The sequence below is a fragment of the Halobacillus sp. BAB-2008 genome (assembly GCF_000328325.1).
GTDB lineage: Bacteria > Bacillota > Bacilli > Bacillales > Halobacillaceae > Halobacillus.
Genome location: NZ_ANPF01000021.1, coordinates 1 through 114,269, shown reverse-complemented (window position 1 = coordinate 114,269; position 114,269 = coordinate 1). Strand labels below are relative to the sequence as shown.

116 protein-coding genes, 9 tRNA genes, 2 pseudogenes and 1 riboswitch are annotated in these 114,269 nt (G+C 46.6%); of the genes and pseudogenes, 39 read left to right on the top strand and 88 right to left on the bottom strand.

The genetic code is table 11. The features are described 5' to 3' along the window. On the bottom strand, positions 1-1,068 hold a 1,068-nt coding region (locus D479_RS06055), incomplete at its 3' end, for a transglycosylase domain-containing protein (protein ID WP_008634805.1). 96 nt (positions 1,069-1,164) lie between these two features. Between D479_RS06055 and D479_RS06050 the strand changes: the two genes are divergently transcribed. Further along, entirely contained in the window at positions 1,165-1,671 is a 507-nt protein-coding gene (locus tag D479_RS06050; RefSeq protein ID WP_008634803.1) for an antibiotic biosynthesis monooxygenase, read from the top strand. 79 nt (positions 1,672-1,750) lie between these two features. Here the strand turns inward: D479_RS06050 and D479_RS06045 are convergent, their stop codons facing one another. Beyond that, positions 1,751-2,248, bottom strand: a complete 498-nt coding sequence (locus D479_RS06045) for a thioredoxin family protein (RefSeq protein WP_008634799.1) — start codon at positions 2,246-2,248, stop codon at positions 1,751-1,753. Further along, the gene (locus D479_RS06040; RefSeq protein ID WP_039870922.1) at positions 2,245-2,658 is read right to left on the bottom strand and encodes a disulfide oxidoreductase; all 414 of its coding nucleotides are present in this window, start codon (positions 2,656-2,658) and stop codon (positions 2,245-2,247) included. Before D479_RS06040 ends, D479_RS06045 begins: the two co-directional genes overlap by 4 nt. A gap of 217 nt (positions 2,659-2,875) precedes the next feature. On the opposite strand from D479_RS06040, the gene D479_RS06035 reads away from it, so the two are divergent. After that, entirely contained in the window at positions 2,876-3,313 is a 438-nt protein-coding gene (locus D479_RS06035; protein WP_008634790.1) for a ferritin-like domain-containing protein, read from the top strand. A 123-nt stretch (positions 3,314-3,436) separates the two neighbouring features. Then, positions 3,437-4,615 (top strand): M20 family metallopeptidase, encoded by a 1,179-nt coding sequence (locus D479_RS06030; protein ID WP_008634788.1) that lies wholly within the window; start codon positions 3,437-3,439, stop codon positions 4,613-4,615. Here the strand turns inward: D479_RS06030 and D479_RS06025 are convergent. From D479_RS06025 to D479_RS06015, 3 genes are all read right to left on the bottom strand, one after another. Next, positions 4,612-5,313: an EcsC family protein gene (locus D479_RS06025; protein ID WP_008634779.1), complete on the bottom strand. Its 702-nt coding sequence runs from the start codon at positions 5,311-5,313 to the stop codon at positions 4,612-4,614. The two genes, D479_RS06030 and D479_RS06025, sit on opposite strands and share 4 nt — an antisense overlap. Before the next feature lie 110 nt (positions 5,314-5,423). After that, positions 5,424-6,638 (bottom strand): ABC transporter permease, encoded by a 1,215-nt coding sequence (locus D479_RS06020; protein ID WP_008634777.1) that lies wholly within the window; start codon positions 6,636-6,638, stop codon positions 5,424-5,426. Further along, positions 6,631-7,374: an ABC transporter ATP-binding protein gene (locus tag D479_RS06015; protein WP_008634775.1), complete on the bottom strand. Its 744-nt coding sequence runs from the start codon at positions 7,372-7,374 to the stop codon at positions 6,631-6,633. Before D479_RS06015 ends, D479_RS06020 begins: the two co-directional genes overlap by 8 nt. A 135-nt stretch (positions 7,375-7,509) precedes the next feature. On the opposite strand from D479_RS06015, the gene D479_RS06010 reads away from it, so the two are divergent. The 4 genes from D479_RS06010 to D479_RS05995 all read left to right on the top strand — a co-directional run bounded on the left by D479_RS06010 (position 7,510) and on the right by D479_RS05995 (position 10,243). Beyond that, positions 7,510-7,932 (top strand): HIT family protein, encoded by a 423-nt coding sequence (locus tag D479_RS06010; protein ID WP_008634773.1) that lies wholly within the window; start codon positions 7,510-7,512, stop codon positions 7,930-7,932. 127 nt (positions 7,933-8,059) lie between these two features. Next, the gene (locus tag D479_RS06005; RefSeq protein ID WP_008634771.1) at positions 8,060-8,599 is read left to right on the top strand and encodes a tryptophan transporter; all 540 of its coding nucleotides are present in this window, start codon (positions 8,060-8,062) and stop codon (positions 8,597-8,599) included. A gap of 148 nt (positions 8,600-8,747) precedes the next feature. Further along, the gene (locus D479_RS06000) at positions 8,748-9,155 is read left to right on the top strand and encodes a YtxH domain-containing protein (protein ID WP_008634769.1); all 408 of its coding nucleotides are present in this window, start codon (positions 8,748-8,750) and stop codon (positions 9,153-9,155) included. A 515-nt stretch (positions 9,156-9,670) separates the two neighbouring features. Then, positions 9,671-10,243, top strand: coding sequence for an HTH-type transcriptional regulator Hpr (locus tag D479_RS05995; protein WP_008634767.1), 573 nt, complete (start codon positions 9,671-9,673; stop codon positions 10,241-10,243). Positions 10,244-10,291: 48 nt separating this feature from the next. Here D479_RS05995 and D479_RS05990 read toward each other — a convergent pair whose 3' ends face one another. After that, positions 10,292-10,624: a DUF1878 family protein gene (locus D479_RS05990; RefSeq protein WP_008634765.1), complete on the bottom strand. Its 333-nt coding sequence runs from the start codon at positions 10,622-10,624 to the stop codon at positions 10,292-10,294. A gap of 228 nt (positions 10,625-10,852) precedes the next feature. Between D479_RS05990 and D479_RS05985 the strand changes: the two genes are divergently transcribed. The 3 genes from D479_RS05985 to D479_RS05975 all read left to right on the top strand — a co-directional run bounded on the left by D479_RS05985 (position 10,853) and on the right by D479_RS05975 (position 12,830). Then, positions 10,853-11,404: a metalloprotease family protein gene (locus tag D479_RS05985; protein WP_008634763.1), complete on the top strand. Its 552-nt coding sequence runs from the start codon at positions 10,853-10,855 to the stop codon at positions 11,402-11,404. 119 nt (positions 11,405-11,523) lie between these two features. Beyond that, positions 11,524-11,706: a hypothetical protein gene (locus tag D479_RS05980; RefSeq protein ID WP_008634761.1), complete on the top strand. Its 183-nt coding sequence runs from the start codon at positions 11,524-11,526 to the stop codon at positions 11,704-11,706. Positions 11,707-11,939: 233 nt separating this feature from the next. Then, positions 11,940-12,830: a peptidylprolyl isomerase gene (locus tag D479_RS05975; protein ID WP_008634760.1), complete on the top strand. Its 891-nt coding sequence runs from the start codon at positions 11,940-11,942 to the stop codon at positions 12,828-12,830. Positions 12,831-12,870: 40 nt separating this feature from the next. Here D479_RS05975 and D479_RS05970 read toward each other — a convergent pair whose 3' ends face one another. The 7 genes from D479_RS05970 to D479_RS05945 all read right to left on the bottom strand — a co-directional run bounded on the left by D479_RS05970 (position 12,871) and on the right by D479_RS05945 (position 20,919). Then, positions 12,871-13,062: a sporulation YhaL family protein gene (locus D479_RS05970; RefSeq protein WP_008634758.1), complete on the bottom strand. Its 192-nt coding sequence runs from the start codon at positions 13,060-13,062 to the stop codon at positions 12,871-12,873. A gap of 72 nt (positions 13,063-13,134) precedes the next feature. Then, positions 13,135-14,397 (bottom strand): MFS transporter, encoded by a 1,263-nt coding sequence (locus tag D479_RS05965; RefSeq protein ID WP_008634757.1) that lies wholly within the window; start codon positions 14,395-14,397, stop codon positions 13,135-13,137. A gap of 92 nt (positions 14,398-14,489) precedes the next feature. Then, positions 14,490-17,411, bottom strand: coding sequence for an AAA family ATPase (locus D479_RS05960; RefSeq protein WP_008634756.1), 2,922 nt, complete (start codon positions 17,409-17,411; stop codon positions 14,490-14,492). Next, positions 17,408-18,079 carry a hypothetical protein gene (locus D479_RS19830; RefSeq protein WP_051989378.1) on the bottom strand — a complete coding sequence of 224 codons (672 nt, stop codon included), beginning with the start codon at positions 18,077-18,079 and terminating at the stop codon, positions 17,408-17,410. Before D479_RS19830 ends, D479_RS05960 begins: the two co-directional genes overlap by 4 nt. Before the next feature lie 20 nt (positions 18,080-18,099). Further along, positions 18,100-18,654 carry a DNA repair exonuclease gene (locus D479_RS19825; RefSeq protein WP_193743869.1) on the bottom strand — a complete coding sequence of 185 codons (555 nt, stop codon included), beginning with the start codon at positions 18,652-18,654 and terminating at the stop codon, positions 18,100-18,102. Positions 18,655-18,773: 119 nt separating this feature from the next. Further along, positions 18,774-20,027, bottom strand: coding sequence for an ABC transporter permease (locus D479_RS05950; RefSeq protein ID WP_008634755.1), 1,254 nt, complete (start codon positions 20,025-20,027; stop codon positions 18,774-18,776). After that, complete coding sequence (locus tag D479_RS05945; RefSeq protein ID WP_008634754.1) at positions 20,020-20,919, bottom strand: ABC transporter ATP-binding protein; 900 nt, start codon at positions 20,917-20,919, stop codon at positions 20,020-20,022. The genes D479_RS05950 and D479_RS05945 overlap by 8 nt, the downstream gene beginning before the upstream one ends. Before the next feature lie 160 nt (positions 20,920-21,079). Here D479_RS05945 and D479_RS05940 point away from each other — a divergent pair, with 160 nt between their 5' ends. Next, a complete protein-coding gene (locus tag D479_RS05940; RefSeq protein WP_008634753.1) occupies positions 21,080-21,265 on the top strand; it encodes a YhzD family protein in 186 nt (61 codons plus the stop codon). Between the two features lie 46 nt (positions 21,266-21,311). On the opposite strand, the gene D479_RS05935 is transcribed toward D479_RS05940, so the two are convergent. The 3 genes from D479_RS05935 to D479_RS05925 all read right to left on the bottom strand — a co-directional run bounded on the left by D479_RS05935 (position 21,312) and on the right by D479_RS05925 (position 23,826). After that, positions 21,312-21,995 carry an enoyl-CoA hydratase gene (locus tag D479_RS05935; RefSeq protein ID WP_008634751.1) on the bottom strand — a complete coding sequence of 228 codons (684 nt, stop codon included), beginning with the start codon at positions 21,993-21,995 and terminating at the stop codon, positions 21,312-21,314. Between the two features lie 248 nt (positions 21,996-22,243). Then, positions 22,244-22,603 carry a YlbF family regulator gene (locus D479_RS05930; protein ID WP_008634748.1) on the bottom strand — a complete coding sequence of 120 codons (360 nt, stop codon included), beginning with the start codon at positions 22,601-22,603 and terminating at the stop codon, positions 22,244-22,246. A gap of 86 nt (positions 22,604-22,689) precedes the next feature. Further along, positions 22,690-23,826, bottom strand: coding sequence for a DUF445 family protein (locus tag D479_RS05925; RefSeq protein WP_008634747.1), 1,137 nt, complete (start codon positions 23,824-23,826; stop codon positions 22,690-22,692). 133 nt (positions 23,827-23,959) lie between these two features. Between D479_RS05925 and D479_RS20645 the strand changes: the two genes are divergently transcribed. Continuing rightward, entirely contained in the window at positions 23,960-24,136 is a 177-nt protein-coding gene (locus D479_RS20645; protein WP_008634745.1) for a hypothetical protein, read from the top strand. Positions 24,137-24,206: 70 nt separating this feature from the next. Here the strand turns inward: D479_RS20645 and D479_RS05920 are convergent, their stop codons facing one another. Then, positions 24,207-24,488 carry a metal-sensitive transcriptional regulator gene (locus D479_RS05920; RefSeq protein WP_008634743.1) on the bottom strand — a complete coding sequence of 94 codons (282 nt, stop codon included), beginning with the start codon at positions 24,486-24,488 and terminating at the stop codon, positions 24,207-24,209. 120 nt (positions 24,489-24,608) lie between these two features. Here D479_RS05920 and D479_RS05915 point away from each other — a divergent pair, with 120 nt between their 5' ends. Both D479_RS05915 and ugpC read left to right on the top strand, forming a co-directional pair. Continuing rightward, a complete protein-coding gene (locus D479_RS05915) occupies positions 24,609-25,502 on the top strand; it encodes a helix-turn-helix domain-containing protein (protein WP_008634741.1) in 894 nt (297 codons plus the stop codon). 143 nt (positions 25,503-25,645) lie between these two features. Next, positions 25,646-26,743, top strand: coding sequence for a sn-glycerol-3-phosphate ABC transporter ATP-binding protein UgpC (ugpC, locus tag D479_RS05910; RefSeq protein WP_008634738.1), 1,098 nt, complete (start codon positions 25,646-25,648; stop codon positions 26,741-26,743). Between the two features lie 98 nt (positions 26,744-26,841). On the opposite strand, the gene D479_RS05905 is transcribed toward ugpC, so the two are convergent. From D479_RS05905 to fumC, 3 genes are all read right to left on the bottom strand, one after another. Then, a complete protein-coding gene (locus D479_RS05905) occupies positions 26,842-27,075 on the bottom strand; it encodes a hypothetical protein (protein WP_008634736.1) in 234 nt (77 codons plus the stop codon). Between the two features lie 63 nt (positions 27,076-27,138). Beyond that, positions 27,139-27,342, bottom strand: a complete 204-nt coding sequence (locus D479_RS05900; RefSeq protein ID WP_008634733.1) for an alpha/beta-type small acid-soluble spore protein — start codon at positions 27,340-27,342, stop codon at positions 27,139-27,141. A gap of 131 nt (positions 27,343-27,473) precedes the next feature. Beyond that, positions 27,474-28,865, bottom strand: a complete 1,392-nt coding sequence (gene fumC / locus D479_RS05895; RefSeq protein ID WP_008634731.1) for a class II fumarate hydratase — start codon at positions 28,863-28,865, stop codon at positions 27,474-27,476. Between the two features lie 340 nt (positions 28,866-29,205). On the opposite strand from fumC, the gene D479_RS05890 reads away from it, so the two are divergent. Then, positions 29,206-29,826, top strand: a complete 621-nt coding sequence (locus D479_RS05890; RefSeq protein WP_008634729.1) for an NAD(P)H-binding protein — start codon at positions 29,206-29,208, stop codon at positions 29,824-29,826. 216 nt (positions 29,827-30,042) lie between these two features. On the opposite strand, the gene D479_RS05885 is transcribed toward D479_RS05890, so the two are convergent. From D479_RS05885 to wrbA, 3 genes are all read right to left on the bottom strand, one after another. After that, positions 30,043-30,822 (bottom strand): M15 family metallopeptidase, encoded by a 780-nt coding sequence (locus D479_RS05885; protein ID WP_008634726.1) that lies wholly within the window; start codon positions 30,820-30,822, stop codon positions 30,043-30,045. A gap of 125 nt (positions 30,823-30,947) precedes the next feature. Beyond that, positions 30,948-31,190, bottom strand: coding sequence for an IDEAL domain-containing protein (locus D479_RS05880; protein ID WP_008634724.1), 243 nt, complete (start codon positions 31,188-31,190; stop codon positions 30,948-30,950). A 382-nt stretch (positions 31,191-31,572) separates the two neighbouring features. Next, a complete protein-coding gene (gene wrbA / locus D479_RS05875) occupies positions 31,573-32,178 on the bottom strand; it encodes an NAD(P)H:quinone oxidoreductase (protein WP_008634722.1) in 606 nt (201 codons plus the stop codon). A gap of 309 nt (positions 32,179-32,487) precedes the next feature. Here wrbA and D479_RS05870 point away from each other — a divergent pair, with 309 nt between their 5' ends. Then, positions 32,488-33,366: a cation diffusion facilitator family transporter gene (locus D479_RS05870; RefSeq protein WP_008634720.1), complete on the top strand. Its 879-nt coding sequence runs from the start codon at positions 32,488-32,490 to the stop codon at positions 33,364-33,366. 37 nt (positions 33,367-33,403) lie between these two features. On the opposite strand, the gene D479_RS05865 is transcribed toward D479_RS05870, so the two are convergent. The 4 genes from D479_RS05865 to D479_RS05855 form a co-directional block, all read right to left on the bottom strand. Continuing rightward, entirely contained in the window at positions 33,404-33,937 is a 534-nt protein-coding gene (locus D479_RS05865) for a GNAT family N-acetyltransferase (protein ID WP_008634718.1), read from the bottom strand. A 122-nt stretch (positions 33,938-34,059) separates the two neighbouring features. Further along, the gene (locus tag D479_RS20640; RefSeq protein ID WP_008634716.1) at positions 34,060-34,458 is read right to left on the bottom strand and encodes a hypothetical protein; all 399 of its coding nucleotides are present in this window, start codon (positions 34,456-34,458) and stop codon (positions 34,060-34,062) included. A gap of 61 nt (positions 34,459-34,519) precedes the next feature. Then, positions 34,520-34,813 carry an AzlD domain-containing protein gene (locus D479_RS05860; protein ID WP_008634714.1) on the bottom strand — a complete coding sequence of 98 codons (294 nt, stop codon included), beginning with the start codon at positions 34,811-34,813 and terminating at the stop codon, positions 34,520-34,522. Further along, on the bottom strand, positions 34,810-35,550 hold the full coding sequence (locus D479_RS05855) for an AzlC family ABC transporter permease (protein WP_008634712.1): 741 nt from the start codon (positions 35,548-35,550) through the stop codon (positions 34,810-34,812). Before D479_RS05855 ends, D479_RS05860 begins: the two co-directional genes overlap by 4 nt. Before the next feature lie 400 nt (positions 35,551-35,950). On the opposite strand from D479_RS05855, the gene nhaC reads away from it, so the two are divergent. After that, the gene (gene nhaC / locus D479_RS05850; RefSeq protein ID WP_008634710.1) at positions 35,951-37,351 is read left to right on the top strand and encodes a Na+/H+ antiporter NhaC; all 1,401 of its coding nucleotides are present in this window, start codon (positions 35,951-35,953) and stop codon (positions 37,349-37,351) included. 234 nt (positions 37,352-37,585) lie between these two features. After that, a complete protein-coding gene (locus D479_RS05845; protein ID WP_193743870.1) occupies positions 37,586-38,377 on the top strand; it encodes an MBL fold metallo-hydrolase in 792 nt (263 codons plus the stop codon). Positions 38,378-38,397: 20 nt separating this feature from the next. Here D479_RS05845 and D479_RS05840 read toward each other — a convergent pair whose 3' ends face one another. Then, positions 38,398-39,177 (bottom strand): cobalamin-binding protein, encoded by a 780-nt coding sequence (locus D479_RS05840; protein WP_008634706.1) that lies wholly within the window; start codon positions 39,175-39,177, stop codon positions 38,398-38,400. A 95-nt stretch (positions 39,178-39,272) separates the two neighbouring features. On the opposite strand from D479_RS05840, the gene D479_RS05835 reads away from it, so the two are divergent. The 3 genes from D479_RS05835 to D479_RS05825 all read left to right on the top strand — a co-directional run bounded on the left by D479_RS05835 (position 39,273) and on the right by D479_RS05825 (position 41,365). Further along, positions 39,273-40,100, top strand: coding sequence for an alpha/beta hydrolase (locus tag D479_RS05835; RefSeq protein ID WP_008634704.1), 828 nt, complete (start codon positions 39,273-39,275; stop codon positions 40,098-40,100). Positions 40,101-40,120: 20 nt separating this feature from the next. Continuing rightward, the gene (locus D479_RS05830; protein ID WP_008634703.1) at positions 40,121-40,972 is read left to right on the top strand and encodes a hypothetical protein; all 852 of its coding nucleotides are present in this window, start codon (positions 40,121-40,123) and stop codon (positions 40,970-40,972) included. 195 nt (positions 40,973-41,167) lie between these two features. After that, positions 41,168-41,365 (top strand): cold-shock protein, encoded by a 198-nt coding sequence (locus tag D479_RS05825; protein ID WP_008634702.1) that lies wholly within the window; start codon positions 41,168-41,170, stop codon positions 41,363-41,365. Positions 41,366-41,438: 73 nt separating this feature from the next. Here the strand turns inward: D479_RS05825 and map are convergent, their stop codons facing one another. Beyond that, on the bottom strand, positions 41,439-42,194 hold the full coding sequence (gene map / locus D479_RS05820; protein ID WP_008634701.1) for a type I methionyl aminopeptidase: 756 nt from the start codon (positions 42,192-42,194) through the stop codon (positions 41,439-41,441). 87 nt (positions 42,195-42,281) lie between these two features. Continuing rightward, positions 42,282-42,836 carry a sugar O-acetyltransferase gene (locus D479_RS05815; protein ID WP_008634696.1) on the bottom strand — a complete coding sequence of 185 codons (555 nt, stop codon included), beginning with the start codon at positions 42,834-42,836 and terminating at the stop codon, positions 42,282-42,284. An 89-nt stretch (positions 42,837-42,925) separates the two neighbouring features. Here D479_RS05815 and D479_RS05810 point away from each other — a divergent pair, with 89 nt between their 5' ends. From D479_RS05810 to D479_RS05800, 3 genes are all read left to right on the top strand, one after another. Next, a complete protein-coding gene (locus tag D479_RS05810; protein WP_008634692.1) occupies positions 42,926-43,429 on the top strand; it encodes a GNAT family N-acetyltransferase in 504 nt (167 codons plus the stop codon). Positions 43,430-43,495: 66 nt separating this feature from the next. Further along, positions 43,496-44,218 (top strand): ABC transporter ATP-binding protein, encoded by a 723-nt coding sequence (locus D479_RS05805; protein WP_008634682.1) that lies wholly within the window; start codon positions 43,496-43,498, stop codon positions 44,216-44,218. Continuing rightward, the gene (locus D479_RS05800) at positions 44,211-45,848 is read left to right on the top strand and encodes an ABC transporter permease (protein ID WP_008634681.1); all 1,638 of its coding nucleotides are present in this window, start codon (positions 44,211-44,213) and stop codon (positions 45,846-45,848) included. Before D479_RS05805 ends, D479_RS05800 begins: the two co-directional genes overlap by 8 nt. Positions 45,849-45,901: 53 nt before the next feature. On the opposite strand, the gene D479_RS05795 is transcribed toward D479_RS05800, so the two are convergent. Beyond that, the gene (locus D479_RS05795) at positions 45,902-46,321 is read right to left on the bottom strand and encodes a universal stress protein (protein WP_008634680.1); all 420 of its coding nucleotides are present in this window, start codon (positions 46,319-46,321) and stop codon (positions 45,902-45,904) included. A gap of 241 nt (positions 46,322-46,562) precedes the next feature. Here D479_RS05795 and D479_RS05790 point away from each other — a divergent pair, with 241 nt between their 5' ends. Next, the gene (locus D479_RS05790) at positions 46,563-48,035 is read left to right on the top strand and encodes a SulP family inorganic anion transporter (protein WP_026578318.1); all 1,473 of its coding nucleotides are present in this window, start codon (positions 46,563-46,565) and stop codon (positions 48,033-48,035) included. Between the two features lie 29 nt (positions 48,036-48,064). On the opposite strand, the gene D479_RS05785 is transcribed toward D479_RS05790, so the two are convergent. Both D479_RS05785 and D479_RS05780 read right to left on the bottom strand, forming a co-directional pair. Next, positions 48,065-48,631 carry a GNAT family protein gene (locus D479_RS05785; RefSeq protein ID WP_008634676.1) on the bottom strand — a complete coding sequence of 189 codons (567 nt, stop codon included), beginning with the start codon at positions 48,629-48,631 and terminating at the stop codon, positions 48,065-48,067. 24 nt (positions 48,632-48,655) lie between these two features. Then, positions 48,656-48,952, bottom strand: coding sequence for a hypothetical protein (locus D479_RS05780; RefSeq protein ID WP_008634674.1), 297 nt, complete (start codon positions 48,950-48,952; stop codon positions 48,656-48,658). Positions 48,953-49,081: 129 nt separating this feature from the next. Between D479_RS05780 and D479_RS05775 the strand changes: the two genes are divergently transcribed. The 3 genes from D479_RS05775 to D479_RS05765 all read left to right on the top strand — a co-directional run bounded on the left by D479_RS05775 (position 49,082) and on the right by D479_RS05765 (position 51,680). Beyond that, on the top strand, positions 49,082-49,951 hold the full coding sequence (locus D479_RS05775) for a DMT family transporter (RefSeq protein WP_008634668.1): 870 nt from the start codon (positions 49,082-49,084) through the stop codon (positions 49,949-49,951). Between the two features lie 94 nt (positions 49,952-50,045). After that, positions 50,046-50,585: a dihydrofolate reductase family protein gene (locus tag D479_RS05770; RefSeq protein ID WP_008634666.1), complete on the top strand. Its 540-nt coding sequence runs from the start codon at positions 50,046-50,048 to the stop codon at positions 50,583-50,585. Between the two features lie 117 nt (positions 50,586-50,702). Beyond that, positions 50,703-51,680: a S66 peptidase family protein gene (locus tag D479_RS05765; RefSeq protein ID WP_008634664.1), complete on the top strand. Its 978-nt coding sequence runs from the start codon at positions 50,703-50,705 to the stop codon at positions 51,678-51,680. 37 nt (positions 51,681-51,717) lie between these two features. On the opposite strand, the gene D479_RS05760 is transcribed toward D479_RS05765, so the two are convergent. Beyond that, positions 51,718-52,467 carry a (S)-benzoin forming benzil reductase gene (locus tag D479_RS05760; protein WP_008634662.1) on the bottom strand — a complete coding sequence of 250 codons (750 nt, stop codon included), beginning with the start codon at positions 52,465-52,467 and terminating at the stop codon, positions 51,718-51,720. A gap of 133 nt (positions 52,468-52,600) precedes the next feature. On the opposite strand from D479_RS05760, the gene D479_RS05755 reads away from it, so the two are divergent. Continuing rightward, the gene (locus D479_RS05755; protein ID WP_008634660.1) at positions 52,601-53,236 is read left to right on the top strand and encodes a membrane protein; all 636 of its coding nucleotides are present in this window, start codon (positions 52,601-52,603) and stop codon (positions 53,234-53,236) included. A gap of 25 nt (positions 53,237-53,261) precedes the next feature. Here D479_RS05755 and D479_RS05750 read toward each other — a convergent pair whose 3' ends face one another. The 6 genes from D479_RS05750 to D479_RS05725 form a co-directional block, all read right to left on the bottom strand. Further along, positions 53,262-53,708, bottom strand: coding sequence for a hypothetical protein (locus D479_RS05750; protein WP_235601453.1), 447 nt, complete (start codon positions 53,706-53,708; stop codon positions 53,262-53,264). Between the two features lie 113 nt (positions 53,709-53,821). Next, complete coding sequence (gene dat, locus D479_RS05745; protein ID WP_008634643.1) at positions 53,822-54,712, bottom strand: D-amino-acid transaminase; 891 nt, start codon at positions 54,710-54,712, stop codon at positions 53,822-53,824. Between the two features lie 169 nt (positions 54,713-54,881). After that, positions 54,882-55,418, bottom strand: a complete 537-nt coding sequence (locus D479_RS05740) for a hypothetical protein (protein ID WP_008634641.1) — start codon at positions 55,416-55,418, stop codon at positions 54,882-54,884. Positions 55,419-55,616: 198 nt separating this feature from the next. Next, positions 55,617-57,026 carry a SpoVR family protein gene (locus D479_RS05735; RefSeq protein ID WP_008634638.1) on the bottom strand — a complete coding sequence of 470 codons (1,410 nt, stop codon included), beginning with the start codon at positions 57,024-57,026 and terminating at the stop codon, positions 55,617-55,619. Between the two features lie 224 nt (positions 57,027-57,250). After that, entirely contained in the window at positions 57,251-57,796 is a 546-nt protein-coding gene (locus D479_RS05730; protein WP_008634629.1) for a YhcN/YlaJ family sporulation lipoprotein, read from the bottom strand. A gap of 112 nt (positions 57,797-57,908) precedes the next feature. After that, the gene (locus tag D479_RS05725) at positions 57,909-58,376 is read right to left on the bottom strand and encodes a hypothetical protein (protein WP_008634628.1); all 468 of its coding nucleotides are present in this window, start codon (positions 58,374-58,376) and stop codon (positions 57,909-57,911) included. Between the two features lie 186 nt (positions 58,377-58,562). Between D479_RS05725 and D479_RS05720 the strand changes: the two genes are divergently transcribed. Continuing rightward, a complete protein-coding gene (locus D479_RS05720) occupies positions 58,563-58,796 on the top strand; it encodes a YhdB family protein (RefSeq protein ID WP_008634626.1) in 234 nt (77 codons plus the stop codon). A gap of 41 nt (positions 58,797-58,837) precedes the next feature. On the opposite strand, the gene D479_RS05715 is transcribed toward D479_RS05720, so the two are convergent. Then, on the bottom strand, positions 58,838-60,385 hold the full coding sequence (locus D479_RS05715; protein WP_008634622.1) for a GNAT family N-acetyltransferase: 1,548 nt from the start codon (positions 60,383-60,385) through the stop codon (positions 58,838-58,840). Positions 60,386-60,543: 158 nt separating this feature from the next. Here D479_RS05715 and D479_RS05710 point away from each other — a divergent pair, with 158 nt between their 5' ends. Continuing rightward, positions 60,544-61,146, top strand: a complete 603-nt coding sequence (locus D479_RS05710; protein ID WP_008634620.1) for a TetR/AcrR family transcriptional regulator — start codon at positions 60,544-60,546, stop codon at positions 61,144-61,146. A gap of 75 nt (positions 61,147-61,221) precedes the next feature. Here the strand turns inward: D479_RS05710 and D479_RS05705 are convergent, their stop codons facing one another. The 4 genes from D479_RS05705 to sigI form a co-directional block, all read right to left on the bottom strand. After that, the gene (locus D479_RS05705) at positions 61,222-62,643 is read right to left on the bottom strand and encodes an NAD(P)/FAD-dependent oxidoreductase (protein WP_008634619.1); all 1,422 of its coding nucleotides are present in this window, start codon (positions 62,641-62,643) and stop codon (positions 61,222-61,224) included. Then, positions 62,640-63,035, bottom strand: a complete 396-nt coding sequence (locus tag D479_RS05700; RefSeq protein WP_008634618.1) for a DUF1499 domain-containing protein — start codon at positions 63,033-63,035, stop codon at positions 62,640-62,642. The genes D479_RS05705 and D479_RS05700 overlap by 4 nt, the downstream gene beginning before the upstream one ends. Before the next feature lie 72 nt (positions 63,036-63,107). Then, positions 63,108-64,268: an anti-sigma factor domain-containing protein gene (locus tag D479_RS05695; protein WP_008634617.1), complete on the bottom strand. Its 1,161-nt coding sequence runs from the start codon at positions 64,266-64,268 to the stop codon at positions 63,108-63,110. Further along, the gene (gene sigI / locus D479_RS05690; protein WP_008634616.1) at positions 64,265-65,005 is read right to left on the bottom strand and encodes an RNA polymerase sigma factor SigI; all 741 of its coding nucleotides are present in this window, start codon (positions 65,003-65,005) and stop codon (positions 64,265-64,267) included. Before sigI ends, D479_RS05695 begins: the two co-directional genes overlap by 4 nt. Positions 65,006-65,428: 423 nt before the next feature. On the opposite strand from sigI, the gene D479_RS05685 reads away from it, so the two are divergent. After that, positions 65,429-66,022 (top strand): NAD(P)H-dependent oxidoreductase, encoded by a 594-nt coding sequence (locus tag D479_RS05685; protein WP_008634615.1) that lies wholly within the window; start codon positions 65,429-65,431, stop codon positions 66,020-66,022. A 46-nt stretch (positions 66,023-66,068) separates the two neighbouring features. Here the strand turns inward: D479_RS05685 and D479_RS05680 are convergent, their stop codons facing one another. Both D479_RS05680 and D479_RS05675 read right to left on the bottom strand, forming a co-directional pair. After that, positions 66,069-66,893, bottom strand: coding sequence for a serine protease (locus D479_RS05680; protein ID WP_008634614.1), 825 nt, complete (start codon positions 66,891-66,893; stop codon positions 66,069-66,071). A 157-nt stretch (positions 66,894-67,050) separates the two neighbouring features. After that, positions 67,051-68,067, bottom strand: a complete 1,017-nt coding sequence (locus D479_RS05675; RefSeq protein WP_008634611.1) for a TIGR00341 family protein — start codon at positions 68,065-68,067, stop codon at positions 67,051-67,053. A 138-nt stretch (positions 68,068-68,205) separates the two neighbouring features. On the opposite strand from D479_RS05675, the gene D479_RS05670 reads away from it, so the two are divergent. The 3 genes from D479_RS05670 to D479_RS05660 are packed head-to-tail and all read left to right on the top strand — an operon-like array spanning position 68,206 to position 71,874. Beyond that, a complete protein-coding gene (locus D479_RS05670; protein ID WP_152413327.1) occupies positions 68,206-69,642 on the top strand; it encodes a spore germination protein in 1,437 nt (478 codons plus the stop codon). After that, positions 69,639-70,763 (top strand): GerAB/ArcD/ProY family transporter, encoded by a 1,125-nt coding sequence (locus tag D479_RS05665; protein WP_008634607.1) that lies wholly within the window; start codon positions 69,639-69,641, stop codon positions 70,761-70,763. The genes D479_RS05670 and D479_RS05665 overlap by 4 nt, the downstream gene beginning before the upstream one ends. Then, a complete protein-coding gene (locus tag D479_RS05660) occupies positions 70,741-71,874 on the top strand; it encodes a Ger(x)C family spore germination protein (protein WP_008634604.1) in 1,134 nt (377 codons plus the stop codon). The genes D479_RS05665 and D479_RS05660 overlap by 23 nt, the downstream gene beginning before the upstream one ends. A gap of 41 nt (positions 71,875-71,915) precedes the next feature. Here the strand turns inward: D479_RS05660 and D479_RS05655 are convergent, their stop codons facing one another. From D479_RS05655 to D479_RS05635, 4 genes are all read right to left on the bottom strand, one after another. Beyond that, entirely contained in the window at positions 71,916-72,695 is a 780-nt protein-coding gene (locus D479_RS05655; RefSeq protein ID WP_008634602.1) for an ATP-binding protein, read from the bottom strand. Between the two features lie 144 nt (positions 72,696-72,839). Beyond that, positions 72,840-73,142, bottom strand: a complete 303-nt coding sequence (locus D479_RS19820; protein ID WP_008634600.1) for an STAS domain-containing protein — start codon at positions 73,140-73,142, stop codon at positions 72,840-72,842. Beyond that, on the bottom strand, positions 73,117-74,526 hold the full coding sequence (locus D479_RS19815) for a methyl-accepting chemotaxis protein (RefSeq protein ID WP_008634597.1): 1,410 nt from the start codon (positions 74,524-74,526) through the stop codon (positions 73,117-73,119). Before D479_RS19815 ends, D479_RS19820 begins: the two co-directional genes overlap by 26 nt. 215 nt (positions 74,527-74,741) lie before the next feature. Beyond that, the gene (locus D479_RS05635; protein ID WP_008634595.1) at positions 74,742-75,818 is read right to left on the bottom strand and encodes an undecaprenyldiphospho-muramoylpentapeptide beta-N-acetylglucosaminyltransferase; all 1,077 of its coding nucleotides are present in this window, start codon (positions 75,816-75,818) and stop codon (positions 74,742-74,744) included. Between the two features lie 111 nt (positions 75,819-75,929). On the opposite strand from D479_RS05635, the gene D479_RS05630 reads away from it, so the two are divergent. Further along, on the top strand, positions 75,930-77,291 hold the full coding sequence (locus tag D479_RS05630) for an MATE family efflux transporter (RefSeq protein ID WP_008634593.1): 1,362 nt from the start codon (positions 75,930-75,932) through the stop codon (positions 77,289-77,291). Between the two features lie 52 nt (positions 77,292-77,343). On the opposite strand, the pseudogene D479_RS05625 reads toward D479_RS05630, so the two are convergent. The 17 genes and pseudogenes from D479_RS05625 to D479_RS05545 form a co-directional block, all read right to left on the bottom strand. Beyond that, positions 77,344-78,530 (bottom strand): annotated as a pseudogene (locus D479_RS05625) (nucleoside transporter C-terminal domain-containing protein). A gap of 414 nt (positions 78,531-78,944) precedes the next feature. After that, complete coding sequence (locus D479_RS05620; RefSeq protein WP_008634590.1) at positions 78,945-80,063, bottom strand: Ger(x)C family spore germination protein; 1,119 nt, start codon at positions 80,061-80,063, stop codon at positions 78,945-78,947. Positions 80,064-80,067: 4 nt separating this feature from the next. Then, complete coding sequence (locus tag D479_RS05615) at positions 80,068-81,219, bottom strand: endospore germination permease (protein WP_008634589.1); 1,152 nt, start codon at positions 81,217-81,219, stop codon at positions 80,068-80,070. After that, complete coding sequence (locus tag D479_RS05610) at positions 81,158-82,732, bottom strand: spore germination protein (RefSeq protein WP_008634588.1); 1,575 nt, start codon at positions 82,730-82,732, stop codon at positions 81,158-81,160. Before D479_RS05610 ends, D479_RS05615 begins: the two co-directional genes overlap by 62 nt. A 106-nt stretch (positions 82,733-82,838) precedes the next feature. Then, positions 82,839-84,131: an NCS2 family permease gene (locus D479_RS05605; RefSeq protein WP_008634587.1), complete on the bottom strand. Its 1,293-nt coding sequence runs from the start codon at positions 84,129-84,131 to the stop codon at positions 82,839-82,841. A gap of 139 nt (positions 84,132-84,270) precedes the next feature. Continuing rightward, a complete protein-coding gene (locus tag D479_RS05600; RefSeq protein WP_039870895.1) occupies positions 84,271-85,731 on the bottom strand; it encodes a PH domain-containing protein in 1,461 nt (486 codons plus the stop codon). Then, a complete protein-coding gene (locus D479_RS05595) occupies positions 85,721-86,200 on the bottom strand; it encodes a PH domain-containing protein (RefSeq protein ID WP_008634584.1) in 480 nt (159 codons plus the stop codon). Before D479_RS05595 ends, D479_RS05600 begins: the two co-directional genes overlap by 11 nt. 58 nt (positions 86,201-86,258) lie before the next feature. Beyond that, positions 86,259-87,071, bottom strand: a complete 813-nt coding sequence (gene proC / locus D479_RS05590; RefSeq protein ID WP_008634582.1) for a pyrroline-5-carboxylate reductase — start codon at positions 87,069-87,071, stop codon at positions 86,259-86,261. Positions 87,072-87,351: 280 nt separating this feature from the next. Further along, a complete protein-coding gene (yhbH, locus tag D479_RS05585; protein ID WP_008634580.1) occupies positions 87,352-88,509 on the bottom strand; it encodes a sporulation protein YhbH in 1,158 nt (385 codons plus the stop codon). A gap of 173 nt (positions 88,510-88,682) precedes the next feature. Then, positions 88,683-89,407, bottom strand: a pseudogene (gene yidC, locus D479_RS05580) (membrane protein insertase YidC). Between the two features lie 51 nt (positions 89,408-89,458). After that, entirely contained in the window at positions 89,459-89,746 is a 288-nt protein-coding gene (locus tag D479_RS05575; RefSeq protein WP_008634576.1) for a hypothetical protein, read from the bottom strand. 189 nt (positions 89,747-89,935) lie between these two features. Continuing rightward, a complete protein-coding gene (gene odhB / locus D479_RS05570) occupies positions 89,936-91,222 on the bottom strand; it encodes a 2-oxoglutarate dehydrogenase complex dihydrolipoyllysine-residue succinyltransferase (RefSeq protein WP_008634575.1) in 1,287 nt (428 codons plus the stop codon). Next, positions 91,219-94,083 carry a 2-oxoglutarate dehydrogenase E1 component gene (locus tag D479_RS05565; protein ID WP_008634574.1) on the bottom strand — a complete coding sequence of 955 codons (2,865 nt, stop codon included), beginning with the start codon at positions 94,081-94,083 and terminating at the stop codon, positions 91,219-91,221. The genes odhB and D479_RS05565 overlap by 4 nt, the downstream gene beginning before the upstream one ends. 200 nt (positions 94,084-94,283) lie before the next feature. Further along, the gene (locus D479_RS05560; RefSeq protein WP_008634573.1) at positions 94,284-96,383 is read right to left on the bottom strand and encodes an RNA degradosome polyphosphate kinase; all 2,100 of its coding nucleotides are present in this window, start codon (positions 96,381-96,383) and stop codon (positions 94,284-94,286) included. A 31-nt stretch (positions 96,384-96,414) separates the two neighbouring features. Further along, positions 96,415-97,947, bottom strand: coding sequence for a Ppx/GppA family phosphatase (locus D479_RS05555; protein ID WP_008634572.1), 1,533 nt, complete (start codon positions 97,945-97,947; stop codon positions 96,415-96,417). Positions 97,948-98,032: 85 nt separating this feature from the next. Continuing rightward, on the bottom strand, positions 98,033-99,928 hold the full coding sequence (locus tag D479_RS05550) for a PrkA family serine protein kinase (RefSeq protein ID WP_008634571.1): 1,896 nt from the start codon (positions 99,926-99,928) through the stop codon (positions 98,033-98,035). A gap of 212 nt (positions 99,929-100,140) precedes the next feature. Next, positions 100,141-100,320, bottom strand: a complete 180-nt coding sequence (locus tag D479_RS05545) for a hypothetical protein (RefSeq protein ID WP_026578302.1) — start codon at positions 100,318-100,320, stop codon at positions 100,141-100,143. 194 nt (positions 100,321-100,514) lie between these two features. Between D479_RS05545 and D479_RS05540 the strand changes: the two genes are divergently transcribed. Further along, on the top strand, positions 100,515-101,336 hold the full coding sequence (locus tag D479_RS05540) for a biotin/lipoate A/B protein ligase family protein (protein WP_152413325.1): 822 nt from the start codon (positions 100,515-100,517) through the stop codon (positions 101,334-101,336). Positions 101,337-101,353: 17 nt separating this feature from the next. After that, the gene (lipA, locus tag D479_RS05535; protein WP_008634569.1) at positions 101,354-102,298 is read left to right on the top strand and encodes a lipoyl synthase; all 945 of its coding nucleotides are present in this window, start codon (positions 101,354-101,356) and stop codon (positions 102,296-102,298) included. Between the two features lie 41 nt (positions 102,299-102,339). On the opposite strand, the gene D479_RS05530 is transcribed toward lipA, so the two are convergent. The 10 genes from D479_RS05530 to D479_RS05485 form a co-directional block, all read right to left on the bottom strand. Further along, positions 102,340-102,567: a hypothetical protein gene (locus D479_RS05530; RefSeq protein WP_008634568.1), complete on the bottom strand. Its 228-nt coding sequence runs from the start codon at positions 102,565-102,567 to the stop codon at positions 102,340-102,342. 323 nt (positions 102,568-102,890) lie between these two features. Beyond that, complete coding sequence (gene trmL / locus D479_RS05525) at positions 102,891-103,367, bottom strand: tRNA (uridine(34)/cytosine(34)/5-carboxymethylaminomethyluridine(34)-2'-O)-methyltransferase TrmL (RefSeq protein WP_008634566.1); 477 nt, start codon at positions 103,365-103,367, stop codon at positions 102,891-102,893. A 51-nt stretch (positions 103,368-103,418) separates the two neighbouring features. Continuing rightward, on the bottom strand, positions 103,419-104,282 hold the full coding sequence (locus tag D479_RS05520; protein WP_008634564.1) for an amidase domain-containing protein: 864 nt from the start codon (positions 104,280-104,282) through the stop codon (positions 103,419-103,421). A 74-nt stretch (positions 104,283-104,356) separates the two neighbouring features. Further along, positions 104,357-104,911 (bottom strand): methylated-DNA--[protein]-cysteine S-methyltransferase, encoded by a 555-nt coding sequence (locus tag D479_RS21170; protein WP_008634562.1) that lies wholly within the window; start codon positions 104,909-104,911, stop codon positions 104,357-104,359. A 73-nt stretch (positions 104,912-104,984) separates the two neighbouring features. After that, positions 104,985-106,118: a tRNA epoxyqueuosine(34) reductase QueG gene (gene queG, locus D479_RS05510; RefSeq protein ID WP_008634559.1), complete on the bottom strand. Its 1,134-nt coding sequence runs from the start codon at positions 106,116-106,118 to the stop codon at positions 104,985-104,987. A gap of 16 nt (positions 106,119-106,134) precedes the next feature. Then, positions 106,135-107,844 carry an ABC-ATPase domain-containing protein gene (locus tag D479_RS05505; protein ID WP_026578300.1) on the bottom strand — a complete coding sequence of 570 codons (1,710 nt, stop codon included), beginning with the start codon at positions 107,842-107,844 and terminating at the stop codon, positions 106,135-106,137. A gap of 131 nt (positions 107,845-107,975) precedes the next feature. Then, positions 107,976-108,049: transfer RNA gene (locus D479_RS05500), tRNA-Gly, on the bottom strand. A gap of 185 nt (positions 108,050-108,234) precedes the next feature. Then, positions 108,235-108,687 (bottom strand): hypothetical protein, encoded by a 453-nt coding sequence (locus D479_RS05495; protein WP_008634557.1) that lies wholly within the window; start codon positions 108,685-108,687, stop codon positions 108,235-108,237. A 170-nt stretch (positions 108,688-108,857) separates the two neighbouring features. Beyond that, positions 108,858-109,361, bottom strand: a complete 504-nt coding sequence (locus tag D479_RS05490; RefSeq protein WP_008634555.1) for a hypothetical protein — start codon at positions 109,359-109,361, stop codon at positions 108,858-108,860. Between the two features lie 177 nt (positions 109,362-109,538). Next, a complete protein-coding gene (locus D479_RS05485; protein WP_039870914.1) occupies positions 109,539-110,705 on the bottom strand; it encodes a TraB/GumN family protein in 1,167 nt (388 codons plus the stop codon). Between the two features lie 139 nt (positions 110,706-110,844). Continuing rightward, positions 110,845-110,946, top strand: a riboswitch (purine riboswitch). 94 nt (positions 110,947-111,040) lie between these two features. Between D479_RS05485 and ade the strand changes: the two genes are divergently transcribed. Continuing rightward, complete coding sequence (gene ade / locus D479_RS05480) at positions 111,041-112,786, top strand: adenine deaminase (protein WP_008634551.1); 1,746 nt, start codon at positions 111,041-111,043, stop codon at positions 112,784-112,786. 33 nt (positions 112,787-112,819) lie between these two features. Here ade and D479_RS19810 read toward each other — a convergent pair whose 3' ends face one another. From D479_RS19810 to D479_RS05435, 9 genes are all read right to left on the bottom strand, one after another. Continuing rightward, positions 112,820-113,254 carry a DUF559 domain-containing protein gene (locus D479_RS19810; RefSeq protein ID WP_008634550.1) on the bottom strand — a complete coding sequence of 145 codons (435 nt, stop codon included), beginning with the start codon at positions 113,252-113,254 and terminating at the stop codon, positions 112,820-112,822. Positions 113,255-113,474: 220 nt separating this feature from the next. Continuing rightward, positions 113,475-113,556, bottom strand: a tRNA-Leu gene (locus D479_RS05470). A gap of 8 nt (positions 113,557-113,564) precedes the next feature. Next, positions 113,565-113,638, bottom strand: a tRNA-Cys gene (locus D479_RS05465). A gap of 61 nt (positions 113,639-113,699) precedes the next feature. After that, positions 113,700-113,774 (bottom strand) — tRNA-Gly (locus D479_RS05460). Between the two features lie 8 nt (positions 113,775-113,782). After that, positions 113,783-113,857, bottom strand: a tRNA-Gln gene (locus D479_RS05455). Positions 113,858-113,884: 27 nt separating this feature from the next. Then, a tRNA-His gene (locus D479_RS05450) sits at positions 113,885-113,960 on the bottom strand. 15 nt (positions 113,961-113,975) lie between these two features. After that, positions 113,976-114,046, bottom strand: a tRNA-Trp gene (locus D479_RS05445). A gap of 18 nt (positions 114,047-114,064) precedes the next feature. Beyond that, positions 114,065-114,150, bottom strand: a tRNA-Tyr gene (locus D479_RS05440). Positions 114,151-114,163: 13 nt separating this feature from the next. Beyond that, positions 114,164-114,239: transfer RNA gene (locus tag D479_RS05435), tRNA-Thr, on the bottom strand. Positions 114,240-114,269: the final 30 nt, after the last annotated feature.

Sequence of the window (114,269 nt, the reverse complement as noted above, 5' to 3'; positions counted from 1 at the left end):
TTCAACAGGGTACACGGVAAWGCGTCCTCCGACCACGGCTACCAACGCACCGGTTCGGTGATCCATCAACGTGAAAGCACCTTCGACTTCTCCCGCTGATCCGGGCACGAATTCCCCATTCTTCATTTCCCCTGCTGCGATCTTTTGAATCTCCGGATTCATTTCTACGATGATTCGGTATCCTCCCCTTTTCAGTTCATCACGGGAAATATGGTACCGATCCGCTGCTTCATCGATGACGAGATCCACATAACTGTTCGACCACGTTTCCGGCTCTTCGTCGTCTTTTTCAACAGCAAGTGTCGATCCCTGCATCTGCTTCATCGTAGCAGCGTCAATGGCGCCCACGTCATACATACGGGAAAGTACAACATTTCTTCTTTGTTCCGCTTCTTCCGGATGATCAAAAGGAGAGTACGTGTTTGGTGCTTTCGGAAGTCCAGCGAGCAGGGCTCCTTGAGCCACGGTCAAATTTTCCACGGATGTCTGGAAGTAATGCTGGGAAGCGGCCTCAATTCCATAAGCGCCTTCCCCGAAATAAATTCGGTTCAAATACAGTTCCAATATCTCATCTTTCGTGTAATTCCTTTCCAGGTAGGAAGCCGCCATCATTTCTTTCGTCTTTCTCATCCACGTCTTCTCATTGGAGAGGAACAGGTTCTTCGCCACCTGCTGGGTGATCGTACTCGCTCCTTCCACTTTCTTCATGGCGATAATATCTTTATAGACGGCTCGCATAATGCCTTTAAAGTCTACACCGGAATGGTCCCGGAAGCGGCTGTCCTCCACTGCGATGAAAGCTTCCTGCACGTGCTCCGGAATTTGGGAGATCGGGACGACCTGACGATTCTCCGTATAGATCCGCTCGATGACGTCTCCATCCGGCGTTTCTACCGTCGTCATTTCATTCAATATCAAATCTTCTTCCTCTACAACAAACCGGCCGCCGAAAAGAATCGTCATATAGCCGATGAGTGCAAGCAGGAAGAAGGAACCAAGGACAATGCCCGGCCACTTCAACCGTTTGCTCCACGGCGGCAGTTTTTCTGTTATTTTCTTGAAGTTCAACTATTTGCATCCTTTCCTGCTATTCTCCTTCCTGCTTGCCATGGTGGATCGGCGGTTGGTAAACTGGAACCAACGTGAAGAAAGGAGACATCGGTTATGAAGGTTTCGATGACGCATGGTACATTAAACTATCTATCCAAACTGAAAGAGCAGCATCCACAAGCCCCTCTGTTTTTCATGCAGGACGGAGATAAGACCGTCGCTTATTATGAAGGGGAGGATACATCCATCTTTGAAGAAGGACGGGATTATGAAACCGTCGACCACGTCGGAACCGTTCAAGCGGACGGCTTCGTGGTCATGAATAACATCCCTGTCAGCGACGAAGGCCGTCCCGTATTCGAGGACCGCTTCAAACAACGGGCTGGAAATGTGGAACAGCGCGAAGGTTTTCAAGCCATCCGCATCCTCCGTCCTTTGAAAGGTAACACCTATGTCGTCTTCACCCAGTGGCGGAACGAACAGGATTTTGAAGATTGGAAGAACTCCAAATCCTTTGACGATGCCCATAAGAAGTCCGGACCGAAGCACGCGAAGAAGCCTTCTTTCATCGACGGTGACGCTTATATCACCAAATACCATATGACACAGCTTGACGGGTAGTATAGAAAAGTGAGCGGCACGAGGCCGCTCACTTTTTTTGTTGCTTGAAATATCAGAGGAAACCCGCGAAGCTGTTCGTTCAGCCCTGCCCTTCCTCTTCTGCGTCCTTCAGCACTTCCTGATGAAAGAAATCATCGAAAGCTGTGACGGACTGCTCGCCGACGATCCGTGCCTGCTCTTCCCCGTCTTCAAAATGGACGAGCGTCGGCGTCGATTCAATGCCGTATTCCTGGAATTGATCTTCAAACTCATCCAAATTCAGCTTCTTCATATCAACTCCGAGTTCATCGGTCATCGGAACAAGCACCGGGGTCGTCCGCTGACAGTGGACACAGGTAGGACTGTAAAAGTAGACCGTAACCGGCTCCCCGGACGCGATTTCTTCCTGTAGATCGTCCGGCTGGATCTGGTTCTGATAGTTCGGATCATCAAGCTGATCGATCGTCGCCTGATCCAAGTTGTCTTTTCCATAAGGATTATCCGCCGTCTTCTGGCCGTTTTGATAGTTCACGACGACAATCAGGACGACAATTAATACAGCGAGAATACTTGCAAAAATGATCATATTCTTTTTCATGCTTCTTTTCTCCCCTTCTGTCTAACAAGTGTCAAATGAATGATGAAGATGATAAGGAATGCGATACCGGCCAGAAAAGGAATCGTGATGAAGCCGAATACGTTGATGTATTGCCCGTTACAAGGGACAAGTCCGCAGCTGTCGGTCGTCGACAGTGCAGGAATTTTCTGGATACAGTAATGGTAGATCGATACGAGTGAACCGATTCCACTCATGAAGAGCCCCGGCAGGGCGATGTCCATATTTTTCTTGATCAGAGAAGTACCGTAAATCAGGACGAGCGGATACATAAGGATCCTTTGATACCAGCACAGCTCGCACGGAATATAGCCGAGCACTTCGGAAAAGAACAAACTCCCGGCGGTAGCGACGAGCGCCACTGCCCATATAAGGAAAACCCGTGTTTCCATGTCTTTTTCATACGCCAAATCCTTTCTTAACCTCTCTCTCACCTGCCATTATACAATGGATCCAAAGGAAAACAAAGGGATTTCCCGGCTGCCGGACAACCGCCTATTTCCAGGGAAATACCCACCGTCTTCCTCCAATATATGAGTGCTGATGTTTAAAGGAAAAGGCACGGGGAATGATAATTATAGACCATGTTTTACGAAAGGATGTTGCTCGATGGATGAAAAAATGAAAGCATTGATCGAAGGCTTAAACGAGGATTTGTCCCATGAGTATGCGGCATCGATCATGTACACGTATAATGCCGCTGTCGTCACAGGCTTGTACCGGTCTGTTTTAAAGCCGTTCTTTGAAAGTGAAGTAGCCGACGAGCAGGGCCATGCCCTCTATTTGGCAGAAAAAATCAGCACACTGGGCGGAACGCCTACGACGACTCCGGCAGAAGTAAAACAGTTGAAGGATGTCCGGCCGATGCTCGAAGAAGCGAAAGAGGCAGAACGCCAGACGATTCAACGGTATGAAGAACGTAAAGCGCAGGCAGAGGAACTCGGGCTGACAGAGTTGTCCGTCAAGCTTGATGATATGATTGCAGATGAAACCGGCCACATGGAAGAAATCGGCCGCCTGCTGCAGGATTCACGCCTTCACGATTAACAGCATATCCAGAAAAGCCCCGGCCGTGCCGGGGCTTTTCTTATTATCAGAATAATAATATTTGTTTGTGAATGCCTCGGGAGTGTATTAAAATTTACACATAGGAAAAGGAGGCAGATAAACATGTGGGATAATATTTTCCAAGCGATCGACGATTTGTACGACAAGATGGTCGAAACGAGAAGGTACTTACATCAGCACCCGGAAGTTTCCTTTGAAGAGGAACAGACAGCGAAATACATTGCAGGTACATACGAGAAGCTGGGCATCCCGTATGAAACGGGCATAGGAGGTAACGGCGTCATCGCCACTCTGAAAGGCGGGAAACCAGGTAAGACCGTCGCTCTGCGTGCGGATTTCGACGCACTTCCGATTCAGGAGGAAAACGATGTCCCCTACCGCTCGAAAAACGACGGTGTCATGCATGCCTGCGGCCATGACGGTCATACAGCAGCGCTCCTCGGGTTAGCAGAAGCCGTTCTGCCGTATAAAGAAGAGATTCCGGGAACGATCCTGTTTCTTCATCAACATGCCGAAGAATATGCTCCCGGCGGGGCGAAACCGATGGTGGAAGCCGGCGCTATCGACGGCGTCGATGCTGTCTTCGGTACCCACTTATGGGTCGATGCCCCATTCGGAACGATCCAGACGTCCAAGAGCGCGTTCATGGCCGGTGCCGACCGCTTTGAGATCACCATTCACGGTAAAGGCGGACACGGAGCAATGCCTCATCAAACAAAAGATGCTATTGTCATCGGCTCCCAGCTCGTCACTTCCCTGCAGCAAATCGTGAGCAGACGTGTAGACCCACTTAAAACGGCTGTTGTCACTATCGGAACGTTCGAGGCAGGACAAACATTCAACGTCATTGCAGACTCCGCTAAAATTACCGGCACCGTCCGGACGTTCGAAACAAAAGTCCAGGATTCCATTATCGAAGAAATCGAGAAGATCCTGAAAGGGACATGTACCGGTTATGATGCAGCGTACACCCTGGAATATCATAAAGGATATCCTCCTGTCATCAATCATGCGGAAGAGGCCGAGTTAATCCTAAAAAATGCTCCGAAAGCAGAAGCCGGGCTGGAAACAGAAGAAATAGCTCCAAGCATGGCCGGCGAAGACTTTTCCTATTATTTGCTGGAGAAACCGGGCGCCTATTATTTCACCGGAGCAAGACTACCGGACCACTATTACCCTCATCATCATCCGAAATTCGACTTTGATGAGCGGGCAATGAAACACGCTGCAAAGACGCTGTTCCAAACATTCCTCAGCTACCAGAAAAACCATAAACATTAAAGAATCCGGAGACGGCAGCACTGCATCGCCGTCTCCCCTAAATGATGAAGCATTCTGCCATTTACGGCGAATCCCACTACAGCCCCGACTCCAGGGAGCAGTTGGAACAGCTTCACAAAATCAATCGTATCCCGATATTCCTGCTGAAGAGTCTGCCAATCCATCTGCTTCGCTTCTTCCGGAAGCTCTTCCCACTTCCAAAGCTTTTCTTTCACCCCTGCTCTCGCCTCATCACTTGAGAAAGCGAGCAGAAATATATGAAGAAGATAAAGCCTTTCTTCATACCTTTCCACTTGCCATCCATAAACCTGACCTGCATCAAATAAAAACTTCATTTTTATACTTAAGAGCAGTGGGAAGTCGGCCAACCCGATCCAGAAACCTCCGAGGCCTGTTCCAGCCCCCTCTAATGCCGCACTCCTGCTATATTTACGGCGCAGTTCCATCACTTTCTCTTCCTTTTCTGCAAACGTCCATTCCGGATCTACTTCGACCCGATCTATATATTTCGATGTTGTCAAAGCGGTTTCGATCATTCCTTTGACGGCTTCCGTGACTACCTTATGCACGTTGTCCGGAATTTTATCATTCACTTTCGTCTGAAACCGCTTGGATGACCGCTGCAGCCGGGAAGGTCGTTTCTCAAGCGCGCGGGCCCACCGCTCGGCTTCACTCTTTACACGTGATTCATAGGACATGTATCTCCCTCCATTCCGATTATTATATGAAAAATCCGGACATGCCGGTCTTCCGAGGAGGAATGCCGGGACAATGTCCGGATGAAGCCGGGCCGTAAACGTGTACGTTTCTAAACCAGCTTTTGTTTCACATAACTGTTTATAAATAGATAGCTGAATACTGCTCCGCCTCCCCAAACGATGACGAGACCGACAGGGTTCCATTGGACAAGGAATAAGAGTCCGAAGAGAAATGTCTGAAACAGCATAAGCTGCTTCATCCAACTAAGCAGCGCTTTCGTTTTCCATTCCTTCTTTAATGGATAAATATCCATCCAGGCAATCGTCCGGTGATGGTTCCAGAGCGACATCATTTGAAAAGCGGTCAAATAAAGAAACAGGAGAGCGAAGGCCGCTTTGAACCAGACATTCGGAACGAACCAGACAGCGAGACCGCCTATGACGATCAAACGGAAATACATGCCCAGATAATCACTGCTTCTGACGAACGTAATCCGGTATAAATAAGCGAAAGCCTGGTCTTGCCGATAGGTTAGTCCACCAATCAGTGCCCGCACTAAACCATGTCTTTTCTTGACGGTGTTCTTCAAATGAGGGACATCCGTAAACATATTGGCGATTCTGTAAAACGTACGCATCCTTTGCTGGTCTTTTTGTACAAGCAGATCCCAAGTCAGCCCGGCTTTTTTCCTGGAAAGGTTGTACGAATAAAGAACGACGACCACAAGCAGAACGGTTACGATACTTGCAAACAACCACTCCCCTTTCGCCAGGAAGTAAAAGATGACGACATTCAGGACGGCTTTTACAAGCTGGTCCGTGACTCGGATCCGCGGACTGCGTTCTTTCAGCATCCACCAGTTCGACAACATATTCCACACCTTGATGATGAGTGCGACTCCGATCATCATCAAATAATGGCGGGTGCCGAATTCCGGATATGTGGCAAAATACAGCGGCCCAAGCGCAGCACCTATCAGGAAAATGAGGTATAGCTGGATGACATAGCTGTAGTACAAGCAGCGTCTGAAATAATCTCCGAGCTGATATTCTGCAGGAAGAAGAAACACTAAGTCCGGCTCTTTGAGAAGCGTACGCACCGGGCTGTAGCTCACCATATATCCGAAAGCCGCACCTACGATCAAAGCCGTTGGAAAGCCTTCCGGGATATCCTGCAGCCACTGCTGATAGAAATAGGCGAGAGCGGAAACGAAGAAGAACATCGCGACGGCCATGTGACCGTTAAAAATGTACTTCAAGTACCGGTTCGTTTCTTTCATATGTGCGGAGAAGCGTTTTTTCCAAAATTCCTTGGCATTAATCATGCTGCTCTTCCTTCGTCAGTTCCACATAGATATCATCAAGTGATGCCTGCGCTTTACCAAACGAACGGCGCAGTTCTTCCAGCGTGCCTTGTGCGCGTATTTCCCCGTCATGAAGAATGATGAAACGATCGCAGTACTTCTCGGCCGTCGCGAGGATATGGGTCGACATCAGGATTCCAGCCCCTTTGTCGCGCATATCCTCCATCATCTGAAGATAGGACTGGATTCCGAGCGGATCGAGACCGACGAACGGTTCATCGACGATATACAGTTCTGGTTCGATCAGGAAAGCACACATGATCATCACCTTCTGTCTCATCCCTTTCGAGAAATGAACAGGGAACCATTTCAGCTTCTTCTCCATCCGAAATTCTTTTAAGAGCGGGTCCATCCTTTTCTTGAATTCATCCTCCGGAACGTTGTAAGCCATCGCGGTCAAATGCAGGTGTTCATAAAGAGTCAGTTCATCGTACAGGATCGGCATTTCCGGTATATAACCGAGCTGCTGCCTGTATTTCTCCGGCTCTTCATCAAAAGAAGTTCCGTTGATGGCGACCTTTCCTTTCTTCGCCTGCATCATGCCGATGATGTGTTTAATCGTCGTACTCTTCCCTGCTCCGTTCAGTCCGATCAGACCGACAATTTCCTGTGGATTCACATTGAAGGAAATGCCGTGCAGGACGTTTTTGTGCGTATAACCTCCGTGGAGATCTTCAATATGTAATAAAGGTTCCATTGTATTCCCCCATTTTCTTGAACATCACGTTTGCCAAAATTTTATCATATTTCCTTCCGCGATACACTTTTCGCCGTCGAGAACAGCAGAGTTTCTGTGATACAATGAATGACAAAAGAAAAGGAGTGTTGACATATGGCAGAATCGTGTATTTTTTGTAAAATTATTGACGGCGAAATCCCGTCGGCAAAGGTATATGAAGATGAAGACGTGTACGCCTTCCTCGACATCAGCCAAGTGACGAAAGGACATACCCTCGTCATCCCGAAACACCATACACAAGACGTGTACCACACCGATCCGGAAATAGCTGCCCGCCTGTTTTCGAAGGTACCAGCCATAGCGAACGCAATCAAAAAGCAGTATGAACCGATCGGAATGAATATCCTGAACAATAACGAAGCTCCGGCAGGACAGTCGGTTTTCCATCTACATATCCACCTGATTCCCCGCTACGGCGAAGGGGATGGGTTTGATGCCAAGTGGGAAGTGCATACCGACGACTACTCAAGCGATGACCTGCAGACAATCGCAGCCCAGATCGGGAGCCATCTTTAAAACAGCCGTCTTTTTTGATTTTTAACGAGCTTTTGATATAATATCTGCATACGATCGCAGGTGGTCATGAGGACACACCTGGACGTAAATACAGTAGAGACCAGCATAGTTGAGGAGAGGTTTGTAAATGAATATTCGAGTATTAGTCATGTTATCGTTGTTAGTAGGAATTGGAGCCGTGCTTCACGCCGTAGCACCGCCGTTTTTCTTCGGGATGCGTCCGGATATGATGCTTGCCATGATGTTCTTAGGGATTCTGATGTTTCCAAAAGTACCATATGTGCTTTTAATTTCCCTTGCGACTGCGTTCATATCCGCACTTACGACCACAGCCCCGGGCGGCCAACTGGCCAATATCATTGATAAGCCCGTTACTGCTTTCGCATTTTTCGCTCTCGTACTGATGACGAAGAAAATCTCTCATCATAAAGTCACACAGCCTGTACTTGCCGGCATCGGCACGATGATCAGCGGATCGATTTTCCTAGCCGTTGTTCTTTATATCATCGGGTTGATGGATGCCAGTTTCGGTATTATGTTCGCAACCGTCGTGTTGCCTGCAACTGCCTTTAACATCCTGTTCATCGCGGTAGTCTACCCGATTGCCACGAAAATCATGAAACGGACATCCATCGCCAAGACAGCCGCCGGTGTGACAGCAAAATAACAGCAGAGGATGCTGCAAGGGCACTACGGGCGTAGTGCCCTTGGTTTACTACTTCGAGGAGCAAGGAATTTTTTGTTGTTTTTCATGTTTCAATCATACATATTAAGAGAAAATATAAATAAGAGCCATTTTCGAAAGGAGACGGAATATGCCAAACGGTAAATCATTAGCTTTAGGTTTTCTTGTCGGAGGTACGGCAGCAGCCATTTACACCCTGCTTAATACGCCTTCTTCCGGGCGGGACTTCAGGGAGAACGCGAAACTGAGGAGTGAGAGTTTGAAGAACACCGTCCTCAGTTTGAAAGAAGAAGGATTCCAGTTGAAGGATCAGATTGCTCAGACTTCCAAAGAAGGCGCGGAGCTGATCAAAGAGCTTTCCGAAGACGTGAAGACTTCCATTGAAGGCTGGAAGCGTACCGTAGAGCCTCATCAGAAGAACATTCAAAAGTACTTGGAACAGATCGAAGAAAGCTTGAAAGAGCTGGAAGAGAAGGCCAAAGCAGAACAGCCGGGCCACACAACCCAGCCAAGTCATGAAGTCATTAACCACCAGTAAACGACACGGAATCCCGCTGCATGAAGCGGGATTCTTTTTTATTCAGCCGTCTGTTTGGAGTGTATATCAGATAGGGCTTGGTCGATTTCAGCTCTATGCAGATTTTTCACGAGCGATACTCCCCTTTTGTTCTTCACGTCTGTTTTTTTAAAAAGATTCTGAAACGACTCAAATTCCATGGAACGAATGGAAAATGAAATCCTCCATACTTTAAAAAATGTATTTTGACCCAAAACCTTGAAGCTTCCATCCAAAACGAACCAATTTATGTTAAAATACCTATACATTTATAGTTTGAAATCGTCAATCTCGGGAAAGTGTTCCATAAGAGAGGACACCCGGCTTCGAGAAATTTTTATACTATATCAGCACATTATATCTTGATAATTCATAGAAATTTTATATCATTAATAGTGGAGAAAGATATCATCGTAAACTAACGCATTATATCTTTTTATGTTAGGACAAACGTGTCAAAATATAAGCTAATACAAAACCAAAAGAAGGTGAGATGTATGAAGGATAAAGTTTCCAAGCGAGAGGCGATTTTCTATAGTCATAAAATGGCGCAGTTGTCCAAGGCGCTTTGGAAAGCCATCGAAAAGGATTGGCAAGATTGGATTAAGCCGTTCCAGTTGAACATTAATGAACACCATATTTTATGGATTGCTTACCATTTAAAAGGTGCGAGCATCTCAGAGATTTCAAAATATGGAGTCATGCATGTATCCACTGCCTTCAATTTCTCGAAGAAAATGGAAGAGCGAGGCCTTCTGCAGTTTTCCAAACGGGAAAATGATAAGAGAAACACGTACGTGGAATTGACTGCAGACGGAATCGAACTGTTGGAAGCAACACTAAATGAATACAATCCAGAAGATAATTCTGTGCTGCGTGGTGTGATGCCGATGACAGAAATGTATGGGAAATTACCGGAATTCCTTGATTTATCTGCCCTGATTAAAGAGATCTACGGAGATGAATATATGGAAATTCTAGAACGTTCTCTTGAGAATATTGAGCAGGAGACAAACATCAAACAGCCTACGGATATCGAAAGTTACAAGCAACAGTCTAAATCTTCGTAAATAACAGGCAATAAAACTTCCTCGTAACCGATTCGGGGAAAGGGTTTTTTATGGTTTATGTAGTAGTAATAGTCTGCTGATCAACTCTTCGTACAATCCTTCTTCTAAAAGAGCTTCCAAGGATTCGCCGACAGGGAGCTTGGGACAGAGCATCCCGGCATAGTGCAGCAGCAGCGGCGTATGATCCATCAATCCGATTTCCTTCTCCTGTTCATAGCGAGCTTCTAACGTATCCAGCAGGTGCATCGTCTGCCGATACTCCCTCTTTGTCACTTCCCGATCAATAACCAGCCTTGTAAAAGGATATCTATCCATCTCTTCCACGTCCAGCAGCAACTGCAAATGAAACGCACATAAATCCCCATTATTTTCTTTATTCACAATCTTCCCTCCACAACGCCTTGTTAACGCTTTATTTACAGGGGTTACCTATCCGTTCCCTGCAAGTTTAAAAGACAATCATTTTTTTACATAAAACCTATTGCTTTTTGTGTAGAAACATACTATTATTCCATTTGTGCCGCTTAATCGGCTGTCAAACAATCAAACATATCTTATTGATATTCATTATACAATTACACCATTTTTAGTAGCAAGGGAGGGATTCTTATGATGAACTGCTGGAAATCAGTCAACATCAATAAAGAATTCGGCTTGAATCGTCTTTTACTCATGTCTTTCATGACAGGTTTACTGTCGTTTTTACTTTTGTATCTGCCTTTTTCCATGATTCATGGCAGCCACGATGTGAACGATCGAGGCTTTCTGCCATTTCTATTACTGATGTTCTTTCTGCCGTCGATTCACCGGCTGATGCACATGCTGCCACTTATTCTTAGTTATAAGAGGCTGCACGTTAAGTTCCGGGTCAAGAAAAGATGCGTTCCGACTTTCACCTACCAATGCAAGACAAAGCTTTCGAAACAGACATCCATCGCTATGGCTCTTGCGCCAACGATGTTAATTACGTTTCCGGCGTTGATCATGGGATATATGTTCCCTCACTACTTCGCTTACTTTGTCCTGCTGGCATCTGTGAACATCGGCCTGTCTTTCCCGGATTACCTTTATCTGAATCATTTCGCGAAAGCACCGAAGAAATGCCTGATCGAAAACGCCAAGGAAGGATACGACATCCTTATCCACCAGCCTAAAGCGTGACAATAAAACAGCGCCCGTTAAAAGGGGCGCTGTTTTTTATCATGAGGGGTGTTTTTTCTGTTCATTCCATCCAAATTTTGATAGAGTAGTTTCATAGGGAATAAAGGAGGTTCTTCAACATGGCAATTGGATTCAGCTTGTACGCGCTCGTCATTCTATTCGTGTTTAATTCACTCACTCATTCCTTATGCTTAAAGACGAAAATGTCGAATGAAAAGCAAACCCGCGTCTTCCGGACTATTAATGTGTTGATTACAATCTTATTGATTTCATCATATGTGGAAGTACTGAATACACTATAAGAAGCAGGCAGGCAGGTTCTCCTAACCCGGCCTGTTTTTTTATGTCTTCCATCGCATCCACTTCTTATTCCCCCTTCTGCTATAAGAAAAACGTCGATTAACCAATTATTCACACATTTTATAGGGTCCATATAGAACTGACGAAGGAAAATATGTTATATTAACTCATAGGCTGTTAAGATAAAACCTCTACGTCAGGAAAACTACATTACAGGTTTAGGAGTGTCCAAGCTATGAAGAAAATAGTCATAAGTGCTGCCTTAGCAGCAAGTGTACTTACCCTGTCCGCATGTTCATCGGATGCCGATGAGTCCGAAGCGGTCGTGAAAACAAAAGATGGAGAAGTGACGAAGGAAGAGTTCTACCAGGAACTGCAAAACCAGGCTGGAGAGCAAGTCCTGAATCAACTTGTCCTGGAAGAAGTGCTGAAGAGCAACTACGAAGTTTCCGATGAGGAAGTCGACAAAGAATTGCAGAAGATCAAAGACCAAACCGGTGATCAATTTGAAGACCTTCTGAAACAGAGCAATATTAAAGATGAAGATGAATTCAAAGAAACGCTTCGTTTAAGCCTACTGCAGGAAAAAGCAGCGACTGAGGACATCGAAGTCAAAGAAGAAGAAGTGAAGGAATATTATGACCGCATGAAGACGGAACTTCAAGCGAGCCATATCCTTGTAGAAGATGAAGAAACAGCGAAGGAAGTCGAGCAGAAACTTGCCGACGGGGGAGATTTTGCTGAGCTTGCGAAAGAATACTCCACAGATACAAGTGCAGAGAGCGGTGGAGAACTCGGCTGGTTCGGTCCGGGACAAATGGTTGAAGAGTTTGAAGATGCTGCATACGGATTGGAAAAAGGCGAAGTAAGTGACCCTGTCCAAACTTCTTATGGATTCCACATCATCAAACTTACAGATACGCGTGAGGTGGAAGACGTAGGTTCTTACGAAGATGAAAAAGCTGAAATTGAACGCACACTGAAGAGCAGCAAGCTCGATCAAGCTGCCATTCAGGAAAAAATGGATCAAATCATCGAGGATGCCAATCCTGATGTGAAAATCGACCAATTCAAAGATCTTTTCGATAAAGAAGAAGCCGATTCCGAGCAGCAGACAGAAGAATAATACTCCATCAAAAAAGCCAGGTGAGCATTCACCTGGCTTTTCATTTGGAAACGACTGCCTTCTTCTTCCGCTCCCGTTCCTGTTCCATCCGCTTTAAATACACTTGCCCTTCCCTCTCGATATGTTCCTGCTCCAGACTCTGCTCCGCTTTCATTGCACGGAATGCCATATAGCCGCTTAAAAATATAAAAACAACACACAAGATGACCCAAATTGGAAATCCGAATAGCATGGATATATCCTCCCTATCCCATTTGTCACTATCTTATGTAGGAAAGAAGTAGTTTATGAACAAGCTTCTCCATTAAGCTGCACTTTCCTTTTTCTCCAGCCTGTGAAACATGACACTATATACTCCGGCACTCAACAAAGCGAAGACTCCTAACAATACAAAGGTCATGGTAAAGCCTAAGTAGTTGGAGAGGATGAGGCTGAATGGTGCTAATAAACGCCCGAGGGTAAACCTCAACGATGCAGCTGAGAAATATTGACCGCGCATATCTTCCGGGGCAAGCTTCGATACAAAGCTCTCCTGTATACCGACGACCATCAATTCAGCAAACGTAAAGAGTGCCATGGCGAGGACAAATACCCAAATGGATTGCGTGAAACCGTACAAAACAATCCCGCATGCGTACAAGAGACTCGAACCGATAAAAACCCATTTTTCTTTATAACGAGTCATCCATCTGGTGACAATGACCGTGAACAAAGCAACAAGCAGGCCATTTTCAGCCAAAATCAAACCGAAGGCCCTTTCGCCGGAAACGGTCCATTCCCAATTCCCGAATGCAAGCAGGGTTTGATTATCGATGACTTCACTTGTGTACACAGCTATCAATAAATCAAGCTGCATGAATGTTTGAGCGACGAGGACACCGGCCACAATGAACAAGAGGAACAGCTTGTCCGTTGCGATGAGTCTGTAAGCAGCCAATTCCTCCCATAAGACGGCAAAGAACCCTTTCCCCTCTGTTTTATGACGCTCTTTCACCTGCACCGTTTCTTCAAGGAAATACCAAAGCACAAAGGCAAGCACTGCGGTAACGACGATCCCTGTCAAAAGCATCTCAAATCGGTGCTCATAGAAAACGTAACTCCCGATCAACGGTCCGATGACGACCGCGATATTAATGGACGTATAGAACACAGCGAAAACACCTGCGCGGTGCTTCTCTTCCACGACATCCGCCACCATTGCGTGCGAAGCCGGCCAGTATAACGCTCCGAAAACCCCGAGCAGGCTGAAAGCCGTGAAGGTCAACCAAGGTGAATCCAGCCAGGGGGAATTCGCAGCAGCAAACAGCACGAATGCCCCGCATTCTCCAAGAGCTGAGAAAACCATCATCTTCTTTCGGCCGAAACGATCGGCACAATAGCCGCCGGTCAGACTGGCGACGACCGAAAATGCCTGTGACATGATCAACATCAGGCCGGCTTGATCTTTTCCGAAAGAACGTTCAAAAAAGATGGTCATGAAAGGGAAGAATGCCCAGAACAGTACATTCATCGTCCCTTCTCCAAACAAACGTATCTTTAAATTTCTATCCCAGTCTTTCCACTTCATTCTTTATTTCTCCTGTCCATATAAAATGCTCCACTTCCACACATGTTCCATCATACGGCATCGTGCGCATAAGCAGAGCACCATCCTTTTTATTACGATGTTAACTCGATCGTATGGGCAGAGCGGAAATGCACAGACAAGTCGCTTCTCCATGAGAAAAGCAGCACCTGATTCCTCAAAGAAATATCTTCCAGAATCTGCAGCATCGTATCAAGACGATCCTTATCAAAATGGACAAACGCATCATCCACAAGAAACGGAAGCTGGAACGAATCCGCCATGGTTTCCGCCAAGGCAAGACGGAAGGAAACATACAACTGGTCCCTCGTACCTCTGGATAGTTCTTCAGGATTGTAGACGACGCCATCCCCATCCCTTACCTGTATAACCTCCGTACCTTCCGAAAGAAAAATCTCCCCGTACTTGCCCTTCGTAAGCTTATGAAAATAACGTTCCGCCGCATCCATCACACGAGGTAGATAGCCATCCTTGTACGCTTGCTTGGTTTTTCTAAGAAACTGAAGTGCCATTTGATATTTCGCCCACTCTTTCACTTGTTCCTGAAGGCGGTCTTTCTCTGTTTGAAAACGATGTGCCGTTTCCGAGCGCCGACCGGAACGTTCCAGTGATTGAAGCTTGCTTGTCGTTTCCACAAGCAATTTCTGGGTATCTTTCTTCTTCGCTTCCAGCTGCTCTTTCTCTGCCTGAAATTTCTCCACTGTTGCATGAAGAAACGATTCGTCAGGGACCATCGACCATACGGCGTATTCCTGCTGCTCTTCGTCCGACAGCATTCCCTCCACTCTTTGTCCGAGTTCATAAAGCCGTGCGTGAAGATCTTCTGCTTCCTCTTTCTCCTTCGACTTCAACAGGAAGTCTTCTTCCTTATCAACACCTGCCATGGAAAAAAGCTCATACTTTTTATCCTGATAGACTTTCATCCGATCCAGGCAGGTTTTCGCCTTTTCCTTCATTCCTAAAATGGATTGTTCCAGCTGCTGCCTTCTTTCATCGATCCTTTCCTGCTCATGAATCCAGTCCGAGAGCCGCTGCCATCCTCTCTGCACATCCTTCGAGTTAAATTCCCAATTCATCTGGTGATGAAAAGCTTTCAGCCGCTCTTCAGAAAGAAGAAGCTGCTCTCTATTCTCTTCCATTCTCTTCACCGTTTGATTCAACTCCAACTTCTTATCCCGGGCTCTCGTCAATAGATGATAGAGTTTTTCCCAATAAGCGAGCTGCAACGATGTCAGGAATGGGTACAGACTTTTCTGTTCGTCGATGCCGGCGTCCAGTCTATTCTTTCTCTGCGACAAATGGCTGCGCTTTTCCTCAAGTCGAATCTCCTCTTGGCTGAGTCGTTTCCATTGTTGGTGCAAATGTTCCCACTCCGCCTGAAGCTTTTCCTCTCTCTTCATCTGTCTTCTCGCTTCCTCCAGACCGTGCGGGGATATAGGAAGCTTATTTGCCGCAGATACAGCGAGGATGCGGATCCTTTTATGACTCATAAAGGCGGCTGATCCGCTTATGGCGGCGAGTCCAAGGAGGAGTAGATAAAACCATCCATTACCAGCGCCTGATGCAATCAGAATACCGATAAACAGGACAAAACCCACAGCTGCACCTGCACCAACCGTTCTCCGTTTATAGAGCTGATCCTTTGTCGTACGTCCCTGTCTGTCCGGATTGGAAGCGGCAGCCGACTCATAAGCAGCTTCTATCTGCTTTTCATACCTGTCCCGCTGATCCCTGCTGATCCGTTCTTCCTCGATCTCTGCCTTTCGGACTTCTACACGATCAAAAGTCCGCGACATCTCCGTCCACTGTTCTTCTATACGACGCTCTTCCTGCTCCACCATTTGGGACTCTGCATGTAGATCACGCCATGTTTCCTCAATATAGAAAGGCAGAGTATACTCGTCGAGTTCCTCCACTCCCACCGGAACATCCATATTCTTCAAGTCCCTGTTGACAGATTCATTCAAGGACAGTCGGCGCTCTTCCAACTGTTCCTGTTCATGGCTGAGCCTCTCGTAACCCTCTTTTTCAGCTAAAACAGACGGGGCCAACCCCCCCATATCTTCATCCACCTTGTCCAGGAGTTCCGCCTGTTCCTCTCTCAGCTCTTCTATCCTGCTTTCCAGCATTCTTTGTTCCGACTCTAACGGAAGCAGAGATTCTCTTAACTGCTGGTAACGTTCTCTTCCGGACACCGGGAAGGGGAGGTTCTTATCTTTGCCTTCCGCCTCTTCCTTCGTTTGGTGATACTGCAGCAGCACCGGCCTCGCTTTGATTAGCTGCTGTGCTCTGTATAGACGGTTCAAATTCTCCTGCCACGCTTGGTCAAGATAATCGAGCTCCTCGCGCGTACGCTTCTCTTCCTCCAGGAATCGCCGGTAATCTTTCTCTTCCATTTCAGCCGCTCTTCGCTCGCGATCGAGAGTTTCCAATCGTTGCAGCTGCTCGTTAATGATCGGCTTTCTCCCTTTCGGCTTAAAACGGTCTTCCGTCATCTTCTCCAACCATTTCTCAGTTTGATAAATTTCGTCGGACCCTGTGAGACCGATATTCAGCAGTAACTCGCCAAGATTTTCTCCGGTAACTTCCTCCAGGGAAAGAAGGTCTTCAGAATTGAAGCTGAATATCGATTGATACACATGCCGATCAGCGGCTCCGAGAAGCTCTCCTAACCATTCTTCCCCATATTCTTCCCCTGTTTCCATCCTGCAGACGGCACGGCCGTTATGACGATCATGGATGCGCTCGATCGATACGACCCCTTCTGTTTCCGTCTCTATCACCAACCGCCCCCCCATTGCTCCGCCGGATTTCGGCAGATAACGTTCCCTTTGTTTTGGATTCATACCGAAAAGCATGAACAGGATGAATTGATACAACGTCGACTTACCTGCTTCATTCGGGCCGGTTAACAGGTTCACCTGAGTAGTGGAGAGTTCCATCGACTGGTCGTTCCATTTTCCGAATCCGTAAATTTTCCACTCGAGGATTTTCACTCGCTGTTCTCTCCCTTCCATAACCGGTCAATGGTCAGCGCCTTCGCTTCCTGCATGATGGAAAGTCGTTCTTCGCTGGACATCTCTGCCGCATATTTAGCTATTTTCCGATGTTGAAAGACTGGAGCCAGCCATTCCTCCAGTTCTGCGTCCCCTATCTCATCAGATATCTTTAAGAGCTCACCAGGAAAGTGGTTTCCACGTCGAAGTTCCGCTTCTTCCCAGCCAGGCTGATCATTAATAACGACACGATCGATCCATATCCAATCTTCCCTGTTTACATCTTCCGCTTCGTTCAGGACTTCCACCCACTCATCGACTGTCCCTTGCTCTGCCCATCGCTTGAGCACTCCACCTTCTGCTGTCAGCGTCACCTCCAGCATAACAGCAGACTTCGCTCCACCGACTTGCGACTTCGCTTCGTCTAATGCCTGTTCAATCGCCTGTGGATGATCGGATAAACAAGCTGCCTTCTTCGCTTCGAACGTTACCGTATGCAGCGGCAGGAAGCTGCGGCTCCAGGTTCCGTCTTTATTTTCCACCAGATAGCAGCCTTTTTCCCCTTGTTCCTTCATGGATCTTCCCTGGATGTTTCCCGGATACACGATTGGCGGATCCTCGGAAAGTATGCTTCGCTTATGAATATGACCGAGCGCCCAGTAGTCCATGTCACGCTCCCTCAATTCACTTATTGTGAACGGAGCATATACATCATGATCGCTGTTCGAATCCAAGCTGCCGTGGAGCATTCCGATATGATATGCCGGGGCCCTGTACGCTTGTATTCGAGTGCTTTTCTGTCTTCCACCGCTTTTGTTTCATAACTGAAGCCATATATATGAGCGAGTGGCTCCCCCTGCTTTTCATATATAAAATGTTCTACATTCTCTGATCGAAAAATATGTACATTGTCAGGGAACTCAATCGGATCTTCCATCCCCTTCGTAAAGTCATGGTTACCGTAGCTTAAAAACACAGGGATTCCAAACTTCTTCAAGCGTTTGAATCCTTCCCGGAGGTGAACCTGTGCTTTCAGACTCCGGTTTTCTTCATTATATAAGTCACCGGTAATCAGCACAAAATCCACCTCATGCTCAATAGCTGCCTGGACCAGCTTATCGAATGCATGGAAGGTACTTTCGCGCAGCTGCTCCAGTATACGATCATCGAGATGTCCCTTCGTCTTGAAGAGGCTGTCGAGGTGCAGGTCCGCACTGTGGATGAAACGGATCGGTTTATGCATGTAGACTTTCCCCTTTTCCAAAAGCTTTGTCTTCATTTTACCAAACGAAAGAAACGAATGCACGTTCCCCTATAACACAAAAAAGATCTGCGGAAGCCATCTCCCGCAGATCTCCAGCTTTATTTTTCCTTTTTAGATAATTGAAGGGCCGTCTTCACATCCTTGAGTGACGTGGATTTCCCGTACATGAGAACACCGCCGCGGTAAATCCTTGCACCGATGACGGCAAGCAGTACGATCGATCCAATAAGAACCCCTAGGGATAAAGCTACTTCCCAACCGGGTACATCCAGCATACCTACACGCAGGAACATAAGCAGCGGCGTAAAGAATGGGAAATACGAGGCTGCCGTGATGAATGTGGCATCCGGCATGCTTAAGCCCACTATTGCCAGGAAGAAGGCGATGACGATCATCATGATCATCGGTGCAACGATCTGCTGGGCGTCCTCCAGTCTGCTGACAAGAGAACCGAGCATAGCTGCAAGCGTAGCATAAAGCAGATAGCCAAGCAGGAAGAAGATGACGGCATAGATAATGGTCATCGGCTCAATATTGGTCAGACCGATGAAGCTGAGGAACGTATCTTCGCCTCCATCAGCGCTCTGTTTCAAGCCAATATACCCTGCCAGGATAAAGACGGCAAACTGAGTCAAACCGAGCAGAGCAATTCCGATGATTTTTGCAAACATCTGCGATACAGGTGAGACGGAAGAAATGAGTATTTCCATAACGCGGCTCGACTTCTCCGTCGCCACTTCCGTCGCTATCATATTGCCGTACATGATGACGGAAAAATACATAAAGAACAGCATGATGTAGACGATCCCACGCGTTTGTTCCAATTCTTCGGCCGTTTTTGCACTCTCTTCCAAAGCTACCAACTCGAAGACGACCGGCTGATTAATCTGCTGAAGGACTTCCGGATCGACGTTCGCATCTTGTGTCACCTGAAGGACCTTCATTTGTTCCAGTGCTTGGCGGACAGGTTCACTCTCTCCTGTATTAGCGATCTGATCCGCATAATACGTCGCGAAAGGCAGGCCGGATTCATCCGCTTCTATTTCGATAATGGAATCATAATTGCCGGATTCCACTTCCTCTTTAGCTTCATCGAGGTTCCCTTTGTAATTCGTTAATTCCATCTCTTCATTGGTCGATAGTGTCTGTTCCAGAGCAGCGTACCATTCCGGATTTTCAGAAAGGACTGCTACTTCCCGGCTGTCTTCTTCTCCTGAGAATGTTTCGATGATGGATTGAAGGTTGGAAACTAGAAAAATAAGAGCAACCATCACAACCGTCGTGATGACGAATGACTTCGACTTCACTCTGTTTTTATAGGCATGCCCCATCATAATGAAGAATTTATTCATAGGAAGACCCCACTTTCTCAATGAAAATATCATTCAAGGTAGGCTCTTCTAAATCGAAGGTGCGTACGAATCCTTTCCCATGAAGCGCTTCGAACACGCGGCCGGCAACCGATTCCTCCGCAATCTGCAATTCGCATCCTTCCGACATGGACTTGTAAGCCGTCACCCCTTCCACCGCCTCCAAGTAGGACGTATCGAAGTCCGCATGTACACGGATATTCTTTTTTCCGAAAGAACGTTTAATGTCCTTCAACTTTCCATGGACAACCGGGCGGCCGTGATGCATGATGCATAAATGCTCACACAATTCTTCTACATGCTCCATCCGGTGGGAAGAGAAAACAATCGACGTGCCCGCTTCTTTCAAATCGACGACAGCAGACTTAAGCATCTCTACATTAACCGGGTCTAATCCGGAAAAAGGCTCATCGAGAATCAGCAGCTTCGGCTTATGTAAAACGGCAGATATGAACTGAATTTTTTGCTGGTTTCCTTTGGACAACTCCTCGACTCGTTTCTGTTCATACTCCGGCACTTTGAAACGTTCGAGCCAGGCTTTAACTTCCTTTACGGCTTCTGCCTTCTTCATCCCGCGTAAAGAGGCGAGATAGACGAGTTGGTCACGAACCTTCAGTTTCGGATACAGCCCTCTTTCCTCCGGTAAATAACCAATTAAATGACTCTTATCGTAACCGACGGTCTCGCCCTCCCACGTAATCTCTCCTGCTGATTGATCCAGCAGCCCGAGAATCATCCGGAACGTTGTCGTTTTTCCCGCACCATTCGCACCAAGAAACCCGAAGATCTGCTTTTCCGGTATTTCCAGCGATAAATCATTCACAGCTGTAAACGACCCGAACTGCTTCGTCACAGATTTTAATTTCAATGTCATGCCTTTCTCTCCCCTTTCTGTACTCTATACGTACGCCCTCTTTGAACAAAAGGTTTCATAATCAAGGAAAATAAAAGAAATCCAGCTTCCATGCAGGATTTTCCCGTATGAAAAGCCAATGTAAGAAAATGAACGATTATTCACCTGAGGAGGCATTGCCATGAAGCGTTACTACTTAACCGTATTCGAAAAGGACGGCACAAATGTACTGGATGAAGCATTCGAAGCAGAGAACGATGACAAAGCGAAAGATATTGGTTCTCAAAAGTTAGCAGAGAAGGGATACGACAGCTACACTCACCGCTGTGTAGCTCCGGACGGCCGTCTCGTCCTGTTTCACCGATGAAATAAATCAAGCCACGCATCTTCAGGTGCGTGGCTTTCCTACTTTTTTATCTCCCGGTAAAATGTGGTCTTCGCTTTTCAACGAATGCACGAACGCCTTCTTCATGATCGGCGGTCTGCCTCAGCTGCCACTGCGCTTCCCTCTCATCTGCAAGATAACGCTGCAGTTGAGGCATTTGATATTGATGGTAGATCTGCTTTGTTGCAATCATCGAAGATAATGGACGCCTGCTCCAATAGGCAGCGAACGTATCCGCTTCAGCCTGTATGTCTCCCTCTACAACTTTATCCACCAGTTTATGCTCGAGAGCTTGTTCGGCCGTCATCTGTTCTCCAGCCCAGACGAAGTGCTTTGCTTGATGGGTTCCAAGCCGTTCTTGAAGCCAGAAATGACCTCCTCCATCCGGAGCGAGACCAATACCAATGAAATTCATCGAAAGCTTAGCATCCGCATCCGCGATAATATAATCAGCCGAAAGGGCAATGCTTAATCCTAATCCTACAGCTGGTCCGTGAACAGCGGCTATGACAATCTTAGGCATACGGAATATCGACGTCACGATGGATTCAATATGATCCATAACAGCAGCAAATACATCTTTATCCGCCACTTCCGTCATCATCGTAACATCCCCACCCGCACAAAATCCCTGCCCGTCTCCTGAAAGGACGACAATCTGCGCCTCACACGCCTCTACATCGTGGAGCGCCTGGACAAATTCCTTAAGCATTCCCGCATCAAGGCATTGTATTTCTCCCCTCGGGCGATTTTCAAATGGACGACATTATCTTTTTCTTCTATGATATATCGACTCATATCCATTCCCCTTCGTTGATAAGAATTGAACCATGCATACTCTTTCGTGAATGACCATTCATTTTCCTGCTTTGATCGACAGCATTCCCTTGTTTTTTCCCTTTTCATCTTTAAAAAGGCAAAAAAAAACGCCGCCCTTTTCAGGCGGCGTGTACGAATTACTTACTGTTGAGGTGCTTCCGGGTTACCGTAAAGCTCTTCCAACGGCTTCGTGATGATGCGGCTGATGTCATTGATAACCGTGTTCAGACGCTGTTCTTCTTCCATAAGCTTGGAGATTTGAGGGTGCTGCTGAACAAGCTCTACCACGTTGCGTGCCTGTTCCACTTCTTCCTCTGTAATTTCCTGACCCTGCATTTGTTTCTGCTGCAGGTTGATTTGTGTTTCGCGGAAATCATCGAACATTTTCTTCGCAGCTTCGTCGTTCATGACTGCTTCATAAGCACTTTTCAGTCCGTTGAATTCCTCGCTGTTGCGGATTGCTTTCTCAAGATCATATGCGTGATCGTATAGGTTTGACATAATTTACGTACCTCCTAAGATTTCGTTCTTTCAAAACTCCTACCCCACTATAACAAACTCATTTCGTTCTGTATAGGAATTACCGGTTATCCCATCAATAAGACAATCAATCCCTGTAATATTCCGATTAATCCACCGAGAAGAGCACCAAGATACGTAATCATCTTAAATTCCCTTCTGGAAATGCCGAGAACCATTTCCTCCAGTCGATCGACTTGAAAGGCTTCCACTTCTTCCTGAACAATGTCTGCAAGTTTCATCGTAGACATGAGACCTTCTATCTTCGAGGATAACAGGACGATCGATTTCTGAACGACCACAGGTACAAACTCTTCTACAATCTTCTTCTGATAAGGAGCTGTCCACTCCTGTACCGTCCGGTTCATCCACTCTTCCACAGGGAGGGCGTTGGAGGCTGCCCTGCCTAGAGTTTTGCTGATCGTCCGGCTTCCGACCTTATCTTCAAAGAAACCGACCGGCTGCTCGAGCAGCTTGTCCTTCTCTTTACGAAGCATCGACTGCAGCCAGTCATTCATCTCTCTATCGGAAACATACTTTAGTATAAGGGGATAAATACGCTCCGTCAGTCCCTCCGGACCGATGAATGAGGAAATCATGCTGCCAAGAAAACCTTGGTTGTCCATATAATTTTCAATGAGTGCCTCCACTTTCTCCCGGCCTTCCCCACTTCGGAAGTATTGTTCGACGCTCGCCTGCAGATGTCCGGCCAGAGCTTCTATACTTTCGTCCGCCTGTTCCAGCCATTGCTCTTTCAGAACCTCTTTAAGCGGAACCGTGCGATATCGTTCCATAACCAGATCATAACGCTCTTCGACCCATGCTTCTATCTGTTGTTCCAACTTAGCGGTCGAAACGTCCACGTGATACTTGTTGAGCAGGTCACGTAAAGGCTTGTCCTGCTGCAGTAATTTTTGAACCTCACGGCCGGCAAACGCGGTCATCTGTTCCTGAAATTTCGGATGCTCCAATTTCCTTCGAAGTCCTTCTGCTGTCAACAGATGGTTGACGACCATCTTTCCAAGCTGCTGCGCCAGTTCTTTCTGACGCTTAGGAATCAACCCGGGTGTAAATGGAAGTCGGAATTTCCCTATATAAACCGCCCGGTACGGACGGAAAAGCATCTTAATAGCCAATGAATTCGTCAAACCACCAATCAGGGCCCCGATGGCGACCATCATGATGATGAGTAGTACTGGATTCATGTTCAACCTTCTTTCCAATCATAGTGTACCAAGTATAATCGATTTCCACGTCTCGTGCCAATAAGAGAAGAAGCGCTTCCTTTCCTCATCGTTTCTGCCATATCGGGCAGAATGTAAAAAAGGAGGTGAGAAAATGACGAAGAAGCGAAAGGAAGCTCCCGAAGGAAAAGATAAATATGAGCTGGATGTCGACCGTATGATCAATGAAGGTATGGCCGGCGGCACGGTCCTCCCTGTGTACGGCAGAGAACAAATAGGAGAAGCCCATGAGATCCCGGAACAGGCAGAAAATAAGAAAGACGGGAAATAAAAAAAAGCTGTCGCTAAAAGGTCTGGGTTCCAGACGCGGTGAAGCGACAGCTTTCTTTATTCCGACGAGCTCATCGGCTTTTAACAATCATTTGAACGGCTTCATTAATTAAATCCTCCGCTGATTCTCCTTCTTCATGTGCCTGACGAATGCATCCTTCCAGGTTCTTCGCCACGATGTACCCGATTGCACGGTCCATTGCAGAACGGGCAGCGGAAAGTTGGGTGATGACATCTTTGCAGTCCTTTTCTTCTTCCATCATCTTCAACACGCCCCGGACCTGTCCTTCAATTCTCTTCAACCGATTCTTGGTCTCCTGACCGTAGACGCTTTTTTCCTTCAATTGATCCATGTCTTTTTCCTCCTCTCCACTAACACCCTTTATCTTATTTTGATAACAGCGCTTTGCGTAATTCCTATATTGTACTACTATATTATTAAATATTCTAATGAAAAGGAAGAGAGCCGAGCTATGACGATAATCGATCAACTCACACGTATATACCCTTCGATCTTATTACAGAAACCTAAAAACAGAAAAGAGGCAGCAAAATTCCAATGGTTTACGACGGAGGACGGCGATTTGGTCGGTATTGACAAAGCTGCACTTCACGATAAAGAAGCAGACCTGCTGTCGATTTTCCTCACGCCGATCAACGAGAAGCACGGGGAGCCGACAAGAGAAGCCCAATGGCGGCAGATACTTAAAGGCCAGGACAAAGCTCCTGATTTCCATCCGCCTCGCGCCTTTCGTTTCTTAATCTTCTCCATCAAGGATACAACGCCTGATAAGGAATCGATACAAGAAGCTTTCCAATCGCTTTTCCCGGAGGAAGTACCAATTCTTTGGAAGAATAACCGGGAAGGAATGATTATTGAAGAAGTATTTCAGGAAAATCAGGAACTGCTCACTTTGGAAGGCATCCCGGACATATTGATGAGCGATCTCTATACCGACATCCGCTTCTATGTCAGTGATACGGAAACGCATATTCAAGATGCGCGCACCGTATTCCTCTGGTCCGAAAGGGCAGCAGCTATTGCAGCCGATTATCATTTGGGTCCCGTCGTGTCCTCCATCGAAATCCTGCCGTACCTTTTTCTAGATTCTCTGAACAGAGAGGATTGGAATTATATGAAACGAACCGTTTTTTCAGATATGGACGAGGAGAAGGAACTGCTTGATACCATCCGGGTGTTCCTCGAGTCCGGTTCCAACACGACTCTCGCGGCTAAGAAATTGTATATGCACCGGAACAGCCTGCAATACAGGGTCGACAAATTCATTGAAAGAACAGGACTGGATGTAAAGAAATTTGAAGTGGCAGTCCCGGTATATCTGGCTCTTTTGCAAATGGAACAGTAACATCCGACAAAGTGCACAAACCAATTCGACAGAGGTTTGTGCACTTTGTCCATTTACCAGATCAAGGAACTCCGCTACACTGAAGCTAATAAGAAAACGTTTTCAGAAAGCGTTTTTAAAAATTAGCACAGGGGGAAATGATCATGGCAGAGTTAATGTTGAAGAATATCGATAAGATCTATGATAAAAATGTGAAAGCGGTAGATGATTTCAATTTACATATCGACGATAAAGAGTTTATCGTTTTCGTCGGTCCTTCCGGCTGTGGAAAATCCACCACTCTCCGGATGATTGCCGGATTGGAAGAAATCAGCGGCGGCGACTTCATGATCGATAATAAGCGCATGAATGATGTTGCTCCTAAAGACCGCGATATCGCGATGGTATTCCAGAACTATGCCTTGTACCCGCACATGAACGTTTATGATAATATGGCATTCGGCCTGAAGCTCCGTAAAATGGACAAGAGTGAAATTGAGCGACGCGTAAACAATGCTGCCAAGATTCTTGGTCTGGAAGCTCTTTTAGACCGTAAACCGAAAGCGTTATCAGGCGGACAACGCCAGCGTGTTGCGCTGGGTCGTGCCATCGTACGTGATGCCAAAGTGTTCTTAATGGATGAACCGCTCTCCAACTTGGATGCGAAACTTCGTGTGCAAATGCGTGCCGAGATTCAGAAGCTGCACCAGCGCCTGCAGACGACAACGATTTATGTTACCCACGACCAGACGGAAGCGATGACAATGGCGACGAGACTTGTCGTTATGAAAGACGGAATTATTCAGCAGGTCGGTGCTCCTAAAGAAGTTTATGACAAGCCGGATAACGTATTTGTCGGTGGTTTCATCGGTTCTCCCGCCATGAACTTCCTGAACGGAACGCTGGCAGATGGGCACATTGAGCTCGGTGAAATTAAGATTGCCGTTCCTGAAGGTAAGATGAAGCCGCTTCGCGAGCAGAATTATATCGGCAAAGATATTATTCTCGGCGTCCGACCGGAAGATATGCACGACGAACCTTTGTTCATTGACGCCAACCAGGATAAGAAAATCACAGCTGATATCGAAGTTGCGGAATTAATGGGATCCGAATCCTACCTGTACTCCAAAGTAAACGATCAGGAATTTATCGCACGTGTGGACTCCCGCTCAGACATTCAAGGCGGAGATAAGATTGAATTAGCGATCGACATGAACAAAGTCCACTTCTTCGACAAAGATACAGAACTTCGCATCCATTAATATACGTCAATTTTACAGCCACCGATTTCACGTATAAACGAAAAGAATCCGGCAGAACCAATAATGGTCATGCCGGATTCTTTTTTTCATTCCTCTCCTTACATCTGCCGGATATCCTGCCACCCGCATGAATCACATACAAACAAATGAACACATGTACCGGTACCAGAGTTCTCCACTCCGTCCACGAGATCGGTGGCATTCTGATCGAGATAAGGACTGTAATCATCGAAATAATCCGCCGCACGGCCTTCGTCCTTCATGAGGTTCGGGCATCGCGGGCAGTTATACTCCCGGTCCCCCCAGCCATTGCATGCACTGCATTCCTGCATAAGTGGACTCCTTTAACAAAAATAAGGAGGAAGGGCTCACCCTTCCTCCTTCGTCACCAATATTTATTTTTGGTATCCACCGAACTGTTGTTCAGCCATTTGTACAAGACGCTTAGTGATCTCTCCACCTACAGAACCGTTAGCGCGAGCTGTAGTGTCAGCACCAAGTTGTACGCCGAATTCTTGAGCGATTTCGTATTTCATTTGGTCTAGAGCTTGTTGTACGCCAGGTACAACCAACTCGTTTGAACTGTTGTTGTTAGCCATCGTGTCTCACCTCCTGTCCTGTGTAATCGTAGTATGGGTCGGACATCTGTTTTTTATGTCAAAAAAAACAGAGGAAATTTTTGGAGATAAAACGAAAAGAGATCACGATGGCTGAAAATCCTTGGTATTACTTACTTTGCGTTCGGTTTCGTCATGGATTTAGGATCTACATATTCTTCAAATTGTTCTTCTGTTAACAGATCCAGTTCGACTGCCGTCTCTTTCAGCGTCTGATTTTTCTCATAAGCGGTCTTGGCGATTTTCGCCGCATTCTCATAACCGATATGCGGGTTCAGGGCTGTGACAAGCATCAAGGAATCGCGCAGATTCTTTTCAATTTGTTCATGATTCGGTTCAATTCCACTTGCACATCGCTCATCAAAGGAAACGATGCTGTCGGCAAGGAGCTGTGCAGACTGGAGGAAATTATAAGCAATGACCGGTTTGAATACATTCAGTTCAAAATTTCCCTGACTGGCTGCAAATCCGATGGTCGCATCATTTCCCATTACTTGGGCCGCCACCATCGTCACGGCTTCACTTTGAGTAGGGTTCACTTTACCAGGCATAATGGAGCTTCCCGGTTCATTGGCCGGGATCGTAATTTCACCGATGCCGCAGCGTGGACCGCTGGCAAGCCAGCGCACGTCGTTGGCGATTTTCATCATATCCGCGGCTAATGCCTTTAAAGCTCCGTGAGCATGTACGAGCTCATCATGAGATGTAAGCGCATGGAATTTATTTGGTGCAGAAAGGAAGGTTTTCCCTGTCGCTTTATTGATTTCAGCTACGACATGATCAGAGAAATCGACATGAGCGTTGAGCCCCGTTCCTACAGCTGTGCCGCCGATAGCTAATTCCTTCACATATTGAGTGCTTTCAATCAGCATTTTTTCCGTCTTTTCAAGCATACGGTGCCAGCCGCTGATCTCCTGTCCCAATGTTAAAGGAGTGGCATCCTGCAAATGGGTTCGGCCGATTTTAACGATGTCATGAAACGCTTCCATTTTTTCATTCAATGTTTGTTTCAATTGTACGAGAGCCGGAAGTACAACGTCTTCGACTTTTCTTACGGATGCGATATGCATCGCCGTCGGGTACGTATCATTCGAGCTTTGTGATTTGTTTACGTCGTCATTTGGATGGAGACGCGCTTCTTTGCCTTGTTCCTCCAGCCATTGGTTTCCTACGTAGGCAATGACTTCATTGACGTTCATATTGGACTGTGTACCACTGCCTGTCTGCCATACGACCAGTGGGAAATGCTCCTCCAGCTCCCCTGCGATAATCTTATCCGCTGCGTAGGTGATGGCATCCGCTTTATCCGCTTCTAAAAGCCCGAGCTCTGCATTCGCCCTGGCTGCACTTTTCTTCAATATAGCGAATCCTTCCACAACTTCCTTCGGCATCTTCTCTTCCCCGATCGGAAAGTTCTGCTTACTCCGCTGTGTTTGTGCTCCCCAGTATTTTTCACTTGGCACTTTGATTTCACCAATGGTATCCTTCTCCATACGATAATCCATAAGAATCCTCCCTTTCACCATTTCATTTTCTGCCATTTCATTGTATCAAGAATCTTTTGAACAATCACGTACCGTTCCGATTCTTTTTGACAAAATACCACTTATTTTATTTCAGATTATTTACATTTTTCTGATTTTTATGTATAATGACCGTATCAAGCAACCATTGAACACATCGTCCATAATTGCTTGATCTCTCAAGTGGGTATAATGTGGTGAAAAGGGGCCTTGCAACGGGCTCCCTTTTTTTGTAGCGTCTAAAATGGACGAGTGTTTACATAGGAGTCTTGTGTGTAAGGAAAAAGAAATAAGATAATTGAGAAACACGGAGTTGATCTATATGAAAATAGCTGTATTTGGAGCAACAGGACGAGTTGGCTCGCTTGTTGTCAAGCATGCCATAAAAAGAGGGTTCGCCGTAAAAGCGTTGGTAAGAGACCGCTCGAAAGCAGAAGCGATGATCCCGGGTGCGGAGCTTATCGTCGGAGATACGAAAGAAGAGGCAGCCGTCAGACAAACCCTGGATGGCTGCGATCTTGTTTTCAGTGGCCTGAGTACGGATAAAACAGATACATTAACCACATCATTTCCTCACATTATTCGAGTAATGAAGGAAAAGGGAATCAGCCGCATTGTCACTATTGGAACCGCCGGCATACTGAACAGCCGGCACGAGGAAGGGAAATTCCGCTTTGAAACCAATGAATCCAAGCGGAAGCAGACATTCGCTGCGGAAGAACACGCCCAGGTTTATCGACTATTGCAAGCGTCAGACCTTGAATGGACGATTATCTGCCCCACTTACCTTCCTGACGGTGGAAAAGAAGGAATTGTGCGTTATGAAATAAACAAACTGCCGGAAGACGGCAAAAAAATAACGGTTACAGATACTGCGGAATTTGCTATGCAGGAAATGATCGACAGCCGATTCCCCCAAAAAAGAGTCGGCATCTGCTATTAAGATAGCTTTTGTATTGGAGTGTACGATGAAAAGAAACGTTGGACAGCTGCGGACTGCATGAAAGAAGTGCTGGTCCCGGGATAGCTTCCGGAACAGCAAAAAGAAGTATTACCGGCAGCCCTTAAAGCAGCGTCCCATTTGAAGCATCCTGCTCCTTAAACATCACTTCTTGAAAAAAAGAACTCCCGTTCATTGGAAGGGAGTTCTTTTTTTTACTCATTCCTTATAAAAACCGAAAAATTCTTCCAATGACTTGGATTCTTCATGGACTTCCGTAGAGTATTCCGTCCCTACATACCGCAGGTGCCACGGCTCATACGTATAACCTGTTATGTCTTCTTTTCCTTCTGTATATCGGATAATGAATCCATATTCGTGAGCATGCTCAGCGAGCCATTTTCCTTCCGGTGTCTCCCCGAATGATTGATCGAGCTTGAATGCCATTTGAGCGGACGTCACGTCCATGGCAAGCCCTGTCTGGTGCTCACTTGTACCAGGTTCGGCGGAAAAGGTATCGGTCTCCTCTTTTCCGTATATCTCCACATTGCGATCGTAAATTTCCGTCTGACGGTCATACGAGCGATAACCGGAGGCAGCGACGATGTTCATCCCATCTGCCTCTGCAGCAGCAATCAGATCCTCCAGAGCCCGTGCCGCAGGTTCACGCAGCTGCTTCTTCTCCTGGAATTTTTCAAAATAGAACGGGACGTCTGGAACGGTCAGATCATTCGGTACATAATCACCGGGCAGCTTTCTTTCCTTGTTGACCACAGCGGTGATGCTCTCCGGCTCACCAACCTGTACTGTCCCATCCTCCAAGGCTATGTCTTCGGACTGCTCCTGCTTCGTTTCCTGAGACTGCCAATGTTCGGATGTCTGTTGCTTCTGTTCCGCCGAAGCCGGAACGGTTTCGTCCTTCTGCTCTGTCGTTTGAGTGTTGATGGAACACGCAGTCAGCGACAGGCTGATCATAGTTATTGCCAGTGCTTTTTTCAATGTTATTACCTTCCTATATCTGTATTCATATAGTCTACTATAACACTCAGAGGAAGATGTTGCATATGGGAAACCCTTCTCTTTCCATTAAAAAAAGCCACTGCATGTCCCAGTGGCTTTATCATTTATTCCCATGTGAAGGGTTGATATTGTTTACTCAAGCGCTCGAATTCTTCGCGGTCATGGTTATCAATGGCCCGGTTTATCTGCTCGTCCAGGCGTTCTTTATTGAATTGATAACTTAAGTGATCTAAAAGCAGACGTGAGGCAAGTTGAATACCATAGGACAATTCTCTCTTTGCCGTAATCTCTTTCCCTTTGTATTCGGGGTCCCGACGGATAACGTAAATGATCTTTTGCTTTCTCATTTTGAATACCCCCTTCATGCTTTTTTTCATTATGCAGGATTTATCAAGCAAACGCAACAAGTTTTCTGAATATTTAGTTATATGATTCCCATTTTAAAAATTTATAAACCTGCAAAAACGCATTAATAGAGGGCTGATTCCAAGATTCCCACCTTACCTCTAAAACAAAAAATGGTAATTAAGAACCAATTGGAATTCGTATCCGATTCTATACACGTCTGAAATAAAAATAGACGCGCTTTTTGAAGCAGTCATGTATCCAGGAGAAGGAGCCGGGCCGGCAGGTGGAATCGTTCCAACGTCGATGAAGGAGATTGTATTCTGCATTGCTGAGGGTTTTCCGACATAAAAAAAGCAGCTTCTTAAGAAGCTGCTTTCTCCCTTACCTGTTAATTTTACCGGCGACATCGAGTGTGCGTCGGACCTGATGACGAACGGCCGGTTCAATATCTTCTTTCATATTGCCATCCGCATCGACGCTAACGCTTGTACCGTAGGGATTTCCACCGGAAGCAAATATTGCATCATCCGTATATCCGGGCGCAGCAATGAGTGCCCCCCAGTGAAACATAGTCGTGTAGAGATTCAGGAGTGTCGATTCCTGTCCTCCATGAGGGTTTTGCGCAGAGGTCATGGCGCTGACCACTTTGTCGACGAGCTTCCCTTGGAACCAAAGTCCACCCGCCATATCCATATACTGCTTAAACTGTGCCGGTACGTTACCGAAACGGGTGGGAACACTGAACAAAATGGCATCAGCCCAGTCCATGTCATCCACCTTCGCTTCTTCCACTTCATCCTTCGTCTGTAAGTAATGTTCTTTCCAGGCAGGGTTCTGCTCAATGGACTCCATCGGTGCAAGCTCCGGGACGCGAAGAAGCTTCACCTCTGCTCCTGTTTTCTTCGCTTCCTCTTCCGCCCACTTCGCCATCTTATAGTTCGTTCCTGTCGAACTGTAATAAATGATTGCCAGTTTGACTTGAGACATACAGATCACTCCTTTTTTTAAGTTAAAGGTAAAATCGTTACTCTCCTACTATCTGTCATATTCTTCGTACAATACACTGCCTTCTATACCCGATTGCCTCTAAATGGAAACAAATAGATTTAATTATCAGATATATTTATTATCAAAAAGATTCCACATACTAAACACCATTGAGTTTTTGAACAAAGGCAACTATCCTTACCTCAGCCAAGCAAGATGCCTGTGGAAAGCATTTTTTCTCTAGACTCAACGAAAATGTATCTGGTAAGCTATATCTTGCTTTTATCCGAATACATCGGGGGTTGAAGAATGAATGATTACGATAATTTGAAGAAAGGTGAGCGTGGAGCTTGGGTAAGTATCATTGCCTACGTCATCCTCTCCATCGCCAAACTGACGATTGCTTCCATCGGTGATTCCGAAGCGCTTCGAGCCGACGGATTGAATAATACAACCGATGTAATCGCCTCTATCGCTGTACTGGTGGGGCTGAAAATTTCCAGGAAGCCGCCTGATGCTGATCATCACTACGGCCACTTCCGCGCAGAGACAATCGCTTCCCTGATTGCAGCGTTTATCATGATGACCGTCGGTCTGGAAGTAATTATCGGTACCGTTCAGGACATCCTGGAACAGAAATCAACGCAGCCGCAGATGCTGACCGCCTGGACCGCTCTTGTCGCCGCTGTCATTATGTATGGCGTTTACCGCTATAATTTAAACCTTGCTAAGTCGGTCAACAGCAGTGCCGTCTATGCCGCAGCACAGGATAACCGCTCCGACGCCCTTGTCAGTATCGGCGCAGCTATCGGGATATTCGGCGCCCAGTTCGGAGTCTTTTGGCTGGACCCTCTGGCAGGTCTTATCGTAGGCCTCATCATATGCAAAACCGCTTGGGATATTTTCAAGGACTCCACCCATACCCTTACCGACGGATACGATGAAGGGGACTTGGAGCACATACGTGAAGCCATTGCTTCTCATCCGGAAGTGTGGGCGGTAAAGGATGTGAAAGCGCGTCTTCAAGGAAACAAAACACTGGTCGATGCGATCATTCACGTCGATCCCAACATCACCATTCAACAAGGGCATGACATTACAGATGAAATCGAAGACCACTTGGAGAAAGAGAACAACATTACTTATGCCCACATTCACATCGAGCCCTACGAAAAAGAAGAGGATTAAGAACAGCCCCTGCTGGAATTCCAGCAGGGGCTGTTCTTCAGTTTAATTTTCCTAAAAGATCTAAAAGGTTACGCCATCCATACGCTGTCTCCTCGTATGTTCCTTGTCCGATGGTCACCTTTTCCGCTTCCACCGGGTCGGCGCCATATTTAATATAAAAACGGCTGGACGGGTTATTGGTCAGCACCCATACGAGCAGCGATTGATATCCGGCTTCCAGCATTCCTTCCGTAAATGCTTTCAGCAGCTGCTTTCCGTATCCTTTTCCGTGGTATTCTTCCAATAAATAAATCGCATATATTTCTCCATCATACCCGTAGTTTTTCGTCCGCTCTTTCCCCCCGGAAACAAATCCTACGGGCTCGTGATCATCGTTCTCAATGACATAGGCAATTTGACCGTTCACCGGTTTTTTCAGGACGGTTTCCCATAACGCGATTCGATGTTCGACCGTCGTATTGCTTAAGTCCTTCTCTGCTATTAGATCCTCATACGTGGATTTCCAGCTTTTCACATGTATTTCTGCTATAGTGGCTGCATCTTCAAAACGGGCCGTTCTTACTTCAGGCATGGTACTCGTCCCTTCACTTAAGATGCTTCTATTGTATCAGAATGCCTTGTAAATAGCAGTCTTCTTCCCGTTGCGGCCGTCAATAAAAAAGGATGATACCTGAGGGCATCATCCTTTCTCCCTTATCTACACTGGAAGCTTGCTATTAACCGGGTGTCGAAACCGGTATAAACCCATTGCTGCCGGCGGCGCTGCCATCTGTATCCCGCGACCGACGTCCTCCCGATGAACGTCGGATAAAACCAGAAAGAGCTGCCATTCTCTAAGCGAATCCACGTATTCCGGTACATGCAGCCGAACAGAGACTGCGGATCCACAGCAAGGGGGGCAGGAGACTGGAACTGATTTTGCTGCGGTTCCGGCGGAGGAGGGGGCGGAGGGGGCGGCAGCTGTCCTGCACCACTTCCACCTCCAAACGGCGGTCCTGGAGGCCCGGGTGGGAGCCCTGGAGGTCCAGGGGGGCCTGAAGGGCCGGGCGGTCGTCCCGGCGGCCCGAAAGGAAACCATTGTTGTCGGTACATAACGATCAAATCCCTTCCGCGAATTATCCTTATACGATATGCACCCCAACCAGAGGTGTGCCTACAACGTCAGGAGGAACACCACGATGACCGCACCAAGAACCACTCCTATGACAGGTACTTTCAGCCAGGCTAACAAAACGGCCGCAAGACCCGCAATGATACCGACCTGCGGGGCATCCGGCTTTACACGCAGAATACCAGGAAAGATTAACGCTCCTAACGCGGCATAAGGAACGGCATTTAACCACCGATCCACCCAAGGAGGAAAGCTGACGAACCCGGCAATCCAGACCGGAGCAATGCGAGGGATGGCTGTAACAACGGCCATTCCGATAATCATCCAAACGATCACTTACCTTCTCCCCCTTCTTCATCCGGCATCCATATCCCGAGGAAGCCGCCGATTACCGTACCGAGAACAATCGACCATCCTTCACTCATCTCAAAGGATTGACAAATAAAATTAATGAGCATAGCCGCTCCTGCTATGGATGCGACTCGAACACTCCCTTTTAAAGATGGAATTAATAGTCCGATAAACATCGCATATAACGCAATTCCCATGCTGTCACTCAGACGTTCCGGCATGACATCCCCGAGCACTCCTCCGAAGAAAGAACCCGCAACCCAGGAAACATAAGCAGTCAAAATAAGAGACGCATAGAAATACGCTCCATGCCGCTCGTCGGCAGGATCCTTATATAAGGAAGACATAGCAAACGTTTCATCCGTAAGTCCAAGCGCCATCGGAAGCTTGGCTTTAACGGCAATCCCTTTTAAACGATTGACAAAAGAAAAGCTCATGATAAAATGACGAAAATTAAGAACGAATGTAGCAAGGATGATTTCGATGATTCCGGTTCCCGAAGCCACCATACCTACAGCCAGGAATTGCGCAGCTCCGGCGAACACCAATACGCTCATTAAGGTCAATTCCACCATAGTCATCCCCGACCTCCCTGCCAGTACGCCATAGGTCAAGGCTACAGGGAGATAACCGAGCATGATCGGCATACCTGCAACAATCCCGTTCCTTACCATATGTAAACGTGTCGCCGGAACAGGCGTTCCAATTAGTGATGCTCCCATCTAGCAACCCCTCCTGATCGACTAAGAACTTCACAATATTTACAATATACAGAATATCAAGATCAAAGAAAATAGACTAGCATAAAAAACCATTGACATGGAGCCTTGTTTTTCATATTATGTATTTACTTACTTCATTGCACAAAAGCGTTCAAGCGAAAAAGAATATATACGTATCAGGAACTCCGAAGTAGAAGTGGAAAGAGCAGCAGTCAGAGACCGGATGAAATGGTGGAAATCCGGGCCCTTCCAACTTTGAATTACAGGGTTCGCTGCAGATGATACACCAAATGAGCGGGTAAGTTATCTTACCAACAAGGGTGGTACCGCGGAGTAAAGCTTCGTCCCTGATCCAGGACGAGGCTTTTTTGTATGCAGAAAAGAACAGGAGGAATAGGATATGTTACATTTACAGCCCAAATCACTGCCCGGCATCATAGAATCCATTATTATGCTTTTGATCACAGTGGGAGTCATCAGTTATTTCATTATAGGTCTGCAGGCAACTCCCCATGTACCGATTCTGATCGGCATCTTCATCATGATCGGTTACGGTCTCTTAAAGAAGATGTCGTTTAAGCAATTGCAGCACGGTATGGTCGAAGGTGCTCAGACGGGAATGGGAGCCGTTCTGTTATTCTTCGTCATCGGAATACTTATTTCCAGCTGGATGGCGAGCGGTACCATTCCCGTACTTATGAATACAGGCTTCCTGCTGGCCGGAGGTCCTTGGTTCCTGGCCATCATCTTTGCGGTCACAGCCATCGTAGGCGTCGCCCTGGGGAGTTCTTTTACAACCGCAGCAACTGTCGGTGTCGCCTTTATGGGTGTAGCACAGTCCGCAGATGTTTCCTTACCCATGACAGCGGGAGCAATCGTCTCCGGTGCTTTCTTCGGAGATAAAATGTCTCCATTGTCAGATACGACCAACCTTGCCTCTACCGTCGTAAAGGTCGACTTATTCGATCATATCAAAAATATGGCCTGGACGACTATTCCGGCTTCCATTCTGACTTTCGTGCTTTTCATATTTCTGTCTCCTGATGCATCGACGAATACAGAAGCACTGGATGAATTTCGTATCGGTCTTGTGGACACCGGATTGATGCATTGGACGTCTTGGATTCCTCTTCTTGTCTTAGTTATCATGACAATGACCAAAAGACCGGCGTTCTTATCTCTCGCCATCAGCAGTATGACTGCCACTGTCATCGCAGGTTTACGGGGAATCCTTGACTGGCAGGCATTATGGAGTACTTGGTTTGGAGGTTTTCAGGGAACGACTGGAAACGAAGTCATCGACCAGTTGCTAACCCGTGGCGGGATGAACGGAATGCTCTTCACCGTTTCTCTCGTCATTCTGGCACTCGCATTAGGAGGATTATTCTTTGTTACAGGAGTGATACCAGCCGTTCTCTCCAGCGTTCAGAGCACTTTGAAGTCCGCACGGGCAGCGACCGTTTCGACAGCACTCACAGCCATCGGGATCAATGTTGCTATCGGAGAGCAATACCTTTCCATTCTTCTGACAGGAGAAGCATACCAAAGCGTGTATGAGAAAGCAGGTCTTGCGAAGAAGAACCTCTCCCGGACACTGGAAGATGCCGGTACAGTAATCAATCCGCTCGTTCCGTGGAGCGTGTGCGGTGTCTTCCTTGCCGACGTTCTCGGGGTTTCGGTGCTGGATTACCTACCTTTCGCCTTCTTCTGTATCCTCTGTCCGATACTCACGATCCTTTTCGGATTGACGGGAAGGACTCTGACACCGAAAGCAGAAGAAACATATCGAAAAGTGAATTGAACAAAGGTAAAAAGAGCGCACTCTGCGCTCTTTTTTTCAGCTTTCAGAAGAAATATTGACAGGAAAAGCCATACCTTTAACGCAGATCGGAAGCCTTATTACCATTTCCTGTTTCCGCATCCCCTCTTCTTGAATAAAGCAGGAGCGAACCACTCAAAATAAAGAAAGGAAAAGAAAGAGGTGAAGCGATTGGAAACGTTCGAGCATGGAGAACATTCGAATGACGATTGGCATATGGGGCATGCAGAGGCAGAGGAAGTTCTTCCGGACCTTGCATTTTATAGAACACTGATTGCAAATGTGGTATTTATAGGAAACAAGGACACCAAGGACTGGGTATTGATCGATTGCGGCATAGCTCATTACAGCAAACGGATTATTGAAGCGGCAGAAAAAAGGTTTGGACAGGACAATCCCCCGCGGGCGATTCTCCTCACTCACGGTCACTTCGACCATGTCGGATCTGCGAAGAAGCTCGCACACCATTGGGAAGTACCCATATATATTCACCCGTTGGAGATGGATTATGTAACAGGCAAACGGGATTATCCGGTTGGAGATGCTACAGTTGGAGGCGGGCTCTTCTCGCTGTTGTCCCCGTTCTTCCCAACAGATCCGGTCGATCTGAGCAAATACGTTCACCCGCTTCCGGAAGATGGAACACTTCCTTTTTTAGAGGATTGGCGTATCGTTCACACCCCGGGACATACACCGGGACACGTCTCCTTGTTCAGAAAGCAGGACAGGACGCTGATCGCAGGCGACGCCTTTATCACGGTTCAACAGGAGTCAAGTATGGCTGTGTTCATTCAACATCAACACGTCCATGGGCCACCTGCCTATTTCACTCATAACTGGGACGATGCGGAAAAATCCGTCAAGGCATTGGCTGCACTGAACCCTGGAGTAGCGATTACCGGTCATGGGCTTCCAATGGAAGGAGAGCTCCTGACGACCCAATTGGAGGAGCTCGCAAAAAACTTCAAAGAGCTCGCGGTGCCGAAGCATAAGCGAAACATCCATTAGCCCGGCGAAGAGACGGAAATTCATCCGTCTCTTTTTTCATTTAGTAAAGTATCAAGCTGTCTAAGTCCAGCCAGCAGACGTGGACCAGGACGACAGAACAACGATTCCTCCAAGACGTGAATCCTCTCGTATTTTAACGCCTTAAGCCCGTTCCACCCTGGTCTTTTCTTTAGTAGATCGGGATTCATCTTATCCTCCGCAACGCCGACCCAGACCATGCAGATATGATCGGGATCTCTCCTCTTCACTTCTTCCCAATCGGTCTTATAATTAGCGATATCCTTGTCAGCAAAAATATTGACAGCACCAGCCAGCTCGCTTATTTCCGTCAACCAGTTCTTACCTCCAGGACTGAACACCGGTTTGGGCCACCACTCCCAGTAAAGAGAAGGACGAATCCCACCCTCCCTGTTTTTCTGTCGATAGGAATCAATTTCTGCGAGAAATGCCGATGCTTTTGCTTCTCCTTCCCGCTTTACTCCAAGAGCTGTGCCTACTTTCCTGATTTCCTCGCCGATCTCATAAAGACTGTCCGCCTTCAATATAATGTAGGGCAAGCCCCGGTCTTCCAGTGCTTCGATATTTTTCTCCATTCCCGGAACGGATAACGACGCAAGGACGAGGTCAGGCTTCAAAGAAGCCACTTTATCCATATCTATGGACAAATCCGGGCCAAGTTTTGGAAGCTTCTTTACTTCCACCGGGTAATCAGAATAATTGTCGACACCAACCAACAGATGTGTCTGATTCAAATACGCGACAATCTCAGTATTGCTAGGAGAAATCGACACAATTCTCATGTTCCCACCTCTTTTTTCAGAATCATCTGATGTTTCAATTTCCTTCATTATAGCTTATATTTAATTTATGGAAAATGAAAGAAAGGGCTGATTTCATGACGACAGCATTACTCGATACGTCCAAAGGAGTCGTTGAATATACATATAAAGGAGTCGGCCCCGTTGTGCTGCTTCTGAAAGGCGGGCACTGCACCAGGGAAACCGACCTTTCCCACGGCAGCCTTGTCTATGAAGGCTATTCCCTGCTTACGATTTCCCGTCCAGGATACGATGGAACGGATATATCCACAGGACGCACGCCTGACGCTTTCGCCGATACGATCATTGAAGTTCTCAATCATTTACGTTTGGAGAAGGTCCATGTCATTGCTGTATCAGCCGCAGGTCCTACCGGCATCGCCCTGGCACTGCATCACCCTGATCGTGTGTCCAAGCTGATCATGGAAGCGGCAATGACCATGCCTTGGGAAGAAAAAGTAAGACGGCGGGCACAAGTGTTATTCGGCCCGGCTGAGAAAGTATTTTGGAAAAGTTTGAAGACGATGCTTACCTTATTTCCGGACCTCGTCATCAAACAGATGCTGGCAGAGTTAACAACGAAAGATGCCGATCATATCGTCCGGGAGTTGTCTACAAACGACCGTCGCTTCATTTATGACATGATTGCCACTTCCCGTTCCGGCAAAGGATTTCGGACAGATTTGAGACATCAGGTCCCGGTGATGGATCGTCTGGAAGTACCGGTACTTGGGATGTATTCCCACTATGACCGCTCCGTCCCCTATGCCCATGCCGTTCTCTTGAAGTCAAACGTCCGTGATTGTGAAATATTTGAAGTCGACTCGGACAGTCATTTGATTTGGATCGGCAGTGATGCTCAAGAAGTGTGGAATAAACGATTGGAATTCTTAAATAAACCATAATCCATTGGGAGGAGATCATCATGACTGCTGTCAAGTGTGAACAAATGTTGGATCGTTTCTTAACGTTTTATGATTTGGCATCCAAAACACCTCCGCATGAACGCTTAAGCCTTTGGAAGGAACATTACGCTTTTCCCCACACACCTCCGGGATACCAGAATGACCAGCTCGCTAAAGAAATGCTTGAATATGGGTGGGGACAGTACCCTCTCGCCTACGAACGGATCAAGTATTTTGAAATGGACCCGGTGGACTTGAACGATCGTTTCGATTATATAAAACAAACAATGCGGTACACAGAGCCGATATCTTTGACCGTGCTGTTCTTCGTAGGCACCTTTGAAACGGACCCTTTCATCGTTAAAGAAGAAGATACTTATACCCTCTGCTTCCCGGTTGAGCTGGAAGCGAGTGAATCCCGGTTGATTCAGGAACTGGCCCGAGTCGTACACTGCAGCCGTTCGGGTCTTGCCCCGAGCTTCACCAGGACGCTTGGACAGCTCCTATTCCAGGAAGGGGTCGCTCTCCATACGACTCAGGCTCTTCTCGAGGACGACAGCAGATTTGACCCCTGCTTCACGTGGGATCAGGAGGGATGTACCCGTGAACCTAACCGGGTGATGATCAACATTCTTCCACACCTCCATCGGACGGATTATGAAGCACTCTATTCCTTTACAAAAGGTACAGGCGCATCCGGTTACGAAAAAGAGGCCAATTACACCGGATGGCTCGTTGTTTCCCACCTTCTCGAACAGGGATATTCTCTGCCGGAATTAGTCAGGATTCCTAAGGGGGATGTGGATGCGATTGTAGAGAAAAGCCTCTTCGCTCTGCTGAATAAAGCGTACACAAAACAGCCCCAGGAATAACATCCAAATTAATGGCAACTTTCTTCGAGATAGGGCTTTCATTCAATTGGGCCATCTGTTATACTGATGTTAATTATTCGTTGTTCAATCAGATTCATGCAAGAGAAGATGTTTTGAAAGATGTCGTCTTGATGGAATTGAAGAGAGCAAGAATAGTAATACAATGTGGATGTTCCACGCAGGAGGTAATTGTACATGGTTGAAGGTACAGTAAAATGGTTTAACGCAGAAAAAGGTTTCGGATTTATTGAAGTAGAAGGTCAAGACGACGTCTTCGTACACTTCTCTGCAATTCAAGAAGAAGGTTTCAAAACTCTTGAAGAAGGTCAAGTTGTAACTTTCGAAATCGAAGAAGGTCAGCGTGGACCACAAGCAGCTAACGTTCAAAAATAAGGACGTATAAACTCCCCTTTCCGGGGAGTTTTTTTATACGAAAAAGCCCGGCATCCATTGCCGGGCTTTTTCTTTATTCTTCGCTTTGCTCTGTTAAGATGATTGGACCATCTTTCGTAATCGCAATGGTATGCTCGTACTGAGCAGACAAGGATCCGTCTACGGTGCGTGCTGTCCAGTTGTTTTCATCCATCTGGCTTGCCCATCCACCAATATTGATCATCGGTTCAATCGTAATGACCATACCATCTTTCAAACGTGCCCCTTTACCGGCAGCTCCGAAGTGAGGGATATATGGGTCTTCGTGAATGGATTCACCAATGCCGTGTCCAGTAAAGTCACGGACGACAGAATACCCTTCTCCTTCTGCGTAACTTTGAATGGCATGACCGATATCTCCAATGCGGTTACCCGGCACTGCCTGCTCAATCCCCTTATAAAGGGACGTTTTCGTTACATCCATCAGCTTACGGGCATCCTCACTGATTTCTCCAACCGCGTGCGTCCAGGCAGAGTCAGCAAGGTAGCCGTTCAAGTTTACAACCATATCAATCGTTACGATATCGCCGGCATTTAATTTCTCGGTGCGAGGGAATCCATGGCAGATTTCATCATTAATGGAAGCACATGTTGTGAATTCATACCCTTGGTACCCTTTCTGTTCCCCTGTCGCTCCGTGTTCCGCCAAGTATTTCTCTACGAATTGTTCAATTTCCATCGTCGTTACGCCCGGCTTGATGAAGCTGCGTAGACGTTCATGTACACTTGCCAACAGTTTACCAGCTTCGTGCATCTTCTCAATTTCTCTCCGACTCTTACGTTTAATCATTTAGGTTCAACCCTTTCTATCTTCTTACGTATGTGTTCACCATATAGTATGATAACGAAAAAATGAAAGAACGACCACCCATAGCCCTTATTCCACTTCTTTAATGATAGACGCAGGGTTTCCTCCAATGAAAACATCGGAAGGGACGTCTTTCGTTACGACAGCGCCGGCACCAATTATGACATTATCACAGATTGTAACCCCGGGACAGATGACGGCATTTCCACCGATCCATACATCATCTCCAATGGTGACCGGCTTTCCCGATTCAAGCCCGCTTGCTCTTGTTTTTCTGTCCATCGGGTGGGTAGCGGTATAAATCTGCACCTGCGGGCCAAGCAGTACCCTTTTTCCAATTGTAATCGCGCATACATCCAGAAAGATACATCCAAAATTTGCAAAGAAACCGTCCCCGACGTGGATGTTGGAGCCGTAATCACAATGGAACGGCGGCTCCAGGCTCATTTCTCCTTCAATGGATCCGAAAAGGTCGTGCAGCAATTGATTCCTATAATGGGATTCAGACTCTTTCGTATGGTTCAACGCGTAGGTGAGTTGTCTCGCCCGCGACCGCTCCACAACGAGTTGATCATCCCACGATTCGTATAATTCTCCAGCTAACATCTTTTCTTTTTCCGTCATTCTCGCACCTCCGTCATAGGTTTCCATTTCTTTCTTTACTTTACCATAGTTTTCCGCTAGTCTAGGAACCACTACTAAGGGGGAATTCGATGCAAGTTAGAGAACTGAACGGGAAAGATGCAGCGGACTATTATGAACTCCGACTCGAAGCACTGCTGACAAACCCGGACGCTTTCCTCACCACATACGCCCAGGAGAAACAGCGACCGGACCCTATTCCAACAACGGCAGATAGACTGGACAACGATCTTTCCAGGACATTCGGACTTTTTTCAGACGGAAAACTGTCCGGAGTTGTCACCCTTGTCAAAGAAACGCATCCAAAGTACTTACATAAAGCAAATATCGTAGCCATGTATGTCACACCTTCCATCCGCGGATCGGGCGGTGGGGAAATGCTGATGAACGAAGTGATGCAATTCGCCAAAGCCATCCGCATCGAACTGCTTCACCTTTCCGTCGTCACAGAAAACAAAGCAGCAAAAAGACTTTACGCCAAGGTTGGATTCAAGACATACGGTACGGAGAAACATGCGGTCAAACTGGAGAAACGGTACCTTGATGAAGAGCATATGGAGTGCTTCCTTACATAATGAAACGTTTCCCGGCCCTCGACCGTACATGTAGTGAGAACTTGTTGATAAAAGGAGTAGATAAATATGATAGAAATCAACCGGATATCCAAGAGCTTCGCCGGCAAACAGGCGGTCCGGGAACTGGACCTCTCCATTCCTGACGGGAAGATCTTCGGATTTTTAGGACCAAACGGCGCCGGCAAATCGACGACTATTAAAATGATGACAGGTATTCTTCCGATCGATGATGGGAGCATTACCCTGAACGGGGTTGATATATCAAAAGATCCAATGAAAGCGAAGCGCCTCTTCGGATATGTTCCGGACCGCTCTGATATATTTCTCCGCCTGAAAGGAATCGAATACTTAAACTTCATTGCCGATATTTTCGAGGTTCCAGAGGATTTACGACGCCGGAGAATCGATGAACTTACAAAAAGCTTTGGTATTTATGATGCACTGAATGACCATATTCAAACCTACTCTCATGGGATGAAGCAGAAAATAGTCGTCACCGGCGTGCTGCTGCACGACCCGGATGTGTGGATTCTGGATGAACCTTTGACAGGACTCGATCCAAAGTCCGCTTATACATTGAAAGAGCTGATGCGTGACCATGCCGCCAGAGGGAAGATCGTCTTCTTCTCGACACACGTCTTAGAAGTGGTGGAGCAGCTTTGTGATGAGGTAGCTATTATACATAACGGCCATGTCCAGTTCCAAGGCAATATGACGGAAATGCGGCAGCAGTTCAAAGAAGATGACAACCTGGAAAGGCTGTTCCTGGAGTTGACGGAAAATGAATAAAGCATGGATCCTGACGAAAGCCATGTTGAAAATGCAGCTCTCCATGCAGGGGAAGAGCAATAGTGAAAAGCTGGGCTACGGTTTTCTCGTTATTGCACTCATCCCCTTCGGATTAATGATCCTTTATTTTCTCAACGGTATCATAGGCAATATGTACACCGCCTTTGAGCCGCTCGGTATGGAAAATCTTATTCTCGGACTTTTATTTGTGTTGATGACGATTTTGTTCTTTTTCTTAAGCATTGGGACGGTTCTGAGTTCATTTTATTTTGCGGAAGACGTTGAATCCTTTATTCCTCTTCCTTTACAGCCATATCAAATCCTGTTTGGGAAATCGGCTGTCCCTTTTCTTTCTTTATACTTATTAAATACAGCTTTGCTGCTGCCTTCGTTAATCTTTTACGGGTTGAACAGCGGAGCCGGCGTGCTTTATTACTTTTTTTCCATCATCATGTGGGTGATTACACCGATCATTCCGTTCGTCGTGACGTCGATACTGGTCATGTTCATCATGCGTTTCGCTAATATTTCTAAGAACAAAGACCGCACGAAAATCATCGTCGGAATGCTTGGTTTTGTATTTGCTATCGGTATCAATGTCCTTATCCGTATGGATGGTGGGACAAACAGCGACATAGCTGCTCTGCTCCTTGAGCAGAACGGCCTTCTGGAAATGGTAACGAAATTCGTTCCGACTGCTTATTTCAGCAGTATCGCCCTTACAGAACCTGCCAGTGTGGGAGGGATCCTTTACCTGCTGCTGATGATTGCCTTGGCGATCGCCGCTGTTATTCTATTCGCTTCCATAGGTCAGAAACTTTACTTCCGCGGGGTGCTTGGACTATCCGGCGGAAGACGCAGCACTTTCCAATCCGAAGATTTTGATAAAAGCCTGCAAAGACGTCCACTTCTTCTTCGTTTATGGCAGAAAGAGATGCGGGTCATCTTTCGGACACCGACGTTCTTTACACAGATTTTCGTGCAGAGCCTGTTCTTTCCTGTGTTTTTGATCGTCATCCTTCTAATGGATATGAATGGTCCGATGGCCGGCTTCGGCCAACAGTTAGCTGATATTCCCGGTAAAAAAGCCATACTGGGGACATTTGGTGTAGCTGTCATTGCTCTTGGAGTTAATCCAGCTTCCTTTTCTTCTATCTCCCGGGACGGGAAGAGCTGGTTTAATCATTTATACTTACCCATCCAGCCAAAGCTTGTCATCTTCAGTAAGCTGTGGACTTCCTTTACGATGAACCTGCTCACGTTGGTCATTATCAGTGCCGGGGCGCTGATCGTACTCAAAGTTCCACTGCTTATCTGGGGGATCTGGTTCCTTCTTTCCCTGGCTATGAGCTGGCTTGCCGGCATCGGGGGAATGCTGATCGACCTGTACAGTCCGAAATTGAATTGGACAGATGAACGGGAAGTATTCAAGGGCCGGTTCATTACGATTGTACCTCTCGCTGTCGAAGCAGTCCTATTCGGATTGTTCATCTTCTTCCTGTGGCACAGCAGCCTGGAAGGACTTTGGATGACTACCGGAATCGTACTTGCTTTCCTATTACTCTTAATCACCCTCGGCCATCTCCTATTAAATAAAATGGTCAGAGAGAAGTATCATAAAATCAGCTGATCAAAAGGCATGGGGACTCCCCATGCCTTTTATTACTGAAACAGCCTTTCTCTTCATTTGACGATCATGACAGGGCAGTCGGCACGCTTCGCTACTTTATGGCTCACACTTCCCAGCACCATTTCCTGCAAAGTATTCAATCCCCGGCTCCCGATAACAAGGAGGTCGAAGGCTTCCGTGTTAGCGTAGGTTACGATAGTCGGACCAGGGTCCCCATGACAGATGACCGTTTGAAAAGGGACCTCTTTTTCCTTATAAATAGCTTCCACAGGTTGAAGCCTTTCCTTTCTCCTTTGATCGATTGTCTCCTTGTCACCAGCATTTAACACATCCGACTTCGCTTTCTCTTTATCCACTACGTAAAGAACGGTCACCTCCGCATCTTCCTGCATTGCTGCAAGCTCCCCCGCTTTTTCTGCAGCCCGGAACGAGTGCTTGGATCCGTCAGCAGCAACTAATATCTTCGCGAACATGGTTCCTCCCCCCTTCTTATCCTTATTCTACCATGATTGTTTCCACGTATATTCACCCCACTATCCGAATTGCGAAAAACAGAGAATAAAAGAGTAAAGATAAGAATATAAGCGCATGAACAGGATTTTCACGCTTACATCGCATTATGTTTCATCTGGAATAAGTGTTATAATCTCATCGTTCTTGCCGGAATGAAGGACTGTCATGGACAGTTCAAATAACAAGGAAAGAGGTGCACGATTGAACACTCTTACAATTAAACAACAATGGTTTGGAAACGTAAAAAACGATGTGCTCTCAGGCTTGGTCGTCGCTATGGCGCTCATCCCTGAGGCAATCGCATTCTCTATCATAGCTGGAGTCGACCCCATGGTAGGTTTGTACGCTTCCTTCTGTATCGCTGTCGTCATCGCATTCATCGGCGGACGTCCCGGGATGATATCCGCTGCTACAGGTGCGATGGCTGTTTTGATGGTTACTCTGGTCAAAGATTACGGACTCGAGTATCTGCTTGCCGCCACAATTCTGACAGGTATCCTGCAGTTTCTGCTTGGTGTTCTGAAAATCGGCCGGTTCATGCGCTTTATTCCGCGCTCCGTCATGGTCGGATTTGTGAATGCACTGGCCATCCTTATTTTCTCCTCTCAGCTCGTTCACTTTGAAGGAGCAGGGTTGGCGATGTATGCGATGGTTGCAGGTTCACTGGCTATCATCTATATTCTGCCCAGGTTCACAAAAGCTGTGCCGTCCCCGCTCGTTGCCATCATCGTGATGACAATCATCGCCATTACAACAGGGACAGGACTTAAAACGGTAGGAGACATGGGGGAATTGTCCAGTACCCTCCCCGTTTTCCTACTGCCTGACATTCCGTTGACGTTTGAGACATTACAGATCATCTTTCCGATTTCCCTGGCTTTAGCCTTCGTCGGGTTGCTAGAGTCCCTGCTTACTGCTCAAATCGTTGACGATATGACAGACACGGAAAGCGATAAGAACAAAGAAGCTCGCGGCCAAGGGGTCGCTAACGTTGTCTCCGGCCTTTTCGGTGGTATGGCCGGTTGTGCGATGATTGGCCAATCTGTCATCAACGTCTCTTCCGGCGGACGTGGACGATTGTCTACTTTAGTTGCCGGCATCTTCATGATGCTGCTGATCATCGTATTTAACGATCTGCTTGTACAAATACCGATGGCTGTGCTCGTAGGTGTTATGATCATGGTTTCGGTCGGAACCTTCGACTGGTCTTCCTTAACTAAATTTCATAAGGCACCGATTACCGATACAGCCGTGATGGTCATTACAGTCGGTACTGTCGTCATGACGCACGATTTATCACGCGGCGTCCTTGCGGGTGTACTTTTGAGCGCGATTTTCTTCGCTGCTAAAATATCTAAAGTACATGTCGAACGTTCCTTGGATGAGGGGGCACAGAAAATCGTGTACCGTGTCAGCGGACAGGTGTTCTTTGCTTCCACCGAGAACTTAATTAAGCAATTCGACTACACCGTCGATGCGGATCACGTAGAAATAGACTTTACAAACGCCCATCTGTGGGATGATTCCGCAGTCGGAGCCGTTGACAAGCTTGTCATCAAATTCAGAGAACATGAAAAAGACGTTTCCGTTGTCGGACTTAACAAGGACAGTTCCAAACTCGTAGAACGCCTTGCTGTGTACGACAAACCCGGCGCATCGGCGTCTAATCATTAATCATAAGTAAACAAAGAAGCGCAGGAAGCCTAATTCGCAGGCTCTGCGCTTCTTTTTCCTTGTTCCCACTCTTCCTTTAACATACTGTAAACACAAGAATCCATCCATTTCCCCTTAATAAAAAGATCCTTCCTCAAGAGGCCTTCTCTAACCATCTTCGCTTTTTCCAGAACTCGGATGGATGCCTTATTTTCCGGACAGGAAACCGCTGCAATTCGATGCAAGCCGCATAGACCGAAACTATAATCCAAGATAAGGTGTACGGCCTCCGTGGCGTACCCTTTTCCCCAATAATCAGGATTAATGATGAACCCTATTTCCCCGACACCATCCCAGTCCCTTATATTCAATTCCATATTACCGAGAATCGCACCATCCTGCCTGCTCACAATAACGAAAACGAAGCGACTGCGATGCCTTTGCTGCCGATCATACATTACCTGGCGGACGAAAAACTGGCAGTCCTCCGGAGTATTAGGCCCCCACGGCTGATAGCGAACCGCTTCTTCATTGGAAGCAAACGGGTAGAAGGCCGGCCAGTCCCCCTCTTCCACTTCTCTGAAATATATTCGTTTACTCTCTATTACCGATCGCACATATATCCCTTCCTATCACTCGTGTCACCTGCACGTCCGGAATGCCTCGATCCAGTGCAGGGGCGTCTCTTTGACGATAAACGTCCGCACACCCTTAATCGTGTGTAAATAGAAGAAACCATACGTCTCCGACAATCCTCTATAGGAAACATCGTGGATTTGATCCATGGTGAATTGTTCATCAGGAGCCTGGACTCTGTCTTCGAACAGCTCGAGCACCGCTTCATGCTCTATATAAACTTGTCTGTTATTCTCGATCTTCCGCTCTTTCCAATAAACCGGATGGGAACAAATCATAAGAACCGTCCTTTCCTTATTCACTTTTAGTATACCTCATTCTTTTCTAAAGAACAGGGCTTGAGTGTTCTCCCTTTTCTTCGCAGGAAATTTGTATTAGGATGGAAAAGGTGTTTTTTTGTATATCCTAAGAACAACAGGAGGTCACCCATCATGAGTAATCGAAACAAAGGAATCATCCTATTATTGATATCAGCATTCGGCTTTTCCATGATGGCTGCATTTGTCAAGCTGTCAGGAGATGTGCCCACCGTTCAAAAGACATTATTCCGTAATCTGGTTTCTGCCGTCATCGCATTCGGTTTCGTTCTTTACAATAAAGAGCGGCTCTTTGGCAAGAAGGAGAACCAGGTGCTTCTGCTTTCCCGATCCACCTTAGGAGCAATCGGTATCGTTCTTTACTTTTATGCGATCGATCATCTGGTCCTTTCGGATGCGGACATGCTTAATAAATTGAGTCCCTTTCTTCTGATCATTTTTTCAGCGATTTTCTTGAAAGAGAAAGCTCGTCTTTATCAGATCATTGCTGTTATTATCGCATTCGTAGGAACCTTGTTTATTATTAAGCCACAGTTTTCGGTAGAGTTCATTCCCTATGTCTCCGGGGTGCTGTCGGCAGTATTTGCGGCAGGTGCCTATACGCTGCTTCGTGTGCTTGGAGACAGAGAAAAATTCTACACGATCGTTTTCTATTTCTCTTTCTTCACCACCGTCATTCTTCTGCCGTTTACCATCGCGTTCTATGAGCCGATGACGGTTAAACAATGGGTTTACCTGCTCTCTGCCGGGTTATTTGCTACCCTCGGACAGTTCGGACTGACTATTGCTTACAAGTTCGCACCAGCAAGAGAAATCTCTATTTTCTTCTATTCAACAGTGGTGTACTCGGCCCTTATCAGCATTCTGCTCTTCGGACAAATACCTGATATTCTGAGTGTGATCGGCTATGTCGTCATCTTCGGTGCTTCTCTGTACATGTTCCTGCGTAATAATAAAGAAGCAAAGAAAACAGAACAAGCCTGAAGAAGAAAGCGTCCATGTGAATGGGCGCTTCTTTTCTTTCGCCTCTTTTTTCTTTATGATTAGTCTGAAGTACGATTAAGAAGGAGGACCTGATATGGGAAAAGTGATCCTTTACATCGCCCAGTCGTTGGATGGATATATTGCAAGAGAGGACGGGAGCATTGACTGGCTCTGGAGTGATACCGATGAAGATTACGGATATGAAGCGTTTCTCCAAACGATCGATACCATCATTCTCGGTCGGAAAACGTATGACCATATTTTCGAATTGACGGATGAGTTCCCTTACAAGTCAAAGGATGTTTATGTGGTCAGCGATCACAGACAAGGTCATGATCATTTTGCGACGTATTTAGAACCAGAGCAGATTGTTCCTTTCATTCAAATTATGTCGAAGGAGCAGGACCGCAACATATGGGTGGTCGGTGGCGCCCAGTTGATTCACCACTTCATTGGTGCAGGCTTGATCGACGAATTCCAAATAGCCATCCAGCCGACGTTAATTGGCAGAGGCATTCGACTGTTTCTCGATAATGAGCACGAAGAAGAGTTGATGACCAAAGACGTGAAGCACTATCCTGATGGTATGCTGCTTGTCACCTATGCGCGCAGAAATACTGCCACGGAGAAGTAGGCGCATCTTCTTTACGGCTGCACTCTTCTATTCGATCCATTTTCCAAATTTATCTAGACTCTTTCTTCCCTATTTGATATAGTTGAGTAATTTCAAAAGAAAGAGAGGGCTTGGACTATGTTTCCTGAAAAATTGAAGCAAGGGGATGAAATACGTGTGATTTCCCCTGCCGAATCGCTGGCTATTGTAGCGGAGGATCAAAAGCAGTTAGCTGTACAACGGATGAACGACGCAGGATTTATCGTGACCTTCAGCACTTATGCAGATGAGCACAGATCTCTGCACTCGAATCCTATTGAACATCGCATATCGGACCTGCACGAAGCGTTTCTCGACCCGGCAGTGAAAGCAGTGTGGACGACTCTCGGCGGCTATGACAGCAATCAGCTGCTCCGCTACATCGATTATGAGTTGATCGGTAGAAATCCGAAGATTTTTTGCGGATACTCTGATATTACGGCTCTTTCCAGCAGTATTTATAAACAGACAGGTCTTGTCACCTACAATGGTCCCCACTTTTCAACGTTCGGAATGAAAAGCGGGACGGCATACACCTTCAAGCATTTCATTGATATGATGACATCAGATAAACCCATCAGCATCACACCTGCTGATCATTGGAGCGATGATTTATGGTACATAAATCAGGAAGACAGAACGTTTCATCCGAATCCGGGCTGTATCGTTCTGAATGAAGGCGAAGCAGAAGGGATATCCCTGGGGGGAAATCTCTGCACGCTCAACCTCCTCCAAGGAACAGAGTATATGCCGTCACTGGAAGGCACGGTTTTATTTCTGGAAGATGACAAACTCACGAACGCAGGGACATTCGATCGGGATTTGCAGTCCCTGCTCCATCAACCAGGTTTTGATAAAGTGCAGGGGATCGTATTCGGAAAGTTTCAGGAAGTTTCAGACATCACAGACGAACAGCTTAAAGCCATCATCCGCTCCAAACGGGAACTCGACCACATACCGATTATTGCCGGAGCAAGCTTCGGTCATACGACGCCTATGTTCACCTTCCCAATCGGCGGACGTGTACGGATCTCCACTTCCAATGAGAGCCCGTGCATTGAAATTCTAAAGCATTAATAAAACGAAATCCGCCCTCCAAAGGGCGGATTTCGTTTTAAATTAAATCGTAAAGCCGATATACTTTACCATTTTCTATACTTTTATCCCCAAGCAGTTTCATCAGGACAGCGGCCACCTCTTCCGGTGACCTCAGCCCGCCTTCTTCCTTCAGCTTTTTAAATTTTTCTACATCAGCAAAAGCATCCTTGGATGATGAGCGGATATCGTCCTGCATCTCCGTATCCATGACGCCTGGACTAAAGGAAATAATGGTATGCGTACGATCTTTCTGCTCAAGTGCCAGTGTCTCTGTAAACTTATTCAGTGCTGCTTTCGAACTGCTGTACACACTCCAACCATGAATCGTTTTCTCTGCCGCTCCGGAAGTAATATTGATGATTCCCATCTGTATGCTGCGGCTGTTAGCTTCCTTCAAAAAATGATTAGTGAGGACCATCGGTGCCGTTACGTTTATTCGAATATGCTTGGAAACCGAATCAGGGTCCAACTGACCTACCGTCTCGATGGGTTCTACGACACCGGCATTATTTACAAGGTAGATGTAATCCGTATCCGGTCGGAAGACAATTTCGGATGCACGCGCCACCGCTCTTTCTGTATCTTCTGCTTCACTTAAATCACAGGCAACGTGGTAAAAAGAGACCCCTTTCTCCTTTGCTCTCTGTTTCAACGCTTCATTAGAAGTTCGAGATAAGGAAAGTATAGATACCTGTTGATCCATCAACTGCTCGGCTATCGCTTCTCCGAGACCACGTGAAGCACCGGTAATAATTGCATAGTTCATTCATCTTCTCCTCCTTTTCTTTTTTCTGTTCCCGTTATAGGACGAAACCACTCCATACAGCATCGCTTTACATCCCCCACCGGTAGCGATATGATATACGCAGTCCATTTGAATCTTGCCAAAGGAGACGACCATGAAATACTTTTTATTGTTTATCATCTATGCAGCAGGGCTGATCGTTTCCAGTCTCGGCCTGGCATTGATTATCCGTTCGGGTCTTGGTGTCGGTCCCGGGGACAGTATCGCAGTAGGTTTATCGATGCACCTGCCTGTGACTGTCGGGAGCGTCATGATTGCGGCATTCATCATACTACTTCTCATTAATGCCAAACTGGAGAAAAAGCGGCCGCAATATGAATCGCTGATTCCAATCATTATACGCGGCCGCACGCTCGATATCTTTCTTTACGGGATGCTTGCCGACGTTGAATTGGAAGCATGGTGGAGCCAATGGGGGACCTTCTCGCTCGGTTTGATCGCCACCGCTGTCGGAATCGCTTTTTATCTGCGTACACCATTCCCAAGAATCCCCCTCGATCACTTCATGATGATTATGAATGAAAGGACCAATCAATCAAAGAGTACCGTCCGGATATTTACCGAATCGGGAATGGCTTTGATCGGCTTCCTGTTAGGAGCGCCGGTCGGTATCGGAACATTACTTGTTGCCATCCTGCTCGGGCCGTTTATTCAATGGTCCTTCCCGCTCGCACGACCTGTTGCGGGCATGTGGACGAAATCAAATAAAAAAGAGAAACAAAAAGCGTGACGCCTTGCCTCACGCTTTTTGTCCGTTACTTATCAAAAGAAAGCTTCGTTACTCCAGTTTCTTCAAGCTTCTGCCCGATCTTCTCCTCGATCTCCAGACGCTTCATCATTTGCTCTTCATTCATAGAACCTTCCATCGGTCCATACTTCTCTGTCCATTCCTTTTCAGTAAGCTTCTCCACAAGCTTGTCCCAGAAACTGAATTCATCATAATCCTCCACATGCGTATCAAGCAGCTTAGACTCATAATCCACATCGAGGTCATGTATATCCATGGCATCCTGATAAACGATACGGTCTTCTAATCCGGCTTCTTTATATTTAGATAGAACAAGTTCCCGAACATCTTCAAACGCTTCGTCCAGTTCCATCTTCGTTGAGTTAACCATCCATGTTCCAAGAAATACCGCTTCCACAAGCGTTTCATATTGTTCTTTCGTCATTTCGATTTTGACGTCTGCCAAATCGCTCACTCCCTCCGAAGATTTCATTAAGCATTATAGCATACCATAGAAAAAGAAAGGGAGCCCCGTGAAACCAGCGCACACGAAAAACCCGCCCGGTTCATGCCGGGCGGGTTCCACTTCTATTCTGCTGCGACTTCGCTGGAGAATAGAGATGCGTCTGCAGAAAGCTTTGCATCTTCTTCATATTTCTTCTGAAGCGTACGTGTAACGGTCCCGGGCACACCGTTCCCTACCTGTTTTCCATCAACCTGGATGACAGGCATCACCTCTGAGGTACTGCTGGAAAGAAATACTTCATCCGCATTCCATATGTCTTCCACCTGGAACGCCTGCTCGATGAAAGAAACGCCCTCCTCACTGCAGAATGCCTCTACTCGCATACGTACACACCCATGAAGGATGTTCTTCTTAGCCGGATGCGTGTACACGCTCCCGTCTTTTACCAAATAGATATTCGATGAACTGCACTCGGTCACTTCCCCCTGTTTATGGAGAATGGCTTCGTAACAGTTTTGTTCTTTTGCCGCCTGCTTGGCAAGGACGTTCGGAAGCAGGTTGAGGCTCTTAATGTAGCACCAATCCCACCTTACGTCCTCCTGTGTTACAGCTGATACACCCTCACGAAGGAGTGCCTCCGGACGCGGAAGATCTTTCACATAAGCATAAAGATTCGCATTTGTATTTAAAGGAAAGACGTGGTCGCGTGGAGCAGATCCGCGTGTGATCTGAAGATAGATTTTGGCATCCCCGTCGATCCCGTTCTTATGAAGCAGCTCTTCCATCTTGTGGTACATGTCTTCTTTGGAAAAAGGAACATTGATCTTAACAGCCGCCGCTGAGCGGTACAGCCTCTCGACATGTTCCTGAATTAAATAACTGGTCCCGTTGTAAACCCGGATGACTTCGTAGATGCCGTCTCCGAATTGGAGTCCCCGTTCCTCAAACGGGTAACGCAGATCGTTCTGGTCAACAAAGCCGCCTTCTGTCAAAACATGGTCATAGATCGTCATGAATAAGCATCCTCCACTCCTAATATCGATTAACGAATAGTGTATCAGAAAACAGAGAAGTTAGGGGCATTATTTACGAAATATTTGCACAAACAGCATTTCCGATACCAGTCCGTCTCCGTCCTCCGTCTTAAACTAACCTATGCAGGAGGAAGCCATTCCTTGCTCGTCACTCTACCGGAATCGATGTTTCCAGCCACGCATGGGGATAGGGCTCCTTTCCTTCCTCCCCTTCCATCAATGGGTAGAAAGCGAGGGTGATGGACTCCAGTTCATCATCATAATGGAAATTATCGAACTTCACATACCGGAATGTGGAGAAAGTGCCTCGGATCACACCATTCATTTCACCGTTGAAGGTTGTTCCATTCGTATCCACGGCCTGTACAAGAAAATCGATTTCCCCGTCTTCCATCAGCCAGTCGTTTTCACCAGCATTCATTTTATTATTACCCTTTCCATACCAGATGCCCATAAAAAGCCCTTTAGAAGCATTGGTACTGTACAGTCTCGTTACGTGGATTCCCGTATTCCCTATATCTACCGACGACGCTGTCAGCGGCTGTGGATGCTGTGTAGGTTCGCCTGCCATAGGATACAACTCATCACCAGCCAATTGATTTAACTTACGATTATCGAAATAAAAGAAACAGCAGATGATCAGAAGGACAACGAGACCTGCAATCGCCAAACGAACACGTTTCATATTCCACGCCTCCCCCGAATGGTAACGTTTACCGCCATTATAGCAGAGAAACCCTTCTGATAGAGCGATCGTTGAACGTGAAAATCCGACGGCATCCTCCTCCTTGAACCCGCTTTCCCCAAGCGTCGGATCAGATGCTGTCGTTTGGAAGTCTCTTATGTAAAAAAACGACGGCCCTTTCACAGGGCCGTCCGGTACTTACAAGTATTTCTTTTGAATCTTTTTTCCTCCATAGCTGAACACGACGTCCCGTCCTTCTATGAGTGTTTCCATATGGACAGGGCGGCCCCAGAGCTGATGAATGTATGGGAGCGTCTTCTCCAAGTACCCAACATCAAGCTCCACCTCTTCAAAATGATGCTTAATATATAACTCGCCGCTCTTCATATAATCACCGTCCTGGACGGTAAGATAAGGAAACCCTCCATTGACACGCATCGTTACGAGCTGATCTCTTACCGATTCATGATCTTTATCGGTTATTTTATATTTCTGTCCCTGCTTTTGAAAAAGATATAAATCCTCCTGACGCACCAATTCCTTCGTTAAATAGTTCCGGATGAAGCTCTGATCGGACTCGATCTCCCGTACTTCGTACATTTTTTCTCGACCGCTTCCGGGCTCAATACCGTGTTTCCTCATTTCTGCTGTCGGATTATTATAACGCTCTTCTATGTCTTCAAAAATTTTCAGTCCGAGGTAATAAGGGTTCAACTGTGTCTTCGACGGTTGGACAACACTGGCATTCAACTTGGCGAATTCAATCGCTTCGTCACTTGTCAGGTCCATTTCTCTGATAATACGGGCATGCCAGAAGGACGCCCACCCTTCGTTCATAATTTTCGTTTCCAGTTGAGGCCAGAAATAGAGCATTTCTTCACGCATCATCGTCAGAATATCCCGCTGCCAGTCCTCGAGATCCCTGCTGTATTGTTCAATAAACAACAGCAAGTCCTTTTCTGGACGAGGCGGAAACTTCTTTTTCTTACGGAAGGCTGGCTGCTCTTCAGAGGAAGATTCATCCATTTTCCACAGATCATCGTAAACCGTACGCGGGGCCTTCTCTTCACTTTCCTCTTCATCCAAAGACCAGGCGAGTTTCGGCCTTACGAGCGAAGGATCGATATGTTCCTGTATAGCCAGAACAGCATCCAGGAAAGATTCCACTTCTTCCTTACCATATAATCGGTCGTATGCAGCAATCCTTTCGGCCGTTGCCGCCATGCTCTCGACCATATCCCTCTTCGTATTCTGAAACCTGGCGTTATTTTTGAAGAAGTCACAGTGTGCAAGAACGTGGGCAACAATCAACTTGTTCTGGATCAGGCTGTTGGAATTGAGCAGAAACGCGTAGCAGGGATTCGAATTAATGACAAGTTCATATATTTTACTCAGTCCTAAATCATACTGAAGCTTCATTTTATAGTACTGCTTACCAAAGCTCCAATGAGAGAATCGCGTCGGCATGCCGTATGCGCCGAATGTATAAATGATATCATCAGGACAGACCTCATACCGCATCGGATAGAAATCCAGTCCGAAACCTTTAGCAATCTCTGTTATTTCCCTGATGGCATATTCCAGTTTTTTTTGGTCATCTGGCTTCAAAGATGCCCCCTCCTTCAATTTCGCTTACTTAACTATATGAAAGGGGGACCGTGAACATGAAGGAATGAGCCAAGTTAGAACATCGACACGCATCCTTCTATCTGTTTTAAGTTACTATGTACAGGAGTATATCCTGCTCTTTCAGACTGCAGTGAAAATTTAGAGGACCCGCCCCTATCCAAAAAAAGAAAGCCCAAGACCCACGAAGGGCATTGGGCTTTTCCTTACGAGCGTTGGTCCGGGAAAACCCGGTCAACCATTTCTCCGAATTCACGGAAGAAACCACGTACAGGTTGTCCGTTTTCTACATCCTGTACATAGTTGTTCGTCAAATCAACGAAGTCCGGATTCGTGGAAATATAGACATTGTTAATATCCTGGTCCGAATCCTTCACCGCTTTTTTGATCTGCTTCTCCATTTCATCGGAAACTTCGTTCTTGTCTCCGGTTGGATTATCAAGCTCTGCCGCTACATAGGCATTGTCACGTGTTTTCAACACATAAACATTCTTGACGCCTTTGACATTTTTCTCGATACGGTTTGCTGCATCTTTAGCTACATGGTAATTCGTATTATGCTGCATTCCGCGGTCATTGTCATACTGATTGGCATTGTTACCTTCTTCATACATATTGTCGGCGGAGCGTTCAAACCTTGTGTTCTGAACACCGTCATAATTGGCATCGTTATCTCTCGCTTCCTGTTCTGCTTGACAGGCTACAAGCGACGTTGCTGCCAACAGTCCGATAGCAAGTGCTTTTATTTTCATGCGTCTACCTCCTTCCATGGATTTATGGGTAGTATGTGTGGGTACCTTCTAAATATGCGACAGCAAACAGAGGCAAAAAAACCCGGCCTTCCGAAGAAGACCGGGGGTCGGCTTAAGAACCGAATGGCAGCAGCCACCATAGTTGAAGAAAAAGAAGGTAAACCAACAGGATTCCGTTCACAAATAGAAGGACTGCCGGAATTAATTGATAAACACCGTGCATTTTAAAATAAAACATGCGGATCAGGATGAAGCCCGCAATCAACAGAAGGTACAAACCGATAAACCAGGCCCATACGTAAGGTGTCGATGCATCGAAACCGATCTCATGCCCGAGTGCATACAAAAGCCATGGGGCAAAAAAATACAATATAGATAATGGCACGAAACGGTGCTCATCTTTTAAGTAAACCAAAGAAATACCTGCCAATAGTATGGAAGCACCTCCAACACATTCCGTAATCGTCACCCATGTCTGGTGCGTTCCTTCCGCTTCCATCGTTGCAAAACTTATGAACAGACTGATGACGAATAAAGCGGTGATTCCTGTGTTTATGTACAGCATTACTCGTTTATTCATTTACCCGACTCTCCCCCATCACAGCAAAACTTTTCCACTCCATCATAACAAATTTCGCTTTATTTTGCGGAAGAAATACGTAACAATGTGTCGGCATTCCCATAAATGTGACGAACTCACTCGAGTTAACACTCCCGGACAGGAGATAATAATCGTAAGCTTCATTAAACAGAGGATGTGTCCATCATGAATTACGATTATGACAAAGCACTTCACTTCATGATTTGGGGACAATGGGATGACTTACTTGTTTTGATGGTCCGCACACGAGACCAGTTCTTATCAAAAAAGATCGAATCATTCCTGCATTCCTGTTATTACCCGAGTGATCAAAGTGAAATGCTCGAAGCCCATGAAGCGTTATTGAGTTATATCGACCACGCCCAGACGAAGACGCTGGAGCCGAGTTTCACCATATAAAGAAAGCTCTCCGGAGAAATCCGGAGAGCTTTCTTCTTACCTTATTCTGTTTCCACATTATACTCCAATCGGAACAGGTCGCGCCTGCGATCCCGAAGCTGACGGACCGTCCCCGACTTGCGCTGTCGACGCAGAATCTCTAAATCAACATCACCGACGACAACCGTCTCTACATTGGCGTTACATTCCCCGATAATGCCATCACGTGCAAATTCAAAATCTGATGGTGTGAAGATACCAGACTGGGCATATTGAATATCCATGTTCTCCACCTGCGTCAAGTTTCCGACTGTCCCTGCAATGACGGTGTAAACCTGATTCTCAACGGCACGTGCCTGCGCACAGTAACGGACTCGTAAATATCCCTGGCGGTCATCCGTACAAAATGGAACAAAAATAATGTTCGCACCCTGATCAACGGCATAACGCGCCAATTCAGGAAATTGGATGTCGTAACAGATCTGAATGGCAATCTTTCCACAATCGGTATCGAACACCTTGATGGCATCTCCCGGCTGGATACCCCACCACGTCCGTTCATTCGGCGTTACGTGAATTTTATACTGCTTTTCAATCGTTCCATCCCTGCGGAACAGGTACGATATATTGTAGATCTGTTCATCTTCTTCGACGAAATGCGAGCCGCCGATAATATTAACATTGTATTTCACCGCCAAGTCGGTGAACATTTCAATATAATCTTCCGTGAATTCACTCAGTTTGCGGACAGCTTTGGAAGGCACCTTTTCTTCCAGGAATGACATCAACTGTGTCGTGAATATCTCTGGAAATACGGCGAAATCCGAGCCGTAATCCGCTGCAACATCAACGTAATATTCACATTGCTTAGCGAACTCCTCGAAGGAATCAATATTTTTCATCATGTATTGAATGACCATGATCCGAACCGGGTGACTTGTCTTGAAATAACGTTTTGTTCTGGCACGGTAATCAATATTGTTCCATTCCATCAACGTCGCATATTTCATGGAAGCTCTGTCATCCGGAAGGTAGTCAGGATTGATCCGCATAACCGTAAAACCATTCATCACCTGGAAAGTGAGGACCGGGTCGTAAATGTTCTGATTCCTTACTTCTTCTACGTACTCTCTCGGACTCAGCTCATTTTCATACTGGTGATAATTCGGAATTCTCCCTCCGATAATAATACTTTTCAAGTTGAGCTCTCTGGCCAAATCTTTACGTGCCTCATAAAGTCTGCGGCCGATTTTCATCCCACGGTACTCCGGATGGACCATTACTTCAATTCCATATAAGTTATACCCATCAGGGTCGTGATTGGTGATATACCCTTCATCCGTAATATCATCCCACGTATGTTTATCGTCATATTCATCGAAATTGACAATAAGACTGGAACAGCTCCCGATGATTTTCCCCTCGTATTCGACGACAAACTGTCCTTCAGGAAAATGCTTCAAATGGCTTTCCAAATGCTCCCGCTTCCACGGATCCATCCCTGGGAAACACACCTGCTGCAATTCAAAAATCTGCTCTATATCTTTTTCCTGCATCGTTCTTACGATAATTTTCTTCTCGTATTGGGTCAGGTCTAACTCCTTCGACATCGTATATCGTCCCTTTCTAATCGATCTCTTTTCCACTTAATCGTACTCAACAGACATAACCCCTGTCTAGTCTGGAAGCGTGGAAGATAAATAAATGAAACCATTGAATTGAACCGTTTCAAAACCTCATGTATGATGGATGGGAAGAGGTGTAGCGAATGAATGGCTTTGAAAAACGAAAAGAACGAAAGAAACAGGCAATCCTCCATACCGCCCTCCGTTTATTCAGCGAATCCGGAGTTCAGAAGGTGAGTATTAAAGAAATTGCAGCGAAAGCCCAAGTATCTCAAGTAACGATTTACAATTATTTTGGCGGCAAAGACGAGCTCTTATTCGAAGCTGTCCAAATGTTTATAAAGGATCAAACCGAACAATTCCGTGCTACCGTTCAGAACACCGACCAATCGTTTCGTGATAAAATCCACAAACTTTTACAAGACAAAAAAGAGAACATGCTGCATCTGCACCAGGATTTCCTGCAAGCAGTGACCGGCAGTCATCCTGAGCTGAAAGATTGGGTCGACCGTTTTACAGCCCGGGAAACGATACCGATCCTGACGGAGTTGATTGAACAGGGGAAAGCGGAAGGATCCGTCCGTGCCAGCCTTTCCTTCCAGTCCATCCTGCTCTATATCGATATGTACTACAAAGCACTGCGGACGAATGCTGACTTCTTCACCGCTTCTCCTGAATCGCTCAGTGAAGAATGGTCGGACTTGTTTTTTTATGGTTTAGCAGGAATGGACAAGGATCACCTATAAAAGTAACAAAAGGAAGAGACCCGGCATCGCCGGCGTTTCTTCCTTTTTAAATTCATCCTAATAAGAGGAAATTCATTAACGCAGTTTTCTTACATACCAGCGGATGACATCGTTGATGCGGCTGCCGAACAGCTTCTCTCTCCAATATAGATCCGCCGTCTGTGAAACGACGTTATTCCGTGCCGGATAAGGGTGGAGAACATTAGAAATGGACTGGAACTTCTTGTTCAGTGCCTGAACCGTCCCTACTTCCTGCATCCACTCCCCGGCACCGGCACCGATGGCATGGGCACCGACGATCTTACCACTCTCCGTAGTCAAAATTTTAACAAGACCGTCTTTTCTGCGCTCGGCCATAAACCGATCGTTGTCGGCCAGTTTCATTTTAAACGTCAAAAGTTTATCTCCATATTGTTCTTTTGCTTCCGATTCTGTAAGTCCCAAATGGTATATTTCCGGATCGGTATAGACGACCCACGGCACCTTCGCATACGATGCTTTCCGCGAAAGTCCCAACACGGCATTCGAGACGGCAAGCTTCCCTTCCATCCCTGCGACGTGGGTAAACGGCATCGAGCCATTGCAGTCGCCGACGGCATAGATATGCTTGGCAGAGGTTCTCATTGCATGATCCACATCTATGTGTCCTTCCACTACATTCACTCCCGCTTTAGGCAGACTGAGCTTCTCTATATTCGCTTGCCGACCTGCAGCAACCAAAAGCGCTTCGGATTCAACCCTGAGGGTCCGGCCGTCTTTCCTGTAATGCACAATCGTTTTTCCATCTGCCTGCTCCACACGCTCAATCTTTGCGCCGGTAAGGACGGTCAATTCTTCCTCCATGATCCGGCAGGCTGTTTGGGAGATTTCTTTGTCCTCTTTGGACAAAATCTGATCCGCTCCTTCGATGATGGTAACATCAATACCGAGACGGCTCATAGCTTGTGCCAGCTCGGCGCCGATTACCCCACCACCGATCACGACTAGAGAATCCGGCCGTGTCTTAAGGGAGAAAATGGTCTCGTTCGTCAGATAGTCCACCGCATGCAACCCGTCTATCGGTGGAACGGCCGGTGAAGACCCGGTGGCGATGACAAAACGCTTGGCCGTTATTTTCCGATCTCCCACGCGCAGAGTATGTTCATCTTCAAACGCAGCCTCTGCTTCAAATATATCAATGCCGAGATCGATGAATCGTTCTTTGGAATCATGCTGCTGTACATCCTCCACCGCTTCGGACACACGGTCCATCACCTTTTTGAAAAGACGATCATACTCATTCGGTGTGAGTTCTTTGAAACGGGAATGGTCGTAGACCTCTTTGGCTGCCTGGATCAATGCTTTCGACGGCATACAGCCGTAATGTAGACAATCTCCTCCAAGCTCTGTCTTCCTCTCGATCAAAGCGACATCAGCTCCGAAGTTCGCTGCACCTGCAGCTACCGTCAATCCACCGGACCCTCCACCGATGACCGCAACCTGATAATCGAATGTCATAACTCCTGTCTCCTTACCTGCTCATATTTCTTTGATATCTCCTGCATCCGTTTCTTATTGACACCGAAGTCTGAGTACCCGACCCTCGATGCAGAGCGGAAATGGATGACACGTTCATCCGGATCGAAGTAAAATTCCACGTCATCCTTGAATTTTAATACCTTGGTAGTTACAACCGTATGAATGTAGTGGTCCTCCTCTATTTCCACCTTCGTCCGGTCCATATCCCCAAGGACATTCATGATATGTTTTTTTGATGTCTCTAAATCACGGGTGAACGGCAGCGGACTCATCCGTTTCTCTTCCTGATCCGCCTGGGTGGAAACACAGTTCGGCTTATCCGGGCATGCCGAAAGCCGTCCGCTTTTCACACCAATGTAAGAATCCTTCATTCGTCTTCCTCCTTTTCCAGCAGTTACCTATATATTCACTCAAATCCAAAGAAAAAAACACTCCTGTATAGATCAGGAGTGTTCATCGTTCCGGTTGTTAGGAGCCGGGTCCTTACTTTTCTCTTCTTTTTTCTGTTTTTTCAATTTGTCCGTTTCAGGTGCAGGATCATGGTCGTCTTTCTCCGGCTTCTCAGGATTACCTTCCGGACGATCCGCTTTCCCTTGTTTCCGCTCTGGAGATTTGTCTTTATCCTTCCGATGTTCCACCGAAGGTTCTTTTCTTTCCTTCTCCGGCACATTCGGATTGATGTCCCGCCCCTTCACCTTTTCGTCAGGGGGATCTTGCGGTTGCGCGGGATCGGACAATGGTTTGTCAGCATTCATCCCTTCCGGTTCTGTTGGAGAAGTCGAATGAGGATTCTTCTTCTCTACATTCGGAAGTACTGGGATTTCCACAGGGACAACAGACTCTTCGCTGCCTTCAGAAGACTCATCGTCGTTATAAAAGGATTGAATAATTTCTTTATCGTCATCTTCGATGGCTACCGCCTGCGTCTCTGCTTCTTCCTCTGTAGAATCGTCACTCAATCGATCGGCAAGCAGTTCGTTCACCGTCTCTTTGCCTTTCTCTGCCTGACGCCTTAAATCGTCAGGGACAAGGAAAGTCGCTACAGACAAATGTTCTTCCTGCTCTGTTAAGTATTCTTCCATTTCTTCTGCATAATCATGATCATATTCAGACTGTAAATAACTGATTCCAATCAACACTTGATTGGCTTCATTGACATACCCCTTTTCGTGACTTTTATTGATTAAATCAAACGTCACTTCCGAGGCATCTCTCTTCTTCCAATCCCCAAGAGAAGCGACAATCTCTTCCGCTTCTGCATTCTGAGGGGTTATATCCAGCACCTGCATGTGGTCATTCAATTCAAGTTCCACACTCGGATTGATGTCAATATTCATATAGGCATACGCTTGATTGCTTCCGTACCAGGAATAGGCAGGAAACAACGCCAGAAGGAAAATAATACAAAAAATGGCCACTTTCATATGATTATGACGCTTGACACAGGACCAAAGAACCATTCCCTTTCGAGGTTCCACTACAGAGAATTGGACTTCCATTCCGATCTCAGCGCCAGCCATTTTATGAGCACGATGGAACTGGCCATCTTTTGTCATGACAATCATGTAACGTTTGCTCTGCTCCATGACAATACCTTTTCTCACATACCCACCCCTTTCAGATAATCTTTGAGATAAATGTAATCCCCGTTCAATATGAGTACGAGTGCGATGATGAATTTACGGTTCCTTTCCAACGTTTTCTTGCTGACGTCGACTTGATGCACGAGGTCTTTGATAGGCAGTCGGCCTTTCACAATGACCTGGTTTCTCAAATGCTCGTCTTCGAAGACGAGTCGTGCGACCTGGACTGCTGATTCTCTGGCATCCCGGTGCTTCGGCGACACGTCGATCAGTTCATCGAAGGAAAGTTTGTATTTCTTCAATTCTGCTTTGAATTCCAGGATTTCTTCCTTTCGATGCCACGCCTCTGTCTCTAGAATGTACCGATCTTTGGCCGCTGAGATCTCGATAGGATTCTCCATCTGTTCGTCGTCGTGAAAGTCTTCATCCAACGAAGTTACGGAAATCCTTTTCTGTTCATTACGGATATGATCAATAACTTTTCGTTTAATAACGAGACGGGCGAAAGAGAGGAAGGAGCTTCCCTTATCACACGAATAGGACTGGATCGCTTCGTTGAACGCAAGCAGTCCGATACTGAATTCATCATCTCTCGCAGGGTCGATATATCTCTTGCATACTTCAGAAACACTTTTGGCGATGAAAGGTTGATACTGTTTAAGCATTTCGTTCCGCGCTTCGTCATCCCCCTGCTTAGCCGAAGCTACTTGTTCATCCAGGGAGGTGTCGTCATTTTTGGAAAAAAGACGTTTGATCAACCTTTATCACCTCCAGCTACTACTATTTTCGTCTTATTTGTGTCTTTTCTGGGTGTCTCAAACCATTTTTATTTCAATTATGTTACAGCTTTGTATCAACCGGTGTTTCTGAAGTATGCCGTTCGTCAGGCAGGTAAAAAAGTATTGTAAGCAAGCATGACCATTTTACTGAATAAGTGTATGACGTTCCACCACATCTGGTTTACATTTTGTTAAATAAACATTTCAAAAAATAAGTCCTTTGTACCCAATCCACTCCATTATCATCCATGTGAAGAAAGGAATGCACAGCCTGGCATCGCCATTTCCATCCTTGAACACGACTTAACAGTTGGTTTATCTGTGGAAGAACTGGGTTATATCTTAAGTGTATCTATATCGGACATAACAAAAAAACGACTCATAGAAAGGAGGAATCACTTTATGAGAGCGATACTCTTGAATTGCAGTTTGGAAAAAGGCAGCAAAGAAACCGACACGGAGCAGCTCCTTGATGCAGCGGCACGGATTTTCCAAAAAGAAAAAATTGACGTTGAACGGATTCATCTTCGAGATTTCCACATCGAATTCGGAATTACCCAAAAGCTGGATCAGGAAGAAGACTGGCCGTTCATATTCGAGAAGATCTTAGAAGCAGATATCATCCTGCTTGGGACACCGATTACAATGGGGGACAAGAGCAGCCTTGCCTCCCTCGTGCTTGAAAGACTCCAAGGCTACCATCAAATGACGAACCAGAAAGGCCAGGGGGTCTTCTACAATAAGGTAGGTGGAGCGATTATTGCCGACGGTGGCTACGGAGGATCCCAGGCCGCTGCTCAATCCATCCAGTACTATCTGTCGATGCTAGGTTTCACCCTGCCTCCCCACTCCAGTGCCGTCTGCCAAAAGCACGATCACAGCAAAGACCAAATCGACAAAATGACTTATAACCTCATACACTTCGCCGAAATACTAACCTTCCATCCGATTCCCGTTACAGGGAACCGGATCAGAAAACAGGTAACGGCGGAATAATTCCACGGAAAAAAGGAACAGCCGGTTTCTCCTGCTGTTTCTTTTTTCATGGACTTTCCCCTTTTTCCAAATAGTATTCAATGGGAACGGCCAGGCCGACGCGTCCTTCATCCGGATCATCAAGCGTCGCAAACACGACACCGATGACTTTCCCCTCCTGATTCAAAACCGGGCTACCCGAATTACCTCTGTAGACGGGAGCATCCATCATCCAAACCGGGACTTCCCAATTGGAGAGCTGTGTGTACCCGATCAATACTCCTTCATTCGCTATATTAGTGAAGCTGAGGGGATTGCCGATGAAGGATACCTTCTCATTCGTCCTGCCGGCACCTTCCTCCGCCAGTTCCAAATAAGGAAGCCCGGAGCCTTCGATTCTGAGCAGGGCCAAATCGATGTCCGGGTACCTTTTCACTACTTCCGCTTCAAATAACCCTTCCTCGGTGAATGCAACCGCGATCCGCTTTTCCCCTTCGATTACGTGATGATTGGTAAGAATTAGACCTTTTTCTGATACAGCAAAACCAGTACCTCGACTCTCTCCCGCTTCCACGACGACAACCGCTTTCTTTCGGGCGGCAGTATCTTCGTCTGTGGACAATTTCGCTGAGGTGACTAAGAAATCAAGGGCCGGGATCGAGAAAGTATTGGGAAGAACGGCGATGATGTTAATGACCATCACCCCTGCTACCAGCCAGAAAATCCATTTTGGAAACGGACGTTTAGACTGATGGCTTTCTTTTTCCATTCTCGCCTTCTCCCATGCCTTCCGCTTTTCCTCTTGAACCAGCTCGTACAACTCATCCTCATCTATCTCTTCATATAAATCTTCATCTATAATATCTATTTCATCTTTGTCATGCTCTTTCATGAGACGTCCTCCCATGTGCAGCAGTCAAGGCATTCCTTCCTATCATGGAATGCAAGTATCATTGTACCATGAATTACGTAAAAGACGTGCTCATTTATGCAGCTCTCGAAAATTCGACAAGAATTCAGGATTTTTTGTATTACCCGGGAAATATGCCTTATCGCATACTCTTCCCGACCAGGATGACAACAGCTAAGAAAAACACGATCAAGGAGACAAATACGATGGACAGCAGTCTCGATACATTCGCTCTCTTCACTTCACTCCAGCGCACCGGCCGGATACCGCTTATAGAAAAAATGAGGACAGCAGCAAGCAGAATGGACATAATATTAACCGCTACTAATAAGAAAGCTCCGTACGCAGCTTGAAAGGCTCCATCACCAAGAGACATCCCCATTGCGACGGAAGGTGGCAGCAGTGCAACAGCGACCATAACACCGACAAGGTTACCGGACAGGCGATTCAGAAACGCGAGTGCTCCTGCCGCTCCGGAAGCTACCCCTAGAAAAATGTCCAGGATTTCCACCTTTGTCCGCTCCAGATACTGAGCATTATGCATTCCCATATCGGTAAAATATCCGAAAGCCACCGATATGACCAATACAATTGCCACCCCGTACAAGGAGGTCAAACCGGAGATAAGAAGACGCTTATAATCTCCCAGGATCGAACTGAAAGCTACAGCTATGACAGGACCAATCATTGGAGCAATCACCATCGCTCCGATGACCACCGCTTCACTGTCTTTCAAAAACCCAACCGTTGCGACAATGGCTGACAATATGATTAACAAAGTATAATTCAATGTGATTTTACTGCTCTTTTCCACACTATCCATCAGCTCCTGCCGGCTTGCTCGAAGGAGAAGACGTTTCTCCTCCTCCTTCGTCCCCTCATTCTCCCGATCCGCGTCCTCTTCAACTGTTTCCCTGGATATGTAGGTCTGTACGGGAAAAAGCATCGTTTCGAACCCATCAATAACATTGGAAATACTCTCCAAATAATTCAGGATGGACTCGACTTCATTCGTGTCCGTCAGCATCCGAATCAGCTTTCTTTCTTCAGGCTCATCGGAAACCCAATAGGAACGGTGTGTATATTCTTTTAATTTCTGATCAACTTTTTGGAAGTGACGATCAGGAATATAGGCTTCAATCAGTTGCAGACTCATGAGAAATCACTCTCCGATTTTGCATTAATTTCTCATAATGTCCCCCTTATTCCACATACTAATTCCAACTAAGAATAAGAGGCGGGTGAGTAAGAATTGGAGAAACTTCTGTTAAGCACTGAAGAATATAAGGAGACTATGAAGAAGAAATTCAATAATAGTACGGACCTTATCCAGAAGGTCTTCCATATTAAAGGGCAGGCAATTGTCGTCCAGTTCATTTCTTACCTTGTCGACAGAGAAAGACTCGAACGTGAAATCTTAAATGCCCTTACTGCCTCCCCTAAACGCTGGACAAACGATGCCTTGATGAATAAGATACCGATCGCTGCATCGGAATGCGTATGTTCTGTAGATCAAATTACCCAAAAAGTGTTGCACGGAAGTATATCCGTTTATATCGAAGGGGAAAAAGAAGCCGTAATTTTTGCGTTACCAAAACTGGACGATCGAGGATTGAACCGTGCTGAAACCGAGTCTCTCGTGTTCGGACCTCAAGTCTCTTTTACAGAATCATTAAACACCAATTTGAATGTCGTACGTTGGCGGCTGGACACGGACGATCTCGTTATGGAAAAGCTGATCGTTGGAGAAAGAATTCCTTCCGAGGTCCGCATTGTCTACTTAAAGTCGATGGCGGATAAGGAAAATGTAGCTACCTTCCGGGAAAGAATTAAGAACCTGCAAGTAGATCAGATTGAAGATTCCAGCGTACTGGGGCAGCTGATTGAGGACTCCTCCACCAGCGTCTTTCCTCAATTAATATTTACCGAATTACCGGACCGTTTCTGTAATTCGATCGTAAAAGGAAGAGTCGGGGTGATGGTGGATAAAAGCCCGACGATGCTGATCGGGCCTATGTCTTTGTTCAGCTTCTTCGAATCGACCGAGGATCTGTATATGAGGTGGAACATGGGATCGTTCATTCGGATGCTGCGTTTTATTGCCATGGCCATATCCATCATCTTGACACCAATGTACGTTGCGGCCCTCACTTATCATTATGAGATCATTCCGAGTACTCTGCTCGTATCGTTAGGCCAATCGAGAGCTACGGTTCCATTCCCGCCCGTACTGGAAGCACTACTACTCGAAATTCTCATTGAATTGTTAAGAGAGGCGGGAGCTCGACTGCCGACGAAGGTCGGACAAACCATGGGTATTGTGGGCGGTATTGTCCTTGGCCAGGCTGCCGTCCAGGCAGGGTTCACCAGTAATATCCTTATTATTATCATTGCATTAAGTGCCCTTGCTTCTTTCACCGCACCAAGCTATTTAATGGGGACGGCTGTAAGGATCATACGGTTCCCCATGATCATACTGGCTGGAATGTGGGGTCTCGTTGGAATCGTATTCGCCTTATCCTTCCTTATCATCCATCTCTTAAAACAAAAGTCTCTCGGCCGCCCTTACCTTGCTCCAATCTATCCCTTTCAGTGGAGAGACTTTAATGATTCCTTATTCCGGGTACCTTTCCAGAAGAACAGCCGGCGCCCGGTAAGTACCATGCCGCAGGATCCAACGAGATACAACAGCAGTAAAGCCGAAGAGCATAAAGATGTGAAGTCTCCATGAATATTAATATTCGATTAAATCCAGATAAAGCTGTCCATGCCTTCTACGTCTTTTTCATCATCCATACCTGTCAAATCGGTGCAGGGTTAATGGGTGTTCCAAGAATCTTATTTTTGGAGGCAGGAGTGGATGCCTGGGTTTCGGTACTGGTTACCGGTGCTTATATGCATGTGCTTGTCCTCCTGATGCTGACCATTCTTCGAAATTATGAGAACACGGACTTGATCGGTGTCCAAGTCGATTTGTTCGGACCCTGGATCGGCAAAGGCCTCGGTGTCCTGTATATCCTGTATATATTTTTGTTACTGTTGACAGTCATGAAGAATTACATTGAAGTGGTTCAGGTATTTATTTTCCCGCAAATCCCTATATGGCTAATGAGTGCTTTCATGCTGATTCTGATGGTTTACAGCATCCTGGGAGGATTCCGAGTTGTCGTAGGTACCAGCTTTCTCTTCTTTTTCTTAACCATCTGGCTGGTGCTTCCCGTCTATAAACCAGTGACGTTTATGGACTGGAAGCACCTCACCCCTATTTTCATGAGCTCCCCAATGGAGATTCTCGCCGGGGCGAAACAAGTTGCTTATTCTGTATTAGGGCTGGAAATCTTATTTTTCATCTATCCTTACATCCAGAACAAGAAAAAAATTGCAGTGGCAGCTCATGCCGGTGTATTCTTTACGACGATCCTCATTCTGCTGGTGACGGTCGTCTCCATCGGCTACTTCAGCCCGGATGAATTGAAGGAGACCGTCTGGGCGACACTTTCGTTGTTTAAAATCATTAGTTTTTCCATCATAGAGCGCTTCGATTTTCTCGCAGTAGCCTTATGGATGATGGTCATCATTCCGAACGTTGTCCTTTTCGGATGGATCATCATCCACTCTTTGAAGCGGCTGTTCAGCTTCCCCAAGAAGCCGAGCCTCTATATAACAGCATTGATGCTATTCTTCTCCTCTATACTTATCGAAGAAAGAATAGGTATCAACTACCTTACCTCCATCACAGGAGAAGTAGGTTTCTGGGTTGTATTTATCTATCCATGGATTCTATATGTCGGATTACTTCTTAAGAAATTGTTCAGGAAGGGGAAGTCCAATGAAAAAATGGGTCATTCTTAGCATCTCCCTTCTTTTGTTATGCGGATGCATTCCTAAAAGCTATATTGAACAGCTAGGTATTATTACGGCCGTGGGATACGACTTACTTGATGACCAGCGGCTCCGAGGAACAATGGTTATGTATGAATTTGATCCGACGGCTACCGGCACTTCCCAAGTAGTTTCTGCAGAAGCGGAAACATCAAAGGGTTTGCGCGCGGCAACCGATCACATGACAAGTCATAAACTCGTTTCGGGGCAGGTCCGTTTAGAATTGTTCCAAGATAAGCTGGCAGCCAACGGCATGATGAAGTATATGGATACGTTGCAACGGGACGCGAAAATATCCGATATGGGATATTTGGCAGTCAGTACGGTTCCGACAAGCCAACTGCTCCAATCCAACAATTCGGAGGATAAACCTAATACAGGAACGTATATCCAACGCTTAATTGAAAAAAGCATAAAAGATGAAACTATTCCTAATGCTTTAATGACGTTCTTCATGAGGGAATATTACGATGACGGCATCGATCCGGTTCTTCCCGTTTTATCCATGAACCAAAGCAAAGCGATTATTCAGGGGGTCGCTTTGTTCCAGGACGACCGCTTTGTTTCTATATTAAATGAAAAAGATGTCTTTTATTTAATGTTGATGAAGAACGAATTTGAGTTTGGGGAGTTTCAAATAGAGCTGCCGTCCGATTCACTGAATGATCACTTAAAGGAAACGGGAACGATTTCTACAACAAGCGGGAAACTTTTGTTATCCCTTCATGAGTTGGACACCGATAAAAAAGTAAAAGTGACAAAGGGCGATCCCACCCGCTATACGATGGAGATCGATATGAAAGCACGTCTCCTGGAAATCACAAAAGACATCGATTTAAAAGAAGAGAAAGCGATCGAAGCAATCGAAAAAGAATTGGAACAGGCAATAACAAAACGCTTAAAAGAAACGATGGAGATTTTTAAAGAACTGCAAGTCGATCCTGTAGGCTTTGGAGCAGAATATAATTCCAAAAACCGGACGAACCGTGTGAAGAAAGAAAACTGGAAAGATCAAATTCAAGATTTAAACGTTGAATTTAAGGTTAACTTCCGTTTGGTCCGATACGGAATATCCGAATAATAAAGACCGCTGCCATATGGCAGCGGTCTTCATACTTCACGCTATTTTCGTTTATCATCCGCCAGTTTAGGCAGAGGCATCTCAAAGACGAAATAGGATAAAACACGCAGCAGGATCGGGTACAATGCCAATACACCAAGCAGGTCTCCAATCCCACCAAGTAAGTCCGTTAACAACATAAGTCCAGAAAGAACAGCCATTAAAAGAACGGTAATCAGCCCGACTCGACCATTGATTGGTGTCCACGTTCCTGCGATAGTTTTTGTATCCTGCTCCATTTTTTCAAAACAGCGGTAATGATAAGGGCGGATGCGAAACCAGTTTGACGCCGTTACCAGTTCATCCCTATCCCTGATTTCTTTATAGCAGTAGCGACACATGTTTGTTTTCACGAAAGATCTACTCCTGAAATAGATATTTTTCATCAGCAAACATTCATTGCCACTATCATTATACCGCAAAACATCCATAACTCTAAGCATTAACATTATACCTCGTCCGCTCTGTTCCAAATCATCAAGCGTCGGAAACCACTGCTTTACATCACCGGCCAGGTGATAAGATCTCCAATCAAATCCTCCTCCATGATCCGATATACGAACAATCAATCGCGTATTCAAAAAGCGCAGGTTTAAATAAATAGGATAATGGCTTTTTTTATCATGGCCGTATGTCCACGCATTCCAAACCGCTTCGCTGATGGAAGCATCCACCAGAAGTTGGTCGTGTCCGTAGAACTTCGCTAGATAGGGATAATACCTTCGACGGACGGACTTCAACTCTCTCGGATGTCTTATTTTCGCTTCTATTGATGTCTTCATAATTCAACCTCTCCTCCGCTGAGTCGATGATTGTAAATTAGACCTGAATGATTGGTTCATTCATCTATTCCCTTATCCCCGGGATTTCAAAAGGGGGATTACGGTTATTTTACAAATATCGGAAGACTCAGCAACAGGAGTGAATCATTGGAAAGTGAATATGTCTGACAATCGTGCCTGAACAAATGTCTCCTTCACAGAATTACGGACACCTCTGATGATCAAGTGCCCACCCTTCTCCTGCAAACGTTTATACCCCGTTACCAGAATACCAAGGCCGGCACTGTCCACCACCAGCGTATCTGACATATCTACCGTAAGATAGGTTTCTCCTTTTTCTATCCTATCCAGCATAGCACTGCGAAAGTCAACGATATCTCGAATATCGTCCTTAACAGGGAAACGGATGGCAGCTCCTCGATTAAGAGGCTTGATTGTTCCGTTCATTTCGACGCCCCCTTTCTGTTTCAAATAATGGTGAAACGGTTGCTTCCGTATGTTTGGACGTTTCAAAAACTCTCAATTCATCCGTCAATTCTGTTGCCATCCGGCTCATATGGTCGGATGTTCCGACGATATTGGCTATGGAAGTATTAATTTCCTTCGTACGAAGGTCCATTTCCCTGGAGGAGATGGCAGTTTCGTCGAGAAAATGACCAAGGCTTTTGATTAAGGAGAGAATATCGGCACTCGTTGCCACTTTTTCTCCTGTCACTATTTTAATCTCTTTCAACTCTGCTTCCGACCGCTGGAAGGATTCTTCGATCTGCCGGAGGGAGTCGTCCGCTTGTCCAGCAAATTTCACTCCGTCTTCAATGAGCGCTACGCTTCGCTCCATTTCTTTCGATGCATCAGCGGTCGTATCGGTCACCTGTTTAACAACATCAGCGATTTCTGCAGCTTCCTTCGTGGACTCTTCCGCAAGCTTCCTCACTTCATCGGCAACAACAGCAAATCCTCTACCGGAGTCTCCAGCCCTTGCCGCTTCAATCGCCGCATTCAATGCAAGCAGATTCGTCTGTTCAGCAATGTTTGAAATCGTATCTACCATTCGGTTAATCTTGCTGGAGAAATGATGAAGGTTCTCAATCTCTACTTTCGTTCTGGCATTTTGATTCTTGATCCCATGCATCGTCTCAAGGACAGTTTGTACGGCGCTCTTCCCCTCCTCCGCAGCTTCCACAGTAGCTTCTGACGATTCTCTTGCCAACTCTGCCCGTTGTTTTGCAATTTGGATCAGGGAGGAAAGCTCCAAAAGACTACGCGATACCTCTCTTACTGTCACCTCCCCCTTTTCCGCTAGTTTTTGCAGCATCTCCCCCTGTACCATCACCCGCTTGGACTGTTCCTCTACTTCATCTGCGGATGCTGCATTCTCTTCTGATGTTGCTGCTACCGATTCGCTGGACTCTTTAAACGTCTGCACGACATTACGAAGCGTAGCGTTTAATCGATTAAAGGTTGCAGCCAGCCTGCCAAACTCATCCTTCGTCCTTATATCCATATCCTTTGATAAATCGATGGTCGACCCGTTCATGGATTTCATATGGGCCTCCAGTTCCTTCATCGGCTTCGAGATAACCTTCCGTATACCGTAATACACAAAAGCCACCATAATAAACAGGTTGATGAGAATAGTAAAATAGGTTTGAATAAATGCGACGGCCGTTGGACCGAGAGCTTCTGCAAGCTCTGACTGCAGCAAAAAACGCTGGACATACGAAATCGGCGTCCCCATAAGCAGACTGAATACGGTTGCTGCAACGACAACCAGCATAAGCTTCTTCGCTATACTCCATTGGGTGAATGCCGAACTACTTTTCTCATTCATATGATCAACTCCTCCTAAGACTTATGACTCATTCCCATTATAATAATAAACAAATACCCTATCTCCCTGCAGGTAAACCAATTTTTTAACAATTCATAAAATTAAAAAATAACCCTTCACACCTTTTGGTGCAAAGGGTTATCGGTTATGATTAAACGATAACTTATGATTCATGGATATAGTTTGGTTCTGGATAAGAGGTATCCCTCTATAATTTATCTTCTCTGTTGTTCCTTAATTCTTGTCATCACTTTTTCTTTTGCTTCCTCACTTTGATAACTCTCCATAGCTGAGAGGATCGCTCGTTCTTCCTTCATCAATTTCTGCAGTTCTGCAAGAAAACGCTCGCTCGTCAATTCTTCCTCTTCCAGTTTTAACGCATAGCCCTGTTTTACGAAGGAGTCGGCATTTAAAATTTGGTCCCCTCTGCTCGCTGCTCTGGATAACGGAATGAGGAGCATCGGTTTCTTTAAAGCCAGAAACTCGAAGATGGCATTGGAACCTGCGCGGGAAACGACATAATCCGAAGCGGCGAATAGGTGCTTCAATTCATCTTGCACATACTCGAACTGGGCATATCCCTGTCTATGGATAGTGGAATCTTCGTTTCCTTTTCCGCAGATATGGATAATTTGTACGTCCTTCAGCAAGTCGTCTAAGTTTTCACGGATGGCATCATTGATCCGCTTCGATCCCATACTGCCTCCCATGACCATAACGACCGGCTTCTGTTTATGGAATCCACACATCGATAACCCCTTCAAACGGTCACCGGTGAACAATTCTTCGCGCACGACGGCTCCAATGAACTCGCTTTTCCCTTCCGGCAGATGCTGCATCGTTTCCGGAAAAGTCGCAAGGATTTTCTTCGCAAACGGGAACGACAGCTTGTTGGCAAGTCCTGGAGTATAGTCCGATTCGTGAATAACCGTCGGGACATTTTTAATTTTTCCCGCCATGACAACGGGAACAGAAACGAATCCACCTTTGGAAAAGATGACATCCGGCTTCCGCTTCGAAAGAATCCGGAGGGACTGCATCAATCCTTTCAATACTTTAAACGGATCCTTAAAATTTTCCTTCGACATATACCTGCGCAGTTTACCGGTGGATATTCCATGATACGTTACGCCCTCCAACGGCTCGATCAGCTGACGCTCAATTCCTTCATAAGATCCAATATAGTCTACATCATATCCTTGTTTTTGGAATTCCGGAATGAGGGCCAGGTTCACAATCACGTGCCCTGCTGTTCCACCACCGGTAAATAAAATCCTTTTATTACGGTTCATATTTCGTTCAACGTCCTTTCTGAGGTACTCAAAAGGTAGGCTGTTCAGCCCCGATATGCTATAATCCTCATGTTTCCTCTAAAAGAATTGTAACAGAAAAGAAGGGGTCCTATGTATGAAACAAAGACTTTAAAAGAAAAAATGAAATTGTTCTTCACGATTCTGGTACCCATCCTGATCACTCAAATCGGTTTGTATGCCATGAACTTCTTCGACACGATCATGGCAGGGAAAGCAGGTCCTGACCAACTGGCCGGAGTTGCGATCGGGTCAAGCATATGGGTGCCTGTCTTCACTGGTTTGAACGGAATTCTGATGGCTGTGTCCCCCATCGTTGCCCAGTTGAAAGGCGCTGGAAAATCAGGGGAAATCACCCATTCTGTCAAGCAGGGGATTTACCTTGCCATCGCCCTTGCCGTCACGGTTGCCTGTGTCGGATTCTTCCTGCTCGATCCTGTTCTTTCTCTCATGGATATCGAGCCAGAAGTGAATCGTGTCGCTAAATATTATTTGATTGCTCTCAGTGCCGGCATCATTCCTTTATTCATTTTTAACTTATTGCGTTCCTTTGTAGACGCGCTCGGAATCACGAAGATATCCATGCTGGTCATTCTGTTGACGCTTCCGACAAATGTTTTCTTCAATTACCTCTTCATTTTCGGTAAGTTCGGTGCTCCGAAGCTCGGAGGTGTCGGGGCAGGAGTAGCAAGTGCCATAACCTACTGGGTTTCTCTCGGTGTAATCGTTATGCTTATACATAAGCTTCCGTCTATAAAAAAGTACGGGATATTCAGAAATCCTGTCCTCCCGGTTATGAAAGAATGGGCTGCTCAACTGAAAATCGGCATTCCCATCGGTTTTTCCATCTTTTTTGAAACGAGCATTTTCGCAGCTGTCACCCTGTTTATGACGGCCTATGATACGAACACAATTGCGGCGCACCAAGCAGCGATCAACTTTGCTTCCTTCCTTTATATGATTCCATTGAGCATCGCCTTTACCTTGACGATTGCGGTGGGATTTGAAATAGGAGGAGGGCGGCACCAGGCAGCACGCGCGTATTCCTATCTGGGGATTACGTTTGCCGTTATGATGAGTATCGTCGCTGGTGTCATCTTGTTCACTTTTGATGATACGGTGGCTCGTCTGTACAGCTCTGATGAGAAAGTGATCGAACTGACGAAGAATTTCATCTTCTTTGCTATTTTCTTTCAGTTATCCGATGGTTTCGGGGCACCTCTTCAAGGTATTCTGCGCGGGTACAAAGACGTGAACATAACGCTCATCATGGCATTCATCTCTTACTGGGGCATTGGTCTCCCGAGCGGTTATCTACTGGCGAACTACACAAGCTTCGGTCCCTACGGATATTGGATCAGCCTGACCCTTGGGTTGACAGCCGGTGCTGTTACCCTGCTTCTGCGCATGCTGCATATACAGCGCAGAGAAAGAAAAACCGCTCTTTCTACATAAGAAAGACAAAAAAAGCCGGCTCAGGATATGATCCTCAGTCGGCTTTTTTCTATTAAATGAACAATCCGGCAATCGTCGCAGACAACATAGAAGCAAGTGTGGCACCGATCAACAGTTTCATACCGAAACCGGAAACGCGCGCACCCTTCTCTGCATCAATTCCCTGTACCGTACCTGCAATGATACCGATAGAGGAGAAGTTGGCAAAGCTTGTCAAGAACACAGTGACGATACCAATCGTCTTCTCAGACACAGCGTCAAGCATACCTTGGAATTGAAGCATAGCGACAAATTCGTTCGTCACGATTTTCGTCCCCATGATCGCTCCTGCATCGACTACTTCACTCATCGGGATACCCATAAGGATACCCAGCGGCGAAATGATGTATCCAAGCAGTTCCTGAAGGGTAAATCCATTGAAGACAGCTCCAAATACCGCGTTCACAAGCTCCAGGGAGGCGATGAAGGCGATCAGCATAGCTGCAACAATCAAGGCAATCTTACCACCATCAAGGGCACCGTTACCCATCGCTTCGAAGAAGCTCTTGGCATTTGATACGTCTTTCACGTCTACCTTGTCCTCTTCTTTAGGAACCTTGACCGGTGCAATCATCGAGGAGACGATCAATGCACTGAACATGTTAAGCGGCAGTGCCACAAGGATATATTGTGGAGGAAGCATCCCGAGATATGCTCCGACGATGGATGCGGAAACAGATCCCATCGCTGATGCACTGACAATGTACAGACGGTTATCATTCAAATTATGGAACTGAGACTTGATGGCAATCAACGCTTCCGATTGGCCGAAGAAGATACTGTTGACAGCGTTAAATGATTCTACTTTCGGAAGACCTGTAATTTTGGAAAGACCCCAACCGAGATACTTAATGATGAATGGCAAAATCTTCAAATATGTTAACACAGACAAAATAGTAGCGAAGAATATGATGATCAACAGGACATTGAAGAAGAACACGCCGCCCTCTCCGATTTCAAAACCGCCGAGGACGAAAGCGACCCCTTCGGATCCGTAACCGATCAGCTTGTTGAAGCCGGTAGAGATCCCGTCAATGATGATCCTCCCGATTTCCGTATTAAACATAAACCACGTGATGATCAACTGAACGGCGATCATAATCACGATGCCCTTATAATTAATGTTCTTACGATCATTGGACATTAAAAAGCGATCCCGAGAATGACCGCAACAGCAAGAATACCTAAAAGAATATCCACAATAAATCCTCCCCTGATGTTGTTGTTTTGACCCTTATGAAAATGCTTACACAAAGTAATTCTATTATGGATTTTATCAGGTTGTCAGACGTCATGCAAGGTTTATTCGCAAGAAAAAAATATGGAAACGCTGACAAGTGTCTAGTCACATCTTAATATGTCTAAATTCGCAGATGTCATACTTGCATTTGTATAATAAAGGAATAAAGTCCTCCCATTTTCTACAAATAAAATACCCCCGCCGATGGTCAGTCGACGGGGGCTATACCTTAGGGGAGGTATAGTGATGTATGAATGAATGGCAGGGGTCCGTCATTTGGCACTGGATGAGAGCCCCTCCCGGTCCATTACTTCCTCTATGATTCCCTATACAGACGAGCGAGCTTGCTTAAAGGTTTCACTTTTTGCACATTTCTAATTGATGATCCCGTGTTGGACAACCTTCACGTTGATATGGGGTTCTATTGTTATCTTCGGGTACTCTTCTTCCCAGTTCAGTTTCTTCCAATCTTTATTATGATAAGCTCTTACACGCCTTCCAATACCCAGGACGTCGCTGTTAGCCTCTTGAATGGTGGAAATAATGTCTTTCGATTTCTCTGTCAACACTTTTTCAAGCTCCTTCTCAACCATTCCGATTTTGCCTTTGACGTAAAGATGATCGGAAGGGTATTCCACAATCTTCACCGATAAGTTCAGATTGATTTTCACCTTCACTTCCCCGTCTACTACGTCTATTTTCATCTTCCGGTCATTCTTCAAGACGTGAACGGTGACATAATTAAGCAGATCATCATCTTCCCCGTCGGATATCTTTTCCGTAAGCCTTGCCACATTTCCCATTTTCCCTTCGAGAAGCATGTAAAGGACCGTCAAAGAAGAGTCGATTTTCTTTCCAGTGTAATGTTTTCCGTGAAAGAGTCCCATCCCGGTAATGATCAACAGCTGCCTGTTTTCATCTACCGCCATCGTCGGCACAGAGAAATCAACGCCCGGTTCCAGAATTTCAGCGTTCAGCATCTGTAGATTTTCCCCGGTTGTATGGGTGGCGGCAACTCCAGCTTCGATAATCCCGCTTAAATAGTTGCTGATCCTCATTTCATTTTCATTCTTCACATTCAGAATTCCTTCGGCAGTTGTACCATCTGCAATGACTAAAGCGGCATTCAAATTACTGTTCGGGTTACGGTAAAGTTCATCCAAAACGGGATACATATTCTCTTTCGCCAGCTCTTCTCCGAGCACGATGACGCGCAGCTTGGAGGGATCGAACGATTCCGATATCATCTGGTCAATTTTATCCCTTCCATCCCTGGGCGTATGAGCATCGGTGGAGATGATCTGCACCTTTTCTGCCCCCGGTCCATCCAACCCTCTTTCCACAGTCGGAATGGAAACGGTCTGGCGGATTTCCTGCTCCTCCCCTTTATCCAATCCCATGGAAAGGACCAGCTTCATATTCTTAAACTGACGTTCATCCCAACAGCCTGTCAGCAGAAGCAGACATGCGAGTGCTATGATGCATCGTTTCATACGTTCAGCCCTTTCCTTTCTTCCGTTTTTTCGCAAGATAACTGAATGGGAGCATAATAAATGGAAGCATAAGAGAAAAGAAATATCCGGCATAGACCACCCACTTATTAAAGGTTTCTACTTTAGTGATGTCAAATCCCATAAACAAAGTAATGACAAAAATGACGATACTGATCGATACAATATGCCGGACATTTCCTTTCTTCATGAACGTATGCTTCAGCCCAAGGCTGCCCATATAAATGTAGGTGGCAAAGGACGTAGCTACGCTGATAATCCAAATCGATATGAAGAACAGATCGATCCTTGCTATGATTGGCAGTTCAAAAGATTTCAACATGTATAAGAGCGGTTCCGGAATGGTCGTCAATTCCATTGAGCTGAAGAAAGTAAAGCTTGCGAAAACGGTAAACAGGTAAAACCCGGTGACAAACCAGTGCGCCTTCACCATCGTCTTCAGTCGCTGCTTCGGTGTTCCTTCCACCTTCGGAAATATAACAAGGGAAACGATAAATCCAAAAAAGGAAAGGACGGCTTTATCCACCCCTTTGAGAACCCTTCCGACACCTTCCTCAAAAACGGGGAGAATATACATGAGGTTCATTTCTTTCATGGAATAAATAACAAGCGCAATCAAAATGATAAGCAGGAAAGACAGCATCGTATAAAGTCTGGCTACCACAAGAAGGCCGCCCGCGACCAAATAGCCGCAAATAAGAATCATTAACAACGACAGCACCCATAACGGGGTGTTGGGCAGGACCCAAACACTGATCATCCGCCCGTACAAGAGAATGATCAACGTGCCGACAGCAAGGAAATAGAGTACATAGAGAAAGCTGAGCCCTTTACCGATCCATTTGGAGAAGATAAGTTCGTTAATTTGAAACAAGTTGTCCTCCGGATGGTTTCTTGCTGTCAGCCAGATGACAAATACCACGATTTGTATAAGAATCGCGGCAATAATCAAGGAAATCCATCCGTCCTGTTTGGATGCATTATGAAGCTCATGGGGAATAGACAGCACCCCGACCCCGATTTGGGTTTGAATGATCATGAAAAAGAACTGCCGCTGAGACAGTTTCTGCTCCGGCTTAGGATTCGCCTGACTCTGAGGTATCGTTTGCTCTTGCTTGTTCTTCTTTTTCGTGCTCAATTTGCTTCCACTCCCTAGACGATTTAAAGGCGACAGGATCAATCGAGTGAGCGTCTTTCGGTCTTCGTTTCATCATCGGCAAAGGTACGCGTACGAACGTATCTTTGAGGTCTACGATACTTAAAGGAGCCAGCGGCGCAAAATAAGGTACGCCGAAGGAGTGAAGTCTCGTCAGATGGACGAGGATGAACAGCATTCCGAAGACGATGCCGATAAATCCGAGTGTTCCTGCAAGCAGGATCAACGGGAACGTCAACAGGCGCAGCGTCGTACTGAGTTCATTTGACGGGACGACGAAGGATGCGATGGCCGTCAACGCAACGACGATGACCATCAGATTGGAAACAAGGCCGGCCCGGACGACCGCGTCTCCAATGACGAGACCGCCGACGATGCCGATCGTCTGTCCGATCGGCTGCGGCAGCCTGATCCCCGCTTCCCTTATCAGCTCGATGATGATGACCATCACCAATGCTTCCATAATCGGCGGATAGGCTATTTCATTGATCGATGACTTGACGGGGATGATGAGCTCATCCGGAATCACTTCAAAATGAAAACTGACGACAGCGATATAAAAAGCAGGCAGCGTCACAGCTATGACAAAACTGAATAAACGGATCAAGCGAATAAAGGTGCCCGTAAACCAGCGCATGTTGTAGTCATCCGGCGATTGATAAAACATGAAGAAGGTAGAAGGTGCAATCAAGGCCGTAGGACTTCCCTCAGCCATGATGACGACCCTCCCTTCCATCAAATTGGCCACTACCCGATCAGGACGTTCGGTATTAAGCATTTGCGGGAATGGAGAAACGGTCTGGTCTTCAATGAATTCCTCTACATATCCCGGACTGTGCACCATATCTGTGTGGATCGTCTTCATCCGTTTCTCAATCTCTTCAACAAGAGTTGGATCTGTAATTCCATCCATATATAAAAGACCGACATTGGTGTTGGTTTTCTTTCCGAGCTTGTAGTATTTAACCGTTAAATCCCTATGCTCGATCCTCTTCCTGACAAGGTTGATATTGATCATCATGTTCTCGACGAAGCCATCGTGCGATCCGCGTACTACTTTCTCATTGGCCGGCTCTTCCGGACTTCTATTGAAGGATGAGGTTACGTTAAACATCGAAATGCGGCGGCTGCCATCTTCCAAATAAATGGCATGCCCCCGAAGCAGCGTAACGATCGCTTCTTCAAGGTTATTGGTATGTTTACAATCCGGAATTTCCCCTATGCTGTCGACATTACCAAGTTGAACCGGCTCAAAGATCTTCTCATGAATCTTTTCCTGCTCACTCATGGATTCGAAGTACATTAAAGCCGCATTTCCCTTATGCATCACCCGTATTTTCAGGTCATTCGTTTCGTGGAAGGCATTCAAAATGTACTCCACATTTTCAGCGAGCTTCATTGTACTGAGCTGGACCGGCTCCTCGGCTTGATCAGCAATTTTCCTATCTGCAATTTTCGTATGATCTCCGAAAAATAATCGTTTTAAAAATCCCATATGCATCACCTACACTTAGATTGCCACCGCCATGGTAAAACTATACTGTCCTACGGGAAAATAGCAGGTATAAAAAAAAGCAACCACAGAAGTGGTTGCTTTAGAATCAATGACCCGGGAAGAAGGCCAGTTGAAGGATGAAAATAATGGCGAACATATAAAGAATCCAGTGTACTTCTTTTCCTTTTCCGACTACAAGCTTCAGGATCGGATACGTGATGAAACCGAAGGAAATTCCTGTCGCAATGCTGGATGTAAGAGGCATGGACAATATAATGATGAAAGCCGGGAAAGCATCATCGAATGAACCCCAATTGACCTTGGCAAGTCCTTCCATCATGAAGCACCCGACGATGATCAAGACCGGCGCCGTAATTGCCGGAAGCCCTGATACAGCTCCGACGATTGGAGAGAAGAACATCGACAATAGGAACAGAGCAGCCACGACAAGCGTCGTCAGCCCTGTACGACCACCTGCTGCGACTCCAGAAGAAGACTCTACATAAGCAGAAGACGGACTCGTCCCGAACATGGCACCCACCGTAGTGGCAGAAGCATCTGCCATCAATGCGGCACGGGCACGCGGCAGGCTTCCGTCCGGTTTAATGAACCCTGCCTGCTCGGCCACTCCGACCATCGTACCTGTCGTATCGAAGATTGTAACGAGCAGAAAAGCGAATACGACGGTGTATAAACCGTTGCTGAATACGGCCGCAATATCCATATCCCAAAAAACCGGAGCAGGCGGCGTATCCACAAATCCGTTGATTTCAAGCTGACCAGTGAAAAAGCCGACAAGACCTGTCAGGAACATTCCGATGAACAGACCTCCTGTCACATTTCGTGCGATGAGGATCAACGTGACAATCAGTCCGAAGACGGTAAGCAGCTGTCCCGGCGCCGTCAGGTCACCAAGAGTCACTAACGTGGATTCGCTCGGCTCGATGATCCCACTCATGCGCAGCCCGAGAAACGCGATAAATAAGCCGATTCCTGATGTAATTCCATACTTCAAAGAAGGAGGAATAGCCTTAATCAACGTCTTGCGCAGACTCGTCATACTCAAGATAACGAAAAGAATACCGGAAACGAATACCGCACCGAACATAACGGAGTAGCTGACATCCTGCTGCACCACTTCCGTCACGAAGTATGCGTTCAATCCCATTCCGGGAGCTATGGCGATTGGATAATTGGCAGCAAAGGACATGATCAGCGTTCCGATCACAGCGGCAAGAATCGTAGCCATGAACACTTGCTGGAACGGCACATCCGCACCCGACAGGATGACGGGGTTGACTACTATAATATAGGCCATCGTCAAGAACGTCGTAATTCCCGCAAGAATTTCCGTTTTGACGTTGGTCTGGTTTTGATCTAATTTAAAAAAACGTTTCATAGTCATGAACACCTGACTTTCTTTTATGATGACAACGTTCCCTATCATATACTTTTCACGAACAAAAATCAATATTAAAATTGTTAATGTTCGTGTTTAGCTTACAAGCAGTAAAAAAACCGGCAGAGCCTTCCTCCTTCTACCGGTTTTCGTTATGATATCCAGGTTTGTACCATGTCAGGATCTCTTCTGCCGTGTCCTTATCCAAATGGAAGCAACGCGCTACTGCCGGCCCTTGTCCAGAAGGGAGTGTACACCTTACACTGCCGAGATCTGCATTCTTTTGAAAAACGGTTTGTGTTATACGGGCAGACTGTATCCGGTGTTTCTTCATCAGAAACGTATGCCTGCTCCATGACCGGCTGCGCAGAGTCAGCTGCTGATTATCGATCCGCCACCCGGCATCACGGAAAGCCAGGTCGCCCAGTACGAGAAACAGAAGAAAGGAAATCATAGATAACAGACCGTATGGAAAGAAGAAAATACTCACAGCAGCGGAGCCGATTAGCGGGAATAAGGTATAAGTAATCAGGTACCTTCTTCTCCCCCGTTTCGGCGCTTTATTGTACACATCGTTCCATTGATACTCCGGCAGCACACTTTTCAATACCGCGGGCAGGTCTTTCTTCTTAATCAAAGGAAACAGATTCCACTTATGTTCTGATCCTTTATCAACGGTCCCGCCTGCACTAATCAGTGTCACACTGACATAGCCGATGGGCTGTCTGAGCATATTCTCGTCCACCCGGATTCCCTGTATTCGATTGATTGGAACAGTAATCTGTTTCTTCTCGAGAAGCCCTCTCGTTATGATGACATCCTCCCCCTCCAAAGAAACGGAAAAGCCGGCATAACGGATGAATGCAAGGAGAATGGAAAAGCCATATGCAAACACGAAGACACCGAAAACAAGAAGGGCTGCAAGAAAGAATCCGAAGCGGATCCACTGGATGAGCTGATCATACATCCAGCCCATAGGAAGTATGTCTGTCGCTTGGGACAAAAATACGGCAACGCCGGAAAGTACCACACCCGCTCCCCCGGAGGTTACAGCCATCAGCATAATGTCCTTCGTGTCCATTCGGAACAGATAGTTCCTCTTCTCCTCGTGACCTTGGATTAGAAGCGACTCCGATTCTTCCTTATGCGCTTGTACCAATAACGCTTCCAGTTCAAGCGCTTCGGACAATCGAATGGCAGTTAATTCCGCTTCCGCATTCCCAACGCTGGAAGCCGCTGTCTCTATGGACAGCTTTACTAAGCCGAAAGGTCGATGAACGATTCCCTCGGAATGATCGAGACTTTGAATCCGCTCCAAAGGTATGTACCGTTTCTTCCGGAAAATTAACCCGTATTCGATTCTAAGCTCCCCTTCTTCCACTCGATACGTGAAGCGCCACCACCTTATAAGTCCGGAAACAAACACGAGCCCAAAAATGCCGCCCCCGATAAGCAGAGGCATCCATCCCATATTACCCTTAACAATATTTCCGCCATTCAAGAAAAGAATAACGATTAAAGGAAAAAACGCATTTTTCAACAGGCCCCCGACATGAAGGAGAGCGGATAAAGGATGAAGGCGTCTCTTTTTAAACATCATCTTCCGCCACCCTTGCCAGCGCAGAAATGGACAACCTCAGCCTTTCCGCTTCCTTTTGATCAAGCGCCGGAATTTTATGAACGGTGGCGGCTGTCGAAATCCGAATGGTGGAAACCCCGAACTTCCTCAATAACGGCCCCTGTTCTGTATCGACATGCTGCACACGTACCATAGGTATAAGCGTTCGAGTCACAATAAAAATACCATGTTGGATATCAATATCCTTTTCGCTGACATGGTATTTCCAGCGCCGCCAACGCCAAACAGGAATCAGCCAGATCATAAGCACTACGTGCAGGAGCAATGTTCCTGCACCCGTGAAGACGAGCCAGACCGGCCATTGCCAAAGATAAACAGCAGTCGAAAGTGCAATGCAGATCAGGAAAAGAAGAAAAGCCTGAATTCCTCCATGAATTCTCCAGATAAACAAAGCTTTTTCAGATATGACCCGCCGCAGTTGCTGCTCCATCTCTCCACCTCCTCAAACGGTTTAAAAAAACCGGACATTTCGTCCGGTTTTTTCCCCTTTACTTTCCTTTAGATAATTCTTTAGACTTCTCTGTACATGCGTACATCCCTTGGATGATCGCATTTCGAAGACCCGCTTCTTCTAATTTCGTTACTCCGGCTATGGTCGTCCCCCCGGGGGTACAGACAGCATCCTTCAGTTCACCAGGATGTTTACCAGTTTCCCGTACCATCCGGGCGGAGCCTTCCACCGTCTGGGTAACCATCTTATACGCTTTATCCCTTGGAAATCCTTGAGCGACAGCTGCATCAGCCATGGCTTCAATAAGCATATAAATAAAGGCCGGTGCCGACCCGCTTACGGACGGGACAGCGTCCATCAGTTTCTCGGGAACGATTTCGGCTTCTCCAAAGCTCTCAAACACTTCCATTACGTCCGCCAACTCTTCTTTTGAAACGAGTTCATTCGGACATAAGGCACTCATCCCGGCACCTACCAAGGAAGGCGTATTAGGCATCGAGCGTATCACTTTGACATCACGGCCGAACGCATCCCTCATCGCCTGCAGAGTGATACCGGCGGCAATGGTAACGACCACTGTATCCGCCGGTACATCGTCTTTTATTTCTTTTATCACATCTTCATACACATATGGCTTGATAGCAAGAAACAGCAGGTCACATTCTCTGGCCAGTTGTTTATTGTCATGATTGATCTGAATCCCGTACTCATCGGTTACGAAGTCAATCGTTTCATCCGACAGGGCCGTTGCGGCTATCTCCTCCGCCTGGACGAGACCCGCATCAATCATGCCCTGAATCATCGCACGCCCCATTTGTCCGCAACCAATGAACCCAATCCGCTTATTCACCGTACATTCCCCCTTCATCTTTCCTTATTGTATAGGAAGAAGGTCGACTGTACAATTCCTTTCGGGTTGTTGTAAGTTTCTAGTAAAAATTACATATTTTCTAGAAGAGAGGTTTACAAACTGTTCTGGATTACCTATAATAGAAACTGTATTCTTCATATCATAGTGAAACGCCCAAAATATCATAGCTGCTACGAAAAAAGCTGAGCTGCCCTAAGCTCAGCTTTTCGTGTAGACAAACGAAACCGGACGGCCTTGGGAGCCATCCGGTTGAAAAGATTCATTTAACGACTTCTCCCTGCTCATTAAAAAAGTGCTTCATGGCATGGAACACATCCGCTTTCCTCCGAAGAATATAGTGCCTGAACTTCGGATGATCAATCGTTTTGTACGCCTGCATGAGACTCGAAGAGCGGTTATACTGATTTACTTCTCCATAACCGAACATCTGGGAAACTTCAATCAACTGATCGATTAACCCGAGGCAGCGTTTGTTGTCTGATGTTAAATTATCGCCGTCCGAGAAGTGGAACGGATAGATATTATAGCGGTCCGGTGAATATTTCGTCTCTATCAATTCCAACGCTTTGCGGTAGGCCGAAGAACAAATCGTTCCACCACTTTCGCCTTTCGAGAAGAAATCTTCCTCACTGACTACTTTCGCCTGTGTATGGTGCGCAACAAACTCTACTTCGACTGTCTCATAATTCTTCCCTAGAAAACGATTCATCCAGAAGAAGAAGCTGCGCGCCATATATTTTTCCCACTGTCCCATCGAGCCGCTCGTATCCATCATGGCAAGAACGACAGCTTTTGATTCCGGCTTTGTTTTTTCATTCCACGTTTTAAAACGGATATCTTCCGGATAAATCGGCGCAAAAGCCGCATCCCCACTCAATGCATTCCGCTTATACGCCTCCAACATTGTACGCTTCTTGTCAATGTTTCCAGTCAATCCGGTCTTCCGAATATCGCTGAACTCAATATCGGTCTGAATAATATTGTCTTTTTCTTTTTCATCAAGGTTGGGAAGCGTCAGCTCCTTGAACAAGGCCTCCTCCAACTCTGCAAGGGAAATTTCCGCTTCATAGTAGTCTTCTCCTGCCTGATCACCTGCTCCATCTCCGTCTCCAGGCTTTCCTTTTGACTGAGGAGCCTGGGCCACTACATCTCCGACCTGGCTGTCCCCGTCTCCTTGTCCTGCATGCTTATTCTTCTCGTAGTTGTATCGAATCTTATATTCATCAAGGGAACGTATAGGAATCTTTACGACTCGTTTTCCATTCGACATCACAATATTCTCTTCTGTAATAAGATCAGGAAGCTGCTTGTTCATGGCGTCTTTTACTTTTTCCTGATGTCGCCGTTGATCGTCGTAGCCTTTCCGATGGAGGGACCAGTCGTCTTCGGCGATTACGAAACTTTTCTCTTCATCCATATTTTTTCCCTCCTAATCGAGTATTACTTTATCGTATGCAGGTCCACGTCAATGGATGAAACTTATTAAGAGAGGAATGGATAATTTCATATAAAAACCTGCCCTATCCCACCGAAACGTTATCCTCGAACAAACAGAAAAGCACAGTCCTATTAATAGGACTGTGCTTTTCATCAGCTTTGTTGAACAGGATATAGTTTTTTAGAAATTAATGTCTGAATGATCAGGAACAGTCCTCCGACTGCCAATAAAGAGGCAGCGCGGATGGGGCATTAAAGGAAATGATCAGAATCATGATCGGAGACAGAAGACCAATCACTTTCATCTGCTTTTGCTGCTGTTCCGGTATTCCAATCAAGGTAACACGGTATTGAATGAAATACAACAATCCAGCTATTAACGCCATCGCAATATCTGATTGACCGAGATCGAACCAGAGGAATGAATGGGTTGCAATCTCTTCAGAGCTTCGAATAGCATAGTACACACCCATAAATATAGGCATTTGAATGAGAATCGGCAGACAGCCCATGTTCATCGGATTGATGTCGTGTTTACGATACAGTTCCATCATTTCCGCCTGAGCCTTTTGCTTTTCTTCTGGTGTCTTTGCCTTCTTCATCTTATCCTGAACAAGGGTCATCTCCGGTTTGACGGTATTCATCTTCACACGCATCTGCTGACTGTTCTTGTAAGTTCTCAGCATGATCGGCATCAGAATGAAGCGGACACCGAGCGTAATGATAATGATAGCCAGTCCATAGTTATCATGGAACAATCCTGCAAGGAATTGAATCGCCTGAATGAACGGCTCTACGAAATAGGTGTGGAAGAAGCCTCCCCCTTGTTGATCAGATGGCGAACACCCGGCAAGCAGCAATGTCAATAAACCGAAAATGGATAATAAACGTTTCAATTATAATTCCTCCTCATTATTCGTGTATATCTGTTAACGAATAATGAGGGAATAGTCGCTTTCGTCCGAAGCCTCCTGCCTCCAAACCGTACGGCGGAGCCAATGGATTAACGGTTGTACGAACACTGCCCCCGTACTTTCACCGATCTGCCCCGTATCAGCTGTCATTAATTCAATGGATCGATCCTCTATCCACGATGAAGAGTCATTAATGAAGTGGGACCACAGCGATTGAAGCGCCATACCGGTAAGGGCGGTTACGTATATAGACAGGAACAGCAAATCATAAGATCCGTCCAGCCATTCCATTATTGGGAACATAAGCATCTCTTTTCTATGCGGTAGTAATAATGATACGAATCAAGCAGAAGAAACGTTTCATCATTTTTCTCCTTCTATATTAACACAGATACCAGGAAAGACTAAACCGCCTTCTCTTCTGGTAAAGAAAAAGGCTGTGCCTCCCCCCTGTCCCAGGGAAGATGCACAGCCTTTATTTCCGTGAATAACTCAGCCTTCCAATAGAAGATCAAACGGATCTTCAATCATTTCTTTGATACGCTTCAGGAATTGAACAGCATCTTTACCATCTACGATTCTATGATCATAGGAAAGGGCAATATACATCATTGGACGCACCTGAATCGAATCATCAGGCATAACTTTTGCACGCTTCTCAATGTTATGAAGACCGAGGATCCCGACCTGTGGAGCATTCAGAATCGGTGTAGAAAGCATGGAACCGAAGATACCTCCATTAGTGATCGTGAACGACCCGCCCTGCAGGTCTTCCAAACCAAGTTCTTTGTTTCGTGCTTTTGTCGCCAAATCAGCAATACCTTTCTCAATACCTGCAAAATCAAGACGATCGGCGTCACGGACGACCGGTACGACCAAACCTTCTTCTGTAGATACGGCCATTCCAATGTCATAGAATTTCTTCTTAATGATTTCATTGCCTTGAATCTCTGCATTGATAAGCGGGAACTCTTTCAAAGCACCGACAGCCGCTTTGGTGAAGAAGGACATGAACCCAAGCTTAATATCATGTTTCTTCTGGAAGGATTCCTTCCGTTCACTACGAAGCTTCATGACATTCGTCATGTCCACCTCGTTGAACGTTGTAAGCATAGCGGATGTCTGCTGTGCTTCGACGAGACGCTTGGCAATTGTCTGACGGCGTCGGGACATCTTGATGCGTTCCACCGGCTTATCGAAATCACTGGAATCTGAGCTGTTCTGTTTCTCTTTCTCTTTGGAAGAGGAGGAAGCTTTCGGCTGTTCCTGCTTGTTTCCGCTGCCTTTTGCTGCTGCGTCGACATCTTCCGGACGGATGCGGCCAAGTGGATCGCGTGCGGATACTTCGCTAAGGTCGATTCCGAGCTCACGGGCGCGTTTGCGGGCAGCAGGTGTCGCAATGACGTCTTTGGATCCATTGCTTTCTTCCGGCTGCTTCTCTTCCGTTTTCTGTGCAGGCTCTTCTTTTTCCTGTTTTTCGTTAGATGGTGCCGGTTCTTCCTTGGCGGAACCTTCTACTTCCGAACTGCCGCCACCTGCTTCACCGTTCTCATCCACTTTGGCGATGACGTCTCCGACTTCGACGTCATCCCCTTCCCCGGCAAGCAGCTCGGCAATGATGCCGCTTGCGTCCGCATTTACTTCTACGTTTACTTTATCCGTTTCCAATTCAAGAATCGGGTCGCCTTTTTCCACCTGATCCCCTTTTTTCACTAACCACTCTGCGATCGTACCTTCTGTTATGGATTCAGCTAATTCAGGAACTTTTATTTCCTTCATTTCGTATTTCCTCCTTTAGAAATCTGTAGCGCTTCGTGAATAATGCGATTTTGCTCTGTTTTATGGATGTTCGGTTCTCCGACAGAAGGAGATGCGCGATGAGGTCGTCCAACATAACGGTGGATCTGCCCCTCTTTCAACAGCTTATAAAGGATTCCTTCTACGAAATACCAGCTACCCATGTTCTGCGGTTCTTCTTGGACCCATACGAGTTCTTCTAAATTCGGATACGTTTCCAGCATCTCTGCCAGGTGTTTTTCAGGGAATGGATAAATCTGTTCAATTCTTACAGCATCGATCGTTTCAAAACTCTCGTCACTGTTCTCCACTTTATCCTCAATATCAACCATGATCTTTCCGCTTCCAAGGAGAAGCGTTTTCACTTTCTTCTTATCCTTGTTCTCTGAAAGCAGCGGCTGTTTCATAATTGATTGGAAATGACCGTCAACGAACTGCTGACTCCCTACGGCTACACGCTGGTTACGGAGCAGACTCTTCGGTGTCATCAAGACAAGCGGACGCGCTTCTTCTTCATTGCTGATCGCCGCCTGCCTGCGCAGCAAGTGGAAATACTGAGCGGATGAGGTAACATTAGCGACCGTCCAGTTGTTCTCAGCAGCCAGCTGCAAGAAACGCTCTAAACGTGCGCTTGAGTGTTCCGGCCCCTGTCCTTCATATCCGTGCGGCAGAAGAAAGACCATACTGGACTTCTCGCCCCATTTGGCACGGCCGGCGGAAATGAACTGGTCAAAGATGACCTGTCCGGCGTTGGCGAAATCACCGAACTGCGCCTCCCAAAGGACGAGCGCTTCCGGAGCCTGTACACTGTAGCCGTACTCAAAACCGATCACTCCGGCTTCCGACAGCGGACTGTTATGAATATCAAAGGAGGCTTTTGCCTGTTCCAGTCCGTGCAGCGGGCAATAGGTCTCTCCTGTTTCCACGTCGTGCAGGACGAGATGACGGTGGGCAAATGTCCCCCGCTCGGTATCCTGTCCGGTAATACGGATCGGCGTGCCGTCTTCGAGAATCGAAGCAAAAGCAAGCGCTTCCGCTGTAGCCCAGTCCACTTTCTGACCATCATCCAGCATTTTGGCACGGCGCTGCAAAATCTTTTCAAGTTTTTTGAACCCGTTGAAGCCTTCCGGGCGTTTCAACAATCCCTCATTAAGGCTTGTAAGGCGATCGCGGCCGATAGCCGTTTGGATCTCATCAAGATCACGCTCCACCCCGCTTGGACGATCTTTAACATCCGGCGAAGTTGTTTCGTGTTCTCCCATATTGTTGTAAATATCACGGAGTTTCTGTTCAAATTCTTCCTTCATCCCGGCAAGCGTTCCTTCTTCCACGATTGCCTCACCCTGAAGCTGCTTTTCAAAGATTTCCGCGACCGTTGCATGATCGTCAATCTCTTTATAGAGCTTCGGCTGTGTTGATCTCGGCTCGTCCATTTCGTTATGTCCAAAGCGACGATAGCCGACCAGGTCAATCAGGAAGTCTTTATGAAACTTCTTGCGGTATTCATAGGCGAACGTCATCGCAGACAAGCAGGCGATCGGATCATCCGCATTGACATGGACGACAGGTATCTCAAAACCTTTCGCCAAGTCACTGGCATACCTTGTAGAGCGACCGTCTTTTCTGTTCGTCGTAAACCCGATCAAGTTGTTTGCAATAATGTGAACGGTTCCTCCGGTACGATAACCCGGAAGGTCACTCATGTTCAATGTTTCAGCGACAACACCTTCTCCAATGAAGGCAGCGTCTCCATGAATAAGCAGACCGACAGCTTCATCCTGGTCCATCTCCGGATAGCCAGGTTCCGAGCGATCATCCTGAGCTGCTCTTGTGAATCCTTCTACCACCGGATTAACATATTCCAAGTGGGAAGGGTTGTGGCTCAACGTTACACGTGTCGCCGATTGTTCCCCGTTCTCGATTTCTCTTCTCGCACCAAAGTGGTACTTCACATCTCCTGTCCAGCCGTAGTTGATTCCCATGGAACCTTCCGAAGGCATCAATTCTTTATCCGGAGAGTGATGAAACTCGGAAAAGATCTTGTCGTACGGCTTACCGAGAATGTGCGCAAGGACGTTCAAACGTCCACGGTGGGCCATACCCATCATGATATTTTTAATACGATCAAGGGAGGCAGACTGGATAATATGGTCAAGCATCGGAACCATAACGTCCAAACCTTCAATGGAGAATCGCTTCTGCGCCACAAAGGTTTTCGCAAGGAAGTTTTCAAAACCCTCCACCTCTGCAAGCCGGTGAAGCAGCTGTTTCTTCTCTTCCTTACTCAAAGATGCCTGATAGGAACCGGTATCCACTTTATCAAGAAGCCATTTTCTTTCGTCTTCATTGTTCACATGGCCGAATTCAAACGAAATAGTACCTGCATACCTTTCTTTCAAGGTACGGACGACCTGAAGGGCGTTATCCAGCTTGATAGGCGAATCAGGCCATACCCATTCTGCAGGCATCTCCTTGAGATCCTGCTCTTTCAGGCCATATGTTTCTAGTTCAAGTAAATTTGTTGATGGTCGTTCATCGCTTCCCACGGCATATATGTTAGCGTGAAGATGACCATGACGACGAATAGCCTCAACAAGTTTCAACGCTGAGGAGATCTTTGCAACGTCCAGCCCTGAAGGCGCCGCCTTTCCGTTCGTCTCTACTGCAGACGCCGGTGCGCTTTCCATCCAGTCCGGTGCCCCGTGCTCTTCGAAGATCTCCCGCAAGGAAGGATCGACAGCACTAGGATCGTTCTCATATTGTTCGAATTGTTCTTCAATATACCCCATGTTGGGGCCATGGAAAATTTCCCAAAAGCTTTGATTGGAGCCTTGTTTAGACACGTAAAATACCCCCAAGTAATTGTTGGCTATCGTTTCCTCGAAAACGTTTCCAAGTCCAAGTACTATTATAGAATTGAAACGCTTACTTATTCAACAAATTTCACTGTTTTTTTTCAAAATATCAACAAGACCATTATAACAAGAAAGGCGACCGCATGGGTACGCCTTTTTCACTTTTTTCCAAATAATCTGTTGGACGATCATTCTTCATCTTCCAGCACGCGGTAAGCCATGTCATACAGAAGCCGCTGGCTGTCGATCTCCTCCTGCCCGTGGTCCCGCTTCACATATACATAACTGCCGTCGTTCCTCTGCTCCCTCGCCTTCACATTATCGCTAAGCATGATAGACAGAATCTTATTCAGCCTGAGCTTAATCGCAGGTTCAACCACAGGAAACAGGAGTTCCACCCGTTTGACCATGTTCCTTGTCATCATATCTGCAGAAGACAGAAAGAGTTTATCCTGTCCGTGGTGGTGGAAATAATAGATCCGGCTGTGCTCAAGAAGCCGTCCGACAATACTGATGACACGGATGTTCTGACTCACCCCTTGGATACCTGGACGCAGACAGCAGATGCCGCGGACGATCAGATCGATGTGAACGCCCGCTCGGGAAGCTTCATAGAGCTTCATAATCAAATACTTATCCGTCAGTGAATTCATCTTTGCAATGATCCGGCCGTTCCCATATTCTTCATGAAAACGGATTTCCTGTTCTATGCAGCGGATAAAATCATTACGGATATCGAACGGAGCCATGGAAAGATAATGAAATTGCGGTTTTTCTGTGTAGCCGCTCAAATAATTGAAGAAATCGGTCGCATCCGTTCCGAATGGATCGTCAGCGGTGAAGATGCCCATATCGGTGTATAACGATGCCGTCTGGTCATTATAGTTCCCTGTGCCTAAATGCACGTACCGCTCAATCTTTTTTTCTTTCTTCCGGACGATGAGAGTAATTTTGCTGTGGGTCTTGAGGTATGTCATCCCGTAAATGACATGACAGCCTGCCTTTTCCAATTCTTTTGCCCATTGGACGTTGTTTTCTTCGTCAAACCGGGCCTTCAGCTCCACTAACACCGTCACTTGCTTGCCGTTTTCTGCTGCTCGTTTCAAAGCATCGATAATGGGAGAGTCGCCGCTCACCCGGTAGAGCGTCTGCTTGATCGCAAGGACGTATGGGTCATCCGCTGCGTCGGAAACGAAGTCGACGACCGGCGCGAATGATTCGTACGGATGATGGAGGAAGATATCCTTCTCTTCGATCGCTTGAAAGATATCTTCTCTTCCTTCCAGATCCTTCGGGGGCTGGGGAATCAATGTTTCATAGTATAAATGCTCCTTTTCTTTCTCCAATGCACCATGGAACGCGAACAAAAAAGTAAGATCCAAAGGTCCGTCATTCACATAAATATCGGCTTTTTCTACTTCCAATACCTTACGGAGAAAATGGATAACATTCTCATCATATTTGCCTTCCCGGACTTCCAGACGGACGGCAGCTCCCCATTTCCTCTTTTTTAATTCTTTCTCAATTTCTTTCAGTAGATCACGAGCACCTTCTTCGTGAATGGTCATATCAGCATTTCTCGTTATTCTGAATTCCGTTATCGATTCTACTTCATACCCTTTGAAGAGCTTTCCGATGAAGTGACCGATGACTTCTTCGAGGAGAATAAACGGATAGTCTGTCTGATGATCCAGTTGAATGAAACGGTCGAGCACCGAAGGCACCTGGACAATAGCTGTTTTCTTAGATTGTTCCGGATCCAGAACATCTCGTATGACAATTGCCAGATTGATCGATTTATTCAAGAGCATGGGAAATGGCCGGTACGCATCTACAGCCATTGGAGTAAGAACAGGAAAGATCTCTTCATCGAAATATTTTTCCAGTAACGCTTTTTCTGCATTGGAGAGGTCCGCCATGTTCATTAAGTTGATCCCTTCCTCTTTCAGCTCCGCCTTCATAGAGCGGAAAGAGTCGTATTGCCTGTCAACGATCCGGTGGTTGGTATCCGCAATCCTCTTTAACTGCTGCTTTGGAGTCAGACCTGCTTTATTCTCCGGTTTGTTAAAACCAGCCTTCACCTGATCTTTCAGACCCGCTACGCGGACCATGAAGAATTCGTCCAGGTTGGAGGAACCGATGGCAAGAAATTTCAACCGTTCCATCAAGGGATTATCCAAATCGAGCGCCTCAGCGAGCACCCTCTCATTAAACGCGAGCCAGCTGAGTTCACGGTTGTTATAATAATCCGGCCGCCCCAGCACCGCCTTCTCATCTTCCATGGACATGGTGATCACCCTTTATCTCGTATTCGCTTCGTTATCTCTTTTCCACAAACTGCATCGTAATAGACCTCTTGATCGACTTTTCCAAATGCTTTTTATGCTTTTCCGCCTGGTATTCCTCCGCCATCCACGCTCCTTTACAATGGCAGATGAGCAGAACTTCCTCCGAAGTCACCTCAACTTCCAACTTCTCCACAGCCTGCCTCCTCGTACTGTCGAGACTGTAGCATAATTTCAGAAGTGCCCCCATCAGACGGAGTTTTTTCCGTTCTTCTTTTAAAAACCATTCCTTGAAAGGAGACAGGAACTGTTTAAACACCGTTTTATTTTTAAAAGAAGCGAGCAGAGCGAGACGCAGCCTGTCCGTATGCATCAGTCCGTCGATTGTACGATTCGCAAGCAGATAAAAAGTGTGTTGAGAACTCGATTCCCCGTCAATATATTCTCCTAAATTAAACACGTGGCCGGCACGTTTCACTTCGAGCCAGTCTTCCTTATTCAAAGACCCGATTCCCTTCTCCTGAAGGGCACGGAAGAGATCGCCAGCCAAGTGCTGGACATGATGAATCTGCTTAAGGTTCAAGTCATAGTCACTGACGAGTTCCTGGATGCTTTCTTCCAGTACATTCGGAAACACATCTGTCCCCATATCTTTCGTCAACTGTTCATAAAAGATTCCGTCCCTCAACCCTTTACGGCTGAGGATAAAGCTGGTCGCCGCTGCCCGGTCGTATAGACAGTGAAAAACCTCGGTAGCCGGTAAGATGATATCGGCACGATCTTTCGATAACCCTTCTACTTTCTGCAGTTTTTCCATAGACAGGGTGTGCAGATAATTCTTAATGAAAGCAAGGTCATTTTCCTTCATTCTGTATTGATGCAGTCCCGCAAGCGGGTATTCCTTCATATTCTGGTCGATTTGGACAAGGTTCCTGGCTCCGCCGCCGATTCCGATAACAGGAACACGGCGGTCCTTCAACCATGGGAGCGTACCGAACTGCTCAAGCAGATACCTGCGGAGCTCTCCCAGCTCTTCTTCTGATGGAAGATCGTCTGCAAAGAAATCCTGCTTTAAGGTCAAGGCACCGAAGGGGAAGCTGTGAGAGTCGATCAGCTGACGGTCTTTGAAATATGTAACTTCCGTACTGCCTCCTCCGATGTCAATCGTGATCCCTTCCTTGACAGGTGTGGAATTAACGACAGCAAGGTAACCATAATAGGCTTCCTCCTGCTCTGTAAGAATCCTCATATCAAACCCTGTCTCATCGGATACAGCACGTATGATATCCTCCTGGTTCCCAGCCTGACGGATGGTAGCCGTAGCGACACAAATGAGCTCTTCCAGACGATAGGAGAGAACAACCTCGCTGAATCCTTTCAACGTTCTTAAAAGGGTATCCATACCTGCGTTGGACAGAGTACCGTCATCCTGCAGGTGACTTCTAAGGCGGGCCACCGCCTTTACGTTTTCAATTTCACGGAAACGCCCGCCATTGTCTCTCCTGTAAATGACCAAACGCATGGTATTGGAACCGACATCGATGATGGCATAATATTTCTTCGGCATCGTCTCTCCCCACTCCCTTCATTTTCCGACATTATACCATAGAAAAACCCCCGCCTTCGCTGTCGAAGGCGGGGGTACGACAAGTTTATCGGTTTAAAAGACTTCCTACATATTTAAGCAATTCATTAGCGGAGCTGGAGTTGTATCCATGCTCATCCACGAGAGTCGCCACCACTTCATTGATCTTCTTAAGCTGCTGTTCATCCGGTGTTTTCGTAGACGTCGTAATTTTCACTACGTCTTTCAAGTCGGCAAACAGCTTCTTCTGAATGGCTTCTCTAAGCCGTTCATGAGATTGGTAATCGAACTTCTTCCCTTTACGGGCATAGGCGGAGATACGAATCAAGATTTCTTCCCGGAACGCTTTCTTCGCGTTTTCAGAAACACCGATCTGCTCTTCAATGGAACGCATCAAACGTTCATCCGGATTCAACTCCTCTCCTGTCAGAGGGTCACGAAGTTTCGCTTTGTTGCAATAAGCTTCGACATTATCCAGGTAGTTATCCATCAAAGTGACAGCTGACTCTTCATAAGAATAGACGAACGCTTTCTGAACTTCTTTCTTAGCGATCTCATCGTATTCCTTCCGTGCAAGGGATATGAAATCCAAGTAACGCTCCTTATCATCACTGGAAATGGAGGCATGGCTTCCAAGGCCGTCCTTCAACGACCGGAGAACGTCCAGCGCGTTGATGGAAGTCAACTCCTTCTTGATGATGGTGGATGAAATCCGGTTAATGACATAACGAGGATCAATTCCGCTCATTCCCTCATCTGCATGCTCCTTCTTCAACTCCTCGACATCCACATCACTGAAGCCCTCCAGGATTTCTCCATCGTACAGACGCATCTTCTTCAATACATCAATGGAAGCTTTCTTCGACTCCTTAAGCCTTGTCAATATCGTGAACATTGCCGCAACCCGCAGCGTATGTGGTGCGATGTGCACGTCTCTTATATCGCTTTCCCGGATCATCTTCTCATAGATTTTCTCTTCCTGACTCACTTTCAAGTTATAAGGGACCGGCATCACGATCATACGGGAGTGGAGAGCTTCGTTCTTCTTATTAGCAATGAAAGACCGATACTCCGCTTCGTTCGTATGGGCGATGATCAATTCATCTGCAGATATTAGCGCGAATCTACCGGCTTTGAAATTCCCTTCCTGCGTCAAACTGAGCAGGTGCCACAGGAATTTCTCATCACACTTCAGCATCTCCTGGAATTCCATGATGCCGCGGTTCGCTTTATTCAATTCCCCGTCAAACCGGTACGCACGAGGGTCCGATTCCGAACCAAACTGGGCGATAGTAGAAAAGTCGATCGATCCTGTCAAATCGGCGATATCCTGAGATTTCGGATCAGATGGACTGAATGTTCCAATGCCTGTACGCTTATCTTCGGAGAAAAAGATACGCTCTACTTGAACGTCCTCAATCCGGCCGTCATATTCTGTCTCGACCCGCATGGTATTCAAAGGTGACAAACTGCCCTCTATACGAATTCCATACTCCTCCTGGAATTCTTTCCTCAAATGGTTAGGTATTAAATGCAAGGGATCTTCATGCATCGGGCATCCTTTAATGGCAAAGACCGCGCCTTCCGCTGTATGGGTGTATTCTTCCATTCCCCGCTTCAACAAGTTGACAAGCGTCGATTTACCGCCACTGACCGGTCCCATTAATAAAAGGATCCGCTTCCTGACATCCAACCGCCTTGCCGCAGGGTGGAAGTACTCCTCTACCAGTTTCTCCATCGCTTCATCAAGACCATAAATATCCTCATCGAAGAATTTATACCGCTTATGGTCATGTTCTTCTGCAACCCCCGCATTCTTGATCATATTGTAAACGCGGGAATGTGCGGATTGAGCTAAATACGGACGTTCTTTCAATAGATCCAAATATTCTGCGAATGTACCTTCCCATTTGAGTTCCTCTTCGTGTTCCCGGTGGTCTTGTATTTTCTTTAAAATGTCCACTTCGCGACCTCCCCCGTCGTAAGAGACGAATTTTAATACATCCTATGCTTGGATTATCGAAAACATGTGTGACTGACTCGTAATTAAGGATGCAGGCGGACACCAGAGACCGTTAGAAGGTCCATCCCCTTAAGCACCTGAGCTGTCCACCTTCTTCATGCCTATGCCGCCCCGCTTCAAATCTTGACCATAAAAAAAGAAGACTGGAAATTTCAGTCTTCTTCATAATCCCTTCGTTCCTGATACCGGCGCCTCTTCGCCAGTCCGATTACCAGAAAAGTAATAAAAAGAAAAAAATTGAGGAGTCGGAATTCTTCATAAATGATTGCTAGCAATGCCCAAATGAAAGCGCTGATCAAAAAAAGCACACTGGATATCAAAGACTGATTCACAAGGCATCCCCTCCTGTTTCAATTATAAAACAATTCTGTACTTATGTATGCCACCAACCATTGTAACTGGGTAATTCAACCTATAAAACAAGGACATTTACATCCTTTGCAAATTTTGACACATTCCATTGCCCTTGTTAGAATGATTGTGGTTATTTTAATGTGATAAAGTGCTTAACTGACAGAAAGAAGGATTGCATATGGAAACATGGTACTTTGTCGATTCCGGTCACTGTACTCCTGCCATGAACATGGCACTGGATGAGGCTTTGATGAATTGGCACAGAGCCGGAGAAATTCCGCCTGTCCTCCGATTCTACGGCTGGGCACCAGCCGGCTTATCCGTAGGGTACTTTCAGAAAGTGAACGGTAAGATAGACATGGATGGCGTGAAAAAACACGGCTACGAGCTTGTCCGTCGCCAAACCGGCGGCCGGGCTGTTCTGCACGACAAAGAACTGACATACAGTGTTATCGTCTCAGAACAACATGAAGCGATGCCGGCTTCCGTGAAAGAAGCCTATTTGGTAATTTCCAAAGGACTCCTAGAAGGGTTTCGTAACCTGGGGATCCAAGCTGATTTTGCTGTACCGGAAGGTAAACTTGGCGTGACAGGCTCTGCCGTATGTTTTGAAGAGCCGTCCTGGTATGAACTGATTGTAGAGGGAAAGAAAGCTGCTGGCAGTGCCCAGACACGCAAAAAGGGAATCATCCTGCAGCACGGATCGATCCCGATTGATGTAGATGATGTCAAGCTTTTCGATATGTTCCTATATAAAAATGAACGGGTGAAAGAACGCGCGCGAAAAGCATTCGGAGACAAAGCGGTTGCCATCAACCAACTGCTCGATAAGCCCGTTGATTTCAACGAGACAAAACATGCGTTTAAGAGTGGATTTGAAAAAGGGATGGACATAACGCTTGAACCTTTCGAACTCTCTGATGATCAATGGAAAACAGTAGAGAAAATCGCCGCAGAACGATATCAATCGGATGAGTGGAACTTTTCCCGATAATTAAAGGAGTGGACAACATGGCTAAAGACCAAGAGTACATAAGAAAGCCGGATTGGCTTAAAATCAAAATCAACACGAACAAATCCTACACCGGGCTGAAAAAGCTGATGAGGGAGAAGAAACTGAACACGGTTTGTGAGGAAGCACGCTGCCCGAATATTCACGAATGCTGGAGCGAACGTAAAACGGCAACCTTTATGATCCTTGGGGATACGTGCACACGCGGGTGCCGCTTCTGCGCGGTAAAAACCGGACTTCCGAACGAATTGGACTGGGGAGAGCCGGAACGCGTGGCTGAATCTGTCGAAATCATGGGACTGAAACACGTAGTGGTCACAGCTGTCGCCCGTGACGATCTGAATGACGGTGGTGCAGCCGTTTTCGCGGAAACGGTAAAAGCGATTCGCCGACGTGTCCCTGGATGCACGGTGGAAATCCTTCCTTCCGACATGAAAGGTGATTACGAGAGCCTTCACACACTTATGGCTGGAGAGCCGGACATCTTCAATCACAACATCGAAACCGTACGTCGACTTACTAAGAAAGTCCGCGCTCGTGCGATGTACGACCGTTCTCTGGAATTGCTGCGCCGCGTTAAGGAAATCCGCCCTAACACACCGACAAAATCAAGCATCATGGTCGGCCTCGGGGAAACGAAAGAAGAAATTATTCAAGCGATGGACGACCTGCTGGAAAACAATGTCGATATCATGACAATCGGCCAATATTTGCAGCCGACGAAAAAACACTTGAATGTGGAACGCTATTACCATCCGGATGAGTTCGAAGAGCTGAAACAAATCGCTCTGGATAAAGGCTTCCGACACTGTGAAGCCGGTCCGATGGTCCGTTCTTCTTACCACGCAGATGAACAAGTCAATTCCACATCCGCTCAGCGCCGAATCAAATACATGAAAGGCTATGAGTCTCAAGGAAAAGAATTGGATACAACAAACTTCTAACTTAAACGAAAAGGCCCCTCCATTCGAGGGGCCTTTTCCATTTACCAGAAACCGCCGTATGGGGGACGTCCGTAGTATCCGCCATAGTACGGAGGCGGCGGTGGCGGATACCCTCCACCAAAACCTCCGTAGAAACCTGGAGCAAGTGCACCTCCGAGAAAACCGCCGAGCAGTCCGCCGGCGAACGGCCCTAAAAAGAAGAACCGTTCATCTTCATCGCGGAAGCCATCCTGCATGTGATTCGGGTAGTAATACGAATATTGATTCATTCCTACTCCTCCAATCCAACCTTGGTTATTCACCTACTCTTCACTCTATGTAAACGCCCGGTGAGGCGTATAGGCATCTGTCATCCGAGAAAGGATAAAATTAGCAGGACAAGCCATTTCCTTCAATTTGGAAGTGAGGTATAATAAAGACCAGAACGACTTGTCTGGCTAATAAAGGAGGATGGACGATGAATCTAACTTTGATCATTCTTGTAAGCGTTGCATTTCTTACGGCCATTTTCACTGCCGGCTACAACACGAAGGCTGGATCACCTAAGAAATAAGGAAAAGAGTGCCTCCCTTTGCGGACGCACTCTTTTTTGTCATTTGATCAAGTTTGGATAGCCTTGCTGCTTCAACGCATCGTATAAAATGATGGAGGCGGTGTTCGATAAATTCAAAGAACGAACTTCCCCTGTCATAGGGATGCGCAGGCAGCGATCTTCCAATCCCTCAAGGAGGTCTTTCGGTATGCCTGTCGTTTCTTTCCCGAATACGAACATCCAATCTTTCTCCGGACTGCTGAAATCGAAATCGGCATACGACTTCGTTCCGAAATTTTCAATGTAATAAAATTCCGCTTCCGGATAAGCCTCGTACAATTCTTTAATGGAATCATGATAGTGGACGTTCACCTTATGCCAGTAGTCCAAACCGGCCCGGCGAAGCATCTTATCATCTGTTGAGAAACCAAGCGGACGGATCAAATGAAGTTCTGTATTTGTCGCTAAGCAGGTCCTTGCAATATTACCGGTATTAGCCGGAATCTCCGGTTCAAATAAAACAATATGGTTCGGCATGTCTTTCACCTCAGTCTAGTCATAATCAACCAGACCATTATAACATACCGTTCATCCGTCAATTCGGAAAAATTTGTACTGGATTGACGGGGTATAGGCGGTAGAATCTTCATAGGCCCAGTAACGATGTCGGCTGTTAGATGTATGGGCATTGACGAGCGGCATACCGCTCGCATCCTTCCTTGTTACGATCGTATTATGATCAAAGCGCCCGTTCCCCTGGAAATCATAGCAGATGATATCCCCCGGCGACAGCTGATCGGCTGATGATACTTCCGTAGCCGTCAATCCTTTCCGCGCACCACTCATATACCAGCGCAGCGCATGAGCGACCGTCCAGCTGTAGCTCCATGTCCCACTTCCATACCACCATCCCTTACTTCTTGCAGGCGAGCCATGCATAGGGGCACCACCGGCCCGCAGACACTGAGATACATAATTGGTGCAATCGACATCAAAGTGCCGGTAAGCCGGGTTATAGCTGTCCCACCACCTGTCCGCGTAGCGCACGGCTGCTCTTCTGTCGTACGTAAAACGGCTCTCCTCCCTCTCCCTTGAATGACTGAATTCCAAAGCGGATGTTAAGGAATCCGTACCCGGGCGCTCCGTTCGGATTCGATGATCCAGCCACTCCCCTTTAGAGAATCTGCTTCTTCCCTCGTATATTCCTTCTTCCAAGTAAGTTCGCGGTCCGTCCTTCACCAACATGGAGACGTGCAGCAAATAATCAAGACAGACCTCCTTGTCGTAGGCGGCCCGGTGGTACGGTTTCAGTTCAAATGTAACCCGTCGCAGCGACTTCCCACCCGCTTCTAATGCGTCGACTTTCTTTCTCAGCCACTCTTCTTCGTTCTGGTCAAACAGGCGATCCATGATTCTCTCCCAGTACCGCTGTAATAAATGAACAGCACTCATCCGTCTCCCCTCCCCACCTTCATATCTATGAAAAAGGATAGGAATACATGAAAAAACGGCTCATCCAAACAGGATCAGCCGCTTCTATGTTCCGTTACGGAATGGTGCTCTCGTTCGAGCTCTAATAACTTCTCTTTCTTATCTATTCCACCCGCATACCCTACGAGTTTCCCGTTACTTCCAATGACCCGGTGACACGGGACCACGATAGAAAATGGATTTTGGTTAACAGCACCTCCGACAGCCCGGATCGCTTTCGGGGCGTGGATATAGGAGGCGATGTCCTTATAGGAACGTGTTTCTCCATAAGGGATCTGGTGGTGCAGCGTCCGCCAGACCTGCCGTTGAAAGTCCGTACCGTAACATTGGAGAGGTACCTGGAATTCCGAACGCCTGCCTGCAAAATATTCCTGGAGTTCCTCCCTCGTCTGTGCCACATATGTTTGCTCAGGGTCGTAGACCAACTCCCCTTTGAGAAAGTGCTTCCTTTTCCAAGTTTGATAGAATGCGGTCCGATCTTCGTATTTGCCATAATCAATGCGGCAGACCCCTTCATCATTCGCAAGTACTGTAACAGCACCTAAAGGAGTCTCGAATGTGTCATGATATAAGAAAGACTGATGGTTCATGGTCAACCCCTTCTTCAATTAACATTATTTTCTATTATACAAGAGCTGTAGATAGATGAAAAGGTACAGGCGCTTATAGTTTCTCAAATTGGAGCCCTTTCTCCATTTCCACCCGTACCTGATCGTTCTCTTCTTTCTCCATTGCCTTAAGGATCTCTTCCCTGCCGTCCTCTGTTCCAATCTTGCCGAGTGCCCAGGCAGATGTCCCCCGGATCACCGGACGTGGATCTTCCTTCATCAATCGGATCAACTCCGGAACGGCCGTCTCATCCCGGTAATGGGCGAGCGCGAGGATAGCATTACGCTGAATAGGTTTTTTACCTCTCCAGGATCCTGATATAGAACCATAGGTATTCTTGAATTCTCGATTGGAAATGGATAAGAGCGGAACCAATTTTGGTTTCACAACTTCAGGGTCCGGCTCGAATTCTTCATGGTTATGAAAATCTTTCTTTCTGTTCTTCGGACAGACCGTCTGACAGGTATCGCATCCATAGAGGCGATTGCCGATCACTGTTCGGAATTCATCCGGAAGAAAATCCTTCGTCTGCGTAAGGAAAGCGATACACCGCTGGGCATTCAACTGCCCGCCCTGCACGAGAGCATCGGTCGGACATGCATCCACGCAGATGGAACAGTCCCCGCAGCTGTCGTCCACCGGTTCATCCGGGGCAAAAGGGATATTAGTAACTATTTCTCCTAAATATACATATGAGCCGAACTCCGGAGTGATGACGGCGCAGTTCTTCCCGCTGAAGCCTATACCGGCCCGCTCTGCCACAGCCCTGTCGGAAAGTTCCCCCGTATCCACCATCATCTTCAGTTCGGCGTCGGGCACTTTCTGTTTAAGGAATTCCCCTAACTTCTGCAGGCGGTCGCGCAGTACATCATGGTAATCCTGTCCCCAGGAGGCGCGGCAGAAAAGGCCTCTTCGCTCTCCCTTTCTGCTTTTCGGAGCGTCTTTCATTTTGGAAGGATAGGCCAGGGCGATCGACAGGATCGATTGTGCCCCCGGGAGAAGGCGACTCGGTTCCGTCCGCTCTTCTGCGCTTCCTTTCTCAAATCCGGACTGATAGCCGAGCTCTTCCTGACGGATCAGGCGTGCCTTCAGTTCGCCGAACACGTCTGCTGCAGCGAAGCCTATTTTATCAATGCCTATTTCTTTGCTGTATGCGATGACTTCGTCTTTCAGCTGTTGATAATCCACCCTGGTCCTCTCCTTTCTATCGTAAGTCTTTAACTTTAGCTGTCCGTATGCGGTTGAGTACCGCTGCTATTTCCATCATTCGTGGTCTGGCAAGCTCCCCGGGATGCTGGTTTTTGAAAGGTGCAAAAGATGCCAGCCCCTCTTCGTTCATTTGTTTCTCAATCATGGAGAGTATTTCCGATACACTCCGTTCTTCTTTCCAGATGCCTCTCTTCTCCAAATGAAGCAGAATATCGGCAATCATTCTCGTCTGGGACGAATCGATCAACTGCTCGATCCCGTCCAACTCTATATCGGTATGCCCCATGAGAATTCTTTTCAACCCTTTCGCCTGCATCTTTTCCTTCCTGCCTTTTTGTGCCTGGATAGTACTCGGAAGGAACGCCCGCTTCGGCAGGGTTCCAAAAGCCGCTTGCTCCTGGGTCGTACGTCCGGTCGGATACGCTTCGGCAATTTGCTTTGCCTTCTTCGTGACATCATAAGGAATGTATTGATCCATCATAATGACGTCGTCGGCCACCTGGAAATAGTCTCCGGATCCGCCCATCACGAGGAGCGTAGAGATTCCCAAGCCATCTCTGAGCTGCTTGACTTTATCAAGGAAAGGAGTGATTGGTTCCTTCTCCTGTACAACAAGCTGCTGCATCCGTTCATCACGGATCATGAAGTTCGTAGCACTCGTGTCTTCATCGACGAGAAGCGTCGTAGCACCTGCTTCCAAAGCTTCTATTACATTCGCGGCCTGTGACGTGCTGCCGCTGGCGTTTTCTGTGGAGAAAGTCGTCGTATCTGCACCATGAGGAAGATTTTTGATGAATGGGGAAATATCGACATTCGTCACCTGACGGCCATCCTCCGCACGAACTTTGACTGCATCGGGGTCCGTCAGCACATACTCCCTTCCATCCCCTTGAATATGAGGATACACACCCCGCTCCATTGCATTCAAGAGGGTACTTTTACCATGATAACCTCCACCGACAATCAATACAATTCCTTTGTTCAGAGCCATCCCCGTCAACGGTTCCTCTCTGTGTGGAATGGAGAAGGACACCCGCTTCTCCTCCGGGCTCCGGAACGGTACCGCGTCCTTCATCGGGCGCTGACTGATGCCGCTCTCCCTTGGAAGGACTGAACCGTCTGCTATAAACGAAATCCAATCGTTCTTCTTCATTTCACGGAGAATCGCTTCATGCTGATCGGCAAGCTGGCAGGCTGCTTCCAATTCTTCATCCTTGATTTTAAAAATCGACTGTTTCATGATTTCCGGTAATATAGAGAAGAACAGTTTCTCTGCCTGTTTCCCATTGATCCGTCTCCCATTCGCAGGCAGACCTACCGTAAGACAAACGACCACAGAATCGTTCTCCAACTGAACAGCCGTCCGCTCCAATATTTCCTGACCGGGACGATCGACAGAAACGATTCCGCTTTTGCCGCTCCCTTTCACACTCGTCTGGGTTTTACTTATCCTTTTTGCCACGGCTCTTGTCAATCTGTCTTCCGTGTAATACTTCCGTCTGCTCCCGTCTTTCCAACTCGCTTTCATTTCCCGCTGTTTATCCGGGATTCGGATTCTGATTTTGGACGGGGATGCAAACGGATCCCCCTGGACATAATCCAAGAATAAATCGTAATTCGGGAAACGATAATTCCCCTGAAGCTGCTTGTATGCTTTATAACTTTTACCATCTATCTGTTTCAGTTGCTGCTGTAACCGGTTCATAGTGGATTCCTCCTGATTTGTAGTTCTACTATAGGATGTATCCATTTTTCCTCAAGAAAAAACGCAATGCTTCGTTATCCATTTAACGAAACACTGCGTTGGTTCACATAAGTATAAAAAATAATAGCTTTTGGAGCGGGTGAAGGGAATCGAACCCTCATCATCAGCTTGGAAGGCTGAGGTTTTACCACTAAACTACACCCGCATGTCTCCCTCATCGGAAGTACATTTGCTATTATAACAATCGTTTTTTAACCATGCAACAATTAATTTGCAATTTCTTGTCGAATATTGTTTTTTCATGACAGGATCGTGTTAAGCGTGTTGCAATACACAATGTCCAAACAAAAGACGACCCGCATCCGTGGATGCGGGCCGTCTCTTTTCTTTTTACAGAATTACGGTATTCTTTAATGCTGCAATCAGATTCTCAAACTCCTCTTGGACCTGCCGGGCGATTTCAGGCTTTTTGTACATCTCGGCCTTCTCACCGGAGAGATCCGGTTCGATCAACAGGGTCCGTCCCCCATCAAAAACGACTTCGATCTTCCGGGGAGCTGTATTCTCATTCATGCTGTAATCCTCGAAGTATTCTTTCATGGAAATGATCCGATCTGTAAAGAGTGTTTCCTTCTTCAGCGACATGTCCTTGGACATACTGAGCACTGTCAACGTACGATCGTTCCGATTGACAATAAATAATTGATCCAGGTCTGAATCGGCAGCTTCGAGCGAGCAATAGTTATCAGACTCAAACAGGTCTTCCGTAAATTCCAGTACAGCGGCTCTTTGCAGGTGACCCAGTTCTTCCGTACTTAGTCTTTCCTTCAGTGTTTGGGACATGAATAGAAAACCTCCTTTATTTGCTTTCTCTGTTCAAGTCCCCGTTTCAAGAGCTGCTAAAACGAATGCTGGCAAATATAAACAATATTTACCAATCACGATACTTCAAGGGGTTTCGAAAGTTCGATAGTTTCGACATCGTTCCCTTCTTTTCCCGTTGACGTCATTTCTCATAACTGCTCGGAGATGTAATGGAAGAGCTCTACCGTTTCTATGTATTCCGCTGCCTGTTTGCTATCCAAGGCACGTTCCAGCTTATGATTGGCCTTTTTTGCGAATTCTTCCACAATATCATTGTCCGATAAGCCCGTTAATTTATCCAACAACTGCATTTTTTCCTTACTATCTTTCTCAATATCAGACCACTTCGGCTCTTCCTTTCCTTCTGGTTCACCGACGCCTTCCACTAATACCTTTACTTCCTTTTGCTTCTCCACCGCTTCCTTGAAGGATCTGACTGTCCGTGCATCCACAGGCGCTCGTACGGATACCTTCTGTTCTTCCGCTTCTTCTTTGTCAATGTGTATCCTCTGATAAGTTTGTGAATGCTCGCTGATGGTTTCCTTTGGACTTGCTTCTATATTCGCTTGACTATCCTGCTGACTTAACTGCCACACTCCAAAGCTGATTGCTGCAATTCCCAGTATGGACGTGACTTTCACAAACCTGCTCATTTACCCCGTTCCTTCCTTATCCCTCTGAACAAAAGGAATTTTTCGACACTTTGTAACATGATTGTAACATTACAAAAAATTACTGTAAACGGATGTCAGAAAAAAACAAAAGAATATAAAAAAGAACATCGCCTCCCTCCACAGGGAAGCAATGTCCAAAGATTACCCATTCTCCACTTATAAATTTCGGATAAACAAGCGAATGACGTCTGCGCCACCGATAAACGTACCTAATGAACTTCCGAGGTTGGCAAGAACGACTACGAGAAGGATCCGTGTCACTTTGTTATTCCAAAAGCCTTTCACACTCGTCACATCATCCGACAGCGTATCGAAGTCTCCTACATTCGGACGTCGGAAGTACGCCTGGACAATACCCGCGAACCAGCCTGCTGCAATCAGCGGATTCAACGAAGTGATCGGCGCCATGATGAAGGCCGTCACAACTGCCAGCGGATGAGCTAAGGCGACAGCGGTTCCTAATGCCGAAAAAGATCCGTTCCAAAGGATCCAGCTGATGGTCTGCTGCGTCCCTGCGGCAGGGTTGGAGAAGAACGTATAGACAATGACCGACAATATCAATAAAGGAATCGTCCAACCGATGATCTTCGGCGCTTTTGATTTCTTCGGCCGCTCCGTCAATTTCTTCAAGTCATGCTCTTTATGGATCTCTTCTTTGATCCCCGGAACGTGGGCAGCTCCCAAAACAGCGACCACTTTATTCCCTGGAGCATGCTTGATGGAATGCGCCAAGTACTGATCACGCTCATCGATCAACGGCTTCTTCAACGTAGGGAAACTATCCGTCATATCCTGGAGCATACCATCCAGCATATCCTGTGTTTTCAGCTTCTCCAACTCTTCCTCTGATATCTCCTCTTTACTGAAGATCCCGTAAATGATCGAGAGAAGCAGCTTCGCCTTTCCCTTGAAACCGATATTTCCCCAAATCCTTGCAAAAGTAATTTGGATGTTACGGTCGGCAAGAACCAGTTCCGCTCCCGTTTTCTCAGCTGATTCGATTCCCTGGATCATCTCCTGGCCCGCCTGGATCCCGAATTGCTTCGCCATCTTCTTCTGAAACGAAGAGATCGCCAGGTTGACGAGCAGCAACGACGCTTTTTTACTTTTGATCACTTCAAATATATCTGTATTCTTCCATCGGTCCCCGTCACGGATCGATTCAAAACGCTGCTCATCGAGCTCGACACAAACAGAGTCCGGCCGTTCCGCTTCGATGACTTCCTTCACCTGTTCTGCGCTCTGCTTCGACACGTGGGCAGTACCGATAAGAATGAATTCCTTCTCACCAATATGTATTCTTGTTATATTCTCTTCCATTATAGACATCAAAAACCTTCCTTTGTCTTAAGTCAGAAATTTACCTCTCTTCTACCATATTAAACTAGATTCCCTTAAAAGAGAATCCTTTCCCCTGATTTATCCCGGGCGTTGACAAACGGAAAGGAGAAAGATAAAATCTCTATAATAAATCCATACAGCTCGTATATATTTGGAAATAGGGTCCAAACGTTTCTACCGAACTACCGTAAATGGTTTGACTACGAGAGGGATAGGCTGCATGTGCATGTACGACATACAGCCTGTCCTTCTTTTGTACCCTCTAGTTTTAGAAAAAATGCTAGGGGGTTTTTTCATCAAAAGGAGGAGATTCCATTATGACAGCCAATACACCCAAAGATATACTAACGAAACGCATCCGGACAGCAAATAAGGATGTTCCCGCTGATGTCGTCATTAAGAACGGGCGCATCATCGATGTTTTCAATATGGAAGTCCTGGAAGCAGATATAGCCATCACAGAAGGCACGATTTCAGGAATCGGCGAATACGATGGAAACGAAGTAATCGATGCCCATGGGAAGTACATTGCTCCTGCCTTCATCGACGGACATGTCCACATCGAATCCTCTATGGTTCCTCCCGAAGAATTCGCGAGAGTCGTTCTTCCCCACGGCGTGACGACGATCGTTACAGACCCACATGAAGTAGCCAACGTCTGTGGAAACCGCGGCATCCAGTTCATGCTCGATCAGGCGAAGGATACCTGTATGGATATGCATTTCATGCTGCCATCCTGTGTCCCCGCCACACCGTTCGAAAACGCAGGTGCCCGTCTCATGGATGAAGATCTTCGTCCCTACTATGACCATCCCCAAGTACTTGGCCTGGCAGAAGTGATGGACTACCCCTCCCTCCGGAGCGCCGCACCCGATCTCATCGGCAAGTTGACGTCCACGACCCTGGAAGGGAAAAAGATTGACGGTCACCTGGCAGGTCTGGACCCGCACGCCATTAACATCTACAGAGCTGCCGGTGTCCTGACGGATCATGAGTGCAACACGCCGGGAGACGCCCTTGAACGTATCCGGAGAGGGATGTATGTCATGATGCGGGAAGGATCGGTTGCCAAAGACCTGCTTGCCCTGCTTCCAGCAGTAAAGCCTCACAATTCACGGCGCTTCTTCTTCTGCACCGATGATAAACATATCGATGATCTGCTTCGAAACGGCAGCATCGATCATCATGTCCGTCTGGCCATAGCAAACGGGACAGATCCGATAACGGCCATCCAGATGGCATCCCTGAATGCTGCAGAATGTTACGGACTGACTGATAAAGGGGCTGTCGCTCCCGGATATAAAGCCGATTTGATCTTGTTTGACGACTTGAATGATCCTGTAATCTCAGATGTCTATAAGGAAGGAAAGCATGTTGCCAAAAATGGTTCCTACATCGGACCTGCTCCGGGCAGGAAGGACCTTGCATCAGCGATTACCAACACTGTCCACCTGCCGGAACTGTCGGAAGTTTCACTGAAAATCCCGATGGAATCCTCCAAAGCTAACGTCATAAAAATCAATCCTAACAGCCTGAGAACCGACCACAACGTGGAACATGTCCAGGTAGAGAACGGCTCTTTCCTTCCTTCTGTGGAAGAAGATCAGTTGAAGCTGGCTGCAGTGGAACGTCATCATCAAACAGGCAATATCGGACTCGGTGTCGTGAAAGGACTCGGCTTAAAGCGCGGAGCCATTGCTACAACGATTGCCCACGATTCCCATAACATTGTCGCCGTCGGTACGAATGATCATGATATGATCCAAGCAATCAAGCATCTCTCAGACATAAACGGCGGACTTGCTGTCGTTGTCGATGGAAAGCCTGTCGCATCCCTCTCGCTTCCTATCGGAGGTCTGATGTCCGACAAAACGGCAGAAGAAGTTAATGCCGCCTTGGATCATGTGCACCATTCATTAAAGGAGCAGGGGTTCCAAGGAGATTTCAATCCATTCCTTACCCTATCCTTCCTCACACTGCCGGTCATCCCGTCTCTGAAACTGACAGACAAAGGCCTGTTCGACGTTACTAAACTTCGTCATATTGACGTTTCCTGTTCATAAATAAAACGGCCTGGCGACTTCGCCGGGCCGTTTTTATGAGCTTGAATTCGATTTCACACTTAGTTCCCGACTGATCTTCTCGACCACTCTCGGCAGGTCTTCTTCAATCCTCGCTCCACTGAAACGAAGAATCTTCCAGCCATGGTTCCTCAGATACTCATCCTTCTCCCATTCCTGATTCATTGCCGGAGAGGAGACCAAAAAGTCATGTTCCACAGCCTCCACTGCAATTTTCACGGAAGGAAAAGCAACGTCCACCTGATATTTCCCTACCTGATGACGGAGAGCCGGCCGAAGTCCATGCGACACAAGTTCGCTGTACAATTTCTTCACAATCGTGGAAGAAAGGATGTCCTTCTCATCCAAGGATGGAACTCTTTCCTCCCCTTTGATACGCAGAATGAGGACAACAGAAAGAATCAGCAGACCCATGAAAGCAGCGTATTCCAAAAACATCATCATATTCATCTTTATCACCCACTACCATTCTATCCAAACACCCTGGCATTCTATTCGTAAAAGAACGAAAATGACCATTTTGTACCTCTTTGTGTGTCCCCACTTTTTAGAAGTGATCGACAGCTTCCACAGTCTTTCACCATGTTTTTAATTGAATAAGAAAGACCCTATCTGCAAAACAAAAAAGACGTTATCCTGTTATAAGGATAACGTCTTTTCATTCTTGTAGTACCGGTGGTCGGGGTCGAACCGACACTCCGTGAGGAACACGATTTTGAGTCGTGCGCGTCTGCCAATTCCGCCACACCGGCATATGTCTTGGAGGCGGCAACCGGAATCGAACCGGTGATAAAGGAGTTGCAGTCCTCTGCCTTACCGCTTGGCTATGCCGCCACTTATTTATTATTTACATTCTAACATATTCAAGTGGCACTGAATATATTCAAAGTTTTATTGGAGCGGGAGACGGGATTCGAACCCGCGACCCCCACCTTGGCAAGGTGGTGTTCTACCACTGAACTACTCCCGCATATGTAATGGCTGGGCCAGCTGGATTCGAACCAGCGCATGACGGTACCAAAAACCGTTGCCTTACCGCTTGGCTATGGCCCAATGATCAGTTCAGTTGAGAAATATTAATGGGGCGGCTGATGGGAATCGAACCCACGAATGCCGGAACCACAATCCGGTGCGTTAACCACTTCGCCACAGCCGCCATATGAAGTAAAAGCAGGGGTAGTAGGAATTGAACCCACATTGACGGTTTTGGAGACCGTAGTTTTACCATTAAACTATACCCCTATTTGAATGAAATGAAAATGGTGGAGGGAGTAGGACTCGAACCTACGAACCCGATGGGAGCGGATTTACAGTCCGCCGCGTTTGGCCAACTTCGCTATCCCTCCACTATAATTCAAGTGGTGCCGGCCAGAGGACTTGAACCCCCAACCTACTGATTACAAATCAGTTGCTCTGCCAGTTGAGCTAGGCCGGCTTAAATGGTGGCTCGGGACGGAATCGAACC

Excerpts from the sequence above, each read along its gene's own strand:
- D479_RS05830 (WP_008634703.1), top strand. The coding sequence starts at position 40,121 with ATGACTGCTGTCAAGTGTGAACAAATGTTGGATCGTTTCTTAACGTTT.
- D479_RS06020 (WP_008634777.1), bottom strand. The coding sequence starts at position 6,638 with ATGATTAATGCCAAGGAATTTTGGAAAAAACGCTTCTCCGCACATATG.
- D479_RS05965 (WP_008634757.1), bottom strand. The coding sequence starts at position 14,397 with ATGAAGTGGAAAGACTGGGATAGAAATTTAAAGATACGTTTGTTTGGA.
- D479_RS05685 (WP_008634615.1), top strand. The coding sequence starts at position 65,429 with ATGAGAGCGATACTCTTGAATTGCAGTTTGGAAAAAGGCAGCAAAGAA.
- D479_RS05800 (WP_008634681.1), top strand. The coding sequence starts at position 44,211 with ATGAATAAAGCATGGATCCTGACGAAAGCCATGTTGAAAATGCAGCTC.
- D479_RS05740 (WP_008634641.1), bottom strand. The coding sequence starts at position 55,418 with ATGAAACGTGTTCGTTTGGCGATTGCAGGTCTCGTTGTCCTTCTGATC.
- D479_RS05620 (WP_008634590.1), bottom strand. The coding sequence starts at position 80,063 with ATGAAACGATGCATCATAGCACTCGCATGTCTGCTTCTGCTGACAGGC.
- D479_RS06025 (WP_008634779.1), bottom strand. The coding sequence starts at position 5,313 with ATGTCCTATGAATCACGTGTAAAGAGTGAAGCCGAGCGGTGGGCCCGC.
- D479_RS05700 (WP_008634618.1), bottom strand. The coding sequence starts at position 63,035 with ATGAAGGATTCTTACATTGGTGTGAAAAGCGGACGGCTTTCGGCATGC.
- D479_RS05595 (WP_008634584.1), bottom strand. The coding sequence starts at position 86,200 with ATGGAGCAGCAACTGCGGCGGGTCATATCTGAAAAAGCTTTGTTTATC.
- D479_RS06010 (WP_008634773.1), top strand. The coding sequence starts at position 7,510 with ATGGCAGAATCGTGTATTTTTTGTAAAATTATTGACGGCGAAATCCCG.
- D479_RS05950 (WP_008634755.1), bottom strand. The coding sequence starts at position 20,027 with ATGAATAAATTCTTCATTATGATGGGGCATGCCTATAAAAACAGAGTG.
- D479_RS05870 (WP_008634720.1), top strand. The coding sequence starts at position 32,488 with ATGAATGATTACGATAATTTGAAGAAAGGTGAGCGTGGAGCTTGGGTA.
- D479_RS05970 (WP_008634758.1), bottom strand. The coding sequence starts at position 13,062 with ATGCTATTCGGATTTCCAATTTGGGTCATCTTGTGTGTTGTTTTTATA.
- D479_RS05665 (WP_008634607.1), top strand. The coding sequence starts at position 69,639 with ATGAATATTAATATTCGATTAAATCCAGATAAAGCTGTCCATGCCTTC.
- D479_RS05865 (WP_008634718.1), bottom strand. The coding sequence starts at position 33,937 with ATGCCTGAAGTAAGAACGGCCCGTTTTGAAGATGCAGCCACTATAGCA.
- wrbA (WP_008634722.1), bottom strand. The coding sequence starts at position 32,178 with ATGTCTCAAGTCAAACTGGCAATCATTTATTACAGTTCGACAGGAACG.
- D479_RS05490 (WP_008634555.1), bottom strand. The coding sequence starts at position 109,361 with ATGAGCAGGTTTGTGAAAGTCACGTCCATACTGGGAATTGCAGCAATC.
- D479_RS05805 (WP_008634682.1), top strand. The coding sequence starts at position 43,496 with ATGATAGAAATCAACCGGATATCCAAGAGCTTCGCCGGCAAACAGGCG.
- D479_RS05720 (WP_008634626.1), top strand. The coding sequence starts at position 58,563 with ATGAATTACGATTATGACAAAGCACTTCACTTCATGATTTGGGGACAA.
- D479_RS05810 (WP_008634692.1), top strand. The coding sequence starts at position 42,926 with ATGCAAGTTAGAGAACTGAACGGGAAAGATGCAGCGGACTATTATGAA.
- D479_RS05985 (WP_008634763.1), top strand. The coding sequence starts at position 10,853 with ATGATGAACTGCTGGAAATCAGTCAACATCAATAAAGAATTCGGCTTG.
- D479_RS05660 (WP_008634604.1), top strand. The coding sequence starts at position 70,741 with ATGAAAAAATGGGTCATTCTTAGCATCTCCCTTCTTTTGTTATGCGGA.
- map (WP_008634701.1), bottom strand. The coding sequence starts at position 42,194 with ATGATTAAACGTAAGAGTCGGAGAGAAATTGAGAAGATGCACGAAGCT.
- D479_RS05930 (WP_008634748.1), bottom strand. The coding sequence starts at position 22,603 with ATGTCAAACCTATACGATCACGCATATGATCTTGAGAAAGCAATCCGC.
- D479_RS06050 (WP_008634803.1), top strand. The coding sequence starts at position 1,165 with ATGAAGGTTTCGATGACGCATGGTACATTAAACTATCTATCCAAACTG.
- D479_RS05765 (WP_008634664.1), top strand. The coding sequence starts at position 50,703 with ATGTTTCCTGAAAAATTGAAGCAAGGGGATGAAATACGTGTGATTTCC.
- D479_RS05705 (WP_008634619.1), bottom strand. The coding sequence starts at position 62,643 with ATGACATTCGATTATCAGGTTGCGGTCATCGGTGGAGGGTCCGGTGGA.
- D479_RS05575 (WP_008634576.1), bottom strand. The coding sequence starts at position 89,746 with ATGTTCCCAATAATGGAATGGCTGGACGGATCTTATGATTTGCTGTTC.
- D479_RS20640 (WP_008634716.1), bottom strand. The coding sequence starts at position 34,458 with ATGTACCGACAACAATGGTTTCCTTTCGGGCCGCCGGGACGACCGCCC.
- ade (WP_008634551.1), top strand. The coding sequence starts at position 111,041 with ATGACAGCCAATACACCCAAAGATATACTAACGAAACGCATCCGGACA.
- yhbH (WP_008634580.1), bottom strand. The coding sequence starts at position 88,509 with ATGGATGAAGAGAAAAGTTTCGTAATCGCCGAAGACGACTGGTCCCTC.
- D479_RS05890 (WP_008634729.1), top strand. The coding sequence starts at position 29,206 with ATGAAAATAGCTGTATTTGGAGCAACAGGACGAGTTGGCTCGCTTGTT.
- D479_RS05900 (WP_008634733.1), bottom strand. The coding sequence starts at position 27,342 with ATGGCTAACAACAACAGTTCAAACGAGTTGGTTGTACCTGGCGTACAA.
- D479_RS05795 (WP_008634680.1), bottom strand. The coding sequence starts at position 46,321 with ATGTTCGCGAAGATATTAGTTGCTGCTGACGGATCCAAGCACTCGTTC.
- D479_RS06030 (WP_008634788.1), top strand. The coding sequence starts at position 3,437 with ATGTGGGATAATATTTTCCAAGCGATCGACGATTTGTACGACAAGATG.
- lipA (WP_008634569.1), top strand. The coding sequence starts at position 101,354 with ATGGCTAAAGACCAAGAGTACATAAGAAAGCCGGATTGGCTTAAAATC.
- D479_RS05770 (WP_008634666.1), top strand. The coding sequence starts at position 50,046 with ATGGGAAAAGTGATCCTTTACATCGCCCAGTCGTTGGATGGATATATT.
- nhaC (WP_008634710.1), top strand. The coding sequence starts at position 35,951 with ATGTTACATTTACAGCCCAAATCACTGCCCGGCATCATAGAATCCATT.
- D479_RS05980 (WP_008634761.1), top strand. The coding sequence starts at position 11,524 with ATGGCAATTGGATTCAGCTTGTACGCGCTCGTCATTCTATTCGTGTTT.
- D479_RS05635 (WP_008634595.1), bottom strand. The coding sequence starts at position 75,818 with ATGAACCGTAATAAAAGGATTTTATTTACCGGTGGTGGAACAGCAGGG.
- D479_RS05920 (WP_008634743.1), bottom strand. The coding sequence starts at position 24,488 with ATGGATCAATTGAAGGAAAAAAGCGTCTACGGTCAGGAGACCAAGAAT.
- D479_RS05655 (WP_008634602.1), bottom strand. The coding sequence starts at position 72,695 with ATGAAGACATCAATAGAAGCGAAAATAAGACATCCGAGAGAGTTGAAG.
- D479_RS06000 (WP_008634769.1), top strand. The coding sequence starts at position 8,748 with ATGCCAAACGGTAAATCATTAGCTTTAGGTTTTCTTGTCGGAGGTACG.
- D479_RS05600 (WP_039870895.1), bottom strand. The coding sequence starts at position 85,731 with ATGATGTTTAAAAAGAGACGCCTTCATCCTTTATCCGCTCTCCTTCAT.
- D479_RS05855 (WP_008634712.1), bottom strand. The coding sequence starts at position 35,550 with ATGGGAGCATCACTAATTGGAACGCCTGTTCCGGCGACACGTTTACAT.
- D479_RS05495 (WP_008634557.1), bottom strand. The coding sequence starts at position 108,687 with ATGTCCCAAACACTGAAGGAAAGACTAAGTACGGAAGAACTGGGTCAC.
- D479_RS05715 (WP_008634622.1), bottom strand. The coding sequence starts at position 60,385 with ATGTCGAAGGAGTTAGACCTGACCCAATACGAGAAGAAAATTATCGTA.
- D479_RS06005 (WP_008634771.1), top strand. The coding sequence starts at position 8,060 with ATGAATATTCGAGTATTAGTCATGTTATCGTTGTTAGTAGGAATTGGA.
- D479_RS05560 (WP_008634573.1), bottom strand. The coding sequence starts at position 96,383 with ATGTCCATGGAAGATGAGAAGGCGGTGCTGGGGCGGCCGGATTATTAT.
- D479_RS05840 (WP_008634706.1), bottom strand. The coding sequence starts at position 39,177 with ATGAGAATTGTGTCGATTTCTCCTAGCAATACTGAGATTGTCGCGTAT.
- D479_RS05995 (WP_008634767.1), top strand. The coding sequence starts at position 9,671 with ATGAAGGATAAAGTTTCCAAGCGAGAGGCGATTTTCTATAGTCATAAA.
- D479_RS05915 (WP_008634741.1), top strand. The coding sequence starts at position 24,609 with ATGACGATAATCGATCAACTCACACGTATATACCCTTCGATCTTATTA.
- D479_RS05905 (WP_008634736.1), bottom strand. The coding sequence starts at position 27,075 with ATGCAGGAATGCAGTGCATGCAATGGCTGGGGGGACCGGGAGTATAAC.
- D479_RS05935 (WP_008634751.1), bottom strand. The coding sequence starts at position 21,995 with ATGCTTAAGGAATTTGTCCAGGCGCTCCACGATGTAGAGGCGTGTGAG.
- D479_RS05680 (WP_008634614.1), bottom strand. The coding sequence starts at position 66,893 with ATGAAAGAGCATGACAAAGATGAAATAGATATTATAGATGAAGATTTA.
- D479_RS21170 (WP_008634562.1), bottom strand. The coding sequence starts at position 104,911 with ATGAACCATCAGTCTTTCTTATATCATGACACATTCGAGACTCCTTTA.
- D479_RS05775 (WP_008634668.1), top strand. The coding sequence starts at position 49,082 with ATGAGTAATCGAAACAAAGGAATCATCCTATTATTGATATCAGCATTC.
- D479_RS05925 (WP_008634747.1), bottom strand. The coding sequence starts at position 23,826 with ATGAATCCAGTACTACTCATCATCATGATGGTCGCCATCGGGGCCCTG.
- D479_RS06040 (WP_039870922.1), bottom strand. The coding sequence starts at position 2,658 with ATGGAAACACGGGTTTTCCTTATATGGGCAGTGGCGCTCGTCGCTACC.
- D479_RS05760 (WP_008634662.1), bottom strand. The coding sequence starts at position 52,467 with ATGAACTATGCAATTATTACCGGTGCTTCACGTGGTCTCGGAGAAGCG.
- dat (WP_008634643.1), bottom strand. The coding sequence starts at position 54,712 with ATGACGATCTATGACCATGTTTTGACAGAAGGCGGCTTTGTTGACCAG.
- D479_RS19815 (WP_008634597.1), bottom strand. The coding sequence starts at position 74,526 with ATGAATGAGAAAAGTAGTTCGGCATTCACCCAATGGAGTATAGCGAAG.
- D479_RS20645 (WP_008634745.1), top strand. The coding sequence starts at position 23,960 with ATGACGAAGAAGCGAAAGGAAGCTCCCGAAGGAAAAGATAAATATGAG.
- D479_RS05610 (WP_008634588.1), bottom strand. The coding sequence starts at position 82,732 with ATGGGATTTTTAAAACGATTATTTTTCGGAGATCATACGAAAATTGCA.
- D479_RS19820 (WP_008634600.1), bottom strand. The coding sequence starts at position 73,142 with ATGAACGGAACAATCAAGCCTCTTAATCGAGGAGCTGCCATCCGTTTC.
- ugpC (WP_008634738.1), top strand. The coding sequence starts at position 25,646 with ATGGCAGAGTTAATGTTGAAGAATATCGATAAGATCTATGATAAAAAT.
- D479_RS05520 (WP_008634564.1), bottom strand. The coding sequence starts at position 104,282 with ATGAGTGCTGTTCATTTATTACAGCGGTACTGGGAGAGAATCATGGAT.
- D479_RS06045 (WP_008634799.1), bottom strand. The coding sequence starts at position 2,248 with ATGAAAAAGAATATGATCATTTTTGCAAGTATTCTCGCTGTATTAATT.
- D479_RS05605 (WP_008634587.1), bottom strand. The coding sequence starts at position 84,131 with ATGAAACGTTTTTTTAAATTAGATCAAAACCAGACCAACGTCAAAACG.
- trmL (WP_008634566.1), bottom strand. The coding sequence starts at position 103,367 with ATGCCGAACCATATTGTTTTATTTGAACCGGAGATTCCGGCTAATACC.
- D479_RS05505 (WP_026578300.1), bottom strand. The coding sequence starts at position 107,844 with ATGAACCGGTTACAGCAGCAACTGAAACAGATAGATGGTAAAAGTTAT.
- fumC (WP_008634731.1), bottom strand. The coding sequence starts at position 28,865 with ATGGATTATCGTATGGAGAAGGATACCATTGGTGAAATCAAAGTGCCA.
- D479_RS05880 (WP_008634724.1), bottom strand. The coding sequence starts at position 31,190 with ATGAGAAAGCAAAAGATCATTTACGTTATCCGTCGGGACCCCGAATAC.
- D479_RS05835 (WP_008634704.1), top strand. The coding sequence starts at position 39,273 with ATGACGACAGCATTACTCGATACGTCCAAAGGAGTCGTTGAATATACA.
- D479_RS05815 (WP_008634696.1), bottom strand. The coding sequence starts at position 42,836 with ATGACGGAAAAAGAAAAGATGTTAGCTGGAGAATTATACGAATCGTGG.
- D479_RS05975 (WP_008634760.1), top strand. The coding sequence starts at position 11,940 with ATGAAGAAAATAGTCATAAGTGCTGCCTTAGCAGCAAGTGTACTTACC.
- D479_RS05530 (WP_008634568.1), bottom strand. The coding sequence starts at position 102,567 with ATGAATCAATATTCGTATTACTACCCGAATCACATGCAGGATGGCTTC.
- D479_RS05630 (WP_008634593.1), top strand. The coding sequence starts at position 75,930 with ATGTATGAAACAAAGACTTTAAAAGAAAAAATGAAATTGTTCTTCACG.
- D479_RS19825 (WP_193743869.1), bottom strand. The coding sequence starts at position 18,654 with ATGCATAAACCGATCCGTTTCATCCACAGTGCGGACCTGCACCTCGAC.
- D479_RS05945 (WP_008634754.1), bottom strand. The coding sequence starts at position 20,919 with ATGACATTGAAATTAAAATCTGTGACGAAGCAGTTCGGGTCGTTTACA.
- D479_RS06035 (WP_008634790.1), top strand. The coding sequence starts at position 2,876 with ATGGATGAAAAAATGAAAGCATTGATCGAAGGCTTAAACGAGGATTTG.
- D479_RS05845 (WP_193743870.1), top strand. The coding sequence starts at position 37,586 with ATGGGGCATGCAGAGGCAGAGGAAGTTCTTCCGGACCTTGCATTTTAT.
- D479_RS05940 (WP_008634753.1), top strand. The coding sequence starts at position 21,080 with ATGAAGCGTTACTACTTAACCGTATTCGAAAAGGACGGCACAAATGTA.
- D479_RS19810 (WP_008634550.1), bottom strand. The coding sequence starts at position 113,254 with ATGAATATGATGATGTTTTTGGAATACGCTGCTTTCATGGGTCTGCTG.
- D479_RS19830 (WP_051989378.1), bottom strand. The coding sequence starts at position 18,079 with ATGGACTACTGGGCGCTCGGTCATATTCATAAGCGAAGCATACTTTCC.
- D479_RS06015 (WP_008634775.1), bottom strand. The coding sequence starts at position 7,374 with ATGGAACCTTTATTACATATTGAAGATCTCCACGGAGGTTATACGCAC.
- D479_RS05825 (WP_008634702.1), top strand. The coding sequence starts at position 41,168 with ATGGTTGAAGGTACAGTAAAATGGTTTAACGCAGAAAAAGGTTTCGGA.
- D479_RS05730 (WP_008634629.1), bottom strand. The coding sequence starts at position 57,796 with ATGAAAATAAAAGCACTTGCTATCGGACTGTTGGCAGCAACGTCGCTT.
- odhB (WP_008634575.1), bottom strand. The coding sequence starts at position 91,222 with ATGAAGGAAATAAAAGTTCCTGAATTAGCTGAATCCATAACAGAAGGT.
- D479_RS05670 (WP_152413327.1), top strand. The coding sequence starts at position 68,206 with ATGAAGAAGAAATTCAATAATAGTACGGACCTTATCCAGAAGGTCTTC.
- D479_RS05755 (WP_008634660.1), top strand. The coding sequence starts at position 52,601 with ATGAAATACTTTTTATTGTTTATCATCTATGCAGCAGGGCTGATCGTT.
- D479_RS05725 (WP_008634628.1), bottom strand. The coding sequence starts at position 58,376 with ATGAATAAACGAGTAATGCTGTACATAAACACAGGAATCACCGCTTTA.
- D479_RS05675 (WP_008634611.1), bottom strand. The coding sequence starts at position 68,067 with ATGAGTCTGCAACTGATTGAAGCCTATATTCCTGATCGTCACTTCCAA.
- D479_RS05555 (WP_008634572.1), bottom strand. The coding sequence starts at position 97,947 with ATGCCGAAGAAATATTATGCCATCATCGATGTCGGTTCCAATACCATG.
- D479_RS05710 (WP_008634620.1), top strand. The coding sequence starts at position 60,544 with ATGAATGGCTTTGAAAAACGAAAAGAACGAAAGAAACAGGCAATCCTC.